Source organism: Lysobacter sp. GQ73, assembly GCF_059758755.1.
Genome location: NZ_JCAXEE010000002.1, coordinates 1 through 114696, shown reverse-complemented (window position 1 = coordinate 114696; position 114696 = coordinate 1). Strand labels below are relative to the sequence as shown.

Genomic DNA, 114696 nt, shown 5'->3' with positions numbered 1-114696 from the left:
TCGGCTCGGCGCCATCGCCGAACGCCACGCTGTCGTCCCAATCGATCGCCATCTGCCGGAGCCGGCCGCTGCGATAGTTCAGGTCGTTGCCGTCGGCCGATTCGTGGACCTCGACGACGCGTCCGTCGCCGCCCAGCGCGACGCGCGCGTGGATGCCTTTTTCGTACTCGAGGGCAAGGCCAAAGAACACATTCTTCATGAGCGATCTTCCTGCGAACGATGCGGGTGGCGTCGAGGCGGGCGCGACGGCTCGCCAACGGAATCGCGTGCACCGGCCGGTGCCGGTGCAGCACCGTGTTAAGCGTTTCGCAGGAGGATTTGTGAAGGCGGGACGAACCGCGGGCCGTGGCCCGCGCCGGCGTTGCCGGGCCGGCGTGTTAGCGACCGGCGCTTATCGCTTCGCGGGCGGCAGCCTGGCGATCATCGCGGCGCGGAACTTCGTCGCCAGGGCATGAAACCCCGCCTCGGTCGGATGCATCTCGTCGAACCACTGGCTTTCCGCGGTCAGGGTGCCGCGCAGGTCGACGTAGTCGAAACGCCCGGCGAAGCGCGCGTCGTGCTTGAGTTCGCGCAGTACGTGGCGCTCGAAGCCGTCGATCAGCATGCGGCCGAAGCGCCGCCGTTCGTCCGGAGTCCTGGCCGGGTCGGCGTGGACGATAGCGTTGAGGTGCGGCCCGATCCACGGCCCGACGCTTTTCTTCAGCAGCGCGGCGACGCCGATATTGCCCGGCGTAAGTGCGCCGGGCCGCCCGATCAATTGCGGGTAGTCGTAGCTGTGGGCGAGGATCGGCGCGTTCGGCTTGGCCGCCAGCGCCGCCTGCAGGAACAGCGCATAGGCCTGGCGCACGCGTTGGTACTTGCCGGTGTCGAGCACGCGCTGGAACGCGGCCTCGGCCGACAGGTTCTGCTGGCCGGCGAAGGTGCGCTTGAGGAACTGATCGACGAAATCGTTGCCGCCGGCGCTGAGCAGGATCAGGTCGAAATCGAACTTGGCGTACCAGGCGATGACGTCTTCGATGTTATCGGGCACGAACATCGAACGTTTCGGGTTGTCCTCGTTGCGCGAGGCGTGGTCGCCGCTGTGCTCGGCGCGGAAGAACAGGCCGCCGTGGCCGAGCAGCGGAATGCCGCGCTCCTCGTCCTCGGGCGCCGGCGAGACGATCCAGTCGAGCAGGTTCATCGCCAGCGGCGTCGAGAACCACGAATCGCCTTCACAGAAGACCACCGGCGTGCGTTCCAACAGACGAGCGCGCTTGAGCGAGGTGTAGAGGCTGCGGAACTGGCCGCGCAAGGGCAGGGCGACGGATTGGCTGGCGGGCATGGCGAGTCCTTCCTGAATCTGGAGCTGGGCGGCTTTACGGCCCACTGGATAACTTACTCGACGCTCATCGGGTGAGAACGGCCGCGACTGCGATTCGCGGTCATGCCGCGGGTGTTTCATTGCCGGAGCCATTCACGAATGCGGCGCATATCTTTCTGGTATTGGCGCGCCTTACTGATCGATGAGCTGAACGGGCTCATGCCAACCGCGATAGCCGCTCGCGCCAGCGCCGCTTCTCGATCGTGCGTACGTTCGGCTCGTGCGCCAGGCGGTCCAGGTAGCTCATCAATTGCACCAGCTCGTCATCGCTGTCGTCGTCGCCGAGGTATTCGCGCACGCAGACCAGATTGCCGTAGTTATAGGCGTGCTTGCTCGCGGTGTCGTCTATCGCGAGCATGCGTTCGAGGCGATAGCCGTGGCGCTTGAGCTTCTGCAGCCGTTTGCGGTTGAGGTATTCGCCGGTGCTCCAGTCGCGGCTGATCGAACAGCGTTCGCTCGACCAGACGAATCGTAGCGAGCGCGGCGGAAACAAGGCGGCGACGACCGCTTCGGCGTAAACCCGCCCGGACGAAGTCCACACTCCCACGTCGAAGTTCGCCAGCGCGTATGCGATGAAGCGCTCGGCATGCGGCCGCCGATAGACGTGGTAGCCCACGGCGCGAAAATCCGCGGCGCGATCCAACTCGGTTTCGCTGGCGTAAATCAGGGTCTCGTCCAGGTCCAGCACCAACAGCAGGCGCTCGGCCGGGGTTTGCTGCGTCGCGGGCGGCGATTGCATGGCGTATGAATCCATTCGGTGCATGTCTGCCCGGTTCAGCGGAACCGGCCTTGCCGAATCTGGCAGCCGCGCGATGCGGTTGCAAGCCGGCCGGTTGGATATCGGCCGGGCGCGCCGCTACGGCCGGCTCAGGCCGTCCCGCTGCGTTCCACCCCCGGCACGCCGCCGTCCCATCCCTGCGCTTGGGTTGCCCCGCCGCGGGACCCATAATGGCGGCATGGACATTCATTCCGACAACCCCGACCACGGCTTCCAGTTTCCGGGCTCGTTCGAGCTCAGCGCGATGGGAGCGGCCGACGCCGGCCTGGAGCGCGAACTGCCGCAGCTGCTGTTCCAGGCCGGGATCAGCGTGGAAACCGAAACCATCCAGTGGAAGCATTCCTCGACCGGCAAATACGTGTCGGTACGGTTGAGCTTCCGCGCCGAGAATCGCGAGCAGTACGATTTGGCCCACCAGGTGCTGCGCGAGCATCCGGAAGTGAAGTGGACGCTGTAATCGACGCCGTCGCCGCCGTGTTCGGCGGCGCCAGCGCGCCGCCGCGCGCGCAGTTGCGCGACCTCGGCCGCCAGCCGTACGAACCGGTCTGGCGCGCGATGCAGGCCTTCACCGACGCCCGCGACGCCGACACCCCCGACGAGCTGTGGTTGGTCGAGCACGACCCGGTGTTCACGCTGGGCCAGGCCGGCAAGGACGAACACGTGCTGATGCCGGGCGATATCCCGGTGATTCACGTCGACCGCGGCGGCCAGGTGACCTACCACGGCCCCGGCCAGATCGTGCTGTACCCGCTGCTGGACCTGCGCCGGCTCAAGGTCGGCGTGCGCGAGTACGTCGACCGCATCGAGCAGGCGGTAATCGACACCCTGGCCGAGTGGAACATCGAGGGCGCCCGCCGCGACGGCGCCCCCGGGGTCTACGTGGCCGGGGCCAAGGTCATGGCCCTGGGCATCCGGGTCCGCCGCGGCTGCACCTTCCACGGCTTGGCCTTCAACATCGCCATGGACCTGGAACCGTACCGGCGCATCAATCCCTGTGGTTACCAGGGGTTGCAGGTGACCTCGGTGGTAGACTTGGGCGGCCCCTCGGGCCTGGATCAGGTCAAGCCGGTGCTGGTCGCGCAGCTCGCGCGCCAGTTCGGACTGACCGTCGAGGAAGCGGCTCCGCTGAGCTTGTAGAGCCTTTTGCCCCAAGCGGGCCGGTAAAGATTCTCCCCTCTCCGCCCGCGAAGAGGGAGCCAAACGACAAGAGTTCAGGCAACGTCATGACCAACCCCGTCTCCAAGTCCATTCCGCTCACCGTCGTCGGCGGCGGTGCGCCCGAGGCGCTCGTGCCGGCGGTGCTGGAGTCGACCACCATGACGCCCGGCGCCAAGCAGATCGGCGGCGACAAGATCGGCCGCTCGCCGGTGCAGTTCGCCGACGTGCCGGCGCTGCGCAAGCCGTCCTGGATCCGGGTGCGCATCCCTTCGGGCAATTCGGTCGCCCAACTCAAGGCGAAGCTGCGCGAGAACCGCCTGGTCACGGTCTGCGAAGAAGCCAGCTGCCCGAACATCCACGAGTGCTTCAGCCACGGCACCGCGACCTTCATGATCCTCGGCGAGGTCTGCACCCGCCGCTGCTCGTTCTGCGACGTCGCCCACGGCCGGCCCAAGCCGCCGGATGCGAGCGAGCCGGCCAACCTGGCCCGCACCGTCGCCGACATGGGCCTGAAGTACGTGGTCATCACCAGCGTCGACCGCGACGACCTGCGCGACGGCGGCGCCCAGCATTTCGTCGACTGCATCGCCGCGGTGCGCAACGAAAGCCCGCGCACCAAGATCGAGATCCTCACCCCCGACTTCCGCGGCAAGGGCCGCATGGAGCGGGCGCTGGAGATCCTCGCCGCCAATCCGCCGGACGTGTTCAACCACAACGTCGAGACTGTGCCGGACCTGTACGCCAACGTCCGCCCTGGCGCCGACTACCAGTGGTCGCTGACCCTGCTGCAGAAGTTCAAGGCCCAGCACCCGCAGGTCGCGACCAAGTCCGGGATCATGCTCGGCCTGGGCGAGACCATGGAGCAGGTCCAGGCGACCCTGCGCGACCTGCGCGCGCACGACGTCGACATGATCACCATCGGCCAGTACCTGCAGCCGACCGCGCACCATCACCCGGTGCTGCGTTACTGGACCCCGGAAGAGTTCAAGGAACTCGAGGTCTACGGCCTGTCGCTGGGCTTCACCCACGTCGCCTCGGGGCCGTTGGTGCGCTCGTCCTACCACGCCGATCGCCAGGCGATCGAAGCCGGTTTCGCCGAGACCTCGAACGACTGGGTCGACCGCGCCGCGGTCTGATCCGTCGCCGCTCGCCCGGACCGCACGGCGGCCGCGGGGCCGCGCCGCACCGGTCCGCGCAAAGCCGGCCGGCACACGTCGCTGGCGCCGGGTCGGAGGCCGATGTCCGGTGGCCGCAGCAGCCCCGGCGGCGTCCGGTCGCGCGCCGGTACTCAGTGGCACAGTCTTGTCCCGCCACGACAGCCGGATGGCCCGGCATGAACGCCGAAACGGGCGTTTCCCGGCCGCGATAACGGCCCGCTAACGCCGATCGCGGTCAAACTGAACCGCTTTCACGCCGATAGCGGCGATTCGCGCGTTACGGGCGTGACAGGGCCGGCAACTTTCGGCACTGTGGTCTTGTCCAAAGCCGCTACATCCTAGACATCGGCCCTCTTGGCCGAGAAGACTTCGCGATGACCCTCAAGAACAAGCGTGCCGTTACCCTGCTAGCAGGCTTCCTGCTGACCGCCCCGCTGGCGCTGCTCGCGCGGCCCGACGCGGTAAGCGCTTCCAAGGCGTCCACGGCACTGCCGAGCGCGCCGACCGCGGACCAGACCACGGCGGCGAAACTCGTCTACGGCCTGTTGTCCGACAGCCGCTACGCCTACCGGCCGCGCGCGCTCGACGATGCGCTGTCGGCCGACATGTACAAGCGCTATCTCGAATCGCTGGACGGCGGCAAGCAGTTCTTCAGCGCGATCGACATCGCCCGCTTCGACGTCAACAAGAACAAGCTCGACGACGCGATCAAGAGCGGCGACCTGTCGCCGGCCTACGCGATTTTCGCCACCTACAAGCAGCGCGTCGACGAACGCGTCGCCTACGCGCGCGGCCTGCTCAAGCAGCCGGCGAGTTTCGAATTCAGCGGCAACGACCGCTACGACTACGACCGCAAGGACGCGCCCTGGGTCGCCGACACCGCCGCGCTCGACGCGCTGTGGAAGCAGTCGGTGCGCAACGACTGGCTGCGCCTGAAGCTGGCCGGCAAGAAGCCCGAGGACATCGCCAAGACCCTCGACAAGCGCTACGCCAACATGGCCAAGGGCATCGCCGAGCTCAAGGGCGAGGACGTCTTCCAGACCTTCGTCAACAGCTACGCCAACGCGATCGACCCGCATACCGATTACCTGACCCCGAAGTCGGCCGACAACTTCAACATGACCATGTCGCTGTCGCTCGACGGCATCGGCGCGCAGTTGCAGAAGCAGGACGACGTGGTCGCGATCCGCGAAGTGATCCCGGGCGGCCCGGCCGCGCGCAGCAACCTGCTCAAGGCCGGCGACCGCATCGTCGGCGTGGGCCAGGGCGACAGCGGCGCGATGGAGGACGTGATCGGCTGGCGCATCGACGACGTGGTCGCCAAGATCCGCGGCGCCAAGGGCACCAAGGTGCGCCTCGACGTGGTGCCGGCCGAGTCCGGCCTGGACAGCAAGCCCAACCGCATCGTGCTGGTGCGCGACAAGGTGCGCCTGGAAGACCAGGCCGCCAAGTCGGAGATCATCGACATTCCGGCCGCCGGCGACGCGCCGGCCAAGCGCATCGGCGTGATCAAGCTGCCGGGCTTCTACCAGGACTTCGAAGGCCGCCGCAAGAACGCCAACGACTACGCCTCGGCCACCCGCGACGTCGCCAAGCTGCTGACCAAGCTGCGCGCCGACAAGGTCGACGGCGTGGTCCTGGACCTGCGCAACAACGGCGGCGGTTCGCTCAACGAAGCCATCGAACTGACCGGTCTGTTCATCGACCGCGGCCCGGTCGTGCAGGTGCGCGAATCCGGCGGCCGGGTCAGCGTCGAAGGCGACAGCGACACCGGCATCGCCTGGGAAGGCCCGCTGGCGGTGCTGATCAACCGCGGCTCGGCCTCGGCCTCGGAGATCTTCGCCGGCGCGATCCAGGACTACGGTCGCGGCCTGGTCATCGGCGAGACCAGCTTCGGCAAGGGCACGGTGCAGAACCTGGTCGATCTCGATCGCTGGCCGGCCAACGAAGGCCCGCGCTTCGGCCAGGTCAAGCTGACCATCGCCCAGTTCTTCCGCGTCAGCGGCGGCTCGACCCAGAACAAGGGCGTGGTGCCCGACCTGGCGTTCCCGGTGTCCGTCGACGCCACCGAATACGGCGAGAGCACCTACGACAACGCCTTGCCGTGGACCAAGATCGCCGCCGTGCCGCATACCAGCTACGGCAACTTCGCTCCGCTGCTGCCCAAACTGGAGACGCTGCACAGCACCCGCATCGCCAGCGACAAGGAGTTCCAGTGGTGGTCGCAGGACGTCGCCCAGTTCCGCGAGGAGCGCGCCAAGAAGTGGATCTCGCTCAACGAGGCCGAGCGCCGCGCCGAGCGCGATCGCGACGACGCCAAGCGCAAGCAGCGCCAGGCCGAACGCAAGCAACTGGGCCTGAAACTCGACCCGCTGGCCGACGATGCCAACGACGACGGCCTCGCCGCCGCCGAGCGCGACATCGCCAAGGACGCGGCGCGCGAGAAGCTGGCCGAGAAGCGTCCCGACCCGCTGCTGCGCGAATCGGCTTCGATCCTCGCCGATGCGGTGCGCCTGCTCAACAACGACCGTCAGCTGTCGGCGCAGGTGCTGCCGACGGCGACGATGCCGGGGCACTGGGCCGACTGAGCCGGGTGGGGCGACCGCCACGGTCAGTCATCGCAACACGAGAAGCGCGCCCGGGTGGCGCGCTTTTTTTTTGCGCCGGGGTAACGCCCGTGGCGGTGTTTCGGCAAGGCAGCCGACAGCGCGGCGCCGCGAGGTCGCGTCGGCGCATCGCTCGCCGCCGCGCGGTTCCCGGTTCGCCGCGCCTGCCGCTTCGCCCTGCGCGGCCGGTATCGTCCTGACGCATCGCGACCGGCATCCCCGATGAATCGCGGCCGAAAGTCCGACCCCGCATCGTGCAAGATCCGGATAGCGAGGTCCCGGCGGCAGGCCTAGTCTGTCGGTCATGAACAGCAAATCCCACGACGACAAACTCGAACAGGCCCGTGCGCTGCTCGACAGCGGCGAGCCTTCCCTCAGCGAACTGGCCGTGCGGGTCGGCCTGAGCCCCTCGCACCTGCAGCGGCGCTTCAGCGCGCGCTTCGGCCTGAGCCCGGCCGAGTACCTGGCCCAGCGCAAGCTCGGCAGCCTGCGTTCGGCGCTGCGCGAAGGTCACGACGTCAGTGCGGCCTTGTACGACGCCGGCTACGGCTCGCCGTCGCGGGTCTACGAAAGCGGCGCGGCCAAGCTCGGCATGACCCCGGCGCGCTACCGCGCCGGCGGCGCGGGCGAACAGATCCGCTGGAGCCTGGCGCCGACCGCGATCGGCACTGCCCTGGTCGCCACCACCGCGCGCGGGATCTGCATGGTCGAGCTCGGCGACGACCCGCAGGCGCTCGAGGCCAGATTGCGCAGCGAGTTCCCGCGCGCGCTGCTGGAGCGCGTCGACGCCGGCCGCGACGAATTCCTCGCCCCGCGTTTGCGCGCGGTCGCCGACACCCTGGGCGGGCAGGGCCATGCGGTGCCGCTGGACCTGGTCGGCACCGCCTTCCAGAAAAAGGTCTGGGACGCGCTGATGAAGATTCCGGCCGGGCAGACCCGCAGCTATGCGCAGATCGCCGAGCAGGTCGGCGCGCCGCGCGGCGCGCGCGCGGTGGCCCGAGCCTGCGCCAACAACCGCGTCGCAGTGGTCGTGCCCTGCCATCGCGTGGTGCGCGGCGACGGTTCCCTGGGCGGCTACCGCTGGGGCCTGCCGCTCAAGGAGCGGCTGCTGCAGCGCGAGCGGGCGGCCTAGGAGCCGGGACTCGGGTTTCGGGACTCGGGACTCGTAAAGCAGGAGCGGACCACCTCGGCTTGGACGCGGCTGCTGTTGCGAGTCCCGAAACCCGAGTCCCGAGTCCCGATCAGCCGAGTCCCGATCAGCCGAGTCCCGTGCAGCTTCATCCCCTCCGCTTACGCGCCGCCCGCGGCGCATCTCGGGTCGGCAGTTCCAGGCCGTGCTTGACCACGTCGAACACCAGGTGGGTGTCGTAGCGCTTGATGTTGCCTTCGTCGAGGAACAGGCGGTCGACGACCTGGCGGCAGTGCGAGACGCCGGTCGTGGCCAGGATCACCAGGTAGTCCCACTCGCCGGCGAGGGTGTAGCACTGCTGCACCTCGGGAGCGGCGCGCACCCGGGCATGGAAGGCCGCATGACGTTCGGCCGATTCGCGCTCCATCGTCACCCAGACCGCGGCCAGGGTGCTGCCGAGCGACAGCGGGTCCAGCACCGCCACCTGGCGCATCAGGCCCTCCTGGCGGTAGCGGGTCATGCGCCGCTGCACCGCGCTCGGCGACAGCCCGATGGCGTCGCCGAGCTCGCTCAGGGTCGCCGAGGCGTCGCGCTGCAGCAGCTCGAGCAGCTTGTGGTCGAACTCGTCCAAAACCAGGGGTGGGGTGCTCATGCAAGATTTTTGCGTTCATGCGGGCAAATATTCAACCGCAATTTGACTGACATCGATACGCTATTCACGATCCCGTCGCATGAGGAATTTTTATGTGCGGAATCGCTCCCCCGACCTATTCGATACGGACGCCCCCGGGATGTCCCGGTACGTGATGCAAGCCGCAATGCCAGAGCAGGTCGGCGAGATTCTCGCGCTGATCCGCGAACACGGCCCCAATCCCTGGAATTTCCTGCCCGACGTCGAACTCGCCGCGCATCTGTCGGCGATTCGGCGAGGAAGAACGCAGGCGGTCGTCGCTTTGCACGACGGAGAAATCGTGGCCGTCGTCACATTTGAGCCGAGCGATGCTTTTCATCGCTACCAGCCGTCCGGTCGCGAGATCGAATGGCAGGGCCATATCGGCGAAGTCGTAGTGCACCGCGGTCATCGCGGCCAGGGACTCGGCACTCGATTGTTGAAGGCGGCGGTCTCGCGCCTGTTGCAGATGGGTCTGATCGAGATCTACGTCGAGCGCCACGAGGAAAACCAGGGCTCGGCCGGAATGATGCGCAAGGCCGGCTTCGTGGTGATCGACGTGTTCGACGACCCGCGTCGCCGCGACGTAGGCAGCCGCAGGACGGCGGTGTCGCGTTACGGACCTCATCCCTGATCGACGGCGGCGCGCTCAGCGCGATCGCGACGCCGGTGTTTCGCCGTTATTCGTGTCGACCCGAATCCATGTCATCGCCGGCCGACCCGCGTCGTCCGTCCCTTCGCTGTTGCCCCTCTCCCCGGAATCCGCGTCATGAGCGCCGCTTCACCGTCCGTTGAACGACTGGCCCCCGGCGCCCTCGCGGTCGCCTTCGCCCTGGGGTCGGTGTATGTGCTGTGGGGATCGACTTATCTGGCGATCCGTTTCGCCCTCGAAAGCTATCCGCCGTTCCTGCTCGGCGCCGGCCGCATGTTCCTCGCCGGCGCGATCATGTACGCGGTCCTGCGCTGGCGCGGGGTGCCGCCGCCGAGCCGCAAGCAGTGGCGCACGCTGTGGCTGCTGTCGATCTGGATGGTGCTGCTGTCGAACGGCCTGGTGAACCTCGCCGAGACCGAGGTCGACTCCGGCCTGGCGGCGATCGCGGTCGCCTCGATGCCGTTGTTCGCCGGCGTGTTCGCGATGCTGCGCGGGCGGCATCCCTCGAAAATCGAATGGGTCGGCCTGGCGATCGGTTTCCTCGGAGTGATCTGGCTCAACGCCGGCAGCAAGCTGTCGGCCTCGACGCTCGGCCTGGTCTGCCTGACCGTCGCGCCGATCGCCTGGGCCTGGGGCTCGATCTGGAGCCGCGACCAGGACCTGCCCTCGCCGTTCATGGCCGCCAGCGCGCAGATGCTGACCGGCAGCATCTGGATGCTCGGCGCGGCCGTCTTGACCGGCGAGCGCATCACCGCAATGCCGACCTGGGCCGCGACCGGCGCGGTGCTGTACCTGGTGGTCGCCGGTTCTATCTTCGGATTCACCGCCTACATCTGGCTGCTGCACCACGTGCGCCCGGCGCTGGCGACCAGCTACGCCTACGTCAACCCGCCGATCGCGGTGCTGTTCGGCGCGCTGCTCGCCGGCGAGCGCTTCACCTCGCACGACCTCGGCGCCATGGCGGTGATCCTGGTCGGCGTCGTCATCATCACCCTGGCCCGCGCCCGCGCGGTCAAGCCCGTCGAGCCGGCGTCCGTAGAGGCCGCGCCTGGCGAGCCCGCGCCTGCCAAGCCCGCGCCTGCCAAGCCCGCGTTTGCTGAAGCGAGAACCGCGGCGATCGGCTCCGGCGCAACGGCGGAAAAGGAAACCCGCGCATGAGTACCGCCACCGATCGCCGCGGACTGTGGATCGCGGTCGCCTCGTTCGTCCTATGGGGCCTGATGCCGCTGTACTGGCATCTGCTCAAGGCGGTGCCGTCGCTGCAGATCGTCGCCCATCGCGTCGTCTGGAGCACCTTGCTGGTCGCCGCCTGGCTCGGCTGGACGCTGGGCCGGCATTGGCTGCGCGAGGTCCTGCGCCAGCCGCGCAAGGCGGTCATGCTCGCGGTCAGCGGTGCCCTGATCGCGTTCAACTGGGGCCTGTACATCTGGGCGGTCAACGCCGGCCATGTCGTCGAGACCAGCCTGGGCTATTTCATCGGCCCGCTGGTCAGCGTGATGCTCGGCGTGGTCTTCCTCGGCGAGCGCCTGCGCACCGCGCAATGGATCGCGATCGCTCTCGCCTTCGCCGGGGTGGCCTGGCTGACCTTCGACTACGGCCGCCCGCCGCTGATCGCGATCGGCCTGGCGGTGTCGTTCGCCCTGTACGGACTGATCCGCAAGCTGGTCGCGGTCGAGGCGGTGACCGGCCTCGGCGTCGAGAACGTCTATCTGTTCGTGCCGGCCCTGGCCCTGATGTTCTGGGGCGAGACCCATGGGCAGGGCAGCTTCATCGGCGGCTGGGGGCTCGGCACCGCGTTGCTGCTGGTGATCGCCGGCGCGCTGACCGCGCTGCCGCTGATCGGCTTCGCCTACGCGGTGAGGCGGGTGTCGCTGACCGCGATCGGCCTGCTGCAATACGTCGCCCCGACCCTGCAGTTCCTGATCGGCGTGCTGATCCTGCGCGAGCCGTTCGACGCCGAGCGCGCGATCGGCTTCGTCATCATCTGGGTCGGCCTGGCGATCTTCGCCGGCGAGGGCGTGCTGCGCTCGCGGCGGCTGGCGGTGGCGACGGCTTGAGGGCCGGCTGGGCGGTTGATCTCGCGCGGGCCCGCTCGCGCTGGGCCCGCTCGCGCTGGGCCGGGCTCGCTGGAGCGAATCGCCTGCTTGAATGCAAATGCCCAAAGCCCCCTTGGTCCAAGTAAGCGCTTCATCTTGGGCGTGAGGCGCTTCGAGAGCTCGCTTGCGGCCGCCATTAGGCCTCGAAGCGCAACCGCCGCGCAAAAATCGACCGAAGCTTCCCCCTTCGACCAACGGGGACTTTTTCTTTGGGCAGCGACGTGCCGCGAGGTTTCGCTCGCGACGGCCGTGAGCCGCCGAAACGCAACCGCTCCGCAAAAACCGACCGAAGGCCTCCTCCCCTTTGACAAAGGGGGGAGGGGGATTTGTGTCGGCTCCATCAACACCGCACCAATACCGACGAACCCGCCGCATAAAAAAACCCCCTTCGCGAGAAGGGGGTCGGGTCTTCGCCAAACAACTTCGCGCGCAAGCTACAGCGCGCGCAAGGCCGAAGTCACCGGCAGGTTGGCCGCGCGCAGCGCCGGGAACAGGCCGCCGACGAAACCGATCGCCAGCGCCCATTTCAGGCCGCTCCACAGCAGTTCGCCGGTGACCCGGAAGTCGAAGGTCAGCTGGCCGACGCCGCCGGCGATGGTCGAGGCGGTGTAGCCGTTGAAGATCAGCCAGGCCAGGGCGCCGCCGATCAATCCGCCGAGCAGGGCCAGCAGCATCGTTTCCAGCATCACCGCGACCACGACCGGCAGGCCGCGGAAGCCGATCGCGCGCAGAGTGGCGATCTCTCTCGCGCGCGTCGCGACCGTGGCGAACATGGTGTTGAGCGCGCCGAATACCGCGCCGATCGCCATGATCGAGCCGACCACGATGCCGATCACCCGGATCACCTTGGTCATGGTTTCCGATTGCTTGGCGAAGTACGCGGCGGTGGTCGTCGTATCGACCTGCAGGCGCGGGTCGCCGGCCAGGGCCGCCTTGAAGCTCTTGAACTGCCTGGCGTCGGTGAGCTTGGCGATGACCGAGTTGCGCGAGGCGCCGCGGCGGTAGGTCGAGGCGACCATCTCGGCGTCGGCCCACAGTTCCGAGTCCATCGCATCGCCGGAGCGGAACACGCCGACCACGGTCCACATTTCGCTGCCGAGGCGGATCTGCTTGCCGACCTGCATGCCGGCGAACTGGCGCACCGCGCCGCTGCCGACCACGACTTCGCGCTTGCCCGATTCGAACTTGCGCCCTTCGACGATCTTCAGCTGCGGGCGCACGTCGAAGGCGCGGTCGCCGACGCCGCGCAACTGCACGCTGCCGTCTTCGTCGGGCGCGCCGCCCTGGATCGGCAGGTTGGCCGCGACCACCGTCTCGGCCGAAGCCAGCGGGCGGCCGTCGGCGCTGCGGGCGATGCCCGGCGCCTGCGCGATGACGTTGATGCTGTCCAGGCTCAGGGTCGACATGACCTCGGCCGCGGAGGCGCCGCGCAGGACGATGACGCTGTCGTCGCTGCCGGTGCGGCGCAGGGTCTGCTGATAGCCCTCGGCCATCGACAGCATCGCCACCAGCACCGCGACCACGCCGGCGATGCCGATCACCACCACCGACGAGGAGCCCAGGCGCTGGCCCAGGGTGCTGATGCCGACGCCGGCGACCGAGGCGGCCTGGCGGCCGCTGCGGGTCAGGAACATCCACAGTGCGAACAATGCGGCCAGGCCCAGCAGGGCCGGCCACGGCAGCATCGACCAGGCGACCAGGCCCGCGGCCAGGGCGAGCAACACGGCCAGACCGCGCACGAACGATTTGATCCTTTTCATTGCGTTCTCCTCAGCGTCCGGCCAATGCGTCGACGATGTTCAGGCGCATCGCCCGGATCGCCGGCAAGGCGCCGACCAGCAGGCCGATGCCGATCATCAGGGCAAGACCCAGCGACCAACTGTTGAGGCCGATCGGCGGCACGCTGATCGCGCCGCCGCTGGCGGTGCCGACGATCGGGCCGAGCGCGCCGGCGATGGCGACGCCGACGACGCCGCCGATCAACATCAGCAGCACCGACTCGGCCAGCACCAGCCACAGCACGCTCTGGCTGGAAAAACCGATGGTTTTCAACACCGCCAGTTCCGAAGTGCGCTCGCGCACCGCCTGGGCCATGGTGTTGCCGGTCAACAGGACCAGGGTGAAGAACACCGCGCCCATGATCGAGCCGACGATCAGGCCGATGTCGGCCATCTGCTTCATCCAGCTGGCCGAGGCCGCCGCTTCGGTCTGGGTCTTGGACTCGTGGTCCGAGTTGGCCGAGATCGCGTCGATGGCCTTGGCGATGCGGTCGGCCTGGTTGACGTCCTTGACCTCGGTGACGTACCAGCCGACCTGGCCGGTGTTGTAGGGCGTGGAGTCGTCGAAGTACTTCCAGTGCAGCAGGATCATCTGGTCGAACCAGGCCCCGGATTTCTTGTCGGTCGCCGAGATCACCCCGGAGATGTCGAAGATCCAGTTCTTGCTGCCGTCGCGGTTCGGGAAGATCGTCGATTGCAGCGGCAGTTTCTGCCCGACCTTCCAGTTGAAGCGCTTCATCAGGCCTTCGCCGACCAGCACGCCGGTGCGGGTGGCTTCGAAGGCCTTGCGCTGGGCCTTGTCGACGGCGATTTCCGGGTACAGGTCGAGATAGTTCGGCGCCACCGCGAAGCTGAAGATCTGGTTGTGCGGGTCCTGGTAGGCGCCGCCGAACCAGTTCGCGTACGACACCTGGCTGACGCCGGGCACCTGCGCGATGCGGTCGTTGAGCGACATCGGCAGCGGTTGGATGAAGGACAGGCGCGAACCGGTCTGCAGGCGCTTGGCGCCGTTGGCGCTGTTGCCGGCCTGCTCGAAACTCTCGCGCACGCCGTCGAGCAGGCCGAACAGCAGGAACGCGGCGATGATCGACAGCAGGGTCAGCAGCGTGCGCGTCTTGCGACGCATCAGCTCCGCCCAGATCAGATGGAAATATTTCATGAGGGCCGCTCCCGGCTCAGGCCGCGTGCGACTGCTGCTCGACCAGGGTGCCCTTGTCGAGATGCAGGGTGTGGGTGGCGTATTCGGCCGCCTTCGGATCGTGGGTCACCATCACGATGGTCTTGCCGTGTTCGCGGTTGAGCAACTGCAGCAGATTGAGGATCTCTTCGGCCGCATGGCGGTCGAGATCGCCGGTCGGTTCGTCGCAGATCAGCAAGGTCGGGTCGGAGACGATCGCGCGTGCGATCGCCACGCGCTGCTGCTGGCCGCCGGACAGTTCGTTCGGGCGGTGCTTGCCGCGGTCGGCCAGGCCGACCAGGGTCAGGGCGATCTCGGCGTTGCGCTTGCGCTGGGCGCCGTTGAGCGGGGTCAGCAGCAACGGCAGTTCGACGTTTTTCTGCGCGCTCAAGGCCGGCATCAGGTTGTAGAACTGGAACACGAAGCCGACGTGGCGGCTGCGCCACTGCGACAACTGGCCGGAGCTCATCCGGTCGATGCGCTCGCCTTCGATCGAGATCTCGCCGCCGCTGGGGTTGTCGAGGCCGCCGATCAGATTGAGCAAGGTGGTCTTGCCCGAACCCGACGGTCCCATCAGGGCGACGAAATCGCCTTTGGCGATGTCCAGGTTGATGCCGTGCAGCACCTCGACCTTTTCCGGGCCGCGCTGATAGGTCTTGGTGAGGTTGTTGATCGAAACCAGGGTGTCCATCTTCGACGTCCTCGAACGTGGATCGGTGAAGGAGCGAGGGCGCCGGAGGCGGCGCGGCTCGCGGATTTGGCAGATGGCCTTCGCAGGCGAATCCGGCAGCGGGTCGGCAGGCGGGCGGCGCGCGCGCTCAGTCCTTGCTATCCGACGAACCGGAGGCGTCGTTTTCGACACGCACCGGGCCGCCGTCGGCGAGCGAATCGGGCGGGGACAGCGCGACGGTCTCGCCGCCGCTCAGGCCCTGAGTGACTTCCTGGTCTTCGCCGAGCTTGCGGCCCAGGGTCACCGCGGTCTGCTCGGCCTTGCCGTCGGCGACCACGAACACCACGTCCTTGCCGTCGCGCTGGACGATCGCCGCGGCCGGCACCATCGCGCTGGGCTTGCGCGCAGCGGTCTGGCCGGGCTTGGCCGCTTCCAGGAAGCTCACCCGCACGCCCATGTCCGGGACGATGCGCGCATCGCGGTTCTTGATCGCCACGCGCACCTTGACCGTGGCCTTGCCGCGGTCGGCGGTCGGGATGATCGCGATCACCTCGGCTGGGATTTTCCAGTCCGGATAGGCGTTGAGCACCGCCTCGACCGGCATCTTGGGCTGGACGCGGCCGATGAAGGCTTCGCCGACGTCGACCTCGATCTCCAGCGAATCCATGTCGACGATGGTGCCGATGCCGGTGCGGGTGAAGCCGCCGCCGGCCGACAACGGCGAAACGATTTCGCCGGGCTGCGCGGCCTTGGCGGTGACCACGCCGGAGAACGGCGCGCGCACGATGGTGTTGTCGAGGCCGATGTCGGCGATGCGCAGGCTGTCGCCGGAGACCTCGACGTTGCGCTGCGCGGTCAGCAACTGCGCACGCAGCGAGTCGCGGGCGGCCACGGCCTGCTCATACTGCGACTTCGAGACCAGTTGCTGGCCGGCGAGGGTCGACAGGCGCCGGGCGTTGGCCTCGGCTTCTACCAACTGCGCCCGTACCCGCGCGGTCTCGCTCTGCGCCGCGCCGAGCTGGGCGGCGCTGAGTTCGCGCTGGGCGTTGGCGTCGATCGGGTCGAGCGTGGCCATGATCTGGCCGGCCTCGACGCGCTGGCCCTCCTCGATCATGACCTCGCGCACCTTGCCGGTGATCTTGGCCGAGACCGTGGCCATGCGCCGCGCGACCACGTAGCCGGAGGCGTCGAGCACCGAAGCGCCGGCGCCGTTGCCGCCGCCGATCGCGGTGACCGTGGCGGTCTCCACGCGCGGGCCGGCGCTGCGGCCGAACAGGAACCAGGCGCCGGCGCCGAGCAGCGCGAGCACCGCCACGGCGATGCCGATGAGCAGGCCGCGGCCCGGGCCCGTACGCTCGGGCGGACGGTTGCGGTCGATGCGGAGTTCTTTCAGCAGATCAGCGGATGCACTCATGGTCACAACCAAGACGCCAGATACTGTCTAGTGTGACTGCGGTGGCCCTTGCGCGCCAACGTGCAGAAAGTCAGTTTCTGTCAGCGCTGCTGTCGGCGGGTTTTCATGACAAACGTCATGGTTTCGGGCATTGCCGGCGTTGCGCGGCGCCGATATCGGCGCCAATGCCGGTGAATCCGATGCGCAAGCGGCTTGTGCGAGGCTTGCGCATTCGCGCGCCGGGCCCGTGTAAAGCGCGGGAGCGGGCCCGGTATCGGACCCGATATTGGACGCATCGAATCCGGCGGGGCGCGCCCGCCGCATCGCCGACGATCAGCGCGCCGAACGCGCCTTGAGCATGGCATAGGCCGCGCGCAGGCCCTGGGCTTCGCCGCCGGCCGGGCGACCCGGGCGGTCGGCGTCGTTCCAGCTGTACACGTCCAGATGCGCCCATGGCAGCTCGGCCGGGACGAAACGTTCGAGGTAGAGCGCGGCGGTGACCGAGCCGGCCATCTTCGACGGACCGCCGTTGGCGAGGTCGGCGATGTGGCTGGTCAAATAACGCAGGTAGGGGCGCCACAGCGGCATCCGCCACAGCGGATCGCGCTGCTGCGCGCCGGCCTCGAGCCATTCGGCCGCGACTTCGTCGCGGTTGGCGAACAGCGCCGGCAGGTCCGGGCCGAGTGCGATTCGCGCCGCACCGGTCAGGGTGGCGAAATCCAGCAGCAGCTCGGGCGCCTGCTCGGCGGCGTAAGTGAGCGCGTCGCACAGGATCACCCGGCCCTCGGCATCGGTGTTGTCGATCTCCACGCTGACGCCCTGGCGGGTGGCGATCACTTCGCCGGGGCGGAACGCGTCCGGGCCGACCGCGTTTTCGACCGCCGGCACCAGCAGGGTGATCCGCAGCGGCAGCTTGCGCGCCATGATCAGTTCGGCCAGGGCGATCGCGTGCGCGGCGCCGCCCATGTCCTTCTTCATCCAGCGCATGCCTTCGGCCGGCTTGAGGTCGAGGCCGCCGGTGTCGAAGCACACGCCCTTGCCGACCAGCGCGATGTGGGGGTGCGCCTGGTCCCCCCAGCGCAGCGCGATCAGGCGCGGCGCGCGGTGCGAGGCGCGGCCGACCGCGTGGATCGCCGGGAAGTTCTGCGCAAGCAACTCGTCGCCGGTCGCCACCTCGATGGCGGCGCCGTGACGCTCGGCGATCTCGCGCGCGACCGCTTCGAGTTCGGCCGGGCCCATGTGCTCGGTGGGCGTGTTGATCAGGTCGCGCACGCGCCAGCTCGCCGCGACCAGGTCGAAGACCTCGTCGTTGCCCGTCGCCTCGACCAGCAACCGCGCCGGCGCGCGCGGCGGCGCCTTGTAGCGGCTGAACCGATAGCTGCCGATGCCCCAGCCCAGACGCAGCGCATCCAGGGTCGCGGCATCGTGCTGGCCTTCGATGCGCCAGGTGCGCGCCGGCAGCGCGAACGGCGCGTGGCCGTAGGAATACGGATCGAGCGGGTCGCCGACCCCGAGCACGCCGGCGGCGATGCCGCCGTCGCCGCCGGGCACGATCACCGCGCTGCCGGGCGCGCCGTCGAAGCCGTGCGCGTCGAGCCAGGTCACGGCCGCATCGGCCAGGGTCTCGCGCCAGGTCTTGAGCGAGGCGCGGCTGACCAGGACCAGCGGCAAAGCGTCGCTGGCGTCGTCGGTGAAACCCAGGGGCAAAGTCATGCGGCAGCGGTATCCGTGCGGTGCGCCGTATCCAGCCAGTCGGCCAGTGCGGCAAGGGTGGCGAATTCCAGGTCGGGGCGCAGCTCGGCATGCGGCCACGAGCGGCCTTCCCGGTTGATCCAGCAGGTGCGCAGGCCGGCGCGGGCGCCGCCGACGACGTCCATCTCGATGTCGTCGCCGACGTGCAGCACCTGCGCCGGCTCGACCTCCAGGCGGGCGCAGGCGGCGTGGAAGATGCTGGCGTCGGGCTTGGCCCGGCCGTGCTCGCGCGCGCCGAGCTGGAAGCGGAACAGCGGCATCAGGCCGATCCGCTGCAGGTCGGCATTGCCGTTGCTGAGCGCCGCCAGCGGCACCCGCGCGGCCAGGCGCGCGAGCGCCTGTTCGCTGTCGGCGTAGTGTTCGACCTCGCAGCGCGCGGCGAAGAACACCTCGAAGGCCGGCGCGACCAGGGCGATGTCCTCGCCGGCCTCGCGCAGCATGTACTCCAGGGTCAGCCGCCGCTGCTGGGTGAAGTCGTGGGCCAGGTCGGGGCGCTCGGCGGCGATGCGGTCGCGCAGCTCGCGCATCGCCTGGGCCGGGTAGCGTTCGGCGGTCAGCGGCGCGTGCGCGCGCAGCCAATCGCCGAGGATGCTCTCGGCCCGGATCATGACCGGCGCGATCGGCCAGACGGTGTCGTCGAGATCGAGGGTGATGGCGCGTACGGGAAAGCTCATGGCGCCATTTTAGCGCTCCGTGGCGCGGGGTTTGGGCGATGGCGCGCAGGGAACGCAACCGAAGCGGGCCGGCTGGGCGGGAAACGGGGCGCATGAACTGCGAAGGCGTCGCCGCGAGCCGCTGCCGGCGCGGCCCGGGCATCCAGGAGCGGGGCAGGGTTCCATCCGGCTCCAGGCGAGCGCGCCGGCTCCAGGCGAGCATGCGGCACTGTCACTCCAGCAGCTTCGACCAGCCCCCGAGCCCCTCGATCCGCGCCAGCAACAGTTTCACGCAGACCAGCATAGGCACCGCTAGCAGCAGGCCGATGATCCCCCACAGCCAACCGAAGAACATCAGCGCCAGGATCAGCACCAGCGGCGACAGCCGCATGCTGCGGCCGAGCACGATCGGGGTGACCGCCTGCGATTCGATCGCGTGCAACAGCAGATAGACGCCGGCCGGCAGCAGCGACGGCAGCAGTTCGTCGAACGCGACCAGGCCGGTCATCAGCATGATCAGCATGCCGATCAGCGGACCGACGAAGGGGGCGAAGTTGAGGATCGCCGCCATCGTGCCCCACAGCAGCGCCTCCTGCAGCGGCACCCCGAGCGCGTACAGCGCGCCGGCCAGGGCCAGGCCGAGGCCGGTATTGATCAGGCTGATGGTGAGCACGTAGCGCGAGATCTCGCGCTCGATCGAGTGCAGGATGTCGATGGTCAGCCGTTTCTGCTGCGGCCCGGGCAGCAGCGCGATCGCTTTGCGTTGCAGGGACTCGCCATAGACCATGAAGAAGAAAGTCAGCAGCACCACCGCCAGCACCTGGGCGACGTATTTCGGCGTCGAGGTCAGCGCGCGGTAGGGGTCGTTGAGTTCGGTCTTGATCACCTGCACCGGCTTGCTGGTGCTTTCGCCGCCGGCGGCGCGGGCGATGTTCTGCGCGGCGCGGTTGGCTTCCTGCATCGGCTTGGTCATCTCGCGCAGTTTCGGCGCCAGCTGTTTCATCTCGCGCGGCACCTGGCGCACCCATTCGCTGGCCGGCTCGACCAGTTGCAGGGCGAGCACCCCGGAAATCGCCAGCCCGCCGACGATCACCGCCACCGCGCCGACCACGCGGGGCAAATACAATCGTTGCAGCACGCGCAGGATCGGGTTGCCGACCAGGGCGAAGAACGCCGCCAGCAGGATCGGCAGGATCAGTTCCTGCGCGGCCCACAGGGTGTAGCCGACCGCGAGCACGGCGAGGATGGTCAGCGGAACCGGCGCTTTCGGCCGCGCTACCGCCGGGGGGGGCGCCGCAGTCGCGGGTTCGGGCTCGGGCCCGGTCCGGGCCGGCGGAGGCTCGGCCGAGTCCGGCTCGATGGCCGCAGCGGGAGGTTGCGGTGCGGAGGTGCTCAAGGCTCGATCGATTCGGCGTGGTCGTTGCGCGCACTGTGCGCCGTCGTCCGCGGCGGCGCCACTGGTGCCAGGCCCGGCGCGACCGCGCCGGTGGCCTCGGCCACCGCCCCGGCATTGTCGGCGGCCTGGCCGGCTTCGCCGGCGGCGCGACCGGCCTGGTCGGCCGCGTTCTGCGCACTGCTGCCGGCGAACAGGCCCGACAGCATGGTGACGATCTGCATCAGGTTGCTGCTCTTGGCCGCGATCTTGGCCGGCTCGGCCCGGCCCATCAAAAAACCGCTGACCAGGCCGGCGATGACGATCCGGCCCGGCGTCCAGGCCTCATGCCAACGCGCCTTGAGCAGCGCCTTGCGCTCGAGCGCCTGTTCGTAGCGGCCTTCGAGCAAGTGTTCGCGCTTGTGCACGCGCCGCTGCAGTCGTTCGAACCGGGTCATGGTGCGTTCTCGTGGTCCTTGTGCTGTCCCTGGCCGTGATAGCGGGCGGCGTGGCCCGCGTCGGCGGCCAGGTGCGCCTGCAGTTCTTCGTCGTCGAGATCGCCCATGCCCAGGCGCCGCAACTGGCGCCGGGTCGCGTGCAGCCGGGTGAACTCGAAATAATGCATCGCCTGCCATACCCCGAGCACGGCCACGACCAGGCTCACTCCGGACGCGGTCAACATCGAGGCCAGCCACGACCAGCCCAGCACGCCCTGCAGCAGCGCGATCAGCGCGGCCATCAGCAGCAGCCAGGACGAGGCGCCGAACACGATCGCCACGCTGACCCACAGCAGGGCGCGGCCGAGCGCGCTGCGGGCGAGGGCGAAGTCGGCGATGAACAGGCCGCGCAGGGCGCGGCCGGTGTCGATCGCCGCCGACAGGCCTTCGCGCCCGGCGTCGCGGATCTCGCGATAGGACTCTTCGATCGACGGCCCCCGCCCCGGCGCGGCCGGGTCGGGGATCTCGTCGCCGCCGGGAGCGGGGGCGGGACCGCTGCGGCTCGGGTCGCTCACGCTTACTTGTCGCTGCTGCGGGCGAGCTTGGCGATGATGAAGCCGGCCGCGAAGGCGACGCCGAACGACGCCAGCGGCCGTTCGCGCACGAGCTCGGCGGCGCTTTCGATCAGGTCGCGGCCCTTGTCCATCAGCGCATCGACTTGCTCGCGTGCGGCGCCGCCGGCGTGTTCGGCCGCGGCGATCCCGGCCAGCGCGCTGTCGGCGAGGTCGGACTTCACATTGGCCTTGCCGAGCTTGAGTTCCTCGCCCGCGACGCCGGCGGCGCTGCGGATCGCCTCGCCCGCATCGCTGGCGGCCTGCTTGAGGTGGGTGCCGGCCTGGCCGAGATTGGTCTTGATGGCGTCGGTCGAAGTGGGGGTCATCGTGGTGTTCCTCCTGCTGCATGGATGAACCGCTGAACGAGTCCAGGGCTCTAGCGGGCCGCCGACGGGCCGGGCGGTCCCGGCCCTCGGCGGCATTGATCGGACCGCGCCGCGGGGCGGCGCGCATTCGTGCCTATGGCAACGGCGCAGGATGCCCCCGCGACGTTACTGCATCTGCAGATCGCCGCGACGATTGCCGCGCACGATCCGCAGCACCAACTGTGCCGGAGCCCGCGTGAAGCTCGCGCGGAAGCCAGGAAGATCGTCGAATTCGCCGCTGGTGGCGGCGACGATGACGTCGTCCTTGCGCAAATCGTTCTTTTCGGCGCGGCTGCCGCGGGCCACGCTTTCGACCACCACGCCGGAGAAGCCGGACTGGCGCAGGCGTTCGGGCAGCTCGGCGAAGGTCGCCCCGCCCAGGCGCGGGTCGAGTTCGGCGCCGGCCACCGCCTTGGCCTGTTCGCGCAGGCTCGCGGTGAGCTGCAGCGGCTGGCCGTCGCGCAGCACCTCCAGGGCGATCCTGCTGCCGATCGGCTGCAGGCCTTCGAAATTGCGCAAGGCATCGCGGCCGTCGACGCGCTGGCCGTTGGCGGTCAGGATCACGTCGCCGGGCTTGAGGCCCGCCGCGGCCGCGGCGCTGCCGGCGAACACCCGCGCGACCAGCGCGCCGCGCGGCTCGCCGAGCTTGAGCGCGGCGGCCAGTTGCGGGGTCACGTCCTGGGATTCCAGGCCCAGGCTGCCGCGGCGCACCACGCCGTTGTTGGCGATCAGCTGGTCCTTGATGTTGCGCGCCAGGTTCGCGGGGATCGCGAAGCCCAGGCCGATGTTGCCGGCCATGCTGCCCTGCGGGTTGAAGCTGGCGGTGTTGATGCCGATCAGCTCGCCGTTGAGGTTGACCAGCGCGCCGCCCGAGTTGCCCGGGTTGATCGAGGCGTCGGTCTGGATGAAGTTCTGGTAGCCCAGGCCGCGCAGGCCGCTGCGGCCCACCGCCGAGACGATGCCCGAGGTCACGGTCTGGCCGATGCCGAAGGGGTTGCCGACCGCGACCACGAAATCGCCGACCCGCAGCGCGTCCGAGTCGGCCAGGGTGATCGCGCTGAGGTTCTGCGCAGGCACCCGCATCAGGGCGATGTCGGTGTCCGGATCGGAGCCGACGAAATCGGCCTTGATGGTGCGGCCGTCGGCCAGGGTCACCGAGACTTCGTCGGCGCCCTCGATGACGTGGTGGTTGGTCAGCACGTAGCCGTTCTTGGCGTCGATGATCACGCCCGAGCCCAGCGATTCGTTGATCCGCTCCTGCGGGATGTTGGGGAACATTCGGCGGAAGAACGGGTCGTTGGCGAAGGGGTTGCGGATGCGCACGGTCTGCTTGGTGTGCACGCTGACCACCGCCGGAGTGACCCGCTGCAGCATCGGCGCCAGCGACGGCACCGGCTGGCCGCCGACCGACGCCGGCAACGCGCCCGCGGTCGGCAGCGGCAGGGTGACCGCGGCCGGCGACGCCTGGGCCGGCGATTGCAGGCCGTCGCGGATCGCGGTGGCGGCGAAGCCGCCGAAGGCGGCGGCGAGGGCAAGGGTCAGCAGGGTCGGCAAGGGACGCATCGAGTCGCTGTTCCGGTCAACGGTGGAAGGGAAGGGCACAGAACCCAGATCGTGGCGTCGCCGCCGACGATCAAGCCCGCGCGCCGGCAGGGCATGCCGGCAGGGCAGGGGCTTGGACCGCGTCGGCGCGATCTCGTTCAGTGTCGCGGCCAGTGTCGGAGAATGCGAATAAATAGCCGATGAAGTACCCGTGGGCATGGTCGCGCCGCGGCCTCGCCGCGAGCGTTGCGCGGCCGCCGCGGCCGGTCGCGTCGAAATTGGAATGCGTGACCGCGCCAACACAGACAAAGCGTGATAGCCATCAAAAAGCCGTTGACTTCCAGAAACTGCGGGCGTAGCTTGAAGTCTCTGCGACGCCACAACATCTAGTGGTCGGCTTCGCGGAAGGAGCCCAAGCATAGGGGTTCGGCTTGGGTCGGTCGGTGCGTAGCCTAGATAGCGAGCGGGCGCATGACGGATACGGGCGCGAACCGCGAAGACCAGCCAATCACCGCACGTGGCGCGTAACCAACGCGAACGCGTGCGTCGCCGTCGGCGGGGGGCTGGCGGCGGCTCCCACCCGGTTCCGGTCCGCCGGCGCCAGGCGGCCATACCGCGACATCCCGCAACACGGTGTACACGCGCGACTCGATACATGGATGAGCTGACGGCAGCAAAGCGAACGCAAGGCCCCGGTTACCGATTCGACCCGTAACGATTCGACCCAGGTCTCGACGAAGACCCGCTTCACCGGCAACACGCAACAGGCAAGACGCGGCACGCACGACCCTGACAGACACCGGCTTCAGACAAACCCCGGTTACCACGTACAAAAAGAAACCACCGATGGCGGGCGCAACCGAACGGCCCGCCGTCAAGATTCAGGAGACGAAACAGGCATGAGCACGGTGCGCCTCGAGGCGGTCAAGAACGCGGTGGCAGATAAAGACATCGCCCTGCAACCCGCGTCCCAGGACATCTGGGACAAGAAATACCGCCTCAAGACCAAGAGCGGCGAAGCGGTCGATAGCGATATCGACGCCACCTACCAGCGCGTGGCACGCGCCCTGGCCGACGCCGAGCCCAGCGCCGAGAAGCAGCAGTACTGGTACGAACGCTTCGTCTGGGCGCTGCGCCGCGGCGCCATTCCGGCCGGCCGCATCACCTCCAACGCCGGCGCGCTGGAGCACAAGCCCGCCACCTCGACGATCAACTGCACCGTCTCGGGCACCATCGAAGACTCGATGGACGGCATCCTGGAGAAGGTCCACGAAGCCGGCCTGACCCTCAAGGCCGGCTGCGGCATCGGCTACGAATTCAGCACCCTGCGACCGCGCGGCGCGTTCGTCGCCGGCGCCGGCGCCTACACCTCCGGTCCGATGTCCTTCATGGATATCTACGACAAGATGTGTTTTACCGTCTCCTCGGCCGGCGGCCGCCGCGGCGCCCAGATGGGCACCTTCGACGTCAGCCACCCCGACGTGAAGGACTTCATCCGCGCCAAGCGCGAAGACGGCCGCCTGCGCCAGTTCAACCTGTCGCTGCTGATCACCGACGGCTTCATGGACGCGGTCAAGACCGACGCCGACTGGCCGCTGGTGTTCCCGGTCAACATCAAGGAACAGGGCGACGTCGACCTCGACGACCCGAACCAGGTGGTCTGGCGCGACTGGCCGACCACCCGCAACTACGTGGTCCGCGAGGACGGCCTGGTCGCCTGCAAGATCTACGGTCACATCCGCGCCCGCCACCTGTGGGACATGATCATGGTCTCGACGTACGACTACGCCGAGCCCGGGTTCATCCTGGTGGACCGCGTCAACGAGATGAACAACAACTGGTGGTGCGAGACGATCCGCGCGACCAACCCCTGCGGCGAGCAGCCGCTGCCCCCATACGGCGCCTGCCTGCTGGGTTCGGTCAACCTGACCAAGTTCGTCCGCAACGCCTTCACCGACCGGGCGGAGTTCGACTGGGAGGAATACAAGGAAGTCGTGCGCGTGTTCACCCGCATGCTCGACAACGTAGTCGAGGTCAACGGCCTGCCGCTGGAACAGCAGCGCGCCGAGATCATGCGCAAGCGCCGCCACGGCATGGGCTTCCTCGGCCTGGGCAGCACCGTGACCATGCTGCGGATGAAGTACGGCTCGGCCGAGTCCTGCGAGTTCACCGAGCGGATCGCCCGCGAAATGGCCGTGGCCGGCTGGGAAATGGGCCTGGCCCTGTCCAAGGAGAAGGGCCCGGCCCCGATCATGGAAGAGCGCTTCGCCGTCACCGCCGAGATGCTGCGCAAGCGCCCGGAGATGAAGGCCGACGGCTGGAAGATAGGCCAGGAGATCCCCGGCAAGGTCCTGCACGCCAGGTACTCGCGCTACATGCAGCGGGTCGCCGGGGTGGCCCCGGAACTGGTCGAGGAGCTGGCCGACATCGGCGCGCGCTTCACCCACCACAGCTCGATCGCCCCGACCGGCACCATTTCCCTGTCGCTGGCCAACAACGCCTCCAACGGCATCGAGCCCTCGTTCGCCCACCACTACAGCCGCAACGTGATCCGCGAAGGCAAGAAGTCCAAGGAAAAGGTCGACGTCTATTCCTTCGAGCTGCTGGCCTACCGCGAGCTGATCAACGCCAAGGCGATGCCGTTCAGCGAGGAAGCCGAGGCCAAGCTGCCCGACTACTTCATTTCCGCCGACGACATCAGCCCGAAGGAGCACGTCGACGTCCAGGCGGCCGCGCAGAAGTGGGTCGACAGCTCGATCTCCAAGACCGCGAACGTCCCCACGGACTACCCGTACGAGGACTTCAAGGACATCTACCGCTACGCCCACGAGCAGGGCCTCAAGGGCTGCACCACCTTCCGCTTCAACCCGGCCGCCTTCCAGGGCGTGCTGGTCAAGGAAGCCGACCTGGAAAACACCACCTACCGCTTCGAGCTCGAGGACGGCAGCGTGCTGGAGGTCAAGGGCAACGAACAGATCGAGTACGACGGCGAAATGCACACCGCCGCGAACCTGTTCGACGCCCTCAAGGAAGGGTATTACGGCAAGTTCTGATCGGCGCACCGAAGCGCCCGCCCGGTCCGCCGGGCGCGCGCGGCAGGTGGGTACGATCGCGCAGTACGGGCACGGCGGCCGTTACGCCGGACGCGGAATTCAGGCCGATTCCGCGTTCATCCGCCAGCTTTCGCCGCTACGGCCTCGGGCGCCGAAGACCGACCCCTGTCTACGCCCGCGCAGCAGGTATAGCATCGCTCCGGCAAGACCCCGGTTACACGTACCGCGAACGTACCGCCCATTAGAAAAAACGCCCACGAGGAGGGCACCATGAGCAACGGTAATGGAGTGACGGCGACCCTGACCCAGGCCGCCGAGAACGTCAAGGAAACGGCGTCCAACATCGGCAGCGCCATCGCCAACCGCGCCGAGGGCGCCGTGGCTTCGGTCAAGAAGACCGCGACCAAGGCCCGCAAGGCCGCCAAGAAGGCCGTCGGCACGGCCAAGAAGAAGCTCGCGACCGCCAGCGCCAAGGCCAAGAAGGAAGCGACCGCGCTGAAGGCCAAGGCCACCGGCAAGAAGCCCGCGAAGAAGGCCGCCAAGAAAGCGACCAAGAAAGCGACCAAGAAAGCCACGGCCAAGAAAACCGTGAAGAAGGCCGCGAAGAAGGCGACGAAGGCCGTCAAGAAGGTCGCGAAGAAGGCGACCGCCAAGAAGGCCGCCAAGAAGGCTCCGGCGAAGAAGGCCGTCAGCAAGAAGGCGACGGCCAAGAAAGCCCCCGCCAAGAAGGCTGCGGTGAAGAAGGCCGCGAAGAAGGCGACCAAGAAGGCGCCGGCGAAGAAGGCCGCCAAGAAGGCCGCGAAGAAGCGTTGATCGATAGGCGCCTCGCGTTTCCGCCCTCTCCCGCGGCGCGGGAGAGGGTCGGGGCGAAGGCCGCCGGCCGGCGCTGTCCGGTCCCCAGCTGGGTATCCGCGTCACCCGTTCGGCGCCACCACACAAGAACAAGCACGAAGCATCAGGAGTCGGGCCCATGGCCGTCAAGATCGAACAAAAAATCAAGGGCTACAGCGTCGTCAGCCTGGAAGACAAGACCAAGGAAGCCGCGAAGGTTTCCGCCGCCAGCGCCGCCGCGGCCGCCAAGGCCGACGAACTGCCGGTCGCCGACGTCATCCAGATGCACGAGCGCATCGAGCGCCCCGAGATCCTGATCGGCTCCACCTACAAGATCAAGTCGCCGCTGTTCGAGCACGCCCTGTACGTGACCATCAACGACATCGTCCTCAACGCCGGCACCGAGCACGAGTCGCGCCGTCCCTTCGAGATCTTCATCAACTCGAAGAACATGGACCACTTCCAGTGGATCGTCGCGCTGACCCGGATCATGTCGGCGGTGTTCCGCAAGGGCGGCGACGTCACCTTCCTGGTCGACGAAATGAAGGCCGTGTTCGACCCGCGCGGCGGCTACTTCAAGGCCGGCGGCGTCTACATGCCGTCCCTGGTGGCCGAGATGGGCGCCATCGTCGAGGACCACCTCAAGTCGATCGGCATGATCCACGACCCGGACATGAGCGACGCCCAGCGCGCCCTCATCGCCGAGAAGCGCGCCGCCTACGAGCAGCGCGGCTCAAAAAAAAACTCTGACGTAACCGCGGCCGCCGCGCTCGGCGCCGCCGAACCGCGCAGCGAAGACGTCGCCGTGACCGGCGAAGGCGCCTCGTTCCCGCCGACCGCGACCCTGTGCCACAAGTGCAGCACCAAGGCCCTGGTCCTGATGGACGGGTGTGCGACGTGCTTGAATTGCGGATACAGCAAATGCGGTTGAGTGCAGGCAATGCTTAAGAATCGATTGCTCGGACTGCTGCTGGTGCTGTCCTGCTCGACAGCGAGCGCGACCACTTTCGTAGGCAAACTCATCGATTCGGACTCGAACGGTTACGTATACGCATACGCGCCCAGTATCGTGTCCGACGGTGGCCTGCTGCACATGTTTTATTGCAGTACGGGTTCGGGCGCAAACGCCTGGGACGCCGTTCGTTACTCGAATTCGGTCGACGGCGTCGCTTGGAGCGTGCCCGAAAAAATTCTGGAAGTGTCGGGCGGAATAAACGAGCGTGCGGCTTGCGATCCTTCGTTGGTGAAATTCGATCGCGGGGATGGCGAAAAGTATTACCTCTTCTATTCGGGAAATATTCCCGGATACGAGACCGTCATGTTCGTTGCGCGCGCCAACGATGTGGCCGGTCCGTACTTGAAATATACCCAACGCGGTACCTGGGAATCGAATCCCTCGGATCCGAAAGTGATTCTCTATCCCAAGAAAGAGGTGGTCACAGGTTGGTACGGGGCTGGTGAACAGACGGTCGTTTCCAAGGATGGGCGGTTGTACTCTTGGTATATGGACGATACCGAAAGCTACCCGTCGGAGCGGGTGGCCAAGATCTATTTTTCGTCTACGACCGATCCGGTGGCATGGCCGACAGGTCAACAGACGAACGTGCAGTCGACCTCGGTAGATGTAAAGCTGGATCCTGTCTCGAATCTGTTCGTAATGTATGCGGTCGAGCCGCACCATGGCGAAGACTCTCATCTGGTGATTCGTAAGTCGGAAGACGGATTGCGCTGGTGGGAAGGCGCGCGGGTGTGTGAGGATTCTTGTTTCCCGGACCACTCCCACAATGTGGGCGTAGGTGGAAATGTGCGAGGCCATCTCGACGGACGTTACACGCTGGTGGCCTATGGGGCGCCATACGATCTCGATCCGACTTGCGGCCACAACTGCACGAACTGGGATCTATACGGCCATTTTGTTGAAACGAATCCTGCTTCGTTTGTTGTGCCTTTGATTTTTAACGCGTTAAGCTATTGATTGCGATAGGGGTGGTATTGATATGTCGAGATATCGGGGTTTTCCCGTCTTGCTCTTGTTATTTCTGTTCAGCACAAACGCTTTTGCGCTACAGAGCATTATTGGTAAGGTGACCGCAATCGAGGTCAGCTATATGCCCGAGTCCGTGCGTTTTACCCTGGATCAGGGAAATACAGCATGTCCCGCCGGTAAGGTGTTGACTTGGCAGAGCGCTAACCTCGATAACAATAAAGCGGTCTACGCTGCGGTGACCGCTGCTTTAGCGTCGGGGCAGCGCATAGAGTTCTTCATCGAAGATAACGATCAGTTGTGCAAGGGACGCTTCATATACATCAAGCCCTGAGCGGCGGGGTTTCGACTTGAAGGGCTCTTCGGAGCCCTTTTTGTTGGCGGTGCGCAGGAAGTGGTGTGCCGGCATCTGCCTGATCAGTCTCGACGCCGTGGCCGCTCGCCGAGCGTAGCTTTATGGTGCAGTTCGCTGCGGACATAGTCGCACGGCTACTCCGAATGGCCGGACGTCCGCACCGAACCAGTCACAAACGGCTGATCCACCGGCGACGTAGGCTCTGTCCATAGACGCCCTGATCGCAGCCTCCGCACATGCATTCGCTGTCGGCGATGCATTGGGTGGCTCAAGTGGATGGCTATGGCGACGAGAGCTTGAGTTCAGCGCTCCCGAGCACTGGATGTCCCAAGTCTTCGGAACGTCTCAACGACGGAGATTCGCCTTGGGCACAATTAGCAGAGGGAGGGATGCTGAGTATCCGAGCAGTATCTGGGGCCTGCTCACCGTTGCACGCATAAGCATGTCCTGGACTGGGAAACAGGGCGACGGGTGACCCTGGTCCGGTACGTGGGCGACTGCGGTTGCGGACTGTCAGCGCGATGGAGCCACCCGCACCGCAGCGCGATTACTTGCGCGATATCTGTAATCAAGCACGGATACCTTTCGCGAGCGACCCCACCTTCGCAGCCGCCTTCAAAATCTTGCGCACTCGGCGCATCGCCGCTGCACAGCAAACGGCGGTGTGGGGCGAGCCAAGAATGGATTCAATCGCAGTCGACAAGGAGCGTCAGCAATGATCAGCGACACGATGAAGATATCGTTTGGCAGCGCCCTCAGCGCCCTCAGCGCCCTCGGCGCACTCGCAACGCCCGCTCAGGCCGCATCGCTGGACCCCACGTTCGGATCGGCCGGCATCACCGCCACCGCATTCGGCAATTACGGCGCCGCCGCCCGGGTGGTCGTGCAGCCGGACGGACGGATCGTCGCCGCCGGCCAGACCGCACTCGGTGAGTTCGCACTGGCGCGTTATACGGCTACGGGCGTGCTGGATACGAGCTTCAATGGCACCGGCAAGATCGCCACCATGCCGTCCGGCAGCTGCTCGGGGCAGGCGCGCGCACTCGCCTTGCAGGCGGACGGCAAGATCGTCGTCGCAGGCACTTCGTGTCCGAACTTCACCTCCACCCGCAACTTCACCGTTTATCGCTACAACGCGGATGGCTCGCTGGACACCAGCTTCGGCAGCTCAGGCAAGGCGATCGTCAATTTCTACGCGGGGGCTTCGGAAGCCTACGCCGTCGCCGTACAGGGCAGCTCGATCTGGGTTGCGGGCTATGCCGGTTCCGGCTTTGCGCTGGCGCGTCTCACCGGCAGCGGCACCTTGGATTACAGCTTCGGCAGCGGTTCCGGGACCGTGACTTCGACGGTCGGCACGGGCTCCGCCTTCGCCAACAGCCTGGTCGTCCAGGCGGATGGCAAACCCGTGCTGGCCGGCTACGCGTCGAGCGGCGGCACCGTGTTCGCGTTGACGCGCTACACCACGAATGGCGCGCTGGACACCACGTTCGGCACCGGCGGTAAAGTCCTGACCAATGTGGCCGGCACTTCCACCGGCAATTCCGCCATCGCCACTTCGCTGGCGATTCAAAGCGACGGCAACATCGTCGCCGCCGGTTACGCGAAAAGCACGAGCGCCGACTACTACCGAGTTGCTGCGGTTCGTTACACGAGCACCGGCGCGCTGGACAGCTACTTCGGGTCCGGCACCGGCAAGGTCCTTACCGCCATCGGCAGCGGCGATGCGATCGGCAGCGATGTCGCCATCGACGCCAATGGAGGCATCGTTGTCGGCGGCTACTCCAAGGCGGGCAGCTACCGGCAGTTGACCTTGAATCGCTACGACCCGTACGGCAACCAGGATGCCAGCTTCGGGCCTGTCGCCACCGTCGTCGGCAGCGTGAATGCCGCTGTTCAAGGGCTCGCCCTGCAAGGCGACGGCAAAATCGTCGTGGCGGGCTACGGCAACTCGCCAGCGACCTTCGTGGTTGCGCGCTATCGATAGCTGCCGTTCGAAATCGATGGCTTCAACGGCTGCATGGGGGCCGGCCCCTCTCGCGCCCGGTGCGGCGGAGGGGCTTCCCGGAAAGACCTCGATCTGCTTGGACCCGGCAGGCGGTAGTTGGGCGCACGGCCGTGGTCGGCAACGGATGGGGCTCTATGGAGCCCCATTTTCTTTTCCGGCAGATCGCTTGCGACCGAAAGCAGCTTCACAAGCCTCGGTTTGTCCGCTATGTCGAGGCATCATCCCTGGCAACCGAAGCCGATTCCGGATTGATCGGATCTCGATAGGCTCGAGCGTGGCTGAGGCGTGCGCGGACCGGCGATGCTTGGCTTCAAGCAGATGCGTCGGTCCAGCGACGTATCATGGCCGTTACGTGTCGGGGCATCGGCCCAGCCACGACCGCCCACGACCTGACTGGACATAATGCGAGACCCTGCACTGCCTCCGGCAATGATCCTGACGACGCCGGTTCGCGCGCTGGAAATCGACCCGGCCTCGCATCCTCGGGGGCAGCCGCACATCAGCTCGGCCAGCGGCCTGGCGATCGTGGGCGACTGGTTCTATATCGTCGCCGACGACGAGAATCACCTGGTCGCTTTGCGTAGCGACGATGTGGAAGCCGGAACATTGCGGATGCTGCCCCTGCTGGAGGCGCCGCTGCCGACGCATCCCGCGCAGCGCAAGCGCCGGAAGAGGGACCTGGAGGCGCTCTTCCATGTGCCGGGGGACGAAGACCGTTCGCCGATGTTGGTCGCCTGGGGCTCCGGTTCGCGTACGCAACGCGACTTCGCCTATGTCGTCGATCTCGACGCGAACGGCGGCCTTTCCGGCGTCGCGCGAGCGGTTTCCCTGACGCGATTGCACGACGTGCTGCGCCGTCATGTCGGAGAACTCAACATCGAGGCCGGGTTGGTAAGGGGCGACGACCTGTTCTTGTTCAGCCGGGCCAACCGCAGCGCGCCGGTAAACGGATGCTTTCGCCTCGACCTGGGCCTGGCGATCGGTTTTCTGTTGGCCGATGAGCGCGCGGCAGAAGTGCCCCCGGTGCGCTTCACCGAACTCGATCTGGGCCGAATCGGCGAAGTGCCTCTCGGCATTACCGATGCGACTGCTCTCGAGGAAGGCGGCTGGCTGCTCACCGCCGTGGCGGAAGATGCCTCGAACGCCTACGACGACGGCCGATGCGCCGGGGCCGTGTTGGCGGCGTGCGACCCGAGCGGCAAGGTGGTGTGGACGGGACAGCTGGATGGCGACGTCAAGGTGGAGGGCATTGCTTTCGATGAGCAGGGCGCGCTCTGGCTGACGACCGATGCCGACGACCCCCGCGTGCCGTCGGGGCTCCGTCGTCTGCGATGGCCTCCGCCCGGGTACGGCCCGCGGGCTGGGTAGTCGATCGACCAGATCGCGGATGCCTGGCAGGATGGCGCCGTGCGCGGTTTACCCTGGCCCAAGGTGCAGTGGACAAGATCCTCCTCACCACGCTTCGCTACTTGGCCAACTGCGCCGTCGTGTTCGCGGCACACGTGGTCGCCTCCGGTGTACTGACCAGCTACGGCTCGGCCTATCCAGCGCCTCTCGGGAGTCAGATACCTGCGTTCTCGGTCGCGGCCGTCTCGCTGATGCAGAACAGTGCCCTGCTGTGCCTCGGCGCGCTGCTCGTGTCAGCCGCGCCGGCACTATCGGCCCTGCTTCGCGCGCCGTCGCGCGAGTCGAAGTTGTACCGGGTTTCTTCCCTGGCCATCGTCAACTACCACGTCGGCATCTCCTGGTAGGGGCCGTGGCGGTCGGGTTTTTCTGGAGGCCGAAGCTCGCCAGTAGCCTGTGACGGATCGTCCGTATCGATGCCGTCGCGGTTCGACTCGCCGGGAACCGGCTTGCCCTGGCGTCGACTGTTTCGCTATCCGATGCTCACCGAAACTCACGCTTCCTCACTGCCGCAATACGTGGTCGAGGAAGGCGTCACTGCCGCTTGCGACTTGGCCGTTCTCGGGTGTAGAACCTCGCCAAGGGCTCGATAGTGCATGCAATGGGGAGCGGCGCTATTTCAGTGTCGAAATCAGGATGCGAATCCCGAGGCCGAACTGCTCTGTCTTGTTCGTCGTGCGTCGCTTCCGGTCGGCGCACGCAATTAGCCGCACTCAGCCGTATTGGGCCGCCTCCTTGCACAGCCCGCGACCGCTTCATCCAGCACCTCGGCATTGCCTGCATCCAAAGAGTCATCACCGACGTATCCCAAAGGCTTCGCCGTCAGGCGTGCGCGACTTCACACGGAGAAACACATGAATCGCATTTTCCGCATCCTCTGGTCGCAGGCGCTGAACTCGTGGGTGGTCGTTTCCGAACTCGCCACCTCGCGCGGCAAGGGCGGCGGCGGGGTCGACAAGCGAAAGGGCGCGGGCACGCTGGCGTTGACGCTCGACCGAGACCAGGTCGAAGGCACGCCGCCGGCATGCAGCTGGCCGTTGCGACTGGGCATGTTCTTCGCGTTGCTGTCGCCGTATGCGATGACACAAGCGGCGGACCGGCACTGGGACGTCAACCGTACCTCGATCGGTCTGGGGGGCACCGGCATCTGGGATGCGGGGAATGCTTTCTGGAGCACCAACAACGATGGCGTGAGCGGCCCCTACAGCGTGTGGAACAACGCGGCCCTGGACGACGCCTTCTTCGGCGGCACCGCCGGCACCGTCACCTTGGGCGGGCCCATCACCGTCCACAACATGACGTTCCAGACCAGCGGCTACACAATCACCGGTAACACCCTGACCCTGGGCGGGGTCAACCCGACCATCTCGGTCTCGGGTACGGCCACCATCGCCTCGACGATCAACAGCACCAGCGGATTGACCAAGACCGGTACCGGCACGCTGATCCTGTCGGGCAACAACAGTTTCGGCGGCGGCATGACCGTCAACGGGGGCGCGCTCAACGTGAGCGGCACCAACAGCTTCGTCGGCGACATCAATATCAATGGCGCGCTGATCGCCACGGGCGCCGCCGGCCTCGGGGCCGCGACCAACAACATCAACGTCACCGGGTCGTTGAACATCGGAACCGTCGGAGGCACCCTGGCGGGGCGCACGGTAACGCTCACCGGAGCCACGAGCATTCAGGGCGGCGGCGTAGGCGGCGCCTTCTATACCGGCACCGGCAACCTCTTCGTGGCCGATGCCAATACACTGAACAACGACGCCAATAACTACACCGGCACGACCGGGGCCAATCGCGGCTTGTCCTTCACGTCCGTGCGCAACTTGGGAGAGGCGAGTGCTCTCGGCGCGCCCACCACGGTCGCCAACGGCACCATCTCCCTGTCGAATCCGCTCAATTCGAGCGCCACCCACTCGTATATCGGCGACGGCGATACGTCGAATCGCAACTGGCTCATCAGCTCCATCGACAACCGCTCGGCGGGGCTCGCCAACGCCGGCACAGGCACGCTGACCCTGACCGGCAATATTCAGTCAGCAGGCGGTACGGCGGGGCTCGCTGCGCAAACGGCCGATCTGGAGCTGCTGGGCGTCATCTCCGGCGGCCGGGTCGCACTTGCGGCGAATGCCGGGCGGGTCATCACTCTCGGTAACGCCAACACGAACGCCGGCGTCAACATCACCGGCGCGGGGACGGTCAGGGCCAGCGTGATCGGCAATACCGGCGTCGCCAGTTCGCTGGGCACCGGCATCACCAGCATCGGCAGCAACGGCACGCTGAGCTATACCGGTGCCGCCGCCAGCAGCGACCGTGGCTGGACCATCAGCCAAGGCACCCTCGCCAACAACGGCAGTGGCGCCCTGACGCTGACGGGTCCGGCGACCATCGGCGGCACCGCTACCCTCGGCGGTGCTTTCACAGGCGGCGCCAACGTACTTGCCGGGGTCGTGTCCGGTGGCGGCAACCTGCGCAGCGCCGGCGCCGGCACCTGGGTGCTCACCGGCGCCAATACTTACACCGGCAGCACCATCGTCGACAGCGGCGTGCTGCGCGCGGGCTCGGCCGGGGCCTTCGGCGCGTCCACCAGCTTCGTCGTCAACGGCGGCACGCTCGACATGAACGGTTTCGACAAGACCCTGCCCAACATCACCGGCAGCGGCGGCACGGTGGCGCTGGGCAGCGCCATCCTGACCTTGCAGGGCGCGAGCGGGGGCACCGGCACCTACGCCGGCAGCATCACCGGCAACGGCGGCCTGACCAAGCTGGGCGCCAGCACCCAGACCCTGACCGGCGCCAGCACCTACACCGGCGATACCACCATCGGCGGCGGCATCCTCGCTCTGGACTTCAGCCCTGCCGGCGGCCCCGGCAGCGACATCATCGGCAGCGGTTCCACCCTAAACCTGGGCGGCGGCCGGCTCAACGTCGTCGGCGCCAACGGCGAAAGCAACAGCCAAACCTTCGACGGCCTGAACATCACCGGCAGCAACAACACCATCGACGCCAGGTCCGGCGTCGGCGGCAGTCTCACCGTCAACCTGGGCGCCATCACCCGCACCGGGGGACTGATCAACTTCAACCTGCCCACCAGCGGCAACATCACCACCACCAACACCGTGCTCGGCGGCTGGGCCACGGTCAACGGCACCGACTATGCCAAGGTGGTAGGCGGCAACATCGCCGCCTTCGTCGACGCCGACTACACCGACAAGGACAACGCCGCCAATTGGCTGGCCAACGAATACATCACCGACGTGAACGGCTTCTTCGGCGCGGTGAGCGGCAGCGTCCAGCTGGCCGGCCTGCGCTACACCGCGCCGACCTCGACCACCGTAACGGTGAACCCGGGCGAGACCCTGGGCGTGGACGGCACCATCATCGTGGCGCCCACGGTGGTGAACACCAATCAACTGATCACCGGCGGGATGATCACCGGCCCGGTCGGCGGCGCATTGGGCGTGCAGCAGAACAGCACCGGCAACTTCACCATCGCCTCGCAGATCGTCGACAACGGCGGCAGCATCGGCTTCATCAAGGCAGGCACCGGCCTGGTCACCCTGGCCGGCACCGACAATACCTACACCGGCGCCACCCAGGTGGTGCAGGGCACGCTGGCGGTCGCCGACATCGGCAACGGCGGCGCCGCCAGCGGCATCGGCGCCTCGTCGGCCGATCCGGCCAACCTGCGCCTGGAAGGCGCCACCTTGCGCTACACCGGCCCAGGCGATAGCAGCGATCGCGGTTTCACCTTCACCAGGTCCGGCGCCATCGTCGGCTCCGGCGTCGAAGTCACCAATGCCGGCGCCAATCTGATCTTCGGCGGGCTGGTCACCAGCCCCGACGCCGCCAACTTCACCAAGAGCGGCGCCGGCACTCTGACCCTGTCCAACGACAGCAACGACTTCACCGGCATCACCACCGTCAGCGGCGGCCTGCTGTCGGTCGACACGCTGGCCAACGGCGGCGTGGCCAGCGGCATCGGCGCGGCCGCCAGTGCATCGGCCAACCTCGTCCTCGCCGGCGGCGGCCTGCAATACACCGGCGGCACGGTGAGCATCGACCGCGGTTTCACCGTGGGCGCCGGCAACGGCTCCATCGAGGTCGGCAACGGCGCGACGACCCTGACCGTCAGCGGCGCGGTGGTCGGCAGCGGCCGGCTGACCAAGAACGGCGACGGCACCCTGGTGCTGTCCGGCGCCAACACCTACGGCGGAGGCAACACGGTCAACCGCGGCATTCTGCGTGCCGGCTCGACCCAGGCGTTCGGCGCGGCCAACGGACCGATGACCCTGGCCAACACGGCGGGGGTGCTGCTGGATCTGGACGGATTCAACAACGGCATCGGACCGCTGAGCGGCGGCGGCGTCAACGGCGGCAACATCACCCTCGACGCCGGCACCCTGACGATCAACGGAGACGGCGGCAACTACTCGGGCACCATCAGCGGCACCGGCGGTCTCACCCGCGCCGGCGGCGGCACCCAGACTTTCAATGGCTGCAACAACACCTACACTGGCCCCACCAGCCTGCAGGGTGCCACCTTGAGCGTGGACTGCCTGGCCAACGGCGGAATCGTCAGCGGCATCGGCGCTTCGGGCAGCGCTCCTACCAACCTGGTCTTCAACAGCGGCGGTTTGAGCTACACCGGTGGCAGCGTCACCACCGATCGCGGCTTTCAGCTTGCCGGCGGCAACAGCTCGATCAACGTGACCAACGCCGCCACCACGCTGCAGTTCACCGGCCAGATCATCGGCGCAGGCGCCATGACGAAAGCCGGCGCGGGCACCCTGGTCCTGTCCGGCACAAACACCTCCACCGGCAATACCCAGGTTACGGGTGGAATACTGCGCGCGGCCACGAACAATGCCTTTGGCCCCCAAGGGTTCATGACCTTGAGCAACACCGCGGGGGTGCTGCTGGATCTGGCCGGCTTCGACACGACGGTGACCGCGCTCAACGGCGGCGGCACCACCGGCGGAAACATCATCCTGGGCGACGCCGTGCTGACCCTCACCAACGGCGGCAGCAGCTACGCCGGAGCCATCAGCGGCACCGGCAGCTTGATCAAGAACGGCGGCGGCGAACAGGCGCTCACCGGCTGCAACAGCAGCTACACCGGCCCCACGGTCATCAACGCCGGCACCCTGACCGTCACTTGCCTGGGCAACGGCGGCGTCGCCAGTTCGATCGGCGCCTCCGGTTCCGCGCCCACCAACCTGACGATCAACGGTACCTTGCGTTACGTCGGCACCGGCGCCAGCACCGATCGCGAATTCACCCTGGGGACGAGCGGCGGAGCCATCGACTCGTCCGGCACCGGCACCGTCACCTTCGCCCACACCGGTCCGGTGACCCTGGCCGGCGCCAACACCGCGCGCACTCTGACCCTGGCCGGCGCCAACACCGGCGACAACGTGTTCTCCGCGCAACTGGACAACAACGGCACCGGCGCTACCTCGCTGACCAAGGCCGGCACCGGCACCTGGCGCCTGACCAACAACAACAGCACCTACACCGGCGTCACCACCATCAATGGCGGCGTGCTCAGCGTCGACCAGATGGCCAACGGCGGCGTCGCCAGCAGCATGGGCGCCTCGTCCAATGCCGCCTCCAACCTGGTGATCGGCAACAGCTCGACCTTGCGCTATACCGGTGCGGGCGACAGCACCGACCGATTGTTCACGCTCACCTCCGGTGTCAGCTTCATCGAGTCTTCGGGCACCGGCGCGATCCAGTTCACCAACACCGGCGCGGTCGTGCTGTCGGGCACCAACACCGCGCGCACCCTCGCGCTCGGCGGCACCAACACCGGCGCCAACACCTTCGGCGGCACGATCGGCGACAACGGCACCGGTCGGACCACCTTGGCCAAGAACGACAGCGGCAACTGGATACTCACCGGCAACAACACCTTCACCGGCAATACCGTCATCAACGACGGCAACCTGACGGTCGGCAACGGCGGCACCACCGGCAATGTCGGCGCGGGCGATGTGATCGTGGATTCGCCCACCTCCACGCTGACGCTCAACCGCAGCGACACCCTTACCCTCACCGGTACGCTGAGCGGTCCCGGCACGCTGGCGCAGATCGGCACCGGCACCAGCGTACTGACCTCGCCGTTCAACAGCATCGGTGCGACCACGATCGGCGCCGGCACGCTGCAACTGACGGGCGGGCTGACGACGCCGACCGTCGCGATGACCGGAACCTCCGCATTGGCGGTAACCGGAGCCGGTTCGCTGACAGGGCCCAATGGAACCCGGACCGCGATCACCGGCGATTCGGGCAACCAGACCATCACGATGGCCGGCACCGGTGTGTTCGCGGCACAGGGCGATCTCGGCGACGGCAGCGATACCTTCAACCTGAGCGGCGGATACAGCGGCGGTGTCCTGGGCCTGGGGGCCGGCGACGATACCCTGGTCATGAACGACGGCGCGGTGATCGGCTCCGGCGCCAGCATCGATGCCGGCACCGGCAGCGCCGACAACCTGGTCTTCAACAATGCCGTCGCCCGCAGCTTCGACGGTTCGGGCACGGCCGGTTTCGAAATGCTGACCAAGCAGAACACCGGCGTGCTGACCCTGACCGGCAGCCAGGCCTTCAGTGCAGGCACCGCCATCCAGGGCGGCACCCTGGATGTCGATGGCGTGCTGGATACGCCGAGCATAGCGATGTCCGCGGGCACCACCTTGAATGTGGGCGGCACCGTGCAGGCGGCCGGTGGCGCTGCGACGGCGATCACCGGCGACGCCGGCGTCAATACCGTGCTGATCGGTGCCGGCGCGATATTGAACGGCAACGGCGATCTCGGAGCGGGCAGCGATGTCGTGATGCTGGGCGGCACCTTGAACTCCGGCGCGACCGCATTGAGCCTGGGCGGCGACGACGATACCTTCACCCTGACCGACGGCGCGGTGCTCGGCGGCGCAGGCATCGAAGGCGGTGTCGGCGGCAGCGATCTGTTGGTGATCGACAATGCTCTGGACCTGACCTTCGACGGCGGCACCACGACCGGGTTCGAACGTCTGTCCAAGCAAAATGCCGGCACCGCCACCATGACCGGCAGCCAGAGCTTCAGCGACGGCACCGCCATCGACGGCGGTACGCTGAACGTGGCCGGCGCGCTGGAAACCCCGACCGTGGCCTTGGCCGACGGGACGACGCTGTCGGTCGAAGGCTCGGTGCAGGCGGCGTTCGGGACGACCACGGCGATCACCGGCAGCGCCGGCGCGAACACCGTGCTCGTGGCCGCGGGCGGCGCCTTGCTCGCCAGCGGCAGTCTGGGCGACGGCGGCGATGTACTCGATGTGGCCGGCAGTCTGGATACGGGCGCGGGCGCGTTCGACCTGGGCGCCGGCGACGACACCTTGACCATCCACGACGGCACCGACATCGTCGGTACGGTCGTGGCCGGCGCGGGCAACGACACCTTCAACACCGACATCGCGACCGTCGCCGACCTCGGCGCGGTGCAGGGCTTCGAGACCCTGAGCAAGTCCGGCGCCGGCGTGCTCAACGTCAACGGCCCCTTGAGTTCCGACTTCACCTCGGTCGACGTATCGGCCGGCATCTTGAACATCGGTGCGGGCGGCAGCGTCAACGCGGCCCCGGGTAATGTCCTCACCACTACGGTCGGCGCGGGCGCGACCTTGAACGTCGACGGAAGTTACGGCTGCGGCGCCGACAACGACAGCATGACCGTGTCCGGCACCGTATCGGGCAGCGGCACCATCGATCTATGCGGCGGCGACGATACCTTGACCCTCAACGACGGCGCGGTGCTGAACGCGGTCGTCAGCGGCGGCACCGGCGCCGGCGACACCCTGGTGCTGAACAACGCCGGTGCATTGACCTTCGACGGCGGCGACACGAGCAACTTCGAAGTGCTGCAAAAAACCAACTCCGGTGTGGCGACCGTGACCGGAGCGTCGAGCTTCGTCGCCGGAACCGCCGTCCTGGGCGGCACCCTGGACGTGGACGGTTCCCTGGAAACGCCGGTGGTCGGCCTGGCCGACAACACCGTGCTCAACATCGACGGCTCGTTGCAAGCGGCCGGCGCGACGACCGCAACCCTCACCGGCAGCACCGGCACGAACACCGTCAGTGTCGGCGCCGGCGGCAATCTGCTGGCGAGCGGCGATCTCGGCGACGGCAACGACATCCTCGATGTGGCCGGCCGCCTGGACACCGGCCCCGGCGTGTTCGACCTCGGCGCCGGCGACGACGTCCTGACCATCCACGACGGCACCCGCATCGTCGGGACCGTCGTGGCCGGCGCGGGCAACGACACCTTCAACACCCATATCGCCACCGTCGCCGACCTCGGCGCGGTGCAAGGCTTCGAGACCCTCGCCAAGAGCGGAGCCGGCGTGCTCAACCTCAACGGCCCGCTGAGCTCGGATTTCACCGCCGTCGATGTGCAGGCCGGCGTCTTGAACGTGACCGCATCGGGCAGCGTCACTCCGGCACCGGGCGGCAGCCTGGCCACCAACGTAGCCAGCGGCGCGACCTTGAACGTCGACGGCAGCTATAACGGCGGCAGCAACGCCGATACCTTCACCGTCGCAGGCACGGTCAGCGGCAGCGGCGCCATCGACCTGGGCGACGGCGACGACACCCTGACCTTGAACGACGGTGCGGTGCTGGCCAACGCGATCAGCGGTGGAGCAGGGTCGGGCGACGCCCTGCTGCTCAACAACGCCGGTGCCTTCACTTTAGACGCCGCCGACACCAGCGACTTCGAACTGCTGCAAAAGAACAATACCGGCGAGGCGACCCTGACCGGCACGCAGAACTTCGCCGGCGGCACCGCCTTGAACGGCGGCACGCTCACCGTTGCCGGCAGTCTGGACACGCCGACCCTGACGATGGCCGATGCGACCACGCTCAACGTCGTCGGCAGCGTGCAAGGCGCAGGAGGCGCCGCGGCGGCCATCGCCGGCAGCGCCGGCAGCAACACCGTCACTATCGCCGCGGGCGCGAGCCTGCTCGCCGACGGCGGCCTGGGCGACGGCAGCGATGTTCTCGATGTCGCCGGCCGCCTCGACACCGGGGCGGGGACATTCGACCTGGGCGCGGGCGACGACACCCTGGGCATTCACGACGGCACCAACCTCGTCGGCACGGTCGTGGCCGGTGCCGGCACCGACCTGCTGAACGCAAACATCGCGACCAGCGCCGATCTCGGCGCGGTGCAGGGCTTCGAGACCCTCAGCAAGACCGGTGTCGGCGCGCTCAACGTCAACGGACCGGCGGGTTCCGATTTCGTCACCGTCGATGTACTCGCCGGCAGCTTGAACGTCGGCGCCGCCGGCAGCGTGGTCGCCCAGAACACCAGTATCGCCGGCGGTGCGGCCCTGAACCTGGACGGCAGCTACTCGGGCACCGCCGGCAACGACCGCTTCACCGTCGCCGGCACGGTCGCCGGCACCGGCGCGCTGCACCTGCTCGACGGCGACGACACGTTCACGATCCAGGACGGCGCCGATCTGTCCGGACTGAGCAACGCCGTCGACGGCGGCACCGGTGCCGACACCTTCGTCGCCGATCTGGGCGGCACGGCGACCCTGGGCGGGGCGATCAACTTCGAGACCCTGACCAAGACCAATACCGGCACCCTGCACGTCGAGGGCCCGGCCGCCTCGGCCTTCACCACCGTCAACGTCGATGGCGGCACGCTCGACATCGGTACCGGCGGCAGCATCAGCGGCGTCAACACCGCCATCGTCGCCAACGGCGCTAGCCTGATCGTCGACGGCGCCTTCGGTTTCACCACGGGCGCGGACAGTTTCACCGTGGCCGGCCACATCAGCGGCTCGAGCGTCATCGACATGCTCGACGGCGACGACCATCTGACCCTGCAGGACGGCGCCGACATGAGCGGCCTGGCCACGCCGATCGACGGCGGTGCCGGCATCGACACGCTGACCGCCGACTTCGCCGGCAACGCGACCCTCGGCGGTGCGATCGACTTCGAGACCCTGACCAAGACCAATACCGGCACCTTGAACATCGACGGCCCGGCGGCCTCGGCCTTCACCACCGTCAACGTCGACGGCGGCACCCTCGACATAGGCGCCGCCGGCAGCGTCAGCGGCGTGGTCACTACCACCGTCGCCGCCAGCGCGACCTTGAACGTCGACGGCAACTTCGCCGGCTCGGCCGGTGCCGATACGATGAACGTGTCCGGTACCGTCGCCGGCAGCGGCACGATCGACTTGGCCGCGGGCGACGACACGCTTACGCTCAACGACGGCGCGGTGTTGAATAACCTCATCGACGGCGGCGGTCACGGCACCGGCGATACGGTGGTGCTCAACAACGCCGGTGCGCTGAGCTTCGATGCCGGCAACACGGTCAATTTCGAGTTCCTGCAGAAGAACAACACCGGCGCCGCGACTCTGACCGGAATCCAGAGCTTCAGCGGCGGCACCACCGTGAACGGCGGCGAGCTGGCCATCGCCGGCGCGCTGAGCACGCCGACCGTGGCGATGAACGACGACACCACTGTGACCGTCGACGGCAGCCTGGACGCAGGGGCGGGCATCGCCGCCGCGATCACCGGCAGCGCCGGCGTCAACACGGTGACCATCAACGGTTCGGCTTTGGCCAGCGGGGACCTCGGCGCCGGCGAGGACGTGCTCGATGTGCTCGGCACCCTCGACACGTTGGGCGGCACATTCTTCCTCGGCGACGGCGACGACAGCTTCGTCGTCCACGACGGCACCACCGTGCTCGGCACCATCGACGGCGGCGCCGGTCTGGACACGCGCGTCTACAACATCAATCTGAGCGCGAACCTGGGTTCGCTGGCCAGTTTCGAAGGCGTCACCAAGACCGGCACCGGCGTGCTCAACGTCGCCGGCCCCGGCGCGACCGACCTGCAGGAAGTCAGCGTGCTCGGCGGCACCCTGAACATCGGCGCGGCCGGCAGCGTGGTCGCGACCGCGGGCCGTTCGCTGGCCACCGTGGTCGGCGCCGGCGCGACCTTGAACGTCGACGGCAGTTTCGGTTGCGGCGCCGCCGACGACACGATGAGCGTGTCGGGCACCGTGTCCGGCAGCGGCACCATCGATCTGTGCGGCGGCGAAGACGTGCTGACCCTCGGCGACGGCGCCGTGCTCAACGCCGTCGTCAGCGGCGGCGCGCACGGCAGCGGCGACACGGTGGTGCTCGACACCGCCAACGCCTTCAGCTTCGATGCCGGCAACACGATCAATTTCGAGTTCCTGCAGAAGGACAACGCCGGCGAGGCGACCTTGACCGGCACCCAGAGCTTCAGCGGCGGCACCGCCCTCAACGGCGGCACCCTGAGCGTGGCCGGCACCCTGCAGACGCCGACCTTGGCGATGGCCGACGGCACCACCTTGGCGATCGACGGCCGCGTGCAAGGCCTCGCCGCGGGCCAGACCGTGCTGACCGGCAGCGCCGGCACCAACACCGTCCAGGTGGCGGCCGGCGCGAGCCTGTTCGCCTCCGGCGACTTCGGCGACGGCGGCGACGTGTTCGACCTGGCCGGCACGCTCGATACCGGCAGCGGCGCGCTCGCGCTCGGCGCGGGCGACGACCGCTTCATCGTCCACGAAACCACCGTCGCGACCGGCACGGTCGAGGGCGGCCTCGGCAACGACACGCTCGAGGCCGACATCGGCGGCGGCTTCAGCGTGCCGCTGGGCAGCATGCTGGGTTTCGAATCGCTGGCCAAGTCCGGTGCCGGTGCGCTGCAGATCAACGGGCCGTCGGCGTTCATCGACGTCGAGGTGATCGGCGGCCTGCTCGAAGTCACCGCCGCCGGCAGCGTGTCCGCGCAGAACACTACAGTGGCCGCCGGCGCGACTCTGAAGGCCACCGGCCTCTACAGCGGCACCGCCGGCAACGACAGCTTCGCATCGTCGGGCACGGTGATCGGCCACTTCGAATTCGGCGCCGGCAACGACAGCGCCGATTTCCGCGGCGGCGAGCTCAGCGGGCTAACCCGCTTCGACGGCGGCGCCGGCGGCGAGGATCGGGTGAACTTCCACGGCATGACCCTGGACCAGAGCGACGTGAGCGCACTGTCCAACTGGGAGCGCGTGGACCTGCTCACCGGTACGCGCCTGACCCTCAGCGCGCCGTTGAACCTGACCGGCGGCCTGCTGTCGATCGACGGCACTTCGCAACTGATCGGCATGAACGGCGCGGCCCTGACCGGCAGCGTGGCCAATTCGGGGCTGATCAGCGTCGGCGGCGCCCGCTTCGGCATCAGCGGCAACTACACCGGTGGCGGCGCGCTGGCGCTGACGGTATCGCCGGGCGGCCAGAGCTCGGGCGGTTTGGACATCGGCGGCGACGTCGTGGGCAACACCGCGGTGACCTTCCTCGGCGACGGCAGCGAGACCCCGCAACAGCCGGCCTCGATCCGGGTGATCTCGGCGCCGAACGACAGCGCCGCGACCGCAGGCGACTTCACCGCCGCCGGCGCGAGCGACGGCGTGGTGCGCTTGAACGGCAGCGTGTTTCCGTGGACCTTCGACCGCCAGGGCGATGGCTGGTATCTCAACACCCAGGCCAGCGACATCCTGCCGGAGATCGGCGGCTACGCGGTATTGCCGAGCATCGGTGCCGCGCTGGCCCAGGAGAACAACCGCCTGCTGTTCGAACGCATGGCCGGCGTGCGCGGCGACACCCCGCGCTGCGGCTCGCACGAAGACGAGATGGAGCGCGCCTACTGGTCGCTGGAGGGGGATTGCCACGGCTTCTGGGTGGCGGCCACCGGCAGCGAGCTGGAGATGGGCGCCGATCCGGGCTTCGCCTTCAGCGGCGACACGCTCGGCCTGTACGTCGGCGTCGACGCGCAGCTGCAGGATCGCGAGACCCGCACCCTGCGCGGCGGCGTGTTCGTTGCGTTCCAGCACGGCAACTACTGGGCCAGCGGCGCCAATTCGACCGATCTGCAGGGCATCGGCGAGGCCAACGTGCGCGTCGATACGCCGATGGCCGGTATGTACGGCAGCGTCAGCTGGAAGCGCGGTGCCTACCTCGACATGACCCTGGTCGGCCAGTTGCCGGAGGCGACCATCGCTGTCGCCGACGGCTTCAAGGAAAAGATCGGCGGCAACAGCCTGACCGCGAGCGCGCAGCTCGGCCATCGCTTTCACTTGAGCAACGACTGGACCGTCGAGCCGCAAGTCAACCTGAGCGCCAGCGCGATGCAGTGGGAGGACGAGCTCGACAGCGGCGGCAAGCAGTTGGCGATGGACGACGATTTGTTGGGCACGGCGCGAGTGGCCGTCCGCGCCGACAGGCTGTTCGAGACCGCGGGCGGTGCGCAAATACGTCCGTGGGCGACGCTTGGCGTGCAGGACACCGTGGGTGAGAAGGAGAACGCTCTGGTCGTCATGCCGCCCACGGCCGCCGGTGAAGCGCAAGCGTTTCCGAACCACGAGCTGGGTGTGATGGCGACCGTCGATGTGGGCGTTGAAGCCGAGTTGGGCGAATCCGTCAGCTTGTTCGGCGTGTTGTCCTACGGCGAGAGCCTGGACGGCAGCGATGCCAGGCAGCGCCAGGCCAACCTGGGCGTGAGGGTGCGTTGGTGAGATAGGCGAGCGCGTCGGGGGCCGTGCCGGGGCACGGAAGCAGCCCAGCCCAGCCCGGCCCGACCGTCGGTGGGCGGGCGGCTTGAGGTGAGCGGACGCGTATGGCCGCCGGTGTCGGCATGGGTCCGACCGCGCCGGCACTGCGGTCGAAGTCCGGCCGGGCGGCGCCGTGTTGCCGGCCCGGGGCAGGATGCCGGGACGCAGGCACGGTAGCCTAGGCCGATGGACTCCCTGATCGCCGCCTGCGCTCGTGCCCTCGCCGCCGGCGATGCGCTCGGTGCGCTCAAGCGGGTGGCGTTGCGCGAGGACCCGCCGGCGCTGGCGCTGCGCGGCATCGCCATGGCCCAGCTCGGGGAGCATCCGCGCGCGCGCGAACTGTTGCGGCGCGCGGTGCGCGGTTTCGGCCGGCATGAAGAACTGGCGCGGGCGCGCTGCGTCGTGGCCGAGGCCGAGGTGGCGCTGGCGATGCGCGATCTCGGCGGGACGCCGCGGGCCTTGATCGCCGCGGCGGCGACCCTGGAGGCGCGCGCCGATCGCGCCAATGCCTGGCAGGCGTGGTTGATCGCGGCGCGCCGTTGGCTGCTGCTCGGGCGGCTCGACGAGGCCGCGGCCGCGCTGGCCAGGCTCGACGCGCAGCCGCTGCCGCCGTCGCTGACGGCGATGGCCGAGCTGACCTCGGCCGAACTGTCGCTGCGTTCGCTGCACACCGAGGTCGCGCGCGCGGCGCTCGATCGCGCCCAGACGGCGGCCATTCGCGCCGGCGTGCCGGCCTTGCTGGCCGAGGTGACCGAGGCGAGGCGGGCACTGAATCGTCCTGCCGCGCGTCGGCTCGGCGTCGACGGCGAGCAAGCGCTGCGCCTCGACGAAGTCGCGGCGCTGTTGCAGTCGAACACGCTGGTGGTCGACGCCTGCCGCCGCGGCATCCGCGCCGGCGGCGCGTGGCGAGCGCTGACGCGGCGGCCGGTGTTGTTCGGCTTGGCGCTGGCGCTCGCCGAAGCCTGGCCGGGCGACATCGAGCGGGAAGTGTTGATCGAACGCGTATTCCATACCCGCCGTCCCGACGAGACTCACCGCGCGCGGCTGCGGGTCGAGATCGGCCGGCTGCGTTCGCTGATTCGCGGTTTTGCGCAGATCGAGGCGAGCGCGCGCGGCTTCGTGCTCAAGCCGCTGGAGGGACGCGACGTGGCGGTGCTGGCGCCGCCGATCGACGGCGAGCAGGCTTCGCTGCTGGCGCTGCTTTCGGACGGCGCGGCCTGGTCGACTTCGGCTTTGTCGCTGGCGTTGGCGGCGAGCCAGCGCACGGTCCAGCGCGCGCTCGCCGAGCTCGAAGCCGACGGGCGGGTGCGCTCGATCGGCCGCGCGCGGGCGCAGCGCTGGCTGGCGCCGCCGCTCGCCGGATTCACGACGATCTTGTTACTCCCCGCTGCGTTGCCGACTGAATAGAGTCGTTTCACGGCGCCGATCCGGGTTGCGCCACGAGGAGTCAGGCATGAGCAGCAAGACCCACCCAGACCATTCCAAGATCGCCACGCATACCGCCGAGATCGTGCGCGAATACGGCCCGTTCGGCGGTTCCGACCGCGTCGGCGGCGTGACCCACGACGGCCGCCGGGTGTGGGCGGCCACCGGGCGCAAACTGGTTGCATTCGACCCCGCGAGCGGCGAGCCGATGGATTCGCTCGACCTCGCCTGCGATGCCGGCACCGCCTTCGACGGCACCTATCTGTACCAGATCGCCGAAGCGCGCATCGACAAGATCGAGCCCGCCACCGGCAAGGTCGTCGCTTCGATTCCGGCGCCGGGCAACGGCGGCGATTCCGGGCTCACCTGGGCCGAAGGCAGCCTGTGGGTGGGGCAGTACCGCGATCGCAAGATCCATCAGGTCGATCCGCAAACCGGCGCGGTGATCCGCTCGATCGAGTCCAATCGTTTCGTCACCGGCGTGACCTGGGTCGACGGCGAGCTGTGGCACGCCACCTGGGAAGGCGACGACAGCGAACTCCGCCGCATCGATCCCGCCGACGGCACGGTGCTGGAGCGCCTGGAAATGCCGCCGGGCATCAACGTCAGCGGGCTCGAATCCGATGGCGCCGACCTGTTCTATTGCGGCGGCGGGGGCAGCGGAAAAGTCCGCGCGGTGCGCCGCCCGAGACGCGCCGCGGCCTGATCGCAGGCCCGATCGCGGACCAATCGCCCGTCCTCGTCACCGGCGGCGGATCGCGAAGCGGCATCGCCGGCTCGGCCGACCTTGAGCAGCGGACCGCGGCCGAGCCGGCGCTATGGCCGCCTCGCGCCGCGAATTCAGCGCTGCGAACGCAACAAACGAACGAACTCTACGAGACGAACTCTGCGAGCAGGGCGAACGCACGCCGCTGTCGACGGACGCTCTCGCCTCGATCACCGGGTACTGGATGCACCATCGCCTTACGGGCCGAGCGGTGCTTTGACCGAAAACCGATGGCTCTTCGAGCCTGGGAGCACAGCATGAACACTCTGACTGCCGAACTGAACGCCCTGCATCATCCCGTCGTGTCCAGGGACCGCTGGATAGCCGAACGCCTGAAATTGCTGGCGCGCGAAAAGGAACTGACCCGTCTCGGCGACGAGATCGCCAGCGCACGCCGCGCATTGCCCTGGGTGCGCATCGACAAGGACTATGTGTTCGATACCCTGCAAGGCCCGCGCCGACTGGCCGAACTGTTCGACGGCCGCCGCCAATTGCTGGTGCAGCACTTCATGTTCGCACCGGGTTGGGAGCAGGGCTGCAAGAGCTGCTCCTACATGGCCGATCACAACGACGGCGCCAACCCGCACCTGGCGCAACGCGATGTCACCCTGCTGGTGGTATCGCGCGCGCCACTGGCCGATATCGAACGTTTCCGCCAACGTATGGGCTGGCGTTTCAACTGGGTGTCGTCGCATGGCAGCGACTTCAACCGCGATTTCGGCATCAGTTTCTCCGCCGACGAAATCGCCCGCGGCGAAGTGCCCTACAACTACACCGTGCAGCCGTTCGCGCACGTGGAAGCGCCCGGCATCAGCGTGTTCTACCAGGACGAGGCGGGCGCGGTCTTCCACACTTATTCGCGATTCGGGCGCGGCGTGGAAGTGATGATGGGCGCGTATCCGCTGATCGATCTCACGCCCAAGGGCCGCAACGAAGACGCGTTGAGCTATCCGATGGAATGGGTGCGGCATCACGACCGCTACGAGCCGGCGACGACGCCGGCGACCGGCTCGTGCTGCCAGAACCACGACTGAGCCCGGTCCGACCGGGCTTGGCCCGAGCGAGCCTGGTCCCAGCGAGCCTCGGTCGGCTGGCCAAGTCCGCCGGGCAGGTCCGCTCCGCTTCGAGGAAGGCGCCATGACGAGTCTGTGGCCGTGGTTGGCGGTGGCCGGTCTCGGCGCTCTGCACGGGCTGAGCCCGGCGACCGGCTGGATGTTCGCCGTCGCTTGCGGCGTGCGCGACCGGACCCAGGTCTGGCGTGCGCTGCTGCCGATCGCGATCGGACACGTTCTGTCGATCGCGATCGTGGCCTATGCATTCGCGCAAGGTCTGCAGATGGAGCCCGGACAAGTGCAGGGCGTCGCCGGCGCCTTGCTGCTGGGCATGGCCGCATACCGATGCTTGCGCGGCGCCAGGCCGCCCGTAATGCAGCGCGCGAACGCCGGCCGCGCCGGCCTTACGCTGTGGTCGTTCCTGATGGCGAGCGCGCACGGCAGCGGCTTGATGTTGGTGCCGGCCTTGGTGCCGATGTGCCTGTCCGGCAGCCCGGCGCGTGAGATCACCGCGTCGGGCTCGTTGCTCCTGGCATTCGCCGCCGTCGCCGTGCATATGGCAGCGACCCTGGTCACCACCGGGGTAATCGCCGCGGCCGCATCGCGCGGCATCGCCGCGCAGGCCCACCGCCTGAGCGGCGTCGCGGCGAGCAGAGTATGGACCGCCGTGTTGGCCCTTACCGGCTTGGTGTTGATGGCATTGCGCTGACTGGATGCGCGCACCGCGCGCGTCGCCTCTGATGTAGCGGCCGTTGCGCCGCATCGATTTCACAGCGCGACGGAGCCGGCGTTCTACCGAGCGAGCCGGTGCCGTCGAACGACTCCGTATTCCAGTGCCTTGCGAGGGCACGGTGCGATGGCGGCCGCTTCGGACCGCTGCGCATCGCCAAAGCGATGCGTCCTGTGCGGCATCCGGTTTCGATCGCCGATTCCACGACCCGACAGGTAGCCATCATGAGCAGAATCGTCTACACCGGCGCGCCGAACAATCCGCGCTGGAGCACCAACCAGCCGATCTTCCTGGGCGCGCAGTATCAAGCCGGGCCGGTCGCGGTCCGGCAGATCGCCAACTTCGGCGCATCGGCCGTGGCCGCCATCCTCGGCCCCGACCTGATCATGCCGGGGCAGCAGGGCAACAACGTACCGAACGCGGTCGGTGCACCCTGGGACCAGTTGCTGGTCGGCGGGCCGGCGTTGACCTTCACCCAGGACAATACGAACACCTGGATCCGCGGTCACATGATCAACGGCCGTTGGGGCGGCCCCGGCAACACCTGGCAGAACCTGGTGCCGCTCACCACCGGAGCGAACGCCAACCATGCCACGGTCGAGGCCTACATGGACGCTTTCCTGGCCGCCAGCTACGCGTACGAAACCAGCGGCAACGGCCAGCACGATGCCTGGTACGGCCTGTACTACTGCGTGCAGAGCTCGGCGAATCCGTTCTCGGACGTCGCCACGACCAACAACCAGAACCTGTACTCGTACGCGCCCGAGTTCATCCGCATCCTCTGGCGCGCGGTGAGGATCCTGAAGCCGGTCAATGTATCGCCTGCGACGGCCGCGGCGAACATCGGCACCTATCCGACGAACGCGGTCGCGGCGTTTCCGCCGGGCTTCGTGGTGCCGCCGCTGCCGAATGCGATGAACGGCACGGCGACGCTGCCGCCCGGCAACGCCGCCGGCGGCGCGGTGCTCGGCGCGCTCCCGGGCAATTTCCCCGCCGCGCAGGCGAACGGATTCGATGGCGGCATCGAAGTCCACCAGAACTGAGCCCATCGGCGTGCGAAGGCGGCGATCGCTGCGTGCGCTGGCGATCCCGCACACGCAAAACCCGGCCGAATCGGGGCAGCGCATCCGATGCGATGCCATGCGATGCACCGCGGGCAAGGTTCCGTTCGCGCAGCAGGGGCTGCGATGGGGAGGCAGGAGCCGCCAAGCCAGCTCTGCCGAGACTGCTCTGCCGAGATTGATCTGCCGGGACGATCAGCCGAGACCGTCGCCGGGGCGGAGCGGGCGCGGACGGTCGACTCGGAGATGCTGCAGGTGGCAGCGCAACCCGAACGGCGCCGTGCCCCGCGAACGTTGGCAACGCGGAGCGCGGAAACCGGTAGCGCCGCGCAGGCCGTCTGCGATCGACGCCGGCGGCCCAGGCGCGGCGGCCCGTACCCGGTCCGCTCACTTCTTCTTTTTCTTCTTCGCCTTCGTCTTGCCCTTGGCGGCCTTGGCCTTCTTTTGCGCCGCCTGCTTGGCGCGCACGCTTTCGATCTCGGCCGGCAGCTCGCGCTGCAGCAGGGCGAGAAACTCGGTCACCGGCGGACTGTCGATCGGTTTGCCGTCGAGCGTCGTCGCGGTGACCCGGGTGGTGGTGCGCTTGATCGTGTCCGACAACAGTACCGACTTGGTAAGCGCCATGAACGCGACCCCGCGATAGCGCAGGCTGTACAGATCCAACATCTGCGCCCGGCCGTCGTATTCGACGCCCTGCGTACGGACTGCGATCTGGCCGAGCGCGTTCCAGGTATCGAGCTTGTCGGCCTCGATCAGGAACTCGCCGGGCGTGACGCTCGGCGGCAACGGCGCTTCGATCGGCAGGGTCTTCTCCGGCGCCCGTTGCTGCGGGCCGGTGCGGCAGCCGGCCAGCAGCAATGCGAGCAGGCACAGGCAGGCGAATTTTCTCGGCATGGCGCGGTTTCCATAGACGCAGGGATCTTGTTTACGCCGTTCCGCGTGAATGCGAAGACATTCGTGGGCAGGCCGGGCAGGGGCGATGCGAGCCTAATCTATCGGCGACCGCGGTGCCGCAGCGCGAACGGACGATGACGATCTCGAGGGCTGCGCGGCGCCTCGCCGGCGCAAGACTGGCTGTTATGATCCGCGCGGGGATGCGGGCGTTTGCAACGAGGATGCACGGGCGTGAGCCCGGCCTGCAGCATGGCCGCCCCGGCCGGGATTCCTCCAACGAGAGACGGTATGAGCAGGGATGTTCTGTTTTGTTTGATCTGGTTCGTTGCCGCCACGGTGTCCCCGTGCGCGTTGGCGCAGGACCTTACCGATGCCGAGGGCCCCGAGGCGGCCGCCGCCGAGTCGGCGCGGAACGCCGCGATCGCCGCGGCCGAAGCGGCCGTCGCCGCGTCTTACCCCAGCGTGCCCAAGTTGGACATCCGTTGGGACTGCGGCGAGTGCGAGCGCAACGACAAGGTGCCGCCGTTGATCGAGCAGGCCTACGCCGCGCAGGCGGCCGAACATTCGATGGGCGTGTCGAACACCGACGTGGCCGAGGTTGCGATCGTCGACATCCGTCAGCGTCCGCCCGGCGTGCGGGTGATGTTCGGCGTGATGGCCGGACGCGACCGGCTCGGGCTGCGGGTGCGGCACGGCGGCGAGGAGTTCGAGGTCTCCGACACTTCGGCCAACATCGTGATGGGCCTCAATCACCTCTCGGCTTCGGTCGGCGAGAGCGTGTTCAAGAAACTGGCGAAGATCGCGGACGAGTAAGTCGCGGGCGCGGACACCGGTCGCCGAGTTTAGATCCCGATTCCCGATTCCCGATTCCCGGAGCCGACTCTTGTGCGAAGGGCTCCGCAGGGAGCCCTTCCGGTCCGGCAGCATCCGGTAATCGGACGTTCCCGCAGCCGGACGCGCTCAGAAATTTCGCGACAGGCCCATGAATACGCTGCCGACGCCCTCGGTGCCGTCCTCGACCAGCGGGCTGTCCTGGATTTCGTCGGGCAGCACCTGATAGCTGAGGTTGGCGATGAATCGCCATTTTTTCGCGAAGGGCTTGGCGATCATGAGGCCGGCGTGCGGAATCGTGACGCTGCCGGGGCGGTAGCTGGCCACGCCGCGGGCGATTTCTTCGTCGAGCGTGCCGTAGTAATAATTGGCCAGGTCCTTGGACCAGACCGAGACGCCCACGCTGGGCGTGAACAGCATGCCGCCGGCCTGGAAGGGGTAGTTGTAGCTGACGTCGGCTTCGTAGCCGCCGCTCTTGTCGGCGATGTCGGCCTTCAGCGCCAGGGTGACTTCGCCCGCCGTGCCGCGCCAACTGGCCGCAAGGCCCGCATCGATGCTGTCGTCGCGGTCTTCGAGCAGGTCGCGGTCGATGCCGCGCTGCGCCAATGCCGCGGCGCCGAAGTCGTCGGCGTCCATCGCGTCGAGGCGGCCGGCGATGAAGCCGTCGAGGACGAAGCCGTCGCGCTTGAGCAAGTGGTAGCCGGCGTCGAGGCCGCGCCAGTAGAAACGTTCGCCTTCATAGCCGGCGAACGGGACCACCCGGCTGTGACTGCCTTCGCCGGCATAGATCTCGGTGCGGGCGCCGGCGGCGATGCCGACGCTCCAGCGCGAAGGCGGTACGTCGGCGCGTTCTTCGCCGTCTACCGGGGATACCTGGGCGTACAGTCCGAACGGAAGCAGCAGCACGAGCGACGAAGCGATCCGGGCGATGCGCATGCGAGAAGTCCTGGGAGGAGTGGGGAAGGGCGCGGCGCGACAGGCCGAGCGCCGAGACCGTAGCGGCCCGGGGTTAAGACTTGTTTAAGCGCGTGCCTGGAGACGGCGCAGTGCGGTGGCGCGCAGGTGTCGCTGGCTGCGTGCCGCCGCTGGCGCCGAGCGCGCGAGGTTGTGCTGCCGATCGGCGCCATCGGTGCTCGCGGTCGTCCAGATGCGGGGCCCGGTCGATGACGGGTCAGGCCGGAGCGAAGCGTGGGGGCCGGGCGGGATCCGGCGCGGCGGTGGCCGCGCCGAGTGTCCGACGTTCGCGTGCTCAGTGCCCGGTTTCGAAGACGCCGGCACCGATCAGGTCGCGGACGATCGATTCGATGGCCTGCTGGCCCTTGACCGAGTTGCCGGCGGCGTCGAGCGGCGGGGCGAAGGTGGCGATGGCGAACTTGCCCGGAGCGACCGCGACGATGCCGCCGCCGACGCCGGACTTGGCCGGCAGGCCGACGTTCCAGGCCCACGCGCCGCTGGTTTCGTACAGGCCGGTGGTGGCCATCACTGCGAGCGTCCGCTCGGCGGTGTCGGCGCCGACGATGCGCTTGCCGCTGACCGGGTTGCGACCGCCGCTGGCGAGGGTCGCGCCCATTACTGCGAGGTCCTGGGCGGTGACGTTGATCGAGCACTGGCGGGTGTAGAGGTCGAGTGCGACTTCCGGGTCGCCGTCGAGCGTGCCGTAGCCCTTGAGCAGGCGCGCGATCGCGCGGTTGTGTTCGTTGCTGCTGGCTTCGGATTGATAGACGACGTCGTTGAGGCTGAGCTGGCGGCCGGCGTAGTCGTTCATCAGTTGCGAGATCGTCGCCCAGCGCGCCGCCGGTTCGGCCGGTTCGATCCAACTGTCGACGGCGATCGCGCCGGCGTTGACCAGCGGGTTCATCGCCGGCTTGGTCTGGGCGTGGGTTTCCAAAGCCAGGATGGAATTGAACGGCATGCCGGTCTGGTTGACGCCGATCTTGTCTTCGAGCCACTGCTCGCCTTTCTTCTCGATCACCCACGAGGCAGCGAAGGGCTTGGACACCGATTCGATCGCGAACTCGACGCCGGCGTCGCCGATCGTATAGACCTTGCCTTCCACCGTGACCACGGCGATGCCGAACAGGCCCGAAGGCACCTCGGCCAGGGCCGGAATGTAGTCGGCGTTCTTGCCTGCGGTGTTGTCCTTGGCCGCCGCATAGGCCTTGTCGACCGCGGCCTTGATCCGCGCCTGCGAGGGGATATCGCTCGCCGCCTGCGCCGACCACGGCGCGGTCAGCAGGGCCAGCGCGCAGACGAGCGCGGTACGGGTGCGGCGGGCGCGCGTGGCGGGACGGACGTAAGCGGTCATGCGGCTTCCTAGGGTTGAACGAGGCACGCGGCAACCCGGAGCCGGCGGCTCGGTCGGTGCCTGGGCGGTGCGGAACGATGCGCCTCGCGCGGGCGGGCACGAACCCGGGCCGCACGGGCTCGGCACAGGGTAGTCGAAGCGGGCGGCGCTGGTGGGCTCGGATGCGGCCGCAGCGCGGCCGCGCTGAGCCGGGGCGGCGGCAGCGCCCGACCCGGCGCATCGGGTCGGAGCGTTGTCGGCAGGTCGGCTCGCGTCTAGGCGACCGCCGCGGCCACGCCGTCCTGCTCCGGCGTCGACAGCATTTCCTTCTCGTAGCGCTGCATCAGCCGGTACAGGCGTTCGGCGGTGTCGACGATTCGCGCATCGGTGTAGTGCGGCGGCAGCAGCGGAATCGGGGTCGGAAAACTGGCGTCGGTGACCAGCAGGTTGGTCAGCTCGCAGCCGTCGTGCTCAAGATCGTAAAGCTCCCACTGGTCGGCTTCGACGCCGCTCGGGTCCCAGTAGCGCGCCAACTTCCATTCGCCCGAACGCACGCAGCGCACATGGTTGGGCTGGCGCACCGGGCCCGGCGCGAGCCGCGGCACCGGGCCGTTGTAGGGCAGCGGGCTGCTGCCGTCGCGCACCACCTCGACCATTTCGAGGAAGGTCTTGAACTCGCGGTCGGAATGCAACTGATGCGGATCGAGGTGGCCGCGCAGGCGCTCGGTGATCTCGTCGTCGGTGGCGAACAGGATACCTTCGCGTGGACGGCCGTCGGGGCCCTTCGGCACGGTTTCGCGGCCGTGGATCACCGGGCTCAGGTCGACGCCGGGGAACGGCGGCACCGGCCGGGTCTGGCGCAGGCTGTCGCGGATCTGCGCGACTTCCTGTTCGCCCACGCCGGCCAGGCCGAGCAGGGTCGGCACGATGTCGACGTGGCTGGTCAGCGCATCGATCTGGCGCATGTCGGGCTGTGCATTGACCCGCGGCGAGTGGATCACCACCGGCACGTGCAGGGCCTCCTGATAGGCGGTATGCCACTTCTCGATCATGTACCCGTGCGCGGCGCCGTACTCGCCGTGGTCGGCCAGGAACACGACGATGGTGTTGTCGCGCTGCCCGGATTCGTCGAGCGCGTCGAGCACCCGCTTGATGTGGCCGTCGACCAGGTGCTGCAGCCAGGCGTAGTACTGGACGAAGCGCAACGCGGCCTGCTCGGGATCGCGGGTCAGCTGGAACGGAATTCCGGCGGCGAGCGCAGCGTTGACAGCGTCGAGGCCGGCCTGGTCCTGCGCCGCCAGCCCGCTCTTGGACGCCAGTGCGAGCCCCATCTTGTAGGCGTAGTCGAACTGGCAACTCGGCTTGTTGAGCAGGGCCTCGTCCAAGCTCGGCGGCAGCTTCGCATTGTCCTGCGGAAACCCGCGCGGATTGAGTTCCAACTGCAGGCTGCCGGCGGTCGGCGGATTGCTGCGCGTGCCTTGCGCGGGCACCGGCAGCGGACCGAGCGGCGGCGCGTTCGGGTCGAGCCCGCGCGGCAAACCCGGGTAGGTCGCGATGTCGTGCGGATTGGCGAACGAAGCGACCGCGAGCCAAGGCCTGGGCTCGGTGCTTGGGTCGGGCGAGAGCGGATGGCTCTGATCGTGCTGCGCGAGCCTGCGGTTGTACGGCAGGCCCAGGCCCTGGCTGCGCAGGAAGCCGCAGACCAGGTCGCAAAAGCCGATGTCGCGGTAAGCGCCGAGGTTGTTGATGCTCGAGCCGTGCGGCTCCGGCCAGGACAGCTCCCAGTCGTCGAACCCGTACTCCTGCAGGCTGTGGCCGGGCGGATTGCTGACGTGCCATTTGCCGAAATAATGGGTCTTGTAGCCGGCGCCGCGGAACCAGTGGCCGAGAGTCGGAATGCCGTCGGCGGCAAGCCACGGAAACGCCGCGGCATCGCCGTTCTTGAACAGGCCATCGGTCTGGGTCACGCCGGTGCGGGCGCCGTATTGGCCGGTCATCAAGGCGGTGCGGCTGGGAATGCAGGCCGAGGAGGCGATAGTGTGGCGACGCAGCACCACCGAGTGCCGGCGCAGCGACCACAGCCCGGGGAAGAACTCGCGATAGGCGTTGTCGGCTTCGGGCTCGCCCTGGAAACCGACGATCTCCTTCAGGCCGGGCGCGAAGCCGCCGTTAGGGCCATAGGCGAAACGCGGAAAGCGCAGTTGGTCGACCAGGATGACGAGCAGATTCGGCGGGGTAGGCGGGCCGGGCGGAGTGGGCGTGTCGGGCATGACGTCCTCGTGGCGCTTGCGCATGCGGAAGGGACGCCCGGGCCGGGTCGATACGAGCGGTCGCGCTGCGGCGACATAAGCAACACACGCAGCTCGCGGTCGGCGGCGGCCATCGCGCATCGCATCGCCCCCACGGAGTGAGGCGCCGGTCACAACATCCCGGCTTCGGCGGGCTTGCTCGTTGCGGGGATGCGACACGGTCTGTGAGGGGCAGCCTCGTGGCGTTTTTGGTGCCCTCTGTAGGAGCGGCGCAAGCCGCGACCACGGGATGGACAGAAGCGGCAGCGCCGACGCTGCTCATCGAAGCCGCGTGCTTTCGCGAGGGTAGCAGCGGCGCAAGCTGCGACCGCGCTGTCTCCGGTCGCCGCGTCACCGGCCGTGAGGCGGTGAAGCCACAGCAATAGCAAAGCTTCCGCCCCCTAAAGGGTGCGGGTAACTTTCTCGTCCAAAGCAACAAAGAAAGTCGCCAAAGAAAAGTGCTTCTTCTTGCAAGGGCATAAGCCCGCGCGATCGAAGCCGACGCAGGGAGGCTCCAGACAGGCGATCCCTGGCCTGCTTGCGCACCGCCCGCCTCCCTGCGGGCCGCCCTACGGGTCAGCTTTCGACCGGCAAAGCGACAAAGCAAATCAAAATTCACGGCAACGGCAACGGCAACGGCAACGGCAACGGAACGTTGGGCACCGCGGCATGCTCTTGGGTAGGAGCGGCGCAAGCCGCGACCGCGAACCGCGGCCTGCTGCGCAAGCGATGGTGACGAGGTGAATGCGGCCGGCGATGCGCACTCCCGGCCGTGGCCATCGCCCTCCGCGAACATACCCGATACAAATCTAGGTCGAGAGTCATGCCCATGCGGGCCGATCCGGCATGGGATGATGCCGCCACGCGACACGACGGATGCGGGACAGCTACCTGCGTCGCGGCTTCGACTACGGCGCCCGTATCGTCAGGCCACCGCCTGCGCGAGCGCCACCGCTCCGGCTTTCGACAGGATTCCCCGCGATGTTGCGACCGCTCGCCCTTTGCCTTGCGCTGTCTTCCCTGCTCGCGTTGCCGGCGGCCGCGCGCGCCGCGGACGCGAGCCTGGTCGATTCCTTCGACCTCACGGTGCCGCAGGCGCCGACGCCGGTGACGCAGGACGGCCGGCAGCGGCTGTATTACGAACTGCACCTGACCAGTTTCAACGAGGCCGAACTGGCGGTGGACGAACTGCGGGTGATCGACGACGCCAGCGGCGCGCTGATCCAGCGTTTCGCCGGCAAGGACCTGGCCGCGCGCTCCCGCGTCGTCGGCCGGCCCGGCGCCAGCCTCGCCGCCTTGCGGCCGGGCGAGCGCGGCGTGGTCTATCTCGAACTCGACGTCGGCACCCGCGCGCCGCGCAAGCTGCGGCATGCGCTGGGGTTCCGCAGGCTTGCGGCGGAGGCGGCGAATTCGGTCGAGGGCGCGCGCGTCGAGGTCGGCGAGCCGGCCCCGGTACTGCTCGGGCCGCCGTTGCGCGGCGGGCCCTGGGTCGCGATCCACTCGCCCGACTGGCCGCGCGGCCATCGCCGCGTGTTCTACACCATGGACGGACGCGCGCGCCTGCCGGGCCGGCACGCGATCGACTGGGTGAAGGTCGACCCGTCCGGAAAAACCGTCAACGGCGATCCGGAGCTGGTGGCGAGCAGCCTGGGCTACGGCGCCGAGGTGCTCGCGGTCGCCGACGCGCGGGTCGCGGCGGTGCGCGACGATGCGGTCGAGACCGCGCGCGTGGCCGACAACCCCAAGCACGACTTCGACGAGGCGCCCGGCAACTACGTGGTGCTGGCGCTCGCCGACGGCCGCTACGTCGCCTACGAACACTTGCAGCCGGGCAGCCTCAAGGTGCGCGTGGGCGACCCGGTGCGCCGCGGCCAGACCATCGCCGCGCTCGGTTTCACCGGCGACTCGACCGGCCCGCATCTGCATTTCCACGTCGCCGACGGCACCAAGCCCTTGTCGTCGGAAGGCTTGCCCTACGGCCTGACCGGCTTCCGCCTGCTCGGGCGTTACGAAAGCCTCGACCGGCTCGGCAAGGCGCCCTGGCAGCCGCTCGCCGAAGGCGTCGCCGCCGAGCGCAAGGGCGAGCAGCCGGGCTCGAACACGGTGCTCGAATTCCCGCGTTGAAGCCTGTTCCCCCGTCGCGGGCGGTATCCTGACCGGCCTCGATCGGCGCCGGGCATCGCAAAGTCGGCGCGTCGATCGTTCCCAGGCGGGACCGCGACCAGGCAGGCATGTCCGAATTCACCGTAGCGCCGCTGTTGCAGACGCCGACCGTCGCGGTCTGGGACCTGTGCTGTCCCGGCAGCGGCGAGCATGCGCATGCCGAAGCCTGCGCGGGCGCGACTCACCTGATGTTTCCCTACCGCGGCCTGTACGTACGCCAGGTCGGCGAGGATGCCGCGGTGGCCGAGGCCGGGCAGGTGTTGTTCTTCAACGCCGGCGAAGCCGGGCGCATCGCCCATCCGGTGCCCGGCGGCGACGCCAGTCTGGCGGTGTGGGTCGAGGAGGACATGCTGCGCGAACTCGCGCCGCCGGCGTTGTTGCGAGAAGGCGCCGCGCTGGCGTTCCGGCAGCCGCGCCTACGCATCGACCCGCGTGCGCAGGCGCTGGTGGCGCTGCTGCGCCACAGCCTGCGCGAGGACATCGCCGAGTCGCTGGAGGCCGAAAGCCTGGCCCTGACCCTGGTCCAGCGCTCGCTCGGGCCGCGCACCTCGCACGCGGCCGGCGCCAGCCTCGGGCGGCAGCGCCTGGTCGACCGCACCAAGCTGGTTCTCGCCAGCGATCTGTCGCGGCGCTGGGCGCTGGACGAGATCGCCGCCGAGGTCAGGGTGTCGCCGGTGTATCTGACCCAAGTGTTCAAACAGGTCGAGGGCTTGCCGCTGTACCGCTATCAGCTGCGCCTGCGGCTGGCGCGCGCGCTGGACCTGCTGGCGCAGTACGACGATCTGACCCAGCTCAGCCTGGAACTGGGATTCTCCAGCCACAGCCATTTCAGCGCGGCCTTCCAGCAGGCCTACGGCCGCAGCCCGACCGAATTCCGCCAGTCGGCCCTGCAGCGCTAGCCGGCAGCGACTCGCTAAAGATTCTGACAGCGGTCCCGCGGCGCCGATGGCCTACTGACATCGCCCGGCGTTCGGGCGATTCGGAGAAGCTGTCATGACGGAAAAAACCTGCGCGGCCTGCGACTGCCCGCTCGACGAGAACACCTATCAGGTCAAGATCGGCGGCAAGGCGGTGGAAGTCTGCTGCGACGATTGCGCACGCAAGCTCAAGGAGGCCTACGGCTCCGCCGCTGCGCCGGGTCAGGGCTGAACATGGACGGCAATCTTTCCTGCCCCACCCAGGCCAGCGTGCAGACGCCGTCGGGCCGCATCGCCTACCGCGAACAAGGCAGCGGGCCGGTCGCGCTGTTCGTCCACGGCGTGTTGCTCAACGGACACCTTTGGCGGCACCAGCTCGCGCATCTGTCCGACCTGCGCCGTTGCGTCGCCGTCGACCTGCTGGCGCACGGCGACACCGAGATCGCGCCCGACCAGGACGTGTCGGTCACCGCCAATGCGCGGATGCTTGCCGAATTCCTCGACGCCCTCGGCATCGACCAGGTCGACCTGGTCGGCAACGACAGCGGCGGCGGCATCGCCCAGATCTTCGCCGCCCTGCATCCGCAGCGCGTGCGCAGCTTCGCCCTGACCAACTGCGATACGCACGACAACTGGCCGCCGGAAGCGTTCAAGCCATTCCTGGCGATGGCGGCCGGCGGCGGACTCGGCGATGCGCTCCGGGCCATGCTTGCCGACAAGAGCGTCTACCGTTCGCCGCAGGCATTGGGCTTGGCCTATGAAGACCCGCAGTCGCTGTCGGACGAGAGCATCGAGACCTATCTGCGGCCCTTGCTGCGCAGCGAGCAGCGCACCCGCGATCTGCAGCGTTTCCTGGCCGCGTTCGATAACGCGCACACGCTCGCCATCGAGCGCGAGCTCAGGCGTCTGCAGGCGCCGACCCTGATCGCCTGGGGCACCGACGACGTGTTCTTCCCGACCCGCTGGTCGCAGTGGCTGGCCGATGCGATACCCGGCACCCGCAAGCGCGTGGAGTTCGAAGGCGCGCGGATCTTCTTCCCGGAAGAGCGTTGGGCCGAGTTCAACGACGAACTGCGCGCGCATTGGCAGGCCAGCGCCTGAGGACGTATGGCTCCGCATCGCCCGCCGCCGCGCCGGGTGGCGCGGCGGCGGGCGGAGTTTTATCGCTCGGGTGAAGGTCTACTTCGACTCGACCGGGCCAAACAGAAGTCGCGCGACCGAGGCATGGATCGCATCGCGTCCGGCGCCGTCGAGGGTCGAGCCGGTCAGATAGCAGGTGAGCAGGATCGGCGCGCGCTCCGGCAGCCAGACGATCGCCAGGTCGTTGCTGGTGGTGTCGGCGGTGCCGGTCTTGTCGCCGACCCGCGCGCCCTTCGGTACGCCGGCGCGCAGTCGCTTGTCGCCGGTACGGTTGGCGACCAGCCAGGCGGTGAGCTGGCGCTGCGAAGCCGGCTTGAGGCCGTCGTGCAGCAACAGCTTGCGCATCGTCGCGACCATCGCCAACGGCGAGGTGGTGTCGCGCGGGTCGCCGGGGATGGCGCTGTTGAGTTCCGGCTCCTTTCGGTCCAGGCGCGTGGTCGGGTCGCCGATGCCGCGCAGGAAGGCGGTCAGGCCGGCGGGGCCGCCGACCAGCGGCAGCAACAGATTCGCCGCGGTATTGTCGCTCAGCGTCATCGTCGCCTCGCACAACTGGGCGACGCTGGCGCTGGAACCGGCCAACGGCTCGGTCATCGGCGAATAGGCGACCAGGTCGCTCTTGGCGATGGCTATCTTCTTCTGCAGATCCAACTTGCCGCGCTCGACCTCGCGCAGCACCGCCGCGGCGAGCAGAAACTTGAAGGTGCTGCACATCGGGAAGCGCTCGCGGCCGCGCCAGTCGAACTGCCGGCCGCTGCCGGTGTCGAGCATGGCGACGCCGAGGCGGCCGCCGCTGTTCTTTTCCAATGCGCGCAACTGCGCGCTCCAACGGCTGGTGGGCGCGGCGACCGCGGTCGCGGCGAATGCGTTCAGATGAGGGCCGAGGCCGGCGGTCAGCAGCAAGCCGCTGGCGCAGTGCAGGAAGTCGCGTCGATGCATGGGGGTCTCCTGTGGGTCACTGATTATTGAAAGCGCGGAGCCTGCCGACAAACGAAGTTTTCTAAGGGCTGCTACAAGATTTTCTTGCGGCGGCGTGGCGCCGTGGTGAGCGTGTGGATATGCGGCCAGTTCATATCGCGCGGCGAGACCGGGCTGGGTGGCTGCGGCTAGCGCCGGTCCTGACCCGGCGAGGGACCGGCGTGGCGCGTCGCCCCGTTCATGCAACCGGCCGCGCATCGGTCGTATCTACAACCGCTGGCACCGGAACCCGTTCGCATGAGCCCCTACGCCCAACCCATCCTCATTGCCTCCCTGGCCACCACGATCGCCGCTCCGATCCTGCTGGGACTGATCGGCCTGTGGCGCAGCCGCACCGCGACCTCGAGCGAGCCAGCAAGTCCGGCCGGCCCCTGGCGCTGGCAGCGCACGCTGCACTCCGGCCTGTTGTACGCACTGTGCTTCAGCCTGATCTTCTTCATCCAGGAACTGTTCCTGGTAGTGCCCAAGGCATTGACGCCCGGGTTGCGCGCGACGCTGTACCACAACAATCACAATTGGACCGGCGACAATCCCCTGGCGCATCTGTTTCAGGGCACCGGCGCCTTGGCGATCGCGCTGACCGCGCTGGGCTTCGTCGTCTGGCTCAGGTCGCGCCCGCCGCGCACGGCCACCTGGCGTTTGTTCGCGATCTGGATGGCCTTCCACGGTTTCTTCCAGTCGCTGCCGCAGATCGTGGTCGGCGCGGTACTGCCGCAGAACGACGTCGGCATGGCCTTCGGTTATCTGCAGCTGACCGACGCCAGCAAATTCGTCGCCGGCCTGATCGCACTGGTGGTCATCGCCGCCATCGCGATCCGCTTCGTCGCGCCCCTGCTGGCCCTGGCGCAGGACCCGGCCGAAATCGCCACCCCCGGGCGGCGCAGCGGCTTCATCTTCCGCATCGCCACTTTGCCGGCGTTGCTCGCCTTGCCGTTGATCATCGCGATGCGCGTGCCCGGCAGCGTCGATCAGGTCGCGATCGTGCCGGTTGCCGAGTTCGTGATCGGTTTGTTCTGGATCCAGGCCGGCGCCTGGTGCGCGAGCTACCGCCTGCATGAGACCGTGACGGCGCCGCGTTCGTCGTGGGGGCCGCTGATCGCGGTAGCGGCGTTGCTGTTGATCTTCCAGACGGTGCTGCGGCCGGGCATCGCGTTCTTCTAATGCCGCGGCCGCGCTCGCTGGTTAGGGCATGCAGCGGCCGGCTTCGCTAGTTGGCGCCCGCAACGGCGGCTTCACCGGGTAGTGCCTCGCAACGGCCGGCTTCGTCCGGCCTAGCCCCCGCAGGCCTCGGCCGGCGTCGCCGATGCGCCGGCCGTGCGCAGCGGCGCGAACAGGAAGAAACTCAGCACGGCGAGCACGCACACGCCGAGGCCGCCGTACCACAGCACCCAGCCGAAGCCGTGCACGAGGGCCTCGCGCGCCACCGTCTGTGCATCGCCCGACAGCGCCAGGCCGCCGGGCAGCGCGCCGACATCGCCGGCCGCGACGCGTCCGGCCAAGCTGCGCAGCTGCGTTCCGGCGAGCCCCGAACCATAGGCCGAACGCAGATGCGCGGCGATGCCGGCGACCAGGATCGAGCCCATCAGCGCGATGTTGATCGCCAGGGTGATCAGGCGTGCGCTCATGTCGATGCCCGAGGCCATGCCGGTGCGCGAGGCCGGCACCGAGGCGGTGGTGGTATTGCTGACCGGCGTATTGGTCAGGCCGAGACCGCAGCCGGCCAACAACGCGCCCGGCAGCATCGTCATCCAGCTCGCGCCGGCCACCGCGCTGCCGTAACGCATCGCGATGAAGCCCAGGCCGATCGCCAATAGTCCCAGCGGAATGATCCAGGCCGGCCGATAACGTGCCGACCAGCGTTCGGCCAGCGGCGGCATCGCCAGGGTCGGCAGGGTGTAGGCGAGCAAAGCCAGACCGGCGGCGACCGCGTCGTAGCCCAGCGCGCTCTGGAAGTAGATCGGCAGATAGATCATCAACGGCCAGAAGCTGAAGTTCATTCCGACCGAGCCCATGATCGCGCCGGAAAATTCGCGGATGCGGAACACGCCGAAATCGAACATCGGATGCGGGTGGCGCCTTTCCACCCACACGAACGCGATCAGGCTCGCTGCGGCGAACGCGAGCACGCCCAGCAGGCTCGCATCGGCGTAGCCCGCTTCCGGCGCCTGGGTGATGTAGTAGGTCAGCGCCAACACGCCCAGCGACAGGGTCGACAGGCCGCCGAGGTCCAGCCGATGCGACTGCGCCTCGCGCGATTCCTGCGCGCCGGCGGCGACCAGCGACCAGGTCAGCAGCGCCAGCGGCGCGTGCACCAGGAACACCCAGTGCCAGTTCGACAGCGCGACGATCGCGCCGCCGATGATCGGGCCGAAGCCCAGGCCGAAGCCGAACACGATGCCGAACACCGCGAATGCGCGGCTGCGTTCGCGGCCTTCGCGAAACTGGTGCGAGAGAATCGCGAACTGGCTGGTCAGCATGGCGCCGCCGGCCAGTCCCTGCAGGAAGCGTCCGCCGATCAGCACCGGCATGCTCTGGGCGAGGCCGCACAGCAGCGAGGTCAGGCCGAACGCGATCACGCTGATCACGAACACCCGCCGGCGCCCATAACGGTCGGCGAGAGTGCCGGCGGCCATCAACACGGTGGTGCAGGCGAGGGTGTAGGCGTTCATCACCCACTGCATGTCGCGCAGGTCGCCGTGCAACTGGTGTTCCAAGGTCGGCAGGATCACCGGCACGCTGGAGATTTCCAGGCCGAACATCAACGCGGCCAGGCTGATCGCGGCGAGGGCGAGACGGTTCCTGGCGGAGGGGGACAGGTTCATGGCGGCAGACTCACGACGGCGACGTGCTCGAAGATGGAAAGGAGAGACGATCGGAAGCGAATCGCGGCGTCGAGACTTCGGCGCGAGCGGATCCGCCGCGATGCCGCGCAGGCGTCGCGTGATCGTCGATGGGTGCGCAGGTGCGACAGCGCCTGTTTCGCGGCGATCGCAGGCATCGGGCTCAGCGCCGGCGGTCTCCCGCGATCGCTTGGCCGGATGCGATGGCGACCATTCTGGTCAAGCCGGACTCATGATGGAAATGATTTAATTTTGTAGAATTCATTAAAGGCCGTCATTAATCGGCCGAGCCCAGGCGGCCATGGACTTCGATCCGACCCTGCTGCGCACCTTCGTCGCGGTCAACGATGCCGGCGGCTTCACCCGCGCGGCCGAACGCCTGCATCTGACCCAGTCCGCGGTCAGCCACCAGATCCGCCGCCTCGAAGAGCAAGTCGGCCGCGCGCTGCTCCATCGCACCACCCGGCGCTTGACTCTGACCGAAGACGGCGAAGACTTCCTGCGTCACGCTGAGCAGATCCTGCAATCGCTCGACGCCCTGTCGCGGCGCTTCCAGCCGTCGCCGATCACCGGCGCGGTGCGGTTCGGTGTGCCGGAAAACTTCATCGGCGACCGGCTGCCCAATCTGCTATGCCAGTTCACCCGCGCTTTCCCGAACGTGCGCATGGACGTCAGCGTGAGCATGAGCATGGACCTGCGGCAGATGGTCGATGCCGACGAACTCGATCTCGCCGTGGTCATCGCCTTGCCCGGCGAGAATGCGGACACGGTGCTGCGGCGCACCCGCTTCGTCTGGGTCGCATCCGACAGCTTCGACATCGGCGCCGGCCGCTCTCTGCCGTTCGCGTTCTACCCTTCGCCCTGCATCAATCGCCTGGTCGGTGTGTCCGCGCTCGACGGCACCGAGGTCGAGTGGCACGTCATGTTCACCTCGCCGAGCCAGCAAGGCTTGAACGCCGCGATCTCGGCCGGCCTGGGGATCACCGTGATGGTGGAGGACGACGTCCTGCCCGGCATGCGCATCGTCGACGGCGAATACGGCCTGCCGCCGTTGCCGCCGGCGGACTTCGTGCTGCTGCGCCGCCCGGGCGCCTGCACCCCCGCAGTGGCCGAGTTCGGGAAACTGGTGCTGGCCCTGCCGTAGGCGAGGCGTGATCGCACGAACCCGGCGTAGCCGCGACCGCGCCCTCGCACTTGCGTTGCAACCGTCCCCGCGCACGGTGGTCACCGCCCCTTGGGCGGCGCCCCGGTCCGTCCGGGACGCGCCGGCAAGATGCCGTATGGCCGTGGACCCGCCCCGGGGGGATGGCTAGTATCGGGCGACCTACCAAGGGGCCCCCTATGAAACTGCTGACCGCCACTCCCCTGGCCGTGCTTTGCGCGGCTGCCCTGTCCCTGCCGGCGATCGCCGCAAAGCCGGCCAAGCCGCCGAAAGCGCCGGCGTTCGACGCCAAGCGCCTGTCCGAGCAGGTCAAGACCTTGTCCTCGGACGAATTCGAAGGCCGCGGTCCGGCCACCGCCGGCGAAACCAAGACCATCGACTACGTGGTCGCCCAGATGAAGGCGGCCGGCATCCAGCCCGGCGGCGACCTGCAGGGCAACAAGCGTCTGTGGACCCAGGCCGTGCCGCTGCTGCGCTCGGACATCGAGGGCGCGCCGAAGCTGTCGGTCACGGTGAAGAAGAAGGCCCGCGTCCTGACCCAGGGCAACGAGATCGCCGTGCGCGCCGCGCTCGACGGCTCCAAGGCTGTGGCGATCAAGAATGCGCCGCTGGTGTTCGCCGGTTACGGCGTCACCGCGCCCGAGCGCAACTGGGACGATTTCAAGAATGTCGACCTCAAGGGCAAGATCGCGGTCGTGCTGATCAACGACCCGGACTTCGAGACCGGCGAGGGCGAGTTCGGCGGCAAGGCCATGACCTACTACGGCCGCTGGACCTACAAGTTCGAGGAAGCCGCGCGCCGCGGCGCGGTCGGCCTGCTGATCGTGCACGAGACCGCGCCGGCGTCCTACGGCTGGGCCACGGTCAAGAACTCCAACACCAACACCATGTTCGACGTGGTCCGCGACGAACCCGGCAGCGCCCACCCGACCATGGAAGGCTGGATCCAGCGCGACTTCGCCATCGATCTGTTCAAGCGCGCCGGCCTCGACTTCGACAAGCTCAAGAAGCAGGCGCAGACCCGCGACTTCAAGCCGGTCGTGCTCAAGGGCGTGACCTTGTCGGCCAATTACGCGGTCAAGAGCGAAGTCATCACCTCGCAGAACATCGTCGGCCGCGTCGAGGGCAGCAAGAAGCCCGACGAGACCGTCATCTACAGCGCGCACTGGGATCACCTCGGCGTCGGCGCGCCCGACGCCAAGGGCGACACCATCTACAACGGCGCCGTCGACAACGCCACCGGCACCGCCGCGTTGATCGAGATGGGCCGCGCCTTCGCCAAGGGCAAGCGCCCCCAGCGTTCGGTGGTGTTCCTCGCGGTGACCGCCGAGGAAAAGGGCCTGCTCGGTTCGGAGTTCTACTCGTCCAAGCCGCTGTACCCGCTGGCCAAGACCGTCGCGGTGATCAACATGGACGCGCTCGACCCGAGCGGCCCGGCGCGCGACTTCACCACCTCCGGCAGCGCCAAGCAGGAACTGCTGGACGAGCTGATCGCCACCGGCCAACGCTGGAACCTCAGCTACGTCACCGATCCCAAGCCCGAGGCCGGCCACTTCTTCCGTTCCGATCATTTCCCCTTCGCCAAGCGCGGCGTCCCGGCGATCTCGTTCGGTTCGGGCGAAGACAAGATCGACGGCGGCGCCGCCGCCGGCAAAGCCGAAAGCGACGCCTACACCCGCGATCGTTACCACCAGCCCGCCGACCACTGGGAAGCCAGTTGGACTTTCGGCGGCATGGTCCGCGACCTGCAGGTCCTGTACACCCTCGGCAACGACCTCGCCAACTCCAGGCGCTGGCCGAACTGGAGCGAGGATTCCGAGTTCCGCGCTCAGCGCGACGAAACGGCGGATCAGCGTCCGGCGAAGTAACCCCCGGCGACAGTCGGCACTGCTCGCGCGGTGTCGATAAAGAAACGGCCGCGGTGGAGCTCAAGCTCCCCGCGGCCGTTTTGTTTGAGGTGGGCGTTTCGCGCGATTACCGCAACTTTCGTGTGCTCTTGTGCGGGGCCTGATTTGCGGTGAGCATGGCGATGAAGGCTTAGGTTCAAAATGTGATTTCTCGGGCTGTCTACGGATACTAAGGCCAACTGCGTCGGGGTCGGAGTCGCCATGGATGCGTGATGGAGCGTTCAATGAACAGCCAAGTCCAATATTTGAGACCGCTTCTGCGTTGTTTGCGACGAGCTTCGTGGCGATCTTCGGGTCGCGTTCACCGCTCAGCCGGTTAAGAGCAAGTACCCGTATTACTGGAAGAGCAACACCGAGCCTGGCGACCCGCGTTACCCCAAGTGGGTCACGGAAGATGGGCGCGGGCCGGCGACGGCGAAATATCGCTATGACGAAAAACTAAACAGGTTTGTACGGGACGAGCGCGATCTCAAGCCGGGTCGAGTCTGGAAGGGGATAGGGCCGGATGGGAAGCAGGGGTGGTTCCCAGTCGTCGAGCAGTTCCAAGTGCAACAAATCTCGCCGATACGTTAAGACGTCAAGTACAACGGCAATGCAGTCGACACTTACGAGCTTCGCGCCGATTGTTGGTATTACGTACAGCATTGGGCGCTCGAGCCGATCGTCGATTGTAATTGGCCGGATGAATGCAAGCAGCGTCGCGAGTATCGAGGTCAGTCGTGGCAGAAATGATTTTGGTAGATAAGGCTGAGTCGTTGTGTGATTTTGCGATGTGTCTTTGATAGGCAGGGCTGGTCAGGTATAGGCTCAATAGAGCGTGATCACCATCGAGTCCGGGCGGAGTGGGTAGGCACATGGCGGTTCTATCTTCATGCACAATAATTCGCGAACGTGGATTGAGCGGGCGTGGGGTCATTAGGTCCTGGTTGATCATCAGTGCCGTGGCTCTGTCATTGGGTTGTGCTGGCGAGGCCGACTCGGTTCCGGCGCTTTCTGAAAAGAAAGAAAGCCCTCCGACTGACACTTCGCAATCCACGCCTGTACTCGCATGTCCGTCTCATGAATTCGAGGCCTTCCTTCAGGCCTACGCCAACAGTGGCGACCTGCAGGCTGCCTACACGTCCGAGTCTTCCAGGCACAAGTATCCCTATTACTGGAAACACAACACGGAACCCGGCGATCCAGCGCACCCTAAGTGGGTGACGGATGCAGATCGGGGCGTGGGCCGGGTCAAGTATCGCTACGACCTGGATACCAGGAAATTCATTTGGGTCGGGAAGCGGCTGAAAGCCGGGCAGCAATGGAAGAGTGCCCAAGAAGATGAAACGCCTGTGTCTTTTGCACAGCTTCCCGACTTCGAGATTCGCAGGATCTCTGCGGACCGGTACGACGTCCATTACGACAAGGGCGAGATCGATACTTACGAAATGGAGTCGGGCTGCTGGCGCTTCAGTCAACATTGGGAGCTTGAGGCCATCGTCGAGTGCAAGTGGCCGGACGAATGCCGCAAGCAGCGCGAGTACGAGGCTGAGCCGCGCTGATTGGGCCGGTCGGAACAGTAGTGGGCCGAGAAGAAGGTGTGGTTATGGATGACGGTGAAGAAACTCGCTATCGAGTCGAGCAATTAGGTCCGCCTCGAGGTCGATCCGATATTCAGCAGAACGAGGCCGTCGACGATTTCGACGGCCTGACGACGCATCACCCGGGCGACAATCGAAATGCGGTTGTGCGCGATGGCTTGGTCGTGAACGGCCAAGCGCGGCGGCTGCACGCGATCATCGGCGGGGAAGTGCAAGAGGTGGAGATCGCGCGTAATGGCAACGATTATCACGGCCTCAAGCCCGATCAGGTGTTGCTCAAGAAAGATTTCATACTTGAGGACTCGACCAGGCCGAGAGGCGCGGGCCGCGACGTTGATGTTCCTTCACCGGTGGATGGCTACGTAGGGCGCGTCAGCCGCGGCGAGGGGTTGGTGGATATCTACGATCGCAAAGATGGCGATCTGATTGCTCGCTTGCGGCATATGAGCAAGATCCCGGACCTGGATGGAAAGACGGTCGTTTATGGCCAGGCTCTTGGTATGCAGGACGAAATTCAAACCAGAGCGAAGCATGTGCATCTTGAGATGGACACTCGCTACTACCGCCAGTTCGAGAATTACGTAGCCGATCTGGTCGACGGCCGCCTGCCGATCGAGCCCGAGGGACGGGTAGGGGTGCAGCCTCGCCCGATCGCCGACGACGGCATGCTCCGCCTCGGCGAATCCAGCCTGCGCATCCGCGACTTGCAGAAGCACCTCAACGATCAGGGCTATGTCGGGGCCGATGATCGGCCGTTGCTGGAGGACGGTGTATATCGGCTGACGATGCAGCGCGCGGTCTTGGACTTCCAGCGCGACCAATGTTTGCCGCAGACCGGCGATATCGACCCGGCGTTGCTGAAGCGAATGCCGGCCTTGCCGCCACCGCCGATGGACCAGGCGATCGAAGGCCTGCGGGGCCGTGGGTCGTCCGACTCCGTACCGTCGTCTTCGCCCATTCCGGCGGGCGGACCGTGTTCGCCGCCATCCGGCACCCAGATCGATGAGGCCGGGCAACGGCGGCGGCCGTTGGAGCCGTTCTTTTCCAGCGCGCCGGAGGCAGGTTCGCCCAGTCCGGCAGACGTTCCGCTGGTGCAGACGATCCGCGACAGGCTCCCGGTGGCGTTCGCGCAGCACGGTCCGGTGCCGCCGGCCCGGGACCTGGATCGCATCGCCGCTTGTCTCGCGGTCGAGTGCCGGCAACGCGGGATCGGCAAGCCGGACCACGTCGTGGTCGGGCATCCCGCGCCGGACGGTTCGGGCCGGCACGTGTTTGTAGTCGCGGGTGCGCTAAACGACCCGGCGCATCTGCGGGCGCAGGTGGCCGGGCAGCAAGCGGCGACGACGCCGGTGCAGGACTCGCTGTCGAAGCTCGACGCCCTGCAGGTCCAGCGCAGCGAGGGTCAAGGCCTGGCGCAGCAGCAGGCCGAACAGCAACGCCCGCTGTCGATGAAGGTGTAGCGCCCACTGGCCGTTTCCCACGGCCGATGAACGAGCGCGACCTGCATCGCGCTTCAGATTCGTCGTAGCGCACGTTGTCCCGGAAGCGTTCCCGCCGGCGCCCGATTCGTTCCCACATTCTTCCTCGAAACGTCGCGGGCGACTGCCTAGCGTGGTCGAGCCGGCGCGGTGTGCGCCGACGTGGCGGTCTCGGGTTCGAACGGCGCGCCCCGCGCGCCGCTGCCGGCGCAAGCCGGCCATCGGGCCGCCATTCGGGCGTGTCGTCCGTTGCGTTTCGATCGGGCGCCGTCGCCGGCTTGGCTCGCCATGCTCCATCAACTCAAAGGAATGTCATGAACAAGAAAGTGCTGGTCACCGCGCTGTGCGCCCTGGTCGTGGGCCTGCCGCTGTCGTCCTGGGCGGAAGAGTCCGAGCAGGAAAGCCCCAAGGAAGAATGGGAACTGGCCGCGGCGACCGATCCGACGCCGCCGCAGGTGAAGAAGTTCGTTTCGATCCTCGAAGACCTGGATCGGCGCTACCCCGACAGCGGCCAGGTGGATGTCGAGAAATTCATGGAAGCCGAAGGCGAGGGCGTGGCGCTGAGCTATTGCGCCGTGCTCGGCTTCGACGGCGCCTGCGTGATCGAGGAAAAAGAGGGCGAAGAATTCTTCGTGCCCTACGTTCCGGCCCAGGCGACCGCCAAGGGCCTGCTGCGCTGGTGGGGCTGGCTGGAACCGCGTTTGTTCAGCGTCGGCGTGATTCCGCAGAGCAACTATTGCCCGAGCGGCTATTCCTGGTCGCAGATCCACATGGACGACGAAGACCGCCGCAACGCCAACAACCGCGGCGGCTGGATCGGCGCGACCGCTTCGGGCGGCAACACCACCTGGCGCTTCTGCAAGGTCGACACCGTGCGCGCCTTGTCGTTCCGTCCGCTGCCTTACACCGGCAACCACCACGACTACGCCGTCCTCAACATGGGCGTGTTCTGCCCCTCGGGCGCGCGCCGCTACACCCGCGTGCAGGAGAACGAGATCTGGCGCAACGCCAACAGTTCCTCGGGCGTGATCTTCCCGAACTTCCGTGTCTACAACACCTGGTTCACCAGCTACTGCCATTTCGACGGCGGCGCCTCGTCCTGGCTCGGCCACATGTCGGGCTTCCCGAAACTCGGCTTCGCCTACGGCGTGTTCGGCCCGCAGTCGATGCCGAGCAAGTACGCGCTGGCGCGCGGCTGGGTCCACCAGGACGACGAAGACATCCTCAACTGGAACGGCTGGTGGTTCGGTACCGGCGACGACGTCATGCACGGCGGCCGCAACACCTGGCGCGGTCTGGTCAAGGTCGAGTGAGTTCCGGCCGCACCGCGGCCGTCGCCGGTTTCCCTGTAGGCCGGCGGCGGCTGCGGCGCGGTTTTGGCCGACGGCACGATGTCGCAGGCCCGTCCGTCGCGCCGTCTGGGCAGCTCGACGGGAATCCACCCGGACGACGAGCGGGAGCGATTGCAAGCCGAGCCGTAAACGCGCATTTTTGGCGGCATGGAAGCGGCCCCGACGGTCCTTCCCACCATGCCGGTCGAGGGGGCGACTCATGCAGGCTTCGATTGCTTTGAATGCCGGTTCCGGACCCAGTCTGGCGCGAGCCGTGGTCATTGCCGGTGTCGTCGCCGTACATGCGGCTTTGCTGGTGTTGCTGTCGTTGCCGGTAACCGCCCCCCTGCGTTCCGCGATCCGCGGCAGCGACGACGAAATCGTCGAGGTTGCGATGCCGCCTATCGCTCCGCTCATCATCGGCTGCGGTTTCGGTTGGGAGCGCATGCAGGCGCGCGAGCGCGAACGCAGACTCATGACGATCCAGGGTGCCATCCGTTCGACGGTCAGCCCCGTTCCCGCTTCCGATCCGATCGTGCCGAATGTGTTCGGCCGCGTCGTATCGCCCGAAACCGCCGCCATGCCCACATTCGCCGACACAGTGCTGCGGATACTGGCCGCGCCGGCGCCGGCTTACCCGCTGCAAGCGCGGCGCGACCGTCTCAGCGGCGTGGTCGAGATCGAGGTCCTGGTCGGCGTCGACGGCAAAGCGCTGTCGGTATCGATCGTGCACAGCAGCGGCCATCGGGTGCTCGACCTGGCTGCCCGCGAGGTCGTCATGAAGCGCTGGCTGTTCGAGCCGGCGACGCGCGGCGGCGTGCCTGCGCAGGCCTTGACCCGGGTGCCTATCGAGTTCGTGCTCGAAGGCTGAGCGTCCTTAAAGGGCCCGCCATTACGGTCGGGGTGGTCGAGCCATCGGCATAGAGCCCGATTCGCCCATCCGTCGCTCTATCGCGCCGCTTGCCGCAGCGCGCAGCAGGCGGACAATGGCGGGCCGCCCGCCCTCAATGCCGCTCTCCATGGATGCCTTCACCCTGATGCGTTCGTTCCGCCGCATCGTCGAACTCGGCGGTCTGGCCAAGGCGGCGGAGGACCTCGGGGTGTCGCCGGCCGGGCTCAGCAAGCAGCTGCGCGCGCTGGAGGCGCATCTGGGCGCGGTGTTGATCCAGCGCACCACCCGGCGCATGAGCCTGACCGAGACCGGGCAGGCCTACTACCGCGAATGCGTGCGCCTGCTCGACGACCTCGAGGCGCTGGAGGCCTCGGTGCGCCAGCAGTCGCAGCAGGTCGGCGGGCGCTTGCGGGTCAACGCGCCGATGTCGTTCGCCTTGAACACCTTGTCGCCCTTGCTGGCGGAGTTCCTGCAGCGCTATCCGGCCTTGGTCCTCGACCTGACCCTGGAAGACCGGTTGCTCGACGCGGTCGGCGAAGGCTTCGACGTCTCGATCCGCTTGCGCGCGCAGTTGCAGGATTCGTCCCTGATCGCGCGCCAGCTCGGCTCGGTCCGTCAGATGCTGTGCGCGGCGCCGTCTTATCTTGCCCAGCATCCTCCGTTATCGTCGACCGACGACCTGCAGCGGCATTCGCTGCTGCACTACAGCCTGGCCGAACCGCCGGGGGAATGGCCCCTGCACGGGCCGCAGGGGCCGGTGTCGGTGCAGGGACCCACGCGGGCCACGGTCGGCAATAGCCTGGTGTTGCGCGATCTGCTCGTCGCCGGCCTGGGCATCGGTGCTTTGCCGTCGTTCCTGGCGGCGCCGGCGATCGCCCACGGCGCGCTGGTCGAAGTCTTGCCCGAGTACCGGTTCGCGCCGCGACACGTGTTCGCGGTGTATCCGACTTCGCGCCATCTGCAGCCGAAGGTGCGCGCCTTCGTCGACTTCCTGGCCGAGCGCCTGCCGGCCGCGCTCGCCGCGCATTCCTGAGCCGCAGCGAAAACTGTCGCAACGCCGGGGCGCTGTTTCCGCCGTCGCCGCCTGCGCATCCTGGGGCTTGTTCCGAACCGCCGCGCTCGCCGAGCGCCGGCTTCGGCGCTTCCCTTCATGCGCCGGCATCGGCCGGCGCGCCTCAGGAGTCGAGATGAAACTGCGTAACGTACTGCCGCGCTTGGGCCTGTCGGCCCTCGCCGCGATCGCCTGGTCCGCCCCGGCCTCCGCGGGCGTCGGCACCAGCCCGTGGGGGCCGTCCGACGAGATCGGCCGTCTCAACCTGATCACCCCGCAGTCGCGTGCGGCGATCCTGTCGAGGGTCGACGGCCGCAAGGCCTACGACCTGGCTACGGAGTACTACATCGGCATGCCGAGCTGGCAGGCCGCGGGCGACCCGCACTATCAGTTCTGGATGACCCACACCCCGCGCGGCACCGTAGTCGACGACCCGATGGGAGTAGGCCGCGAGATGAATCACAAGGTCAGCTACACCGGCGCGGCATTCTCGATGTACAGCCACAGCGGCACCCATATCGACGCACTCAACCACTTCGGCCTGGACGGCAAGATCTGGAACGGCTTCCGCGCCGACGAGCACCTCGGCGACCGCGGCTGGACCAAGACCGGCATCGAGAAATTCCCGCCGCTGATCGCGCGCGGGGTGATGATCGACGTGGCCGCGGCGCAGGGGCTGCCGATGCTGCCGGAGAACTACCGCATCACCCGCCAGGACCTGCAGAACGCGCTGGCCAGGCAGAAGGTCCGCCTGCAGCGCGGCGACATCGTGTTGATCCGCACCGGGCGCATGCAGCGCTTCGGCGACGCGAGCGGCTACATGGCCAACCCGCCCGGACTGGGCCTGGATGCGGCCAAGTTCCTGGTCGAGGACGGCGGGGCGATGATCGTCGGCGCCGACAACCTCAGCCTGGAGACCTTTCCCTCGGAGGTCGCCGGCGACTACATCCCGGTGCATACCTATCTGCTGGCCCGGCACGGCGTGCCGATCATGGAACTGGTCGCGCTGGAGGAGCTGTCGCGCGACCAGGTCTACGAGTTCGCCTTCATCGGCGGGCCGCTGAAGATCCGCGGCGGCGATGCCGCGCCGTTGCGGCCGATCGCCCTGCCGTTGCGCTGAGGGCTCAATGGGCGGCGGCCGGCTCGTGCAGCAACAGCGCGAGCCGGTCGAGCCCGAGTCCGGTGCCGCGGATGCGTTCCTCGCGGTCCTGGTGGCCGTCGAGGAACACGAGCTGCTCGGTGAAGCGCATGCGCGTGCCGGCGCCGCCGGCCTCGAACTCGACCGTCGCCAGGGAGATCGACAGGTGGCGGTCGTCGAGGTGCATGTCGTAGGCGTAGACGATGCGCTGGTCGGGCACGATGTCGAAGTATCGGGCCTGGAACAAGTGCACGGTGCCGGCCGGCGTGACGACGCGGTTGAGTTCGTTGCCGCCGGGGCGGAAATCGAGCTCGTAACCGCTGTTGACCATGTCGTCGTGACAGACGAACCAGCGGCGTTTGGCCTCCGGGGTCGACCAGGCGCGGAAAGTGCGTGCCGGCGATGCCGGGAATTCGCGTTCGATGACGAACTGGGTGTGGAGGGTCGAACGCTGTTTCATCGCAAATCTCCTGAGCCGGTTTCGTCTTCGAGCAGATAACGTGCCAGCGCGTCGAACTGGCGATTGAGTTGCGCCTTGCGCGCGGCGACCCAGGCCTCGACCTCGGTCAGGGCGTCCGGGGCGATGCGGTAGGTGCGCACGCGCCCGACCTTTTCCGACATCACGATGCCGCCGGATTCGAGCACCGCCAGGTGCTTGACCACCGACGGCAGCGCCATCGCCAATGGACGTGCGAGTTCCGACACCGAAGCCGGGCCTTCGCTCAGGCGGTCGACCATGCCGCGCCGGCTGGCATCGGCGAGCGCATGGAACATGCGGTCGAGCCGCGCCGGGTCGACGAAGGGCCGGGCCTTCATGGCGCACCGCCTCGCAGGAAGCGCTCGGGCATCGCATCGACGAACGGGAACATCGAGAAGTAAGGGCGCGCCTCGGCGAGGGTGCGCTGGACCGACGGGCGCGCGACCAGGCGTTCGAAGTAGGCGGCGAGATGGGTGTGGCCCGGCGGAAACGGCGCGACGATGCCGGCATAGAACAAGGCCGGCGCCGCGGCGCAATCGGCCAGGCTGAAGTCTTCGCCGCAGGCCCAACGGCGTTCGCCCAGGCGCGGTTCCAGCATGTCGTAGGCGGTCGCGAGCGTGGCCCGGGCTTCGGCGACACCATGAGGGTCGCGCGAGGCTGGCGGGCGGATCCGGTCGATCACGATCCTCTGCACCGGCGCCTGCACGTACAGGTCGAAGAAGCGATCCCACAGGCGCACGTCGAGGCATTCGTCCTGATCGTGCGGCAGCAACGGCCGCGCCCCGGGGTAGTGCTGCTGCAGGTATTCGATGACGACCGTGGTCTCGGGGACGATGCGGTCGCGCGCGTGGTCGTGCAGCACCGGAATCTTGCCGAGCGGCCACAGTTCGCAGAACCCGGCCCTGGCGTCGGGGTCGCCGAGGTCGACCAGATGCGACTCGAAGGCGGTGCCGTTTTCGTACAGGGCGATCAGCACCTTGTGGCAGAACGAGGCGAGGGGATGCTGGTACAGGGTCAGGGACATGGCGGATTCCTGGGGGGCGGGCCGGTGCTCGATGTTGGGGCGTCGCTTACCCTCGCCCAACGCTTTCCGGCGCGGGGAGAAGGGCTGAAAGCGGAGCAGGCATAAAGTTTCTCTGTTGGCTAAGTATTAGCGCAGATGGCGGGCCTTGGCAAGGATTGTTTCCGGAGTGGCTTAGTGTTGGGCGGCTTTGAGTGCACGAAGACGCCTCAGGCCCGGCCGACAATTGATCAGCTAATGGAAGGATTCACCGATGTACCTCATGGCAGAAGGCGTTTCCACGTCGCGCGAGATCGCAGCAACGCGTATCTCGGCGGTATGCGCAGCGGCACTCGCCGTTACGAGCTGCGGCGCGTTCGATTCGCGTGTCGAGTGGCAGTCCGGCCCGTATGCGGTCGTGTGGATCGACGAGCCTTCCAACAGCAAGCTGTCGTATCGCGTTCACGCCGACACGTCGGTTCCGGTCGTCGACGCTTGCATATCGGCGATCGCCGACAACGCGCAGTTCATCGGCGCAAGGCAGCGGCCACCCGGCTCGCGCGAGGACGAGCGCTACTTCGTCGTGCGCAAGCAGCAGTTCGAGAGGGACGTGCATCCGACGCCGGACGTGACCGGGCCATTGTCGGTGGGCCAATACGCACTGCTTGCGGCCAGGCTGAAGTTGCCCGGGTTGGCGTCCGTAGGCATCCCCGAGGCGTGCGATCCGAAGGGCGCCGAGGACTCGCGCTGATGTTGCCGCGCCGGGCTCAATTTCCGCTTGCGTTGTTGCCCGCCGCCGCCATCGCCCGCGACCCCGCCAGGATGATCCGCACCATCGTGCTCATCTGCTCGATGAGTTCGTGGTCCTTCTCGCGCGGCATGTCCATCGCGGTGGCGCCCATCGCGAACACCAGGCGGGTGATCGAGCGCGCCACCAGGGCCGGTTCGTGCAGGGTGATCTTGTCGATCGCGGCCAGCCGGATCAGGTCGACGCGCAGTTCTTCCTCGAAGAACGACAGCTCGCGGTCGACCGCGCGCTTGAAGGCGTCCGAGCCGACCGTGCCCTCGCGCAACAACACGTGCAGCAATTTGTCGTCGGCGCGTAACTGTTCCATGAAAGCCTCGATGGAACTGCGCACGATGCTGCGCCGGGTCGCGGCGCGGTGACGGGCCTCGCCGACGATCTTGCGCAGCGACTGGCCGGCCAGGTCGATCAAGGCCACGGCGAGTTCGTCGGTGTCGCGGAACTGGCGATAAAAGCTGTTCGGAGCGATGCCGGCCTCGCGGGCGACCTCGCGCAGACTCAGGCTCGACACGCTGCGGTGCGGGCCGATCAGCTTGAGCGCGGCGGCGATGAGGTCCTCGCGCGAAATCGTCGCCTTGCGGCCCGGGTGCGAATCGACATCTATGTCTGAATGGAGGCGTTGGCTCACGGGGCTGGCACCAGGACGATGGCGAACATGATACTCCCGGCACGGAATTAATATACGGTTGTGCACACATCTGTGCTCATAAGTGTATAGTGCCACCATGAACGCTGCTCTTCGTCCCTCCCGCGCCCGCCCGCACAGCCGCCTGAAACGGCTGATCGCACCGTTGGTTGCGCCGCAAGTCTTTGATTTCTGGGCCTCCCGCTTCCATCCGACCTGGACCTGGGAGCGCCCGCTGGCGCGCATCGTCGCCCGCGAGCCGGCTTCGGCCGACGCGGTGACCCTGCTGCTGGCGCCGAACCGGCACTGGGCCGGCTGCCGCCCCGGCCAACATCTGATGATCGGCGCGCGCATAAACGGCGCCCTGGTCTCGCGCAGCTACAGCGCGGCGCAGGCGCATCGCGCCGACGGCCGCATCGCGATCACGGTCAAGGCGATCGAAGGCGGCAAGCTCAGTCGTCACCTGCACGATGACGCGCAAGTGGGCGACGTGCTGGAAATCGGCGCGGCCTTCGGCGAGATGACCCTGCCCGAGCGCGCCGACGGCGCGTGGTTGTTCCTGGCCGCCGGCAGCGGCGTCACCCCGTTGATGTCGATGGTGCGCGAACTGGCGGCCAAGGGCATGCCGGCCGAACTGACCCTGCTGTATTGGGCGCGCCGCCGCGAAGAACTGTGTTTCGTCGACGAATTGCGCGCGATCGCCGCGGCGCATCCCGGCTTCCGCGTGCGCTTCCTGCTGACGCGGCAAGAGGCCGGACAGGCCGACGAGACGACCGGCCGCATCGATGCGGCACAGTTGTCCGAACTGGTTCCCGACCTGGCCTCGCGCCAGGTCTATGCCTGCGGCCCCGGCGGTTTCGTCGATGCCGCGCGTGCGCACACGCAGGCCCAGGCGCGTTCGTTCGCGGCCGAGGCCTTCACCCCGCCGCCGCGCACGCTCGACGAAACCGGCACGGTCGAAGTGACCCTGACGCGCAGCGGCCGCACCCTGCAGCTGCCGCGCGGGCAATCGCTGCTGACCGCGCTCGAAGCCGAAGGCCTCAAGCTTGCTTCCGGCTGCCGCATGGGCCTGTGCAATACCTGCTCCTGCGGCAAGAGCTCCGGCAGCACCCGGCACCTGCACACCGGCGAGGTCCAGGCCGAACCGGTTTCCGCGCTGCGCCTGTGCGTGAACAGCGCCGGCAGCGACCTCGTCCTCGATCTGTGATCCGCCCATGACCCGTACCTTCCGCAATCGCGCACTGACCCCGCAGGAACTCGACCGCTTCGGCGAAGAGCTCGACGCGCTGCGCGCGCGCACCGTCGCCCAGATCGGCGGCGTCGACGCCGCCTACATCCGTCGCGTCGTCGCCGCGGTGCGCTACACCGGCCTGCTCGGCCGCCTGTTGCTGTACGTCGGTGCGCTGGGCCTGGCGCTCGGCGGCGCGTTCGTCACCTGGATGATGGTGCCGGCATGGATTCTCGGCACCTTGTCGCTGGGCTTGTCGAAGATTCTCGAGAACATGGAGGTCGGCCACAACGTCATGCACGGCCAGTACGACTGGATGCGCGACCCGCACCTGGACGGCAAGACCTATGAGTGGGACATCGTCGCCACCGGCGACAACTGGCGCAGGACCCACAACTACCAGCACCACACCTGGACCAACGTGCGCGGCATGGACGACGACATCGGCTACGGCCTGCTGCGTCTGTTCCCCGAGCAGCGCTGGCGCCCGTTCTACCTCGTGCAGCCGTTCATCGCGGTGGTATTCGCGCTGCTGTTCGAGTGGGGCGTGGCGATACAGGACCTGCGCCTGGGCCGCTGGCTGACCGGCAAGACCAAGCACAAGGCGATGTGGCGCAAGTTCGTCCCGGTCGGCCGCAAGATGGGCAAGCAGATGCTCAAGGACTACGTGCTGTTTCCGCTGCTGGCGGGCCCGTTCTTCCTGCCGGTGCTGCTCGGCAATCTGGTCGCCAACGTGATGCGCAACCTGTGGACGTATACGGTGATCTTCTGCGGCCACTTCACCCACGACGCGGAAGTGTTCCCGAAGGAATCGGTGCGCAACGAGTCGCGCGGGCATTGGTACCTGCGCCAGCTGCGCGGTTCCTCGAACCTCAGCGGCGGCAAGTGGATGGACCTGATGACCGGCAACCTGAGCCATCAGATCGAGCACCATTTCTATCCCGATATCCCGGCCTGGCGTTACGCCGCGATCGCGGTGGAAGTGCGCGAGATCTGCGGTCGTTACGGCCAGCATTACGACACCGGCTCGCTGCCGCGCCAGTTCGGCGAAGTGGTCTGGCGCATTCTGCGCCACGCCTGGCCGAGCCGTCCGCGCGGCCGCCGTTCCTTGGTGCGGGCCGAGGCGCAGGCTTAAGGCCACTGGTAGGCTGATCGCTCCGCTTCGGATGCGTAACCGCTGCGAAAGCAACAGCAGCACCAGCGACAACGCAACAGCAACAGCAACAACAAATCCCCGCGTCCGCTACGCGATCGCCGCCCCCTTTCCAAAGGGGGCACCAGCCTGCCCACCGTCGACGTACTCCCTGTCTCTGGCGGCGAGCCTGCTCCTCGATGGTTTCCGGCTCCGACCGCCGGCTCCTGGCTGAAGCTCGCAACGACTCCCCGACGAACTTCGTTTGCGACCGATCGCTGAAGGCCTATTCCCCCCTTTTGAAAAAAAAAGGGGGTGCTCTGCTTTCGCCTCGAAAGCGGCAACGACGTCATCGCCGTTGCCGCCCGTCCGCTGCATCAAGCCGCGCGCTTCGACTCGCTCGCCGCTTCCAGGCCGATCTCGCCCTGGAACCCGCCGCTGCTCTTGGCCGGGCGTTGATCCTCGATGGCATGGGCGAAGATCACCGCCGGGTCGGCTTCCAGCTTGTCGTACAGGCGCTGCAGGTTCGGGTAGTTGCGGCGGTCGACGACCGAGTGGTACTTGGTCCAGCGCGCGATGCCGATGAAATAGGCGTCGGCCAGAGTGCGCTGTTCGCCGAGCAGCCACGGCTTGTCGCCGAGCATCCGCTCCAGTTCCGCATGCGCGCGTTCGACCTTGGCCCGGCCGTACTCGGTCAGCGCGGCCTTGGTCGCCGCATCCACTTCGTGTTCCAGCACATGCCACAGCGGGCTGAAGGCGTTGAAGAAGGTGGTGTTGAGGAAGGCCAGCATGCGGTTGAGTTCGTCGAACTCGCGGCTGCCCTGCTCGAAGGCGATGCCGCTGGCGACGGCGCGGGCGCCGATGTGGTTGAGGATCGCCATGCTCTCGACGACCACGTCGCCGTTCGCGGTCATCAGCGAGGGCGTCTCGCCGACCGGGTTGATCGCGCGGTAGGCATCGGTGTGGATCATCTCGGGCATTTCGACCCGGACCAGGCGATAAGGCTGGCCGGACCATTCCAGGGCGACGATGGAGCCGAACGAACAGCCGGACGGGACGCCGTAATAAAGGATCGGGGACATGAGTTTCTCCAGGTGAGGGGTGGGCCCGTCTTGCGGGGTGAGCTCACTGTATTGGTGTGGACTTTGGCTGTGTAGTCGGCAAAAACTGGACTCAAAGTCTCTGTGTGTGTACTTTGCATCCGAATCGGCGCCAAGCCGGATACGGACAGGGCCGCAGTCATGCTCAATCTCAACGATCTGGTCCTGTTCGCCGCCGCGGTCGAGCACGGCGGGTTCGCCGCGGCCTCGCGCCGGCTCGGGGTGCCCAAGTCGACGGTCAGCAAGCGCGTCGCCGCGCTCGAAGACGAACTCGGCGTACGCCTGATCCATCGCACCTCGCGCAGCTTCACCCTCACCGACGCCGGCCGCGCCTTCCACGAACATGCGCACGCGGCCTTGATCGAGACCGAAGCGGCCGAGGCGGTGGTGCGCAGCCGCGTCGCCGAACCCAGCGGCCGGGTGCGCATCACCGCCGGCGTGCCGACCGCGCAGGATTACCTCGCCCCGCACCTGCCCGCGCTCGCGCGCACCTATCCGCGCCTGCACCTGCAGCTCGACGTCACCGACCGGTTCGTCGATCTGGTGCAGGAGGGCTACGACATCGCCGTGCGCAGCCATTTCGCGCCGTTGCCGGATTCGGGCCTGATCCAGCGTCAGGCGCTGGTCGAATCGATCGTGCTGGTCGCCGCGCCGGCTTATCTGGCCGAGCGCGGTTGCCCGACGACGCCGCAGGAACTGGCCGTGCACGACGGGCTGCTGACCGGGCAGTCCTCGGCCACGACCTGGAGCCTGTCGAATGCCGCCGGCCATCGCATCGAGGTCGCGCCGGTCGCGCGCATGACCGCCAACGAGGGCCGGGTGCTGTCGACCGCAGCGCAGGGCGGGCTCGGCATCGCCTGCCTGCCGGAGCGGATGTGCCGCGAGGAACTCGACCAAGGCCGGCTGGCGCGGGTGCTGCCCGAATGGATCGCCGGCCGCGTCACCACCACTTTGGTGATGCCGCATCGGCGCGGTCAACTGCCCGGGGTGCGGGCGACGGTCGAGTTCCTGATCGACTGCCTGAAGAACTGATCGACCCCGCGATGCAGCGCTAGCCGGGCGACGCAGCGTCGGCTTCGCTGATCACCAGCAACACCCGGCTGTCGCCGCCGAGGGCATGCGCCGCGCGCAGCCTGGGATCGGCCGATACGCGCAACAAGCCGGCGAGCCCGGCGGCGCCGGAGGCGGTGCTGCGCGGGCCGCCGCCGGCGCGCAAGGCGTCCACGGCGAGTCGCAGCATCGATTCATCGACGCCGACGCCGCGCGCACCGTGAGCCCGCAGTACCGCCAGCGCCGGCGCCGACGCCAGTCCGCAGGACAGCATTCCGGCGGCGGTCTCCAGGTCGCCGTCGATCGGCACCAGTACGCCGGTTTCCAAAGCGCGTGTCACGCACGCGGCCGAGTCGGGTTCTACGACGACGATGCGGGCGGAGGCGTGCAACTCGGTGCGCAGGCCGACGGCGATCGCCGCGGCCAGCCCGCCGACGCCGGCCTGGACGAACGCGTGGCTCGGCGGGCCGCCCGCGGCGCCGGGCCACTGCCCGGCGAGCTCGCGGGCGAGCAGGCCATAGCCGGCCATGACGTCGGCGACCACGACATCGCCGGGGTCGCTGGCGGTGTCGGCGACCAGTACGCCATCGCCGCGGGAGGCCGCCGCCGCCGCGGCGAGCACGGCGGCGTCGTAGCTGCCGTCGATGCGCGCGATGACGCCGCCGAGCGCGGCGATGCGCGCGGCGCGGGATTCGTCTACCGCCGCCGGCAGATAGACCGTGGCGCGGGCGCCGACACACTGCGCGGCGGCGGCGACGGCCAGGCCGTGGTTGCCGTCGCTGGCGCAGATCAGGGTCATCGGCGCGGGGCTGTGCCGGCAGTGCCGTTGCAGCGCCTCGAGCGAATCGGCGCCGGTGGCGCGGGCGAGGGCGCGCAGGCCGGCGGTCATGCCGCCGAGCGATTTGAAGTTGCCGAGCGGCCGTTCGTCCTCGGCCTTGGCGTAGACGCCAGCGACGCCGCAACGGTGGGCCAGCGCCGGCAGCGCGAGCAAACGGGTCGGGCGGTAGTCCGGCCACAGTTGCGCCGGGTCGATCAGCCAGGGAGAGGTCATGGCGCCAGTGTGGCGGCGGCGGTGCGCCGTTGCGCCGCGATCCGACCCGATGCGCAGCGGCCAAACCGCGCATCCGCGCCGGGGCGCGCGGCGTTCATTCGTCGTCGAGCGCGACCGGAATGCTCAGGCCGCGCTTGACCAGGCTCAGCGCGACATTGGTGGTGAAGCGCTTGATGTTCGGGTTGTCGCCGACCATGCGGATCATCAGCGCGTCGTAACTTTCGGTGTCCGGCGCGGTCACCACCAGCACGAAGTCGGCTTCGCCGGTGACGTAGAAGACTTGTTGCACCTGCTCTTGTTCGCTCAGCCAGCGGCGCAACTGCGCCAGCAGCTCGGGTCGCTCGCGCTCGACCTGCAAGGCGACGATGAAGAAGGTCGGCTTGCCGACCTGCCTGGGGTCGACCACCGCCGCCTGGCGCACGATCACGCCTTGCTCGCGCATGCGCCGCAGCCGGCGCTGGATCGCCGACGGCGACAGCGCGACCTGTTCGGCGAGTTGCTCGGCGGTCTGCCCGGCGTCTTCCTGGACCAGGTTGAGCAGTTGGCGGTCGAATCGGTCGAGTTTCATGGTCCCGGCATCTTAGTGGGCGAGCGTGCGGAAAAACCGCAAGCGGCGCGCGCCGATCGCGGCGAAAGCGCAGGGCCGCGCGGCTAGGATTTCGGCTCATCCCGAGGCGACCCCATGGATTTCCCGAAGCTGCAGCAATTCGTCGATCGTATCTGGCAGGCCGAGATCGTGCCGGCGCTGTGCGACTACATCGCCATTGCCTGCGAGTCGCCGGCCTTCGACCCGGACTGGGACGCGCACGGCCACATGCAGCGCGCGGTCGAACTGATGACGGGCTGGGCGCGCGAGCGCCTCGCCGCGGTGCCGGGCGCCACCGTCGAGGCGCTGCGCCTGCCCGGGCGCACCCCGCTGATCTTCATCGATATCCCGGCCAGCGGCAGCGGTGGTGCGCCAGCGCTGATCTACGGCCACCTCGACAAGCAACCGCCGATGAGCGGGTGGGCCGCCGGCCGCAGCGCCTGGACGCCGAGCCTGGAAGGCGAGCGCCTGTACGGACGCGGCGGCGCCGACGACGGCTATGCCCTGTTCGCGGCGATCGCCGCAGTGCTGGGACTGCGCGCGCAAGGTCTGGGCCATCCGCGCTGCAGCCTGCTGATCGAAGCCAGCGAGGAATCCAGCAGCGTCGACCTGCCGGCCTACATCGAGCATCTCGCCCCGCGCCTGGGCGAGCCGGGCCTGATCGTCGCGCTCGACGCCGGCTGCGGCAATTACGAACAGTTGTGGACGACGACGTCCTTGCGCGGACAGGTCGCCGGCACTTTGAGCGTGCGCGTGCTCGACGAAGGCGTGCATTCCGGCGACGCCTCCGGGATCGTGCCGTCGAGCTTCCGGATCGCGCGGCGCCTGTTGTCGCGACTCGAAGACGCCGACAGCGGCGAGGTCGTCGCCGAGTTCCAGGCCGAGATCCCGCCGGCGCGCCGAACTCAGGCCGGGACCGCCGCAACGGCCTTGGGGCAAGCGCTCATCGACAGTTTTCCGTTCCATCGCGACACGCGGGCCGTGAGCGAGGCGCCGGCCGAGTTGGTCCTCAACCGCGCCTGGCGCGCGCAATTGGCGGTCACCGGGCTCGACGGCCTGCCCGCGGTGGCCCAGGCCGCGGCGGTGATGCAGCCGTTCACCGCGCTCAAACTCAGCCTGCGCCTGCCGCCGACGCTCGACCCGGTGGCGGCGGGCCAGCGCTTGAAAACCCTGCTCGAAGCCGAGCCGCCGTACCGCAGCGAGGTCTCGTTCGCGATCGATTTCGCCAGCCCGGGCTGGCATGCGCCGGCGGTCGCGCCCTGGCTCGAAGCCAGCCTCGAACGCGCCTCGCTGCAGGCCTTCGGCCGCGGCAGCGCCCTGATCGGCGGAGGCGGCGGGATTCCGTTCCTGGCCATGCTCGGCGAGCGTTACCCGCGGGTGCAATTCGTGGTCACCGGCGTGCTCGGGCCGCAATCCAACGCGCACGGCCCGAACGAATTCCTGCACCTGCCGACCGCGCGCCGGATCACCGCGGCGGTCGCCTGCCTGTTGCACGATGCCGGCAAGCAGGCATGAGCGCCGGCGCACCGGTTCGCCCTTCGTCTCCCCACACAGGTCTCGCCATGCAATTGCTGTATCAGACCCACTCGCCGTACGCACGCAAGGCCCTGGTGTTCGCTCACGAAGCCGGACTGGCCGAGCGCATCGAGGTCGTGCATCACGAGACCAGCCCGACCCTGCGCAACGAAGCGGTGTACGCGCAAAACCCGCTCGGCAAGGTGCCGGTGCTGATCCGCGCCGGCGAGCCGGCGATCTTCGATTCCGACATCATCTGCGCCTATCTCGACACCTTGCACGGCGGCCGGCCGCTGATTCCCGCGCAGGGCGAGGCGCGCTGGCATGCGCTGCGCCTGCAGGCGGTCGCGCAAGGCCTGGCCGATGCCGGCATCAAGGTGCGCTGGGAAACCGTGCGCCGCCCGGAAGCCCTGCGTTACCCGGCCTTGCGCGAGGGCTACACCGAAAAGCTGATCGAGAGCTACGACTGGCTGGAGCGGCAGCTCGACGCCGAAGCGCCGGTCCATGTCGGCCATATCGCGGTGGCCACCGCGCTGAGCTGGCTGAAGTTCCGTGAACTGCCGGATTTCCGCGAAGGGCGCCCGCGCCTGGTCGAATGGTTCGAGGCCTTCGAACGACGGCCGTCGATGCGCGCCACGCCCCTGTCGGGCGACACCCACGACTGAGCACAGGCGCGTCGCCCCGCGCGCGTGGCCTGCGCCGCGCCGCGGCTGCGTTCGCTCAGGTAGGTGCGGCCTTCGCCGCGCCGGACAGGGGAGTGCGTGAGCGGGCGGCCGCAGCCTCGGTCGCCGTCGCGCGCGGCGGTGGCGCCAGCGTTCTGCGTGCGCTCTCCTGTCGTCCCGGCCGCCACCGCGGCATCCGAGCAGGAGCGAGTCCATGCAGAAGATCTTCGGCGGCCTGATCTCGGTGATCCTGCTCGGCGTCTACGTGCATCTGATCACCGTGGCGGTGGAGGTGGTGAACTGCGGCGGCGCCGCCAACTGCACCGTCTTCAACGATGGCATGGCCCAGGCCTTTTCGGTGATCGGCGGCCTGGTGTCGGCGCTGGTCATCGCCGAACTGGCGATCGCCAAGCCGGGCGAGGCGCCCGGCGCGCGCGTGCTGGACTCCGACGCCTCGGTCGGCGCGGTGCGCACCGTCACCATCGTGTCGGTGCTGTTCGTGCTGGTGTGGATCGGCGCCGGACTGACCGCCTTCATGGTCGGGCTGTATCACCCCAAGGCGCTGCCGGTGCTGACCACTCACGGACAGGCCTGGCTCGGGCTGGCGGTGTCGGCGGCCTATGCTTATTTCGGGTTGTCGCCCGGCGGCCGTTGAGGGGTGCGAATCGAGGGTGCGTCAGTCGCGCGGGTGGGTATGCGACAGCGCCCGCTCCGGTGGCCCGAACAACTGTCCGAAGACTCCGCGCAGGCCGCGCGCGCGCCAGGCGTCGCCGAACATCGCGATCCATTCGTGGAAGGTCAGACGGATCGGGTTGTGCCCGCGCACCTGGCCGACGATGCCGTACTCGCAGGGCACGTCCGCGTCTTCCTCGGTGTAGGTGCCGAACAGCTTGTCCCAGACGATCAGCACGCCGGCGTAGTTGCGGTCGATGTACTGCGGGTTGCGCGCATGGTGGACGCGGTGATGCGAGGGCGTGTTGAAGACCTTCTCGAACCAGCCGAGCTTGCCGACCGCCTGGGTGTGGACGAAGAACTGGAAGCCCAGGTTGATCGCGACCACCGCGACGATATGGCGCGGCTCGAAGCCGATCCAGGCCAAGGGCAGCCAGAACAGCCACATCCCGGAAATCGGATAGGTCAGGCTTTGCCGGAACGCGGTCGACAGGTTCAGCCGCTCGGAGGAGTGGTGGGTGACGTGCGAGGCCCACAACCAGCGCACGCGATGGCTGCTGCGGTGGAACCAGTAGTAGAAGAAATCCTGGGCGACGAACAAGGCGGCCATGGTCCACCACGAGGCCGGCGGCAGCTCGAACAGGCGATGGGCATAGACCGCGTAATACAGGCCGATCACCAGCAGCCAGGCGATCGCGTCGCTGGCCTGGTGCATCAAGGCCAGGGCCGCGTTCGAAAGGGTGTCGCGCAGGCTGTACTGTTCGGGCCGGCGCTTGCGCCAATACCAGGCCTCGAGGCCGATCAGCGACAGGAAGATCGGCGCCATCGCCAGCAGTATCCATTCCTGCATCAATCGCGCTCCCGCCGCCACGCGGCTTCCAGGGACTCGGCCATGCGCTCCAGGCATTGCCGCATCGCCGCGTGCATGAAACCCCGCAGCAGGGGCCAGGCGAACACCCAGGCCAGGGGGTGGGTCAGCTCGAAGTCGTAGCGCCACTGCACCCGGGTCGACGACGCTGCGACGGCGGGATCGTCGGCGGAGTCGGCATCGAAGCGCCAGTCGGCGTGGGCTTCGCGCGCGAGCCAGGCCATCGGCCCGCGGAACCCGCTCAAGGTGTAGGCATGACGACGCGGCGGATCGAACGCGGTAATGCGCTCCATCAGGCGCGAGCCGTCCTGGTTTTCCAGGCTGCGCATGCTGCCGACCGTGGACGTCGCCAAGGGGGTGATGCGCCGCAGGCCCGGAATCGGGCCGTAGCCTTCGAACAGGGCCGGGAAGCGCTCAGGGTCCAGGGCCAGCGCGAACACCGCCTCGGGCGTGGCGGAGATGCTGCGTTCGGCGAGTAGGGTGACGCGCATTCAGCGAGTCTAGAAGGTCGCGCGCAGCGAATCCATACGCCGGCGCAGGTTCTGCGTGAGCGGTCGCGATTCCCCGCCGGGTGGGTTATCGAGTCGCGTTCAGCGCAGCCACTGCTCGACCAGCGGCGGCACCACTGCGGTCGCGGTGCCTTGCAAGAAACGATAGCCGCGCGGCACCTCCTGCAGTTCCGGCGAGACGAAGCAGCGCTCGGCCGAGAACGGGGCGTAGGCGACCAGGCCGGCGGCCGGATAGACGCTCAGCGAGGTGCCGATCGCCAGCACCTTGGCCGCGCTCGAGAAATGCGCCTCGGCCTCGTCCATGTGGCGCACGGCTTCGCCGAACCAGACCACGTCGGGGCGCAACTGGCTGCCGCGCTCGCACAGGTCGCCGAGCTCGATCACCGGTCGCTTCAAGGGATAGATCCGCTCCGGCGCGACGGTGTTGCGCGCCTTGAGGATTTCCCCGTGCAGGTGGATCACCATCGACGAGCCGGCGCGTTCGTGCAGGTCGTCGATGTTCTGGGTGATCACCACGACTTCGTACTTCTCCTCGAGCCGGGCGATGGCGAGGTGGGCGGCGTTCGGCCGCGCCGCGAGCACGCCCTTGCGGCGTTCGTTGTAGAAGCGCAGCACGGTGGCGGGGTCGCGTTGCCAGGCCTGCGGCGAGGCGACGTCTTCCAGGCGGTGCTCGTGCCACAACCCGCCCATGTCGCGGAAGGTCTGGAGCCCGCTCTCGGCGCTGACGCCGGCGCCGGTGAATACGACGATCTTGTCTTTCACGCTGCGGCCCGCTGGGTACGGGCGGCATAGGCTTGACGATGGAACGGGAGCATGACGTGCTGCATGGCGGGACCTGTTGCCGGAGAAGACGATGCGGAGAAAACGGCACCCGAGTACACGGTACTCAAGTGAACGATACCCACGGAAAACGCTACGAAAGACGCGCTACGGATGCGAGGATAGCCGAGCGCGCCGGCCGGGGCTTCGCCGCAGGCGGGGCGAGACCTTGCGGATGCGGTCGTGCCTGCCGGCGCCGCGCGCTTTCAACCCTGGCGCCGGTTCGCGCATCTGTGGCTGGGCGTGGACGGGGCCGGTCCGCGCGCGCACCCAACCTTCGTCGAAGGCCATCGGCACGAACACGAGCAAGGAATCGGCATGATCGCTTACCTGTTGGCGTTGACCTTGGGCGCCGCGCAACCATCGCAGGCGCCCCAAACCGGCGCGACCGCCGCGTTTTCGACGCAGGCGGCAGGCACTTGGCTGGTCTCCGACGTCACCGTGATCCCGGCCGATACCGACGAAGTGCTGCCGCACCGCAGCGTGCTGATCCGCGACGGCCGCATCGTGCGGATCCTGGCGCCGGGCGCGAAGGCGAAAGTCCCTGGCGCGACCGTGATCGACGGACGCGGCAAGTACCTGGTGCCGGGCTTCGTCGATGCGCACGTGCACATCGCCACCGAGGGTGCGATCCGCGACAGCAAGAACCCGGCGATCGCCGCGCTCGAGCTGGGCGATGCTCACGAGTACGACCGCCAAGTGATGCTCGGTTTCCTCAAGGCCGGGGTGACCGGCGCGGCCAACCTCGGCGGCGGCGCGCGCAGCGACGAGGACTTGCTGTGGCTGCGCGAGGAGATCGCCGCCGGGCGCATCGCCGGCCCGCAGTTGTACGTCGGCAAGCGCATCAACGGCCCGCGCGCGGCGGTAGCGCCGCAGCCGGCGGCCGCAGTGCCGGCTTCCAGGCCGGAGGCGCCGACCACCGCGGCCGACGGCGCCGCGGCGGTGCGCCAGGCGCGCGAGCGCGGCTACGATTTCATCAAGCCGTATCAGTTCCTCAATCGCCAGACCTATCGCGCGGTCGTCGAGGAAGCCCGGCGGCAGGGCATGATCACCACCGGCCATCTGCCGGAACTGGGCTGCGCGAGCTGCGCCGATCGCGACTTCGCGTTCGCCCACCCGATGGACAACATCGCCCACAGCGAAGAGCTGACCCGTTTCGCGCGCATCGGCGGCGATCTGTCGCCGCGCGATCTCGAGGCCCTGGCCGACGCGGTCGCCGAGCGCAAGATCGCGGTCACGCCGACCCTGGTGACGCTCAAGACCATCGTCGGCATGTACGTGCAGCGCGCGGTGCCGCCGGTGCCCGGCGATTGGGCCATGCGCGTCGATCCGGTCACCCGGCTCGACTGGACGCCGCCGGCCAACCGTTACCTGAGCCAGGCTTTTCGCGATCAGGACGGCGCCGATACCTTCTCGGCCGGCTACGATTTCGCCCGCGTTCTGACCCGGCAGCTGTGGAAGCGCGGCGTGCCGTTGACGGTCGGCACCGATGCCTCGTTGCCGGGCCTGGTCTTCGGCGTGTCGGTGCAGCAGGAAATGATCGAGCTGCGCGAGATCGGCCTGCGCCCGATCGAGGTGCTGCGCGCGGCCTCGATCAACGCGCACCGTTTGTTCGACCCCCAGGCGGGCAGCGGCGCCGTGCGCGAAGGCGAACGCGCCAACCTCGTCCTGCTCGATGCCGACCCGCTCGCCGACATCCACAACGTCGCCAAGATCGCCGGCGTATTCGCCCAGGGGCGCTGGCTCCCGATGGCCGAGATCGATCGCCGCCTGGAAGCGGGCCGGGCCTTCGAGCAGGGCTTGTCGCGGCAGATCCAGGCGCACCCGGCGCATCATTGATCGGACGAGTTCGGGCTGCCGGCGCGGACGCCACGCGCCGGCTCGTCTGGCGCGGGCGAGTTAGCGACGGATGGCCGATGCCGCGTTGCGGGCGAAACGTTCGCGGTAATCGCGCGGGCTCAGCCCGAGCTTGCGGCGGAAGTGATGGCGCATGGTGATGGCGCTGCCGAAGCCGGTGCGGCCGGCGATGCGGTCGATCGCCAGCTGGGTGGTTTCGAGCAGTTCGCGCGCGCGGTCGACGCGGGCCTGGATCAGCCAGTCGGCCGGCGTCGTGCCGGTGGTCTGCTTGAAGCGGCGCATGAAGTTGCGCTCGCTCATCGCGGCCATGCCGGCGAGCACCGCTACCGGCAGCGGTTCGGCGAGTTGCCTGCGCATGCGCTCGAGCAAGGGCGAGAGCGCGTTGCCGGCCTCGGGCTCGATCGGGCGGTCGATGTACTGGGCTTGGCCGCCTTCGCGGTGCGGCGGGATCACCAGACGCCGGGCGACGTGATTGGCGACCCTCGCGCCCCAGTCGCGGCGCACCAGGTGCAGGCACAGGTCGAGACCGGCAGCGCTGCCGGCCGAGGTCAGCAGCGTGCCTTCGTCGACGTACAGGGCGTTGGGGTCGACACGGACGCGCGGATAGCGTGCGCGCAACGCGTCGACGTAGCGCCAATGGGTGGTCGCGCGGCGTCCGTCGAGCAGCCCGGTCGCGGCGAGCGCGAACGCGCCCGAGCAGATCGACAACAGGCGCGCGCCGCGCGCATGCGCCTCGCGCAGCGCATCGGCGATGCGGGGCGGCACCGGCGCATCGATCGAACTCCATCCCGGGATGACGACGGTCCCGGCCCGGACCAGCCGATCGAGCCCGGCATCGGCGGTAACCCTCAGGCCGTACTGACAGCGCAGAGGGCGGCGTTGCGCGGCGCAGGTCTCGAACCGGTACCAGTCCGCGCCGAGCTCGGGTCGGGCCAGGCCGAACACCTCGGCGGCGCAGGAAAATTCGAACGCGCACAGGCCCTCGTAGGCGAGCACGGCGACGCGTCGGTTGGGCGCTGCGGGACGGGGTTTCGACTTCGGCATGATCTGATCGATGCTTGGCAATCCTGCCAATAGTGCTCGGCGTGGGCCAGGCCGACAATGGCGCATCGGCCCTCCGCCGGCTCAGCCCGATCCAGGAACCCATCATGCGCAACGCCGTCACCGAAGTTCCCGCCGCCGCGCCCGAACAGGCCTTGCGGCACTTCCAGGCCCAGTTCGCCTTCGAAACCGATTGCTGGGACACCCACGAGGCCCTGCAGTCGGGGGAGCCGGGCTTCGTCCTGATCGATGCGCGCAGCTCCCAGCTTTATGCCCAGGGCCATTTGCCGGGCGCGATCAGCATGCCGCACCGCAAGATCATCGCTTCGAGGATGAGCGCTTATCCGTCCTCGGCCCTCTACGTCGTCTATTGCGCCGGACCGCATTGCAACGGCGCGGCGCGCGCGGCGGTCCGGCTCGCCGAGCTCGGCCTGGCGGTAAAGCTGATGAGCGGCGGCATCGCCGGTTGGCTCGACGAAGGCTTCGAGTTGGCTGTCGGCGATAGGCCATGAACCTGGCGACCGGGATACAGGCGTGCGTCGGTGGGCACGGTTGCCGAGACAGTCGAACTCACGGCGCTCGCGTGCGCATTCGGCTTTGTCAGGAGGGTTAGGCTGCGCCCCTGATTCGTGTCGGCTGTTCCCTTTCCTAGAAAAAGGAGGGCAGGCAGGCGGCTTTGCGCGTTGAGGCGAATGGCGACACTGCCGCGATAAGCCGAGCGGCAACCGGCCTGCGATGTCACAAGCCGATGCGGTGAATCGTCGGGACAGCGAGAGCGAGTCGATCCAGCGCATCGATCCATGGATTGAATATGGCGGGGGCCGACCGCAGCTCATCAACCCCACCTCGAAGGAATCGCAATGAACGCTGCAAACCCGAAGCCTGCCCTGGTCCTGAGCAACCCGGCCGGCCTTTACGATCCCGCCCCCAACGGTTACTCGCACCTGGCCGAAGTCGCGGGCGCGGTGCGCTGGGTGTTCGTCGCCGGCCAGGGCGGCGAGACCGCCGACGGTGCGCTCGCCGACGACTTCCAGGCGCAGGTGCGCCAGGCGATGCACAACCTGGTCACCGCATTGGCCTCGGCTGGCGCGTCGCCGTCGGACGTGGTCAAGCTGACCGTATTGATCGTCGATCACAGCGAGGCTCGCCTGCATGCGTTCGGCACCGAACTGGCCGCGGCGTTCGGCAGCGAGCATCGCCCGACCTGCACCCTGATTCCGGTGCCGAGGCTGGCCCTGGACGGCATGTTGTTCGAGATCGAGGCGCTCGCCGCGGTCGCGGCCGGGTAAGCGACGTCCGGCTGGCGTCCGGCCGAGAGCCAGTCGCCCGGTCACCGCGGCCGCAGCGGTCTATACTGGCCGCTGCGGCCGTGCCGGTTCGCACCCCGCGGACGACCCGTCGCCATCCTCCTCTCCGATCTCGCCGCGCAGCCGATGCTGCGTGGCGCGAATCGCTGGGCGGACCTGCAAGGAGCAGCTCATGAACACGACCCATGGCTTGTTGATCCGCGCCGCCGCCTTCGCGGCAGAGCGCCACCGCCACCAGCGCCGCCGCGACGCCGAGGCCTCGCCCTACATCAATCACCCCATCGCCCTGGCCGACGTGCTGGCCAACGAGGGCGGCATCGACGACACCACGGTCCTGTGCGCGGCCTTGCTGCACGACACGGTCGAGGACACCGAGACCGGTGCGGACGAAATCGAAGCGCTGTTCGGCGCGCGCGTCGCCGCGGTCGTGCTGGAAGTCAGCGACGACAAGTCGCTGCCGAAGGCCGAGCGCAAGCGTCTGCAGATCGAGCACGCGCCGCATCTGTCGCGCGAGGCCCGGCTGATCAAGCTGGCCGACAAGATCTGCAACCTGCGCGACTTGCTCGCGCAGCCGCCGGCGGACTGGCCGGCGCAACGCAAACAGGCGTATTTCGATTGGTCGGCGCAGGTCGTCGCCGGCGTGCGCGGCGTCCACCCGGGCCTGGAGGCGGTGTTCGACGCGGTCCACGCGCGCGCCGGCGAACTGGCCTAACGCGAGCCGGCCTGATCGTCGCCACGGCCGGGCTTCTGCGCTCGCGGGCGAGACCCTAGACTGGGGTCTTTCGACTACGGCCCGCCTTATGTCCCCTCCGGATCCGTTCCTGTCTCCGATCGTCGCCGGCGCCTGGCGCATGGCCGAGTGGAGCTTCGACGTCCAGCAACGCCTGCACTGGATCGGCGCGGCGCTGGACCTCGGCATCACCAGCTTCGACCACGCCGACATCTACGGCGACTACGGCGTCGAGGCCCTGTTCGGCGAAGCCCTGGCGGCAAGTCCCGGATTGCGCGAACGCATCCAGATCGTCAGCAAGTGCGGAATCCGGCTGCCCTCGGCGCGGCGCCCCTCGCATCGGGTCAAGTCCTACGACACCTCGCCCGCGCACGTAGTCGCTTCGGTCGAGAATTCGCTGCGCGCGCTGCGCACCGATCGTCTCGACCTGTTGTTGATCCACCGTCCCGACCTGTTGATGGACGCCGACGCGCTCGGCCGTTGTTTCGACGAACTCAAGGCGGCCGGCAAGGTGCTGCAGGTCGGCGTGTCCAATCATTCGCCTTCGCAACTGGCGCTGCTGCATTCGCGGCATTCGCTGGCGACCCATCAGATCGAACTGTCGCCGCTGCAACTGGCGGCGCTCGACGACGGAACGCTCGACCAGTGCCAGACCCTGGGGATGCGGCCGATGATCTGGTCGCCGCTCGGCGGCGGGCGCCTGTTCGGCCAGGGCGATGCCCAGGCCGCGCGCGTCCATGAGGTATTGACCGCGCTCGGCGAGCGCTACGGCGCTCCGGCGGCGACGATGGCCTACGCTTGGTTGCTGCGGCATCCGTCGCGGCCGTGGCCGATCACCGGCAGCGGCCGGGTGCAGGGTCTGCGCGATGCGGTCGCGGCGCTGTCGATCGAACTCGACGCCGAAGACTGGTATCTGATCTGGCAGGCCGGCGCGGGCCGCGAGGTCGCCTGACCGGTCTTGCGACGAAGGCCGCATCGCGGCGGCCTTCGCCGAAGTCGGCCCGGCCGTGTCGGCTCAACCGCGCGGCTGGCGTTCGGCAATGGTCTTGAGTTGCGCGAGGCCGTCCTCGAAGTGCGCGCCCAGCATCTTGTCGATGCTCATGAACAAACCGAACGCCTTGAACATGAAATTGCGCTCGCCGCTCATCGACCAGGTGACTTCGGTCTTGTCGCCGACCGGCTTGAACGTGAACTCGGCGAGGTTGGTGGCCTGGAACGGTTTGCGGAAGGCCAGTTCGATCCGGAGGTATTCGCCGGGGCGGCTTTCCAGGACCGTCGCCCGGCCTTCGCCGGCGTTCTTGTCGCCGACCCAGTCGTAGACCGCGCCCACGCCCAGCGCCGGGCCCTGATGGCTGCGTTGCATTTTGGGGTCGAGCTTTTCGAACGGCGACCACGCCGTCCAGCGACGGAAGTCCCCGACCTGAGCGAAGACCGCCGCCGGCGGCGCGTCGATCGCGATGCTGCGGGCGACGCGGAACTGCGAGGGTTGCAGGGCGATCACGATGGCGAGCGCGACGAGAATGGCAGCGATGACGAGCAGGATGATCTTGAACATGGTGTGTCCTGGCTGGGGCGAAGGGGCGGGCTCAGGGCGCGCGATTGTGCAGTTGTTCGAAACCTGCGGCGGCCTGCTGCACGTCGGCCGGGAAGTCTTCCATCTCCTGGACCTGGCGCACCTCGATGACTTCGTTGTCCGAGCCCGGGCAGCGTGCGGCCCAGGCGATGGCCTCTTCGCGCGAGGCGACTTCGATCATCCAGTAGCCGCCCAGCACTTCCTTGGCCTCCGGGAACGGGCCGTCGGTGATCTTCGGCTTGCCGCCGGCGAAGCTGACCCGCGCGCCCATCGACGGCGGATGCAGCCCGTCGAGCGCGATCAACACGCCGGCCTGCTGCAGTTCGCGGTTGTAGGCCATCATCGCCTCGACCGCTTCGGCGCTCGGCAGGGTGCCGGGCGCGGCGGATTCGTAACCTTTGGGAATCATCAGCATCATGAAGCGCATGGCGGTCTCTCCTGTCGAATGTCGTTATGGGGAAAGCTGTCGTTATGGGATGGCTGTCGTTATCGGCAAAGCGCGGCCGGCCGATGGCTGGGCGCTCTTGTAATGACGACGTACCGGCGCCGGTCGGATAGACACGCTCGCCAAAATTATTTTGCGTCCTCCGGATGGGGACGCTTCGAGACAGGCCGCTGCGCGGCGCGGAACTGAATCGCGTCTGTCTCGGCCGCGCCGGCCTCCCTCTCGCTACAGCGCACTCCTGCTTACCATCGCCGCTTCATTGACCGAAGGCGAGGCGGTTATGAGCAGTCCGGGCAAGACCTGCGGCAAGCTGGCGGCGGCGCTGCTGATGACGGCGGCCTGCGCCGCCGGTGCGGCCGATGCGCCGGCGCCCGCCGCGGCCACGAAAGCGGTTCCCGACCTGAGCCTCGATGCCTATGCCGAGCCGGCGCAGCGGGTCGATATCGGCAAAGGCCGCCATCTCAATCTGCGCTGCAGCGGGCGGGGCGAGCCGACGGTGTTGCTGGAAGCCGGGTTCGCAGCCGACTCCCTGTCCTGGGCCAAGGCGCAGCCGCTGATCGCCGAGCGCAACCGCGTGTGCGCCTACGACCGCGCCGGGGTCGGCTACAGCGACCCCGGCCCGCTGCCGCGCGATCTCGATGCCGATGTCGCCGACCTGCACGACCTGATCGAGGCCGCCGATCTCGACACTCCGCTGATCCTGATCGGCCATTCCTACGGCAGCCAGGTGGTGCGCCGCTACGACGAGCGTCATCCCAAGCACGTAGCGGCGTTGGTGCTGATCGACCCGCCGGTGCAGAACGTCGCCGAGTTTTCCCCCGGTTACGCCCGGCGCGAAGCCGAGATCGCGCCGAAGATGCTGGCGATGTACCGCAGCTGCGAGCAGGGCGCGCGCGAGGGCCGGCTGAGCGCTACGCCGCCGGCCGAACTCAACTCCTGCCTGCGCGGGCCGAACCCGAACTACAGCGCGCGCTTGAACGCGGCGATCCTGGCCTGGCGTTCCAAGCCGGCGTTCTGGGCCGGATTGATCTCGGCCTCGGAACACCGCGGCGCGCTGTACGACGCGCCGGTGCCGAAGAGCGAACGCCACGACGGCAAGCCGGTGTTGGTGTTGAGCGCGGACCGCCCGTATCCGGGCGCATCGCCGAAAGACCAGCAGTCGTTGATCGCGGCCCGCGAGCAGACCCATACCGCCCTGATCGGCACCACCCGCCTGGGCAAGCGGGTCATCATCGAAAACAGCTCGCACGACATCCCGGTCGACCAGCCGAGCGCCCCGGCGATCGCGGTGTTCGAGGCGATGCAGATGCGCGAGCGGGCCAAGGCGAGGGACTGAGCGTTCGCGCAGGCGGGCCGGGCCGGAGGCGATCGTTTCCGACAAACGAACAGGCCGGCATTGGATCGATGCGTTGCGCGGGCTGCGATTGCGGCTTGCGGGCCCGCGACCATCTCAGAGGCGATCACACTCGATTTCCAAAACACAAGGGACAATGGCGCCGACGTGATCGCGTATTGGTCCTCACCCGATCGCCGCACTCGCCGGCGGTTCGAACCACAGTCGGACAAGACAAAGGAGACAGCATGGATCTGGGCATGGTCGGTCTGGGGCGCATGGGCGCCAACATGGCCGAACGACTGGTACGCGGCGGCCATCGGTTGGTCGGCTTCGACCCGACCCCGGCCGCGCGCGAACAGGCCGCGGCACGCGGCATCGAAGCGACCGCGTCCCTGCGCGAACTGGTCGCCGCGCTGCCCGCGCCGCGCACGGTCTGGCTGATGGTGCCGGCCGGCGCGGTGGTCGACGCGACCCTGGCCGAACTGCTGCCGCTGCTCGCCGTGGGCGACGTGGTCGTGGACGGCGGCAACTCCAACTACAAGGACACCATGCGCCGCGCCGCGCAACTCGCCGAGCGCGGCCTGCACTACGTCGACTCGGGCACCAGCGGCGGCGTGTGGGGCCTGAAGGAAGGCTATAGCCTGATGATCGGCGGCGACGAGGCCGCGGTCGAGCGGCTGCGCCCGATCTTCGAGAGCCTGGCGCCGGCGGCCGATCGCGGCTGGGGCCGGGTCGGGCCGAGCGGCGCCGGCCACTTCACCAAGATGGTCCACAACGGCATCGAGTACGGCCTGATGCAGGCCTATGCCGAGGGCTTCGCGATCATGGGGCGCAAGGACGAGTTCGGCCTGGACCTGCACCAGATCGCCGAGATCTGGCGGCACGGCAGCGTGGTGCGTTCGTGGCTGCTCGACCTGAGTTCGGATGCGCTGGCCAAGAACCCCGCGCTCGACGGCATCGCGCCCTACGTCGAGGACTCCGGCGAAGGCCGCTGGACCGTCGCCGAAGCGATCGATCTCAACGTTTCCGCGCCGGTGATCACCGCTTCGTTGCTCGAACGGCTGCGCTCGCGCGAGAAGGATTCCTTCGCCGACAAACTGCTGGCGGCGATGCGCAACGAATTCGGCGGCCACGCCATCCGCAAGGAATAGGCCGGCCCGTTCCGGCCCGGCGCCGGTAAGCACCACGGAGGCGGCCGCGCAAGCGCTATGCTCGCGGCCGGGCCATCGGAAGCCGTCGCCATGCCGAGCACGCCGTCTACCGTCGCCGCACCGGATCGGCCTGGGGCCGATCCGCTATCGTCGAAGCTGCTCCCGTCCGATCCGCTCTCGTCCCCTCCCGGACTGACCCGCCCGGGCGCAGCGCGCCTGGACATGGTCGACGCGTTGCGCGGGCTGGTGATCGCGTTGATGGTGCTCGACCACGTCCGCGACTACTTCCATTGGCAGGCGTTCGCGTTCAACCCGACCGACCTGGCCAGGACCACGCCGCTGCTGTTCGCGACGCGCTGGATCACCCACCTGTGCGCGCCGAGTTTCGTCCTGCTGGCCGGCGTATCGATCTTCCTGCAGCAAGCCGGCGGCTATCCGCGGCCGGCGCAGTCGCGGTTCCTGCTCAGTCGCGGGCTGTGGCTGATCGGGCTGGAGCTGACCGTGATCGTGTTCGGTTTCAACTTCGTCTGGCCGTTCCTGTTCCTGCAGGTGATCTGGGCGATCGGCGTCGGCATGCTGGCGATGGCGGCGCTGATCTGGCTCCCGCGCCCGGCGGTGCTTGCGCTCGGCATCGTCATCGTCGCCGGGCACGGGGTGCTGGGCGAATTCGATGCGAGCCGCTGGGGCGCGCTGGCGCCGCTGTGGACCCTGGCGATGCGGCCCGGTGCGGTGCCCGGCATCGAAGGTTTCGTCGCCTATCCGGCTTTGCCCTGGGGCGGCATCCTCTGTCTCGGCTATGGCCTCGGCCCGCTGTTCCTGCTCGATGCACCGCACCGGCGCCGCGCCATCGCCGCGCTCGCCCTGGCGATGCTGGCGGCGTTCGCGCTGCTGCGCGCCGGCAGCGGCTTCGGCGACCCCGCGCCGTGGCTGCGCCAGGTTGAGCCGCTGTTCGACGCGATGGCCTTCCTCAATGTGTCCAAGTACCCGCCTTCGCTGCTGTATGCCCTGGTTACGGTCGGTGTGTCGCTGCTGCTGATGCTGGCGCTGGAGCATGGCCCGGGTCGGCTGCGGCGCGTGCTGCTCGCGTTCGGCCGCACGCCGTTGTTCACTTACTTGCTGCATATCTATCTCGTGCATGGCCTGGCCTTGCTGATCGGCGTCGCCAGCGGCATTCCCGCGACCGTGTTCGTGGGCATTCTCGGCAATCCCGGGCGCGTCGCCGAATCGGGTTGGGGCGTAAGCCTGCCGGCGGTGTTCGCGGTGTGGCTGGGCGTGCTTGCGGCGCTGTACCCGCTGTCGCGCTGGTTCGCCGGGGTCAAGGCGCGAAGGCGCGATCGCTGGCTGAGTTATCTCTAGGTCTACGACCATCGTCTATCTGCGAAGCCGGCCCGCCGCGTTCACGCGCGCGGTCACGTCTGAACGAATGCTGCGCCGCGCCGCGCGCTAGCCTCGTCGTGCGTCCGGCGCGGTGCAACGCGCATCGGCGGACGCGCCACGCCGCCACGCCGCACTCGACCCGCTCATCGAATACCAGCCACGCCGCGCCGTCCCATCGGAGCGGCGAATGGCGAAGTGCGCGCGGCGCCCGCCAGACCTTGGTTCCCCACCTTCGGAGACGTCCCATGTCAGTGCACACGAAAACGACGCGCCGCCCCTTGTTGCGGCGCTGCCTGCAATCGCTCGCCCTAGTCGTCGCCACCACCGCCGCGCTGTCGGCCACGGCCGCGCCCAACTTCCCGTTCGGCAGCCACCGCCAGGCCTACGCCGGCGGCACCCTCAGCCCGAGCGTCGGCCGCGCCGCCGCCGATCAGTCCACCGCGTCGTTCTATCGCACCTGGAAGCAGCGCTACCTCGTCCCGGGCTGCAAGGCCGGCGAATACCGGGTCAAGGCCGGCACCGGCGACGGCGCCTACGTGGTCTCGGAAGGACAGGGCTACGGGATGCTGATCACGGTGATGATGGCCGGCGAGGACCCCCAGGCGCAGGCCTTGTTCGACGGCCTGCACCGCTACAACCGCGGCCACCCCAGCTCCAACGACAGCGATCTGCTGGCCTGGGCCCAGAACGCCAGTTGCCAGAACATCCTCGGCGCGGCTTCGGCCACCGACGGCGACCTCGACATCGCCTACGCCCTGCTGCTGGCCGATGCGCAGTGGGGCTCGGGCGGGGCCATCAATTACGCCGCCGAGGCGCGCCGGGTGATCGCCGCGATCCGCCGCAGCAACGTCAACCCGACCACCAGGCTGGTCAACCTGGGCGACTGGGTCGGCACCGATACGCCGAAGCATTACTACGCCACCCGCAGCTCGGACTGGATGCTCGGCCACTTCCGTTCGTTCGCCAGCAAGCTCGGCGACAGCTACTGGACCGGCGTACTCGGCGCGCACCAGACCCTGCTGTCGACGATGCAGGGCAGTTACGCGCCGAACACCGGCCTGGTGCCGGACTTCATCGTCAACACCAACACGACCGCGAAGCCGGCCCCGGCGAACTTCCTCGAGGCCGATACCGACGGCTACTACTCCTGGAACGCCGGACGGGTGCCGTGGCGGATCGGCATCGACGCCGCGGTCAGCGGCGACAGCCGTTCGCGCAGCGCCGCGCGCAAGCTGAGCCAGTGGATCCGGGCCAAGGCCGGCAACGACCCGTACCGCGTGCGCAGCGGCTATCGCCTCGACGGCCAGGTGGTCGAGAACTACAACAGCATGTTCTTCACCGCGCCGTTCGCGGTCGCCGCGACCGTCGACCCCGATGGTCAGGCCTGGCTCGACAAGCTATGGAGCTATACCGTCTCCAGCGGCCCCAGCGACTACTACGGCGACAGCGTCAAGTTGTTGTCGATGCTGGCGGTGTCGAACAACTGGCTCAAGCCCTGAGCAGACCCGGACCGTCGAACGAACCGCCCGATTAGGACAAGCGCCTAGGTCGAAAGTCTATGGAGTGTGCCCGGCGTCCCGATTAGGATCGGGACGCCGGTCGTCGACTGCGATGGGCCGGCACCGACCATCCACGACAGGCGAGCGAACCGGAGGGTTCGCCCCCGCGGCGTTCGCGCCGTACTCGACGAGGCATAAGGGACCATGCGAAAGATTCTATCGACCTTGATTCTGGCCGCGGCTTGCGCAACGGCCACGGCGTCGCCCGACCGGGCACCGTTCGAAGTACAGGGCGTGCTGGAGCAGCAAAAGCAGATTCGCGTCGAGGTCGAGGCCGGCAAGGGCGCCTACGGCGGACTCGATGCGAATGCCCGCCGCGAACTGGCGACGCGCCAGGAGCGCTTGGTCAAGCTGCTCGAAGGCCGTCGCTACGAAGATCTCAGCGAAAGCGAACGCGAAAGCGCGCACAGCGATCTGGCCTGGATCGCGCAGGCCGCCCGCGGCGAAGAAGAGAAGCTGATCTGCGAGCGCGTGCGGCCGATCGGCAGCAACCGGGTCGAGCGCGTGTGCAAGACCGCGTCGCAGCGACGCAAGGAGCAAGAAGCCCGCGGCCAGGACCCGGAGCTGTTGCGCCAGCAGGGCCGGCCGACGATGTAATCGCCGCGGCTCGCGACCTGCCGCGCGGGTCGGCCCGCGCGGCAGGCGGCCGCGTCATCGCTGCAGCGGATCAGTCGCAGCAGCGGCAGGGTTCGCCGTTGCCCGGATACCAGCCCGGCAGGCCGCCGCAGCGGTCCTGGCAGATCTTGTAGCTGCACAGAGCCTGGTCGGCGGGCGCCGACGAGGCCGCCTGGGCGATGCCGAAACCGAAGCCGAACGCGGCCAAGGCGAATGCTGCGAGGAACCCGAAACCTTTGCGCTTCATGGGTGATTCTCCTGTGTTGGCGAACCGTCGTGGCGAATCGTCCGGCGCCGTGCGCCACGTTGGCTCGGCGTCGGCGGGGCAGGAGCGAGCGCCCGTGCCGGCGGCCACTGTAGGCGCCCGGGTAGTCGCGTACTGGCGAACGCGTCACCAAAGCGCGGGCGGCAGCGGATGAACAGGCGATCGCCGAGCCTGGGTGCGACCGCGCATTGCCCGCGGTCGTCGGCTCGCGCGATCATCGGCGCAACGATCGCCTCACGAGCGCCACCGCGTGTCCATGCCTTATCGCCGTCCGCTGCAGTCGTGCGCCATGGCGCTGGTCCTCGTCCTGGGCGCCTGCGCGACCGCGCCGCCGCATAACCCGCTCGCGCAATGGCAGGGTTCGCCGAACTACAACCAGCGCGGCGCACAGCTGATCGTGCTGCACCACACCCAGATGGAAAGCGCAGAGCGCGCGTTGCGGACCCTGCAGACCCGCAACTCGCAGGGGCGGGTCAGCGCCCACTATCTGATCGGAGCCGACGGCCGCATCCATCAACTGGTCGCCGACGGCATGCGCGCCTGGCATGCCGGCGCCGGCAGTTGGGGCCCGGTCAGCGACCTCAACTCGGCCTCGATCGGCATCGAGCTCGACAACGACGGCAGCGAGCCGTTCGAGCCGGCCCAGATCGACAGCCTGCTGCGCCTGCTCGAAGATCTGACCCGGCGCCTGGGCATTCCGCGCCATGCCATCCTGGCTCATGGGGATCTCGCGCCGACGCGCAAGACCGACCCGAGCGTGTTGTTCCCCTGGCAACGCCTGGCCGAGGCCGGCTTCGGCCTGTGGCCGCGCGCCGCGCCGGCCGAGCCGCCGCCGGGCTTCGATGCCTGGGCGGCGCTGCGCTTGATCGGTTACGACCTGCGCGACCCGGGCGCGGCGCTGGCCGCGTTCCATCGCCGCTTCCGCGGCAACGAAGCGCGCGAGTGGCAGCCCGGCGATACCGCGATCCTGTTCGATCTGCAGCGCCAGCTCATGCAGCTGCCGGACGGCGCGCCGGTGCCGCCGCCGGCCCCGCCGTTGCGTTGAGCGCGCTCAGGCCGCGGCCTCGTACGGCGCGGTCGAACGCGCATCGCGCAACGCCCGCGACCACCAGCCCAGCCGCGACAGCATCGTGGTCATGGCCTTGCCCGCGGCTTGCGGATCGCGCAGTTCGCCGTCGGGACCGAATTGGCGCCAGGCGCTGACCAGGTTGACGCTGTCGCGCAGGGTCACCGCGTGCAACTCGGCGAAGACCTGGCGCAGTTGCTCGATCGCGCGCAGGCCGCCGGAGCTGGCGCCGTAGCTGACGAAGGCGACCGGCTTGGCCTGCCACGGCTCGTAGCAGGCGTCGATCAGCGCTTTCAGCGGCGCCGGATAACCGTGGTTGTACTCGGGCGTGACGATCACGAAGGCGTCGGCGGCATGCAGGCGTTGGCGCAACTGCTGCAACTGCGCTTCGTCCCGGCGCAGCACGCGGCCGGACAACGGCCAGTCGACCGGATCGATGGGTACGGTGTCGAAGCCGCCGTGGCGGTCGATATGGCGCTGGGTCCATTCGGCGACGACGTCGCAGAAACGGCCCTCGCGCGCGCTGCCGTAGATCAGCGCAAGTTGGATGTTGGCGGACATGCGGGTCTGTGGTTGGGGAACATACCGGCAGCTTAAAACCTCAAGTAATATCGAGGTCAAGCTGCGTCGAAGGCTCGGTTGCGCGCCGCGGCGCGTGCCTAGGTACCGGCCTGCTGCGTTGCGCAGCGCCGACGTGCCTTCGCCGGCGTGCTTTGCCCGTGCCGTGCCGCGCCGTCAGGCTTCCGGCTGGCGCCGGAACTTGTAGATCACCGCGCCGACCGCCAGCGCGATCGCCGCGGCGATCAGGTTGGCTGTGCTGGCGCTGGCGAGCAGGCCGAGCGACAGCGCGATCGCCGCGACCGGAATGATCGGGCCGCCCGGCAGTTGCAGGGCTCCTTCGCTCTTGCCGTGGCGCTTTTGCAACACCAGCACCGAGACCGCGGTGCCGATGTAGGTGCACAGGCGCGCCACCACCGACAGCAGGGCGAGTTGCTGGAACGACCCGGTCAGGGCCAGCGCCAGCGCGACCACGCCGAGCAGCACCACCGCACGCGCCGGGGTGTGGAAGCGCGGATGGATCGCCGACAGGGCGCGCGGCCCGTAGCCGTCCTTCGACAAGGCCAGCAGATAGCGCGGCCCCATCATCACCGTATTGCTGTTGGTGCCGAGGATCGAGATCGCCGCGCCGACCGTCAGCACCAGGGCCAGGCCGGTGCCGCTGAAATGCGCGGCGGCCTCGGCGAGCGGGCTCGAGGACTGGGCGATGCCCGGCAAGGTGCCGAGGGCGACCAGCTGCACGGTGAAGTAAATGATGGTGACCAGGACGATCATGGTCAGTAGCGCGAACGGCACGTCGCGGCGCGGATTGCGGTATTCGCCGGCGGCCGCAGGCAGGTTCTCGAAGCCGGCATAGGCGAACAGCAGCAGCAACGCGGCCTCGCCGAGGTGATCCATCGGCATCGGCGCATCCGTGGACAGCAGCGAAGCATCGAAATAAAACGCGCCGATGGCGACGAACAGCAGCAGGGGCAGCAGCTTGCCGATCGCCAGGGCGACCCCCGCCCGCGCCGCGGTGCGCACGCCGATGACGTTGATCAGCACCAACAGGGCGAGCGAGCCGGCGACCACCAGCACGCGCGCGACTCCGCCCTTGGCGGCCGGCCAGAACAGCCCGACCGCTTCGGCCAGGCCGTTGCTGAGCGAGGCCGCGGTGGAGATGCGCGTCACCAGCAGCATCCAGCCGACCTCGAAACCGGCGAACGGGCCGAAGGCTTCGCGGGCATACAGATAGCCGCCGCCGGGTTGGTCGAAATAGCTCGCCGCCTGGGCGTAGCACAGCACCAGCAGCGCCACCGCGAAACCGGCCAGCAGCACCGCCCACAGGCTGGCCGGGCCGAGCAGGGCGGCGGCGGTCGCGGGCAGCAGATAGATGCCGCTGCCGATCACGTCGTTGATCGACAGGCCGACGATCTGCCAGCGGCTGACGGCGCGGACGGTGCCGGGGCGTCCGTCGTCCGAAGCAGGGGCCGCATGGGCGGCGGGCGAGGACGAAACGGGCGCGTGCGGCGTCGGCTGGCTCAAACGGTGGTTCCCCTCGCTCGGTGGCGGTGCGGCGGACCGCATGCGGCGCCGATCTTGTCGCACCTTAGTGCCTGCGGCCCGCCGCTTTCAATCCGCACTGCGGCATGTCGCCCGGCGCGCAGCCCACAAGCAGGCCGGACGCGGTCGTCGTGGGGGCAGCCGACGCGTGCGAGCCTCGCGGTGCGGTCCCGACGCGCCCGCTGCGCCGGGGTGCGCCGAGCCGGATCGATCGGGCCGCGCTCGTAAGCGTTTTGTTGTGTTCAGCCGCCGCCGTGTGCGGCGGCTCCGCCGGCGAACGGCGACGGTTCGGGTACCTGATTCCAGGACGGCGGCCATCGCCCGCGATGGCCGCCCCAGCCAACGCAGAAGGGCGGCCGCGAGGCCGCCCTTTCTGTTGCGCGCGGCCAGGGCGGACGGGCCGGCCGGCGCTGCCGGCTGAACGCGACCTTGGCAATCGTGAACCCAGCGCCGCCGGCCTGACCTTCGGCGCTGGCGCCGGCCGCCGGCGGGCCTAGAATCGCCGCGAATGAACGCCCGTCCGCCCGCCGCCGCCCTGCGCATCGTCGCCGCCCTCGTCCTGTCGACGCTGGCCGCGGGCGCGCAGGCGCGCACCGTGTACCGCTGCGTGCGCGACGGCACCGTCAGCCTCGCCACCGCGCCCGAGCCCGGTTCGCGCTGCGTCGCCAAACAATTCGACGACAACGCCGCCAAGCTGCCCAACCTGTGGGGCGAGATGGGCGTGATCAACGGCAACCTCTACGAGCGCCAGCAGGACGGCAAGACCGTCTACAGCACGCGCAAGCTGCCCGGCTCGGTGCGGGTGATGGGCTTCACCGTGGACACGCCGCCCGGCGAGCCCGCGCATCCCGGCCTGGGCAAGGTCGGCAAGGCCCAACTCGACAAGTACCCGGCGCAGTTCCGTTCCGCGGCCAAGGCCAACGGCCTCGACGATGCCTGGTTGCGCGCGATCGCCCATGCCGAGAGCGGCTTCGACGCAAAGGCGGTCTCGTCCAAGGGCGCGCAGGGCGTGATGCAGTTGATGCCGGAGACGGCCAAGGAATACGGCGTGCTCGATCCGTTCTCGTCGGCCGAATCGATCAATGCCGGCGCACGTCATCTCAAGGCGTTGATGCGGCGCTACAAGGGCGATTTGATGTTGGTCGCGGCCGCCTACAACGCCGGCATCGGCACGGTGACCCGTTACGGCGGCGTGCCGCCGTATCGCGAAACCCAGGAATACATCGCCAAGGTGCAGGCCCTGCACCAACGCTATCAACTCGCGCTCGGCACGCGCAAGCCGGTGTTGAAAGCCGCGCAATAAGCGCCGCCCTCTCCCGGCTTGGGGAGAGGGCGGGCCGTGTCGGCCTTATAGCGGGGTCAGACGCAGCAGCCGCGCGCCGGTGCCGTCTTCGAGCACCCAGACGTCGCCGTTCGGGCCTTGCTCGACTTCGCGGATGCGCTTGCCCATCGGATAGCGCTCGGCCTCGGCGGCGGTGGTGCCGCTGAAGCGCACGCGGATCAGCGCCTGCGAAGCCAGGCCGCCGATCAGGCCGTTGCCGGCCCAGGCCGGGAAACGGGTGCCGGAGTAGATGATGAAGCCGGCCGGCGCGATCACCGGCGTCCACCAGGCTTCCGGCGCGTTGAGATCCGGGCGGGTGCTGTGGCGCGGGATCGGCGTGCCGTCGTAGTGGTCGCCCTGCGAGACCAGCGGCCAGCCGTAGTTGGAACCGCGTTCGATCAGGTTGAGTTCGTCGCCGCCCTTCGGCCCCATCTCGTGGATCCACAGCTGGTTCTGCGCATCGAAAGCGATGCCGAGCAGGTTGCGGTGGCCGTAGGACCACACCGTCGCGGCAACGCCGCCGCGGCCGTAGAAGGGATTGTCGGTCGGTACGCTACCGTCGTCGTTGAGGCGGATGACCTTGCCGAGCGAGGAGTTGAGGTCCTGGGCGGGGTCGAACTTCTGTCGCTCGCTCGAGGTGATCCACAGCTTGCGGTCGGGGCCGAACGCCAGGCGATGGCCGTAGTGATTGCTGCCGCTGACTTTCGGTTGGCGCCAGATCACCCGCAACTCGCTCAGCGAGGCGCTGGTCGAGCCGATGTTGAGCCTGGCGCGTGCGACCGCGGCGCCTGCGGTGCCGGTGGCGCTGCCGCGTTCGGCGTAGCTGATGTAGACGTATCGGTTGGTCGCGTACTGCGGATGCAGGATCACGTCGCCCAGGCCGCCCTGGCCGCCGTAGGCGACCGCGGGCACGCCGGTGACCGTGCGCACGCTTCCGCCGATGGTCTGCAGCTTGAGCACGCCGCGCTTCTCGGTGACCAGCAGGCGGCCGTCGGGCAGGAAGGTCATCGCCCAGGGTTCGTTGAAGCGCGCGACTTCGGTCGCGGTGAACGGCAGTGCCTTGGTGGATACGGCCGCGCTGTTCGCGCTGGCATGGTCGAGCGCGCAGGCCGCGGGCGCGGCGAAAGCGCCGAGCAGCGCGGTGGAGCAAACGAGAGAGAGCATCGAGCGGTTCATGGTGGGTCTCCGATGTCCGGCAGGCGTGGGGTTTGAGGCCGGCCGAGAGTGCCATCGAAGCACCGCCGGTCTTGCGACCGGATCGGCAGTTCGCGGCGCACGCGCGGGCGCCGCCGCGATTCGCAAACGCGATCACGCAGGCAATGAGGCCTGGACGCTACGAAGTCGTGAGCGCGCCGCCGCGGCGCGTCGGGGTCAGGCGAATGCCTTGAGCGAGTCGAACGGCAGCAACTCCGCGCCGACCGCTTCGCGCAACACCCGCGCCTCGGCCTGCCGCAGCAGGTCGCGGTCGCCGTCGATCACGACCAGGATGCGGCCTTGCTGGATGTGCGCGTCGAACTTGCGCCGGATCGGGTCGGGCAGGGCCGAGCCCATCAAGGCCGAGGCCCAGCAGCCGACCATGGCGCCGGCCGCGGTCGCGGCCGCGGCGCCGGCGATGGTCAGGCCGATAGGGGTGACGACGACCGCGAGCAGGCCGGCGAGCAGGCCGGTGGCGCCGCCGTAGCCGGCGCCGCGCAGCGCCGCCGACATCAAATCGGTATCGGCTTCCTTGCGCTCGTTCGGAATCGATTCGAGCTCGATGTCGGAACGCGCGATCAGCAGGATGTCCTCGTCGCGCACGCCGGCTTCGCGCGCGGCCTGCATGGCTGCCTGCGCGGTGGCGAGGTCGGGGGTGCTGAACACATGACGGGTCTTCATGTCGCTCTCCGGATGCGGTCCGCCGCTTCGCCGGCGCGCCAGCGTGGGACGTTCGCCGTAAGCGCTCGCTGCCGGGGCATGCAAGCGCGCCGATCGCATCGGGCCGGCCAGCGGCGGCTGCCGGCCCGCGCCGTATCGTCGTCAGCTTCCGCCGCAGCCGATGAGTCCAGAGTGAGCGTGCGGACGCAGGCGACGAACGGTCGCTGCCGCAGGCAGGAACGAGGAATCACTGGACGCCGGATTCGCGCCGGCACCATGCTATGGCGAGTCCGTCACCGGGGCATCGCCATGTTGCCGAGCGTCGAAGTCCAATGTCCTTACTGCGGCGAGCCGATCGACCTGGTCGTCGACGATTCCGCCGGCGACCAGCGCTATATCGAGGATTGCCAGGTCTGCTGCCGGCCGATCGTGGTTGCGGTGAGTCTCGACGAGGACGGCCGGCCGCAGGTCGCGGTCTACGCGGAAGACGAGGCGTGAGGCTGGCGGCTACGGGTCGAAGGCTCGTCCCGATACGCGCCTGGAGGCGGGTTTGACTCCGGTGCCGGGCGCGAAACCGGGCGCTGCCGCGGGCGCCGGTAGGTCCCGGCAAGCGGCCGCCGAGGTATTGAGCGCCCGCGCGCTGAATCGCGCGCTGCTGGCGCGGCAGTGCCTGCTCGAACGCAGCGGCGAGTCGGTGCCGGCGATGATCGAGCGCCTGCTCGGCCTGCAGGCGCAGGCGCCCAATCCGCCTTATCTGGGGCTGTGGACGCGCCTGCGCGATTTCGCCCTCGACGATCTGACCCGGGCGATGCAGGCCCGCGAAGTGGTTCGCGCGACGATGATGCGCGGCACCTTGCACCTGGTCAGCGCGCAGGATTATCGACGGCTGCGTCCGGTCTTGCAGCCGGTCTTGCAACGGCTGTCGTTGCAGAGCGGGCATGCGCGCGCGTTGAAGGGGCTGGACCTCGCGGCGGTGCGCCGAGCCGGCTTCGAGGCTTTGCGCGCGCAGCCGCTCAGTGCGACCGCGCTCGGCGAAGCCCTGGGTGCGCATTGGCCGGAGCACGACGCCAACCAACTCGCTTTGCTGGTGCGCGGCGCCGAGCCCTTGGTGCACGTGCCGCCCGCGGGCCTGTGGGATTCGCACAAGCCGGCCTGTTTCGCCACCGCGATCGACTGGCTGGGTGCGTCGATAGACGACAGCGCCGGCGAAGACGCGATCGACGCGATGCTGTTGCGTTATCTCGGCGCGTTCGGCCCGGCCAGCGCGCGCGATGCGACGACGTGGTCCGGACTGACCTCGGTGCGCGAGCGTCTCGACCGTCTGCGCCCGGGCTTGCGGGTGTTTCGCGACGAAGCCGGCACCGAGTTGTTCGACCTGCCCGAGGCGCCGCGTCCGGACACCGGCGCGCCGGCACCGGCGCGGTTGCTGCCCGAGTTCGATAACGTCCTGCTGTCGCATGCCGAACGTTCTCGAATCTTCGACGAGTCCCGGCGCGGCGCGATCTTCACCCGCAACGGTCTGGTCGCGGCGACGGTCCTGGTCGACGGTTTCGTCGCCGGGACCTGGAAACTGCAGCGCGATGGCCGCTGCGCGACTCTCAGCATCGCCCCGTTCAAGCGGCTCAAGGCCGCCGATCGCGAGGCGCTGGAGCGCGAGGCCGAGCATTGCCTGCGAGTGGCGGCGCCGGAACTGGCGCAGCGCGAGCTGCGGTTTGTCGCGGCCACTGCCTGACGGCGCCGGGACCTGCGCTCGCGAACGGGTATCGTCCCGCGCATGCGGCATGAAGGGCGGTTGCACGATGCGTGCGTCCACCGGTTGACCGGCCCATTCGTAAAGGTTGTGTTGCGTTCAGCGAATGCGCATCGGGCGCGCGCGGACAATTGACGCCGCAGGTCACGGTTTGCCGCGTTACGGCCGCTCACTTCGCCGACGGCCTAACGGCATCGCCCACGGCTGTGGTTAAGCCAACGTAGCTTTAACGCTTGCGGACGCCGATCGGTTCAGAAGCGCGGCGGCAAGGTGGACTCGTGCGGTAAGTCCATCGCCATCGAGACCGCGCAGTACAGCAAACTCATTCCAGGAGACACTCATGAACCAGATTTCCCGCAAGTCGCTGATCGGTACCTTGGCTCTGGTCGCATCGCTGTCCGCGCCGCTCGCGTTCGCACAGACCACCAACGCCGCGCAGACGCCGCCGACCGACGATGCCGCCGCGGCGGCCACGGGTGCGCAGGACACGGCAGCGGCTACCGCCGCACAGCCGACCGCCGCGGCTCCGCAGAAGAAGAGCTGGGCCGACGTCGATGGCGATAAGGACGGCAACCTGAGCAAGACCGAGGCCGCCGCGGTTCCCGCGCTGGGCCAGGTCTTTGAGCAGGCCGATTCGGATGCCAACGGCGCGCTGACGCCGGACGAATACAAGGCTTACGTCGCCAAGGTCCAGTCCAACGGCGGCGCCAAGAGCGGCGGCTGATTACCGCCCATCGGGGGCAGGATCTCCTGCGTTGTGTGTGAAAGGGCGGCTTCGGCCGCCCTTTTTTATGGGCGCGGCTTTACCGCGCGGCGGCTAGTGGGACGTGGCAGTGGTTGGGCGCGGTTCCCAGGGGAGCGTCGCGGCAATCCGGCCGACCTGCGGACCGGCCGCGGCCCGCATTAATGCGTCCCGTCGCCGTTCGAGCCCATGCGATCGGCGGCTTTGAGGGCGGCCCGGGCTGGTCCTGCGAGCGGCCGGCGCGTCTGTCGCCGGCCCCGCAGCCCCAACGCCGGTCCAGATCGCCGGCCCGCGGCCGACTTGCGAGTGTCCCGTGGACAGCTTGCGGACCGTTTAACTTCAGGCAACTCATTCAGTTACCGATGGCGATTCAGCGAGGCCCGGCTGTAACCGACAAACGGTCGTCTAAATTGGATGACTCCGGAGCAATCTGTGTTTATCGTCACATTAACGAGCTGTCGGGTTAGTAGATCGTTAAACGCAAGCCACTAAGCACATTACCTGTCGATTGCCTGTTCGGCGGTGTCCTGCCGCCTTCGGACAGGGTGCTTTGAGTGGTATTGGGCTGGTTGCGGCGATAGGACTCTCAGGGGGAGGGGACATGGCTCGACGAGATACCGGGGAAAAAGTTTCATTTGAAACAAATTCGCCGCCAGCCAGCGTGAAGCGCGGCCTGCGCTGTATCCGCGAGCGGGACCGATGTATCCGGTCCGTTTCGCCCCCGCTGGCGCCAAGTGGCGCCGCAAGTAAACAAAGTGACGCTTTGGGGCACATCCAGACCGAGCCGCTTTCAGAAATCTTCAGATTTCATAAAAGTGAGACCAGTGGCACAGTTTTTGCAGCCGCACTGAGCATGTCCGTGTCCGTTTTTCCTTCCTGCCAGGACCGCCCCCTCACCAGCTGAGGAGCGAATCCGGCAGGCCGCCTGTGACGCAGGCAGGCGGCAGTCGCTCGAGATCGGGCGATGCGAGGAGGGGCCGGGGAAGGAATCCAGCACTTAGCTAGCAACACGTCGCGTGCCAACGAGCTCGGCACGGCGGCAATCGGGGAGCAAACAGCGTGATCGCCAAATTCCAAGCCCTCGCGACAGCATTCAGCCGTCGCATGATCATGCCGGCCGCGTTTGCGGCCTCCCTCTTGCTGTCCGCGGACCCGGCGCAGGCCCAGGCCGTCAACACCGCGACCGTGACGCCCCCGACCGGGGTGACCGATCCGACCTGCAACGTCGCCAATCCACCGTGCAATAGCGCGACCGACAGCGACTCGATCCTGGCCTCCCTGACCTTGGTCAAGACGGTCACCAACGACAACGGCGGCACCGCAGTCGCGACCGCCTGGACGCTGCAGGCGGCGGGCCCGACCCCGATCAGCGGCGCCACCGGCGCTACCGCCGTCACCAATGCCCCGGTCAGCCCGGGCAGCTACACCCTCTCCGAGACGGGCGGCCCGAGCGGCTATACCGCCGGCACCTACAGCTGCATCGTCAACGGCGGCGCGCCGGTCGTGTCCAACAACCTGACGCTCGCCTTCGGCGACACCGCGACCTGCACCATCAACAACAACGACGATCCGGCTACCTTGACGCTGGTCAAGACGGTGACCAACGACAACGGCGGCGCGGCGACGATCAGCGACTTCCCGCTGACCGCGACCGGCCCGACCACGATCACCGGCGTCAGCGGCACCGCGACAGTGACCAATGCACCGGTCAGCGCCGGCGTCTACACCCTGACCGAAGCTTCGGTGGCCGGCTACACCGCCGGCGCCTGGAGCTGCAGCGCGGGCACTTTGTCGGGCAACAGTCTGACCCTGGCGAACGGCGTCTCGGCGACTTGTACGATCGTCAACGACGACCAGGCCGCGACTTTGACCCTGGTCAAGACGGTGACCAACGACAACGGCGGTACCGCGACGATCAGCGACTTCCCGCTGACCGCGACCGGCCCGACCACGATCACCGGCGTCAGCGGCACCGCGACAGTGACCAAC

97 protein-coding genes and 1 pseudogene (1 of these 98 only partly in view) are annotated in these 114696 nt (G+C 68.2%); 59 read left to right on the top strand and 39 right to left on the bottom strand.

The annotated features are described in order from the left end of the window. The 3 genes from AC6CH2_RS05435 to AC6CH2_RS05425 form a co-directional block, all read right to left on the bottom strand. Positions 1–199 carry the 5' portion of a PI-PLC domain-containing protein gene (locus AC6CH2_RS05435; protein ID WP_498268302.1) on the bottom strand. 1550 nt of this gene lie to the left of the window's left edge, so only the first 199 of its 1749 coding nucleotides appear in the window; its start codon is at positions 197–199; its stop codon lies beyond the left edge, outside the window. A gap of 192 nt (positions 200–391) precedes the next feature. After that, positions 392–1321, bottom strand: a complete 930-nt coding sequence (locus AC6CH2_RS05430) for a hypothetical protein (protein ID WP_498268301.1) — start codon at positions 1319–1321, stop codon at positions 392–394. Positions 1322–1517: 196 nt separating this feature from the next. Continuing rightward, positions 1518–2099: an NIF family HAD-type phosphatase gene (locus AC6CH2_RS05425; RefSeq protein ID WP_498268300.1), complete on the bottom strand. Its 582-nt coding sequence runs from the start codon at positions 2097–2099 to the stop codon at positions 1518–1520. Positions 2100–2316: 217 nt separating this feature from the next. Here AC6CH2_RS05425 and AC6CH2_RS05420 point away from each other — a divergent pair, with 217 nt between their 5' ends. The 5 genes from AC6CH2_RS05420 (at position 2317) to AC6CH2_RS05400 (ending at position 8191) form a co-directional block, all read left to right on the top strand. Continuing rightward, a complete protein-coding gene (locus AC6CH2_RS05420; RefSeq protein WP_031372063.1) occupies positions 2317–2595 on the top strand; it encodes a DUF493 family protein in 279 nt (92 codons plus the stop codon). Then, on the top strand, positions 2595–3275 hold the full coding sequence (gene lipB, locus AC6CH2_RS05415) for a lipoyl(octanoyl) transferase LipB (protein WP_498269090.1): 681 nt from the start codon (positions 2595–2597) through the stop codon (positions 3273–3275). Before AC6CH2_RS05420 ends, lipB begins: the two co-directional genes overlap by 1 nt. An 86-nt stretch (positions 3276–3361) precedes the next feature. Next, positions 3362–4432: a lipoyl synthase gene (gene lipA, locus AC6CH2_RS05410; protein WP_498268299.1), complete on the top strand. Its 1071-nt coding sequence runs from the start codon at positions 3362–3364 to the stop codon at positions 4430–4432. Between the two features lie 395 nt (positions 4433–4827). Then, complete coding sequence (locus AC6CH2_RS05405; protein WP_498268298.1) at positions 4828–7041, top strand: carboxy terminal-processing peptidase; 2214 nt, start codon at positions 4828–4830, stop codon at positions 7039–7041. A gap of 322 nt (positions 7042–7363) precedes the next feature. Continuing rightward, on the top strand, positions 7364–8191 hold the full coding sequence (locus AC6CH2_RS05400) for a bifunctional transcriptional activator/DNA repair enzyme AdaA (RefSeq protein WP_498268297.1): 828 nt from the start codon (positions 7364–7366) through the stop codon (positions 8189–8191). 145 nt (positions 8192–8336) lie between these two features. On the opposite strand, the gene AC6CH2_RS05395 is transcribed toward AC6CH2_RS05400, so the two are convergent. Further along, complete coding sequence (locus AC6CH2_RS05395) at positions 8337–8840, bottom strand: Lrp/AsnC family transcriptional regulator (RefSeq protein ID WP_051884961.1); 504 nt, start codon at positions 8838–8840, stop codon at positions 8337–8339. Between the two features lie 166 nt (positions 8841–9006). On the opposite strand from AC6CH2_RS05395, the gene AC6CH2_RS05390 reads away from it, so the two are divergent. From AC6CH2_RS05390 to rarD, 3 genes and pseudogenes are all read left to right on the top strand, one after another. Beyond that, positions 9007–9492 carry a GNAT family N-acetyltransferase gene (locus tag AC6CH2_RS05390; protein ID WP_498268296.1) on the top strand — a complete coding sequence of 162 codons (486 nt, stop codon included), beginning with the start codon at positions 9007–9009 and terminating at the stop codon, positions 9490–9492. Between the two features lie 135 nt (positions 9493–9627). Next, positions 9628–10518 (top strand): annotated as a pseudogene (gene yedA, locus AC6CH2_RS05385) (drug/metabolite exporter YedA); the annotation flags it as partial. Positions 10519–10664: 146 nt separating this feature from the next. Continuing rightward, complete coding sequence (gene rarD, locus AC6CH2_RS05380; protein WP_498268295.1) at positions 10665–11567, top strand: EamA family transporter RarD; 903 nt, start codon at positions 10665–10667, stop codon at positions 11565–11567. A 473-nt stretch (positions 11568–12040) separates the two neighbouring features. On the opposite strand, the gene AC6CH2_RS05375 is transcribed toward rarD, so the two are convergent. The 11 genes from AC6CH2_RS05375 to AC6CH2_RS05325 all read right to left on the bottom strand — a co-directional run bounded on the left by AC6CH2_RS05375 (position 12041) and on the right by AC6CH2_RS05325 (position 23380). Beyond that, positions 12041–13366, bottom strand: a complete 1326-nt coding sequence (locus AC6CH2_RS05375; protein ID WP_498268294.1) for an ABC transporter permease — start codon at positions 13364–13366, stop codon at positions 12041–12043. A 10-nt stretch (positions 13367–13376) separates the two neighbouring features. Further along, positions 13377–14543: an ABC transporter permease gene (locus tag AC6CH2_RS05370; protein WP_498268293.1), complete on the bottom strand. Its 1167-nt coding sequence runs from the start codon at positions 14541–14543 to the stop codon at positions 13377–13379. Positions 14544–14559: 16 nt separating this feature from the next. Next, the gene (locus tag AC6CH2_RS05365) at positions 14560–15252 is read right to left on the bottom strand and encodes an ABC transporter ATP-binding protein (RefSeq protein WP_031372051.1); all 693 of its coding nucleotides are present in this window, start codon (positions 15250–15252) and stop codon (positions 14560–14562) included. Between the two features lie 127 nt (positions 15253–15379). Then, positions 15380–16645, bottom strand: coding sequence for an efflux RND transporter periplasmic adaptor subunit (locus AC6CH2_RS05360; protein WP_498268292.1), 1266 nt, complete (start codon positions 16643–16645; stop codon positions 15380–15382). A 312-nt stretch (positions 16646–16957) separates the two neighbouring features. Then, positions 16958–18337: a leucyl aminopeptidase family protein gene (locus AC6CH2_RS05355; RefSeq protein WP_498268291.1), complete on the bottom strand. Its 1380-nt coding sequence runs from the start codon at positions 18335–18337 to the stop codon at positions 16958–16960. Continuing rightward, positions 18334–19050: an HAD family hydrolase gene (locus AC6CH2_RS05350; RefSeq protein ID WP_498268290.1), complete on the bottom strand. Its 717-nt coding sequence runs from the start codon at positions 19048–19050 to the stop codon at positions 18334–18336. The genes AC6CH2_RS05355 and AC6CH2_RS05350 overlap by 4 nt, the downstream gene beginning before the upstream one ends. A 211-nt stretch (positions 19051–19261) precedes the next feature. Further along, positions 19262–20389, bottom strand: coding sequence for an AI-2E family transporter (locus tag AC6CH2_RS05345; RefSeq protein WP_498269089.1), 1128 nt, complete (start codon positions 20387–20389; stop codon positions 19262–19264). A gap of 32 nt (positions 20390–20421) precedes the next feature. Continuing rightward, positions 20422–20859, bottom strand: coding sequence for a hypothetical protein (locus AC6CH2_RS05340; RefSeq protein ID WP_498268289.1), 438 nt, complete (start codon positions 20857–20859; stop codon positions 20422–20424). Next, the gene (locus AC6CH2_RS05335; protein WP_498268288.1) at positions 20856–21413 is read right to left on the bottom strand and encodes a phage holin family protein; all 558 of its coding nucleotides are present in this window, start codon (positions 21411–21413) and stop codon (positions 20856–20858) included. The genes AC6CH2_RS05340 and AC6CH2_RS05335 overlap by 4 nt, the downstream gene beginning before the upstream one ends. 2 nt (positions 21414–21415) lie before the next feature. Further along, the gene (locus AC6CH2_RS05330) at positions 21416–21778 is read right to left on the bottom strand and encodes a hypothetical protein (protein ID WP_435394583.1); all 363 of its coding nucleotides are present in this window, start codon (positions 21776–21778) and stop codon (positions 21416–21418) included. Positions 21779–21943: 165 nt separating this feature from the next. Beyond that, a complete protein-coding gene (locus tag AC6CH2_RS05325; RefSeq protein ID WP_435394582.1) occupies positions 21944–23380 on the bottom strand; it encodes a Do family serine endopeptidase in 1437 nt (478 codons plus the stop codon). Positions 23381–24258: 878 nt separating this feature from the next. On the opposite strand from AC6CH2_RS05325, the gene AC6CH2_RS05320 reads away from it, so the two are divergent. The 14 genes from AC6CH2_RS05320 to AC6CH2_RS05255 all read left to right on the top strand — a co-directional run bounded on the left by AC6CH2_RS05320 (position 24259) and on the right by AC6CH2_RS05255 (position 51629). After that, a complete protein-coding gene (locus AC6CH2_RS05320; protein ID WP_435394581.1) occupies positions 24259–26412 on the top strand; it encodes an adenosylcobalamin-dependent ribonucleoside-diphosphate reductase in 2154 nt (717 codons plus the stop codon). A gap of 270 nt (positions 26413–26682) precedes the next feature. Continuing rightward, positions 26683–27225 carry a hypothetical protein gene (locus tag AC6CH2_RS05315; protein ID WP_498268287.1) on the top strand — a complete coding sequence of 181 codons (543 nt, stop codon included), beginning with the start codon at positions 26683–26685 and terminating at the stop codon, positions 27223–27225. A gap of 157 nt (positions 27226–27382) precedes the next feature. Beyond that, on the top strand, positions 27383–28174 hold the full coding sequence (locus AC6CH2_RS05310) for a TSCPD domain-containing protein (RefSeq protein ID WP_498268286.1): 792 nt from the start codon (positions 27383–27385) through the stop codon (positions 28172–28174). A gap of 9 nt (positions 28175–28183) precedes the next feature. Continuing rightward, entirely contained in the window at positions 28184–29218 is a 1035-nt protein-coding gene (locus tag AC6CH2_RS05305; RefSeq protein ID WP_498268285.1) for a hypothetical protein, read from the top strand. A gap of 109 nt (positions 29219–29327) precedes the next feature. Then, the gene (locus tag AC6CH2_RS05300) at positions 29328–29561 is read left to right on the top strand and encodes a hypothetical protein (RefSeq protein WP_498268284.1); all 234 of its coding nucleotides are present in this window, start codon (positions 29328–29330) and stop codon (positions 29559–29561) included. A 736-nt stretch (positions 29562–30297) separates the two neighbouring features. Further along, positions 30298–31566: a hypothetical protein gene (locus tag AC6CH2_RS05295; RefSeq protein WP_498268283.1), complete on the top strand. Its 1269-nt coding sequence runs from the start codon at positions 30298–30300 to the stop codon at positions 31564–31566. A gap of 450 nt (positions 31567–32016) precedes the next feature. Then, positions 32017–32955 carry a DUF6929 family protein gene (locus AC6CH2_RS05290; RefSeq protein WP_498268282.1) on the top strand — a complete coding sequence of 313 codons (939 nt, stop codon included), beginning with the start codon at positions 32017–32019 and terminating at the stop codon, positions 32953–32955. A gap of 68 nt (positions 32956–33023) precedes the next feature. Continuing rightward, complete coding sequence (locus AC6CH2_RS05285; RefSeq protein ID WP_498268281.1) at positions 33024–33338, top strand: hypothetical protein; 315 nt, start codon at positions 33024–33026, stop codon at positions 33336–33338. A gap of 507 nt (positions 33339–33845) precedes the next feature. Then, positions 33846–46577, top strand: coding sequence for an autotransporter-associated beta strand repeat-containing protein (locus AC6CH2_RS05280; protein ID WP_498268280.1), 12732 nt, complete (start codon positions 33846–33848; stop codon positions 46575–46577). A gap of 222 nt (positions 46578–46799) precedes the next feature. Then, positions 46800–48020 carry a helix-turn-helix domain-containing protein gene (locus AC6CH2_RS05275; protein ID WP_498268279.1) on the top strand — a complete coding sequence of 407 codons (1221 nt, stop codon included), beginning with the start codon at positions 46800–46802 and terminating at the stop codon, positions 48018–48020. Between the two features lie 46 nt (positions 48021–48066). After that, positions 48067–48744, top strand: coding sequence for a Vgb family protein (locus tag AC6CH2_RS05270; protein WP_498268278.1), 678 nt, complete (start codon positions 48067–48069; stop codon positions 48742–48744). A gap of 317 nt (positions 48745–49061) precedes the next feature. Continuing rightward, a complete protein-coding gene (locus AC6CH2_RS05265; RefSeq protein WP_498268277.1) occupies positions 49062–49838 on the top strand; it encodes a DUF899 domain-containing protein in 777 nt (258 codons plus the stop codon). Positions 49839–49941: 103 nt separating this feature from the next. Then, positions 49942–50565, top strand: a complete 624-nt coding sequence (locus AC6CH2_RS05260) for a hypothetical protein (RefSeq protein WP_498268276.1) — start codon at positions 49942–49944, stop codon at positions 50563–50565. Positions 50566–50810: 245 nt separating this feature from the next. Beyond that, positions 50811–51629, top strand: coding sequence for a hypothetical protein (locus AC6CH2_RS05255; RefSeq protein ID WP_498268275.1), 819 nt, complete (start codon positions 50811–50813; stop codon positions 51627–51629). A gap of 405 nt (positions 51630–52034) precedes the next feature. Here AC6CH2_RS05255 and AC6CH2_RS05250 read toward each other — a convergent pair whose 3' ends face one another. After that, on the bottom strand, positions 52035–52541 hold the full coding sequence (locus tag AC6CH2_RS05250) for a hypothetical protein (RefSeq protein WP_498268274.1): 507 nt from the start codon (positions 52539–52541) through the stop codon (positions 52035–52037). 249 nt (positions 52542–52790) lie between these two features. Here AC6CH2_RS05250 and AC6CH2_RS05245 point away from each other — a divergent pair, with 249 nt between their 5' ends. After that, positions 52791–53354, top strand: coding sequence for a hypothetical protein (locus AC6CH2_RS05245; RefSeq protein ID WP_498268273.1), 564 nt, complete (start codon positions 52791–52793; stop codon positions 53352–53354). 147 nt (positions 53355–53501) lie between these two features. Here AC6CH2_RS05245 and AC6CH2_RS05240 read toward each other — a convergent pair whose 3' ends face one another. From AC6CH2_RS05240 to AC6CH2_RS05230, 3 genes are all read right to left on the bottom strand, one after another. Further along, a complete protein-coding gene (locus AC6CH2_RS05240; protein WP_498268272.1) occupies positions 53502–54308 on the bottom strand; it encodes a MipA/OmpV family protein in 807 nt (268 codons plus the stop codon). Between the two features lie 313 nt (positions 54309–54621). Then, positions 54622–55677: a glutaminase A gene (gene glsA / locus AC6CH2_RS05235; protein WP_498268271.1), complete on the bottom strand. Its 1056-nt coding sequence runs from the start codon at positions 55675–55677 to the stop codon at positions 54622–54624. Between the two features lie 254 nt (positions 55678–55931). Further along, entirely contained in the window at positions 55932–57926 is a 1995-nt protein-coding gene (locus AC6CH2_RS05230; RefSeq protein ID WP_498268270.1) for a sulfatase-like hydrolase/transferase, read from the bottom strand. Positions 57927–58925: 999 nt separating this feature from the next. Between AC6CH2_RS05230 and AC6CH2_RS05225 the strand changes: the two genes are divergently transcribed. The 4 genes from AC6CH2_RS05225 (at position 58926) to AC6CH2_RS05210 (ending at position 62125) form a co-directional block, all read left to right on the top strand. After that, on the top strand, positions 58926–60068 hold the full coding sequence (locus tag AC6CH2_RS05225; RefSeq protein WP_498268269.1) for a M23 family metallopeptidase: 1143 nt from the start codon (positions 58926–58928) through the stop codon (positions 60066–60068). A 107-nt stretch (positions 60069–60175) separates the two neighbouring features. Then, positions 60176–61006, top strand: coding sequence for a helix-turn-helix transcriptional regulator (locus AC6CH2_RS05220; protein ID WP_498268268.1), 831 nt, complete (start codon positions 60176–60178; stop codon positions 61004–61006). A 94-nt stretch (positions 61007–61100) separates the two neighbouring features. Then, complete coding sequence (locus AC6CH2_RS05215) at positions 61101–61256, top strand: hypothetical protein (RefSeq protein WP_435394563.1); 156 nt, start codon at positions 61101–61103, stop codon at positions 61254–61256. A gap of 2 nt (positions 61257–61258) precedes the next feature. Further along, positions 61259–62125, top strand: a complete 867-nt coding sequence (locus tag AC6CH2_RS05210) for an alpha/beta fold hydrolase (protein ID WP_498268267.1) — start codon at positions 61259–61261, stop codon at positions 62123–62125. A 78-nt stretch (positions 62126–62203) separates the two neighbouring features. On the opposite strand, the gene bla is transcribed toward AC6CH2_RS05210, so the two are convergent. After that, positions 62204–63100, bottom strand: coding sequence for a class A beta-lactamase (gene bla / locus AC6CH2_RS05205; RefSeq protein ID WP_498268266.1), 897 nt, complete (start codon positions 63098–63100; stop codon positions 62204–62206). 276 nt (positions 63101–63376) lie between these two features. Here bla and AC6CH2_RS05200 point away from each other — a divergent pair, with 276 nt between their 5' ends. Continuing rightward, positions 63377–64300 (top strand): hypothetical protein, encoded by a 924-nt coding sequence (locus AC6CH2_RS05200; protein WP_498268265.1) that lies wholly within the window; start codon positions 63377–63379, stop codon positions 64298–64300. 110 nt (positions 64301–64410) lie between these two features. On the opposite strand, the gene AC6CH2_RS05195 is transcribed toward AC6CH2_RS05200, so the two are convergent. Then, complete coding sequence (locus AC6CH2_RS05195) at positions 64411–65961, bottom strand: MFS transporter (protein WP_498268264.1); 1551 nt, start codon at positions 65959–65961, stop codon at positions 64411–64413. 319 nt (positions 65962–66280) lie between these two features. On the opposite strand from AC6CH2_RS05195, the gene AC6CH2_RS05190 reads away from it, so the two are divergent. From AC6CH2_RS05190 to AC6CH2_RS05155, 8 genes are all read left to right on the top strand, one after another. Then, on the top strand, positions 66281–67123 hold the full coding sequence (locus AC6CH2_RS05190; protein WP_498268263.1) for a LysR family transcriptional regulator: 843 nt from the start codon (positions 66281–66283) through the stop codon (positions 67121–67123). Between the two features lie 197 nt (positions 67124–67320). Next, on the top strand, positions 67321–69009 hold the full coding sequence (locus AC6CH2_RS05185) for a M28 family metallopeptidase (RefSeq protein ID WP_498268262.1): 1689 nt from the start codon (positions 67321–67323) through the stop codon (positions 69007–69009). 965 nt (positions 69010–69974) lie between these two features. Beyond that, entirely contained in the window at positions 69975–70589 is a 615-nt protein-coding gene (locus AC6CH2_RS05180) for a hypothetical protein (RefSeq protein WP_498268261.1), read from the top strand. A 44-nt stretch (positions 70590–70633) separates the two neighbouring features. Then, on the top strand, positions 70634–72088 hold the full coding sequence (locus tag AC6CH2_RS05175) for an XVIPCD domain-containing protein (RefSeq protein WP_498268260.1): 1455 nt from the start codon (positions 70634–70636) through the stop codon (positions 72086–72088). 332 nt (positions 72089–72420) lie between these two features. Further along, positions 72421–73419, top strand: coding sequence for a hypothetical protein (locus AC6CH2_RS05170; protein ID WP_498268259.1), 999 nt, complete (start codon positions 72421–72423; stop codon positions 73417–73419). Between the two features lie 178 nt (positions 73420–73597). Further along, the gene (locus tag AC6CH2_RS05165) at positions 73598–74308 is read left to right on the top strand and encodes an energy transducer TonB (RefSeq protein ID WP_498268258.1); all 711 of its coding nucleotides are present in this window, start codon (positions 73598–73600) and stop codon (positions 74306–74308) included. Positions 74309–74456: 148 nt separating this feature from the next. Then, a complete protein-coding gene (locus AC6CH2_RS05160; RefSeq protein WP_498268257.1) occupies positions 74457–75362 on the top strand; it encodes a LysR family transcriptional regulator in 906 nt (301 codons plus the stop codon). Between the two features lie 154 nt (positions 75363–75516). After that, positions 75517–76500 (top strand): cyclase family protein, encoded by a 984-nt coding sequence (locus tag AC6CH2_RS05155; protein ID WP_498268256.1) that lies wholly within the window; start codon positions 75517–75519, stop codon positions 76498–76500. 4 nt (positions 76501–76504) lie between these two features. On the opposite strand, the gene AC6CH2_RS05150 is transcribed toward AC6CH2_RS05155, so the two are convergent. From AC6CH2_RS05150 to AC6CH2_RS05140, 3 genes are read right to left on the bottom strand one after another with little or no spacing between them, the layout of a single operon-like run. Further along, complete coding sequence (locus AC6CH2_RS05150) at positions 76505–76978, bottom strand: SRPBCC family protein (RefSeq protein ID WP_498268255.1); 474 nt, start codon at positions 76976–76978, stop codon at positions 76505–76507. Further along, complete coding sequence (locus tag AC6CH2_RS05145) at positions 76975–77334, bottom strand: ArsR/SmtB family transcription factor (protein ID WP_498268254.1); 360 nt, start codon at positions 77332–77334, stop codon at positions 76975–76977. The genes AC6CH2_RS05150 and AC6CH2_RS05145 overlap by 4 nt, the downstream gene beginning before the upstream one ends. Further along, a complete protein-coding gene (locus AC6CH2_RS05140; protein WP_498268253.1) occupies positions 77331–78020 on the bottom strand; it encodes a glutathione S-transferase family protein in 690 nt (229 codons plus the stop codon). Before AC6CH2_RS05140 ends, AC6CH2_RS05145 begins: the two co-directional genes overlap by 4 nt. Before the next feature lie 250 nt (positions 78021–78270). On the opposite strand from AC6CH2_RS05140, the gene AC6CH2_RS05135 reads away from it, so the two are divergent. Next, entirely contained in the window at positions 78271–78747 is a 477-nt protein-coding gene (locus tag AC6CH2_RS05135) for a hypothetical protein (protein WP_498268252.1), read from the top strand. Between the two features lie 16 nt (positions 78748–78763). Here the strand turns inward: AC6CH2_RS05135 and fabR are convergent, their stop codons facing one another. Further along, positions 78764–79429 carry an HTH-type transcriptional repressor FabR gene (gene fabR, locus AC6CH2_RS05130; protein WP_498268251.1) on the bottom strand — a complete coding sequence of 222 codons (666 nt, stop codon included), beginning with the start codon at positions 79427–79429 and terminating at the stop codon, positions 78764–78766. A 97-nt stretch (positions 79430–79526) separates the two neighbouring features. Between fabR and AC6CH2_RS05125 the strand changes: the two genes are divergently transcribed. Further along, positions 79527–80633 (top strand): ferredoxin reductase, encoded by a 1107-nt coding sequence (locus tag AC6CH2_RS05125; RefSeq protein WP_498268250.1) that lies wholly within the window; start codon positions 79527–79529, stop codon positions 80631–80633. Between the two features lie 7 nt (positions 80634–80640). Beyond that, complete coding sequence (locus tag AC6CH2_RS05120; RefSeq protein WP_498268249.1) at positions 80641–81789, top strand: fatty acid desaturase family protein; 1149 nt, start codon at positions 80641–80643, stop codon at positions 81787–81789. A 374-nt stretch (positions 81790–82163) separates the two neighbouring features. Here AC6CH2_RS05120 and AC6CH2_RS05115 read toward each other — a convergent pair whose 3' ends face one another. Then, positions 82164–82868, bottom strand: a complete 705-nt coding sequence (locus AC6CH2_RS05115) for a glutathione S-transferase family protein (protein WP_435394541.1) — start codon at positions 82866–82868, stop codon at positions 82164–82166. A gap of 159 nt (positions 82869–83027) precedes the next feature. On the opposite strand from AC6CH2_RS05115, the gene AC6CH2_RS05110 reads away from it, so the two are divergent. Beyond that, positions 83028–83918: a LysR substrate-binding domain-containing protein gene (locus AC6CH2_RS05110; RefSeq protein ID WP_498268248.1), complete on the top strand. Its 891-nt coding sequence runs from the start codon at positions 83028–83030 to the stop codon at positions 83916–83918. Between the two features lie 19 nt (positions 83919–83937). Here AC6CH2_RS05110 and AC6CH2_RS05105 read toward each other — a convergent pair whose 3' ends face one another. Further along, positions 83938–84987 carry a pyridoxal-phosphate dependent enzyme gene (locus AC6CH2_RS05105; RefSeq protein WP_498268247.1) on the bottom strand — a complete coding sequence of 350 codons (1050 nt, stop codon included), beginning with the start codon at positions 84985–84987 and terminating at the stop codon, positions 83938–83940. 94 nt (positions 84988–85081) lie between these two features. Next, complete coding sequence (locus AC6CH2_RS05100; protein WP_435394534.1) at positions 85082–85555, bottom strand: Lrp/AsnC family transcriptional regulator; 474 nt, start codon at positions 85553–85555, stop codon at positions 85082–85084. A gap of 114 nt (positions 85556–85669) precedes the next feature. Between AC6CH2_RS05100 and AC6CH2_RS05095 the strand changes: the two genes are divergently transcribed. The 3 genes from AC6CH2_RS05095 (at position 85670) to AC6CH2_RS05085 (ending at position 88405) form a co-directional block, all read left to right on the top strand. Then, positions 85670–87088 (top strand): M20/M25/M40 family metallo-hydrolase, encoded by a 1419-nt coding sequence (locus tag AC6CH2_RS05095; RefSeq protein ID WP_498268246.1) that lies wholly within the window; start codon positions 85670–85672, stop codon positions 87086–87088. Between the two features lie 47 nt (positions 87089–87135). After that, on the top strand, positions 87136–87753 hold the full coding sequence (locus tag AC6CH2_RS05090; RefSeq protein ID WP_498268245.1) for a glutathione S-transferase family protein: 618 nt from the start codon (positions 87136–87138) through the stop codon (positions 87751–87753). 211 nt (positions 87754–87964) lie between these two features. Further along, on the top strand, positions 87965–88405 hold the full coding sequence (locus AC6CH2_RS05085; protein ID WP_498268244.1) for a hypothetical protein: 441 nt from the start codon (positions 87965–87967) through the stop codon (positions 88403–88405). A 21-nt stretch (positions 88406–88426) separates the two neighbouring features. Here AC6CH2_RS05085 and AC6CH2_RS05080 read toward each other — a convergent pair whose 3' ends face one another. The 3 genes from AC6CH2_RS05080 to AC6CH2_RS05070 form a co-directional block, all read right to left on the bottom strand. Continuing rightward, positions 88427–89272 (bottom strand): sterol desaturase family protein, encoded by an 846-nt coding sequence (locus AC6CH2_RS05080; protein ID WP_498268243.1) that lies wholly within the window; start codon positions 89270–89272, stop codon positions 88427–88429. Next, complete coding sequence (locus tag AC6CH2_RS05075; RefSeq protein WP_498268242.1) at positions 89272–89781, bottom strand: SRPBCC family protein; 510 nt, start codon at positions 89779–89781, stop codon at positions 89272–89274. Before AC6CH2_RS05075 ends, AC6CH2_RS05080 begins: the two co-directional genes overlap by 1 nt. Before the next feature lie 99 nt (positions 89782–89880). Next, positions 89881–90561, bottom strand: coding sequence for an SIR2 family NAD-dependent protein deacylase (locus tag AC6CH2_RS05070; protein WP_498268241.1), 681 nt, complete (start codon positions 90559–90561; stop codon positions 89881–89883). A 375-nt stretch (positions 90562–90936) separates the two neighbouring features. Here AC6CH2_RS05070 and AC6CH2_RS05065 point away from each other — a divergent pair, with 375 nt between their 5' ends. Next, positions 90937–92457: an amidohydrolase family protein gene (locus tag AC6CH2_RS05065; RefSeq protein ID WP_498268240.1), complete on the top strand. Its 1521-nt coding sequence runs from the start codon at positions 90937–90939 to the stop codon at positions 92455–92457. A 60-nt stretch (positions 92458–92517) separates the two neighbouring features. Here the strand turns inward: AC6CH2_RS05065 and ftrA are convergent, their stop codons facing one another. After that, on the bottom strand, positions 92518–93519 hold the full coding sequence (gene ftrA / locus AC6CH2_RS05060) for a transcriptional regulator FtrA (RefSeq protein ID WP_498268239.1): 1002 nt from the start codon (positions 93517–93519) through the stop codon (positions 92518–92520). Positions 93520–93560: 41 nt separating this feature from the next. Between ftrA and AC6CH2_RS05055 the strand changes: the two genes are divergently transcribed. The 4 genes from AC6CH2_RS05055 (at position 93561) to AC6CH2_RS05040 (ending at position 96505) form a co-directional block, all read left to right on the top strand. Next, positions 93561–94028, top strand: coding sequence for a rhodanese-like domain-containing protein (locus AC6CH2_RS05055; RefSeq protein WP_498268238.1), 468 nt, complete (start codon positions 93561–93563; stop codon positions 94026–94028). A 348-nt stretch (positions 94029–94376) separates the two neighbouring features. Then, positions 94377–94805 (top strand): RidA family protein, encoded by a 429-nt coding sequence (locus tag AC6CH2_RS05050; RefSeq protein ID WP_498268237.1) that lies wholly within the window; start codon positions 94377–94379, stop codon positions 94803–94805. Positions 94806–94995: 190 nt separating this feature from the next. After that, positions 94996–95535, top strand: coding sequence for an HD domain-containing protein (locus AC6CH2_RS05045; protein WP_498268236.1), 540 nt, complete (start codon positions 94996–94998; stop codon positions 95533–95535). Positions 95536–95623: 88 nt separating this feature from the next. Continuing rightward, a complete protein-coding gene (locus tag AC6CH2_RS05040; RefSeq protein ID WP_498268235.1) occupies positions 95624–96505 on the top strand; it encodes an aldo/keto reductase in 882 nt (293 codons plus the stop codon). A 63-nt stretch (positions 96506–96568) separates the two neighbouring features. Here AC6CH2_RS05040 and AC6CH2_RS05035 read toward each other — a convergent pair whose 3' ends face one another. Together AC6CH2_RS05035 and AC6CH2_RS05030 are read right to left on the bottom strand one after the other, a co-directional pair. Then, positions 96569–97108, bottom strand: coding sequence for an SRPBCC family protein (locus AC6CH2_RS05035; RefSeq protein ID WP_498268234.1), 540 nt, complete (start codon positions 97106–97108; stop codon positions 96569–96571). A 31-nt stretch (positions 97109–97139) separates the two neighbouring features. Continuing rightward, a complete protein-coding gene (locus AC6CH2_RS05030; RefSeq protein ID WP_498268233.1) occupies positions 97140–97553 on the bottom strand; it encodes a YciI family protein in 414 nt (137 codons plus the stop codon). A gap of 298 nt (positions 97554–97851) precedes the next feature. On the opposite strand from AC6CH2_RS05030, the gene AC6CH2_RS05025 reads away from it, so the two are divergent. The 5 genes from AC6CH2_RS05025 (at position 97852) to AC6CH2_RS05005 (ending at position 103591) form a co-directional block, all read left to right on the top strand. Next, a complete protein-coding gene (locus tag AC6CH2_RS05025) occupies positions 97852–98907 on the top strand; it encodes an alpha/beta fold hydrolase (RefSeq protein ID WP_498268232.1) in 1056 nt (351 codons plus the stop codon). Between the two features lie 245 nt (positions 98908–99152). Beyond that, a complete protein-coding gene (gene gnd, locus AC6CH2_RS05020) occupies positions 99153–100058 on the top strand; it encodes a phosphogluconate dehydrogenase (NAD(+)-dependent, decarboxylating) (RefSeq protein WP_498268231.1) in 906 nt (301 codons plus the stop codon). A gap of 222 nt (positions 100059–100280) precedes the next feature. Next, positions 100281–101414, top strand: a complete 1134-nt coding sequence (locus AC6CH2_RS05015; RefSeq protein WP_498268230.1) for an acetyltransferase domain-containing protein — start codon at positions 100281–100283, stop codon at positions 101412–101414. Positions 101415–101680: 266 nt separating this feature from the next. Next, on the top strand, positions 101681–102934 hold the full coding sequence (locus AC6CH2_RS05010) for a family 8 glycosyl hydrolase (protein WP_498268229.1): 1254 nt from the start codon (positions 101681–101683) through the stop codon (positions 102932–102934). Between the two features lie 204 nt (positions 102935–103138). Continuing rightward, a complete protein-coding gene (locus AC6CH2_RS05005) occupies positions 103139–103591 on the top strand; it encodes a hypothetical protein (RefSeq protein WP_498268228.1) in 453 nt (150 codons plus the stop codon). Positions 103592–103661: 70 nt separating this feature from the next. Here the strand turns inward: AC6CH2_RS05005 and AC6CH2_RS05000 are convergent, their stop codons facing one another. Beyond that, positions 103662–103856, bottom strand: coding sequence for a hypothetical protein (locus AC6CH2_RS05000; protein ID WP_435394514.1), 195 nt, complete (start codon positions 103854–103856; stop codon positions 103662–103664). A gap of 274 nt (positions 103857–104130) precedes the next feature. Here AC6CH2_RS05000 and AC6CH2_RS04995 point away from each other — a divergent pair, with 274 nt between their 5' ends. Continuing rightward, a complete protein-coding gene (locus tag AC6CH2_RS04995; RefSeq protein ID WP_498269088.1) occupies positions 104131–104919 on the top strand; it encodes an N-acetylmuramoyl-L-alanine amidase in 789 nt (262 codons plus the stop codon). Positions 104920–104925: 6 nt separating this feature from the next. On the opposite strand, the gene AC6CH2_RS04990 is transcribed toward AC6CH2_RS04995, so the two are convergent. Together AC6CH2_RS04990 and AC6CH2_RS04985 are read right to left on the bottom strand one after the other, a co-directional pair. After that, positions 104926–105501: an NADPH-dependent FMN reductase gene (locus tag AC6CH2_RS04990; RefSeq protein ID WP_498268227.1), complete on the bottom strand. Its 576-nt coding sequence runs from the start codon at positions 105499–105501 to the stop codon at positions 104926–104928. Positions 105502–105675: 174 nt separating this feature from the next. Then, complete coding sequence (locus tag AC6CH2_RS04985; RefSeq protein WP_498269087.1) at positions 105676–106911, bottom strand: APC family permease; 1236 nt, start codon at positions 106909–106911, stop codon at positions 105676–105678. Between the two features lie 637 nt (positions 106912–107548). On the opposite strand from AC6CH2_RS04985, the gene AC6CH2_RS04980 reads away from it, so the two are divergent. Continuing rightward, positions 107549–108343 (top strand): lytic transglycosylase domain-containing protein, encoded by a 795-nt coding sequence (locus AC6CH2_RS04980; RefSeq protein WP_498268226.1) that lies wholly within the window; start codon positions 107549–107551, stop codon positions 108341–108343. Positions 108344–108388: 45 nt separating this feature from the next. Here AC6CH2_RS04980 and AC6CH2_RS04975 read toward each other — a convergent pair whose 3' ends face one another. After that, positions 108389–109537 carry a PQQ-dependent sugar dehydrogenase gene (locus tag AC6CH2_RS04975; RefSeq protein WP_498268225.1) on the bottom strand — a complete coding sequence of 383 codons (1149 nt, stop codon included), beginning with the start codon at positions 109535–109537 and terminating at the stop codon, positions 108389–108391. A gap of 195 nt (positions 109538–109732) precedes the next feature. Continuing rightward, positions 109733–110236, bottom strand: coding sequence for a hypothetical protein (locus tag AC6CH2_RS04970; RefSeq protein ID WP_498268224.1), 504 nt, complete (start codon positions 110234–110236; stop codon positions 109733–109735). A 288-nt stretch (positions 110237–110524) separates the two neighbouring features. On the opposite strand from AC6CH2_RS04970, the gene AC6CH2_RS04965 reads away from it, so the two are divergent. The 4 genes from AC6CH2_RS04965 to AC6CH2_RS04950 form a co-directional block, all read left to right on the top strand. Next, positions 110525–110713: a CPXCG motif-containing cysteine-rich protein gene (locus AC6CH2_RS04965; protein ID WP_498268223.1), complete on the top strand. Its 189-nt coding sequence runs from the start codon at positions 110525–110527 to the stop codon at positions 110711–110713. A gap of 127 nt (positions 110714–110840) precedes the next feature. After that, positions 110841–111947 carry a winged helix DNA-binding domain-containing protein gene (locus AC6CH2_RS04960; RefSeq protein WP_498268222.1) on the top strand — a complete coding sequence of 369 codons (1107 nt, stop codon included), beginning with the start codon at positions 110841–110843 and terminating at the stop codon, positions 111945–111947. Between the two features lie 358 nt (positions 111948–112305). Beyond that, the gene (locus tag AC6CH2_RS04955) at positions 112306–112689 is read left to right on the top strand and encodes an EF-hand domain-containing protein (RefSeq protein WP_498268221.1); all 384 of its coding nucleotides are present in this window, start codon (positions 112306–112308) and stop codon (positions 112687–112689) included. Positions 112690–113844: 1155 nt separating this feature from the next. Further along, positions 113845–114696, top strand: an 852-nt coding sequence (locus AC6CH2_RS04950) for a hypothetical protein (RefSeq protein ID WP_498268220.1), incomplete at its 3' end; no start/stop codon positions are given.

What these genes read in the sequence shown, in the direction of transcription:
- AC6CH2_RS05430 (WP_498268301.1), bottom strand. Translation starts at nt 1,321, where the DNA reads ATGCCCGCCAGCCAATCCGTCGCCCTGCCCTTGCGCGGCCAGTTCCGC.
- AC6CH2_RS05425 (WP_498268300.1), bottom strand. Translation starts at nt 2,099, where the DNA reads ATGCAATCGCCGCCCGCGACGCAGCAAACCCCGGCCGAGCGCCTGCTG.
- AC6CH2_RS05420 (WP_031372063.1), top strand. Translation starts at nt 2,317, where the DNA reads ATGGACATTCATTCCGACAACCCCGACCACGGCTTCCAGTTTCCGGGC.
- lipA (WP_498268299.1), top strand. Translation starts at nt 3,362, where the DNA reads ATGACCAACCCCGTCTCCAAGTCCATTCCGCTCACCGTCGTCGGCGGC.
- AC6CH2_RS05405 (WP_498268298.1), top strand. Translation starts at nt 4,828, where the DNA reads ATGACCCTCAAGAACAAGCGTGCCGTTACCCTGCTAGCAGGCTTCCTG.
- AC6CH2_RS05400 (WP_498268297.1), top strand. Translation starts at nt 7,364, where the DNA reads ATGAACAGCAAATCCCACGACGACAAACTCGAACAGGCCCGTGCGCTG.
- AC6CH2_RS05395 (WP_051884961.1), bottom strand. Translation starts at nt 8,840, where the DNA reads ATGAGCACCCCACCCCTGGTTTTGGACGAGTTCGACCACAAGCTGCTC.
- AC6CH2_RS05390 (WP_498268296.1), top strand. Translation starts at nt 9,007, where the DNA reads ATGCCAGAGCAGGTCGGCGAGATTCTCGCGCTGATCCGCGAACACGGC.
- rarD (WP_498268295.1), top strand. Translation starts at nt 10,665, where the DNA reads ATGAGTACCGCCACCGATCGCCGCGGACTGTGGATCGCGGTCGCCTCG.
- AC6CH2_RS05375 (WP_498268294.1), bottom strand. Translation starts at nt 13,366, where the DNA reads ATGAAAAGGATCAAATCGTTCGTGCGCGGTCTGGCCGTGTTGCTCGCC.
- AC6CH2_RS05370 (WP_498268293.1), bottom strand. Translation starts at nt 14,543, where the DNA reads ATGAAATATTTCCATCTGATCTGGGCGGAGCTGATGCGTCGCAAGACG.
- AC6CH2_RS05365 (WP_031372051.1), bottom strand. Translation starts at nt 15,252, where the DNA reads ATGGACACCCTGGTTTCGATCAACAACCTCACCAAGACCTATCAGCGC.
- AC6CH2_RS05360 (WP_498268292.1), bottom strand. Translation starts at nt 16,645, where the DNA reads ATGAGTGCATCCGCTGATCTGCTGAAAGAACTCCGCATCGACCGCAAC.
- AC6CH2_RS05355 (WP_498268291.1), bottom strand. Translation starts at nt 18,337, where the DNA reads ATGACTTTGCCCCTGGGTTTCACCGACGACGCCAGCGACGCTTTGCCG.
- AC6CH2_RS05350 (WP_498268290.1), bottom strand. Translation starts at nt 19,050, where the DNA reads ATGAGCTTTCCCGTACGCGCCATCACCCTCGATCTCGACGACACCGTC.
- AC6CH2_RS05340 (WP_498268289.1), bottom strand. Translation starts at nt 20,859, where the DNA reads ATGACCCGGTTCGAACGACTGCAGCGGCGCGTGCACAAGCGCGAACAC.
- AC6CH2_RS05330 (WP_435394583.1), bottom strand. Translation starts at nt 21,778, where the DNA reads ATGACCCCCACTTCGACCGACGCCATCAAGACCAATCTCGGCCAGGCC.
- AC6CH2_RS05325 (WP_435394582.1), bottom strand. Translation starts at nt 23,380, where the DNA reads ATGCGTCCCTTGCCGACCCTGCTGACCCTTGCCCTCGCCGCCGCCTTC.
- AC6CH2_RS05320 (WP_435394581.1), top strand. Translation starts at nt 24,259, where the DNA reads ATGAGCACGGTGCGCCTCGAGGCGGTCAAGAACGCGGTGGCAGATAAA.
- AC6CH2_RS05315 (WP_498268287.1), top strand. Translation starts at nt 26,683, where the DNA reads ATGAGCAACGGTAATGGAGTGACGGCGACCCTGACCCAGGCCGCCGAG.
- AC6CH2_RS05310 (WP_498268286.1), top strand. Translation starts at nt 27,383, where the DNA reads ATGGCCGTCAAGATCGAACAAAAAATCAAGGGCTACAGCGTCGTCAGC.
- AC6CH2_RS05305 (WP_498268285.1), top strand. Translation starts at nt 28,184, where the DNA reads ATGCTTAAGAATCGATTGCTCGGACTGCTGCTGGTGCTGTCCTGCTCG.
- AC6CH2_RS05295 (WP_498268283.1), top strand. Translation starts at nt 30,298, where the DNA reads ATGATCAGCGACACGATGAAGATATCGTTTGGCAGCGCCCTCAGCGCC.
- AC6CH2_RS05290 (WP_498268282.1), top strand. Translation starts at nt 32,017, where the DNA reads ATGATCCTGACGACGCCGGTTCGCGCGCTGGAAATCGACCCGGCCTCG.
- AC6CH2_RS05280 (WP_498268280.1), top strand. Translation starts at nt 33,846, where the DNA reads ATGAATCGCATTTTCCGCATCCTCTGGTCGCAGGCGCTGAACTCGTGG.
- AC6CH2_RS05275 (WP_498268279.1), top strand. Translation starts at nt 46,800, where the DNA reads ATGGACTCCCTGATCGCCGCCTGCGCTCGTGCCCTCGCCGCCGGCGAT.
- AC6CH2_RS05270 (WP_498268278.1), top strand. Translation starts at nt 48,067, where the DNA reads ATGAGCAGCAAGACCCACCCAGACCATTCCAAGATCGCCACGCATACC.
- AC6CH2_RS05265 (WP_498268277.1), top strand. Translation starts at nt 49,062, where the DNA reads ATGAACACTCTGACTGCCGAACTGAACGCCCTGCATCATCCCGTCGTG.
- AC6CH2_RS05260 (WP_498268276.1), top strand. Translation starts at nt 49,942, where the DNA reads ATGACGAGTCTGTGGCCGTGGTTGGCGGTGGCCGGTCTCGGCGCTCTG.
- AC6CH2_RS05255 (WP_498268275.1), top strand. Translation starts at nt 50,811, where the DNA reads ATGAGCAGAATCGTCTACACCGGCGCGCCGAACAATCCGCGCTGGAGC.
- AC6CH2_RS05250 (WP_498268274.1), bottom strand. Translation starts at nt 52,541, where the DNA reads ATGCCGAGAAAATTCGCCTGCCTGTGCCTGCTCGCATTGCTGCTGGCC.
- AC6CH2_RS05245 (WP_498268273.1), top strand. Translation starts at nt 52,791, where the DNA reads ATGGCCGCCCCGGCCGGGATTCCTCCAACGAGAGACGGTATGAGCAGG.
- AC6CH2_RS05240 (WP_498268272.1), bottom strand. Translation starts at nt 54,308, where the DNA reads ATGCGCATCGCCCGGATCGCTTCGTCGCTCGTGCTGCTGCTTCCGTTC.
- glsA (WP_498268271.1), bottom strand. Translation starts at nt 55,677, where the DNA reads ATGACCGCTTACGTCCGTCCCGCCACGCGCGCCCGCCGCACCCGTACC.
- AC6CH2_RS05230 (WP_498268270.1), bottom strand. Translation starts at nt 57,926, where the DNA reads ATGCCCGACACGCCCACTCCGCCCGGCCCGCCTACCCCGCCGAATCTG.
- AC6CH2_RS05225 (WP_498268269.1), top strand. Translation starts at nt 58,926, where the DNA reads ATGTTGCGACCGCTCGCCCTTTGCCTTGCGCTGTCTTCCCTGCTCGCG.
- AC6CH2_RS05220 (WP_498268268.1), top strand. Translation starts at nt 60,176, where the DNA reads ATGTCCGAATTCACCGTAGCGCCGCTGTTGCAGACGCCGACCGTCGCG.
- AC6CH2_RS05215 (WP_435394563.1), top strand. Translation starts at nt 61,101, where the DNA reads ATGACGGAAAAAACCTGCGCGGCCTGCGACTGCCCGCTCGACGAGAAC.
- AC6CH2_RS05210 (WP_498268267.1), top strand. Translation starts at nt 61,259, where the DNA reads ATGGACGGCAATCTTTCCTGCCCCACCCAGGCCAGCGTGCAGACGCCG.
- bla (WP_498268266.1), bottom strand. Translation starts at nt 63,100, where the DNA reads ATGCATCGACGCGACTTCCTGCACTGCGCCAGCGGCTTGCTGCTGACC.
- AC6CH2_RS05200 (WP_498268265.1), top strand. Translation starts at nt 63,377, where the DNA reads ATGAGCCCCTACGCCCAACCCATCCTCATTGCCTCCCTGGCCACCACG.
- AC6CH2_RS05195 (WP_498268264.1), bottom strand. Translation starts at nt 65,961, where the DNA reads ATGAACCTGTCCCCCTCCGCCAGGAACCGTCTCGCCCTCGCCGCGATC.
- AC6CH2_RS05190 (WP_498268263.1), top strand. Translation starts at nt 66,281, where the DNA reads ATGGACTTCGATCCGACCCTGCTGCGCACCTTCGTCGCGGTCAACGAT.
- AC6CH2_RS05185 (WP_498268262.1), top strand. Translation starts at nt 67,321, where the DNA reads ATGAAACTGCTGACCGCCACTCCCCTGGCCGTGCTTTGCGCGGCTGCC.
- AC6CH2_RS05175 (WP_498268260.1), top strand. Translation starts at nt 70,634, where the DNA reads ATGGATGACGGTGAAGAAACTCGCTATCGAGTCGAGCAATTAGGTCCG.
- AC6CH2_RS05170 (WP_498268259.1), top strand. Translation starts at nt 72,421, where the DNA reads ATGAACAAGAAAGTGCTGGTCACCGCGCTGTGCGCCCTGGTCGTGGGC.
- AC6CH2_RS05160 (WP_498268257.1), top strand. Translation starts at nt 74,457, where the DNA reads ATGGATGCCTTCACCCTGATGCGTTCGTTCCGCCGCATCGTCGAACTC.
- AC6CH2_RS05155 (WP_498268256.1), top strand. Translation starts at nt 75,517, where the DNA reads ATGAAACTGCGTAACGTACTGCCGCGCTTGGGCCTGTCGGCCCTCGCC.
- AC6CH2_RS05150 (WP_498268255.1), bottom strand. Translation starts at nt 76,978, where the DNA reads ATGAAACAGCGTTCGACCCTCCACACCCAGTTCGTCATCGAACGCGAA.
- AC6CH2_RS05145 (WP_498268254.1), bottom strand. Translation starts at nt 77,334, where the DNA reads ATGAAGGCCCGGCCCTTCGTCGACCCGGCGCGGCTCGACCGCATGTTC.
- AC6CH2_RS05140 (WP_498268253.1), bottom strand. Translation starts at nt 78,020, where the DNA reads ATGTCCCTGACCCTGTACCAGCATCCCCTCGCCTCGTTCTGCCACAAG.
- AC6CH2_RS05135 (WP_498268252.1), top strand. Translation starts at nt 78,271, where the DNA reads ATGTACCTCATGGCAGAAGGCGTTTCCACGTCGCGCGAGATCGCAGCA.
- AC6CH2_RS05125 (WP_498268250.1), top strand. Translation starts at nt 79,527, where the DNA reads ATGAACGCTGCTCTTCGTCCCTCCCGCGCCCGCCCGCACAGCCGCCTG.
- AC6CH2_RS05120 (WP_498268249.1), top strand. Translation starts at nt 80,641, where the DNA reads ATGACCCGTACCTTCCGCAATCGCGCACTGACCCCGCAGGAACTCGAC.
- AC6CH2_RS05115 (WP_435394541.1), bottom strand. Translation starts at nt 82,868, where the DNA reads ATGTCCCCGATCCTTTATTACGGCGTCCCGTCCGGCTGTTCGTTCGGC.
- AC6CH2_RS05110 (WP_498268248.1), top strand. Translation starts at nt 83,028, where the DNA reads ATGCTCAATCTCAACGATCTGGTCCTGTTCGCCGCCGCGGTCGAGCAC.
- AC6CH2_RS05105 (WP_498268247.1), bottom strand. Translation starts at nt 84,987, where the DNA reads ATGACCTCTCCCTGGCTGATCGACCCGGCGCAACTGTGGCCGGACTAC.
- AC6CH2_RS05100 (WP_435394534.1), bottom strand. Translation starts at nt 85,555, where the DNA reads ATGAAACTCGACCGATTCGACCGCCAACTGCTCAACCTGGTCCAGGAA.
- AC6CH2_RS05095 (WP_498268246.1), top strand. Translation starts at nt 85,670, where the DNA reads ATGGATTTCCCGAAGCTGCAGCAATTCGTCGATCGTATCTGGCAGGCC.
- AC6CH2_RS05090 (WP_498268245.1), top strand. Translation starts at nt 87,136, where the DNA reads ATGCAATTGCTGTATCAGACCCACTCGCCGTACGCACGCAAGGCCCTG.
- AC6CH2_RS05085 (WP_498268244.1), top strand. Translation starts at nt 87,965, where the DNA reads ATGCAGAAGATCTTCGGCGGCCTGATCTCGGTGATCCTGCTCGGCGTC.
- AC6CH2_RS05080 (WP_498268243.1), bottom strand. Translation starts at nt 89,272, where the DNA reads ATGCAGGAATGGATACTGCTGGCGATGGCGCCGATCTTCCTGTCGCTG.
- AC6CH2_RS05075 (WP_498268242.1), bottom strand. Translation starts at nt 89,781, where the DNA reads ATGCGCGTCACCCTACTCGCCGAACGCAGCATCTCCGCCACGCCCGAG.
- AC6CH2_RS05065 (WP_498268240.1), top strand. Translation starts at nt 90,937, where the DNA reads ATGATCGCTTACCTGTTGGCGTTGACCTTGGGCGCCGCGCAACCATCG.
- ftrA (WP_498268239.1), bottom strand. Translation starts at nt 93,519, where the DNA reads ATGCCGAAGTCGAAACCCCGTCCCGCAGCGCCCAACCGACGCGTCGCC.
- AC6CH2_RS05050 (WP_498268237.1), top strand. Translation starts at nt 94,377, where the DNA reads ATGAACGCTGCAAACCCGAAGCCTGCCCTGGTCCTGAGCAACCCGGCC.
- AC6CH2_RS05045 (WP_498268236.1), top strand. Translation starts at nt 94,996, where the DNA reads ATGAACACGACCCATGGCTTGTTGATCCGCGCCGCCGCCTTCGCGGCA.
- AC6CH2_RS05040 (WP_498268235.1), top strand. Translation starts at nt 95,624, where the DNA reads ATGTCCCCTCCGGATCCGTTCCTGTCTCCGATCGTCGCCGGCGCCTGG.
- AC6CH2_RS05035 (WP_498268234.1), bottom strand. Translation starts at nt 97,108, where the DNA reads ATGTTCAAGATCATCCTGCTCGTCATCGCTGCCATTCTCGTCGCGCTC.
- AC6CH2_RS05030 (WP_498268233.1), bottom strand. Translation starts at nt 97,553, where the DNA reads ATGCGCTTCATGATGCTGATGATTCCCAAAGGTTACGAATCCGCCGCG.
- AC6CH2_RS05025 (WP_498268232.1), top strand. Translation starts at nt 97,852, where the DNA reads ATGAGCAGTCCGGGCAAGACCTGCGGCAAGCTGGCGGCGGCGCTGCTG.
- gnd (WP_498268231.1), top strand. Translation starts at nt 99,153, where the DNA reads ATGGATCTGGGCATGGTCGGTCTGGGGCGCATGGGCGCCAACATGGCC.
- AC6CH2_RS05015 (WP_498268230.1), top strand. Translation starts at nt 100,281, where the DNA reads ATGGTCGACGCGTTGCGCGGGCTGGTGATCGCGTTGATGGTGCTCGAC.
- AC6CH2_RS05010 (WP_498268229.1), top strand. Translation starts at nt 101,681, where the DNA reads ATGTCAGTGCACACGAAAACGACGCGCCGCCCCTTGTTGCGGCGCTGC.
- AC6CH2_RS05005 (WP_498268228.1), top strand. Translation starts at nt 103,139, where the DNA reads ATGCGAAAGATTCTATCGACCTTGATTCTGGCCGCGGCTTGCGCAACG.
- AC6CH2_RS05000 (WP_435394514.1), bottom strand. Translation starts at nt 103,856, where the DNA reads ATGAAGCGCAAAGGTTTCGGGTTCCTCGCAGCATTCGCCTTGGCCGCG.
- AC6CH2_RS04995 (WP_498269088.1), top strand. Translation starts at nt 104,131, where the DNA reads ATGCCTTATCGCCGTCCGCTGCAGTCGTGCGCCATGGCGCTGGTCCTC.
- AC6CH2_RS04990 (WP_498268227.1), bottom strand. Translation starts at nt 105,501, where the DNA reads ATGTCCGCCAACATCCAACTTGCGCTGATCTACGGCAGCGCGCGCGAG.
- AC6CH2_RS04980 (WP_498268226.1), top strand. Translation starts at nt 107,549, where the DNA reads ATGAACGCCCGTCCGCCCGCCGCCGCCCTGCGCATCGTCGCCGCCCTC.
- AC6CH2_RS04975 (WP_498268225.1), bottom strand. Translation starts at nt 109,537, where the DNA reads ATGAACCGCTCGATGCTCTCTCTCGTTTGCTCCACCGCGCTGCTCGGC.
- AC6CH2_RS04970 (WP_498268224.1), bottom strand. Translation starts at nt 110,236, where the DNA reads ATGAAGACCCGTCATGTGTTCAGCACCCCCGACCTCGCCACCGCGCAG.
- AC6CH2_RS04965 (WP_498268223.1), top strand. Translation starts at nt 110,525, where the DNA reads ATGTTGCCGAGCGTCGAAGTCCAATGTCCTTACTGCGGCGAGCCGATC.
- AC6CH2_RS04955 (WP_498268221.1), top strand. Translation starts at nt 112,306, where the DNA reads ATGAACCAGATTTCCCGCAAGTCGCTGATCGGTACCTTGGCTCTGGTC.